The sequence below is a fragment of the Pseudomonas sp. GW704-F2 genome (genome assembly GCF_059423025.1).
This window is the reverse complement of the sequence record NZ_JBWKXO010000020.1, coordinates 2,443-114,565: the sequence shown is the minus strand read 5'-3', so window position 1 is coordinate 114,565 and position 112,123 is coordinate 2,443. Positions and strand designations below refer to the sequence as shown.

Below are 112,123 nucleotides of genomic sequence, written 5' to 3'. Positions count from 1 at the left end.
TTCGGCCCCAGCGAGTCCATGAGCAACAAGCCGATTACCGAAGGCGCGAAGCATTTCGACTACAAGCCCGATGACAGCGAGCCGGGGAAAAAACCGGAGAATATCTGGAGCGGCTTCAGACAGGGGCCGGACGGCAATTGCGTGACGGTTTCGGCGATTAAAGCCGCCATGATGCAATTTGGCGAGAAGCCCACCGACGTCTTCAAAGAGGTCAAGGAAATGGGTAATGGCTACTCTGTGACCATGCGCGATGGTGTCAAGGTTGACCTGACCAAGGATGAAGTGCGGCTGGCTGCCACCCATGCACGTTTCCAGGGCGATGACCCGAAAATGATGACCAACGCCAATTTCATGTTTGCCGTCAGCGCAAAACGGGCGCAATTGGAAAACAACGATGGCACTGCCGGGCGCAGCTTTCTGGATGGCATACGTACCCTCAATGATGGCGAGTACACGCGGGAAGGGTTGGACCGTCTGGGCTTGCGCAAAAATTACCGGCAGGCCACGGATGCCGACTTGCGAAGCAGCAAGGTGGGGACGGTGGAGTATGGCGGTCATTCGATGGCGGTGATCGATGGTCGGATTGAACTGTGGGGCAAGCGGGGCGGGGTGCCCCGGGCGGGGATTGCGACCATATTGTTCGACGACTGACGAGCCTTTGCCCAGGCAAAAGAAAACCCCGATAAACCCAACTGCAGCAAGGGGTTATCGGGGCTTTTCAAATCCCGGGCCATCAAGCCCGGAACGTGCTCAGCTTATTGGCAAAAGCGTTATGTATAGGTGCGTATACATCTATTTTGCGCCATAAACACAAGGATTTTCAGGTTTTATGCCGCGCTTCAATCAAAAAAACGTATACATTTACGCTTTTTTTCGCCCCGTGTAGCAGAGAAAGTATACGAAAAAACGGCGCAATTCACTCATCGGAATTTTTATCTTCTCGAGTCATTTTATCTCAATTTTTGGGCGCAATTATTCAGCTGAAATACGGACACACTATAAGAAAAATTTAGCTACAGTATGATGCTAGCCGAGCTGATTTTTCCTAGCTTCTGGCGAGTCAACCACACAAGGATGGTAGCCGTGCCAACAACTGCGTATTCAACGTACTTCCGTTGTGAGCTTGATGTGGAGCAATTGCTAGCGAAAATGGGTAAGGGGTCATCTCCTGTTCCATTGCATCAATTAGACGGCCTAGATCCTCTTTGGAGAGAGTGGATAAAGAAGGATATTCGATGTCCATCATGTGGCGTCGCTGGAGCTACCTTGATTAGTGGGGCTGTAGCTAAACGCTCCGGTAAGGCCTTGCGCCAGGCTCACTTTCGATTTCAAGCCGGGGAGCATAATAATGGGCATCTCCGTTACTGTGATTTTGAACTCGCCGACCGTGAAAGTAAGGGAGTGGAAAGTCTGGTTGCATTGGGCGGGCCGAGAAACAGAGAAACACGGTATATAAGGTATTTGGTTTGTATTGGCATAGAGCAAGGAATGTTCTCTCAAGCAGACATTCGAGCCATGAGGCAATGGTTTTTCGAAAATAAGCAAAAAAGTAGGTTTGTTGTAACTTGTGCCGAGGAGAATATTGACTATATTACTTCTATGCCCTCATCTAGGGCGCCTGCATTAAGTGAATTTTTCCCACCCTATGGTGAAATACCGTCGTTTAATTGGCGTCATGCTGCTATAAGTAGATTTATTAGAGATAATGGGCCATGGCTTACTCAGCTTGACAGTCTCAAAACCAGCTCTCAAGTAGCCAATCGTGCCAAGGAACTAATAACTCGTTATAAACAATCATCAATGTTTGATGTGTCTATTCTCCAGCCGTATTACGGCTCTACTATAGAGTTGGCCGTATTTTTCGCTCGTGAGTGTCCCGAGTTTGGACTGCAAAATAAATATCACGCTATTCGATGGGGTGCGAGTTCTAACGCATTGTTGGCGTTCTGCGCACTTTTGCTTTATGTCACACAATGGAAGTTTGAGTCCGCAATTGCTTTGATGGGAGCAATTATGCAGTCCCCCGAACCGAAGGATCTCTTGGCAGGGAATATAATTGGTTTGAATCCTTTTCATGATTATGCAGCTTGGAAGTTAATTCGAGATGCTAGTGATATTTCGGTAAAGTGGTCTGTACTACCAACGTACAAAGAAGGTATTGATGCATCGGAAGTGGCGTTGCGTGAGGAGCACAGGCTCTGGAAATTAACTCAAATATAGGCGTGGTTACTTTGCTTTATAGTTCGCTTGGTGTTGGTTAGGCGGATTTAAGAAGATTTATAACTAATATGAGCATGGAGGCTATATGCGCATAACGAAATTGCTGGTGGAAAACTTTAAGAGCTTCAAAGAGCGGTTTGAAGTTGAGTTTACTGAAGGGCTAAATATTGTTGTTGGTGATAATGAAGCTGGAAAGTCTACAATACTTGAAGCTATAAATCTCGCATTGACCGGTTTTTACATCAATCGCCCACTAAGGGGGGAGCTGAATCAGTATCTTTTTAATGAGGTCTCGGTCAGAAATTATCTTGATAGTCTAAAAGGTGGCGCGCCGGAATCACCGCCACAAATCCTTATTGAGCTATACCTCACGGATGAGGAGCCTATGCTATCGGGTGACTTCAATAGGGATCGAATTGCTTCGTCAGGGATTCATGTCTCAATAGAGTTTAACGAAGAGTATCGTGCGGAGTACGAGGCGCTTATCGCTGCTGGCGAGCTTAAAACTCTTCCAATTGAGTATTATCATGTAATTTGGAAGAGTTTTTCTAGGGAGTTGATTACAGCTAGAAGTATACCTATAAAGTGTGCGTATATAGATTCTACATCGGCGCGGTATCAAAATGGCTCTGATGTCTATATAGGCAGAATTGTCAAAGATTTGCTATCCCCCGAGGAGATCGTAAGTGTATCGCAATCTCATAGGCAGATGAAAGAAACCTTTATGGGAGCGCCAGCGATTGATGCGATAAATAAAAAAATAACGGTTGCTAGTAGGATTACAGACAAGGAAATCAAAATTTCAGTCGAGCTTTCGTCCAAGAATGCTTGGGAAAGTGGATTGATGACTTATCTGAATGAAATTCCTTTTCACTTTATTGGGAAGGGAGAACAGAGCATTGTTAAGACTAATCTTGCGCTGGCTCATGAGAAAGCGAAAGAAGCAAGTGTTGTGCTTATTGAGGAACCGGAAAATCATCTTTCACATTCAAAACTCAATCAGCTTATAAATACGATAAAAATTAGTTGTATTAAGAAGCAAGTGATTGTTACAACGCATAGCAGCTTTGTGGCGAATAAATTGGGCTTGAACTCCTTGATATTGTTAGATAATAAAAAAACATTACGGCTGAATAAATTATCGCTTGGTACTTGGTCTTTTTTTGAAAAGATTTCGGGTTATGATACATTAAGACTTGTTCTCTGCAAAAAAGCGATATTGGTGGAGGGTGACTCAGATGAGTTGGTGGTTCAAAAGGCATATAAGGACATCCATGGAGTACTACCTATCGAGAATTGCGTTGAAGTAATTTCCGTTGGTATTTCATTTTTACGCTTTTTGGAGATAGCAGAAAAGCTAGAAAAACAAGTGAGCGTTGTGACTGATAATGATGGTGATGTCCCTGCGCTTCTGAAGAAGTATAGCGAGTATTTGGGGGCTAAGAAGAAGCCTTATATTGATATATGCTATGATAGTGTTGTGGATGTCGGCGCGCTAATGATTGGCGGGAAACCATTTAATTATAATACTCTTGAGCCAAAACTTCTTAAGTCTAACGGGTTGGCAAAAATGAATTTGGTGCTAGGGACTGCCTATCTCGATCATCAAGGGTTGCAAGTCCATATGAGGGCAAATAAAACAGAGTGTGCTCTTAAAGTGTTTGACTCAAAACTCGAAATTGCCTACCCAGATTATATCTTGGACTCAATAAAATGAATCGATTAGTGATCGCTTCAGCAGGGTCGGGAAAAACTAATCTGATAGTGAAAAGTGCAGTCGACGATGCAAAAGCTGGTAAGCGCGTTTTAATCACAACATTCACCGAAGCATGTGAGCACGAGATTCGTTCGAAAATTATCCAGCTTAATGGATGTGTCCCAGCCAGTGTTGATATTATTACGTGGTTTTCCTTTTTGATAAGGCATGGTGTAAAGCCTTTTCAGGGGTGTCTTTTTAATTTTGATACCAAAGGCATGCTTTTGGTAAGTGGAAGATCAGGGTTGAAGTTTCAAGGTAAAATGTTCCCTGTGTATTGGGGAGAGGATGATTTTGAAAAGTTTTACTTTACCGATGATAAAAGAATATATTCTGATAAGCTGGCCCAGCTTGTAGTAAGGTTGCAAGAAAATTCAAAGGGGTTGGTTTTTGAACGGATTAGCCGTTGCTATGAAAAAATTTATATAGATGAAGTGCAAGACCTGGCCGGCTACGACCTTGAAGTATTGGATTTGCTTTTTAAAATAGATTCTGACGTGCTATTGGTAGGTGATCCAAGGCAGGCGACCTATGCTACTAATAATTCTAGAAAGAATAAGAAGTATGTGAAGTCAGCTATTGTTAATTTTTTTCTTGATGAAAGGCTTGGTATAGATATTGACGATACCTCTCTTCAGGTTAATCATCGGTGTGCCCCCGCCATTTGCGATTACTCCAACAAACTTTTCCCAAACATGAATCCTGCGACCTCTGGGAATCGAGATGTTACGGGTCACGATGGAGTTTTTTTAGTGGTTAAAGAAAAGTTGGGGCAATACCTTGAATCTTTTCAACCGGTTCAATTGCGTGACAGCATCAAAACAGAGACTGACTCGAATTATAAGTCTATGAATTTTGGAAAGTCTAAAGGGCTGACCCTAGGTCGTGTACTTATTTATCCATCCGCACCGATGGTGAAATGGATGTGCAATAATGACACAGAGTTAACACAAGCTGCCCGAAGCAAATTTTACGTCGCTCTAACTCGAGCCAAAAATAGTGTTGGGATTGTAGTGTCAAAAACAGAAGTTAAGAAAATCACAGATTTAGATGTGTATGAGTAAAGCTATTTCGATTGCTTGCCTCGTAAAATTCAGCGTCTCGTTACCTTTCAATTGACTAAGGCCTGAATACAACTCATCAAATATTATCCATGAGGCACGTCATGTCTAAACTCGCCGAATTCCGCCAACTCGAAAAAAAACCTCGCCGAACTGCTCCAAGCTCTCGAGGTGCTGAAAGGTGATGCTGGCCTCAAGAAAGAAATCGAATTTGAAGCCAAGCTGCGCGCTCTGCTTGCCGAACGTGATCAACCGTAAGTGATCCACCAAGTACACCTACTACCGGATGCAGCTTGCGTTTACCTTGGCATTTCCGGTGAGCAGTTCCACGACAACAACGCTTCGTAGTCATCTACCGACGAGGCATGCGGCAAACGCTCCAGTACGTGGCGCAGCCACGCATAGGGCTCCTGGCCGTTAAGTGTCGCGGTTTCGACCAGACTGTAAATCTGCGCACTGGCGGTGGCGCCTTTGGGCGTGTCGCTGAACAGCTTCCAGCAACAAAACCTAAGTTAGGCACCTGAAGAGCAGACGAAAACATCTCGCTGAGCGTATTCCTGTTCGAGCTGATCACATTTGCGTCATCAGGCTCAACTCCTTTCAGGACTTGATAAGCCTCAGCTGTCAGCGGCATCCACTCACTCGCACCTGGTGGAAGGTATGCCTGCTGCCCTTGGTACGCGGGTGAGAGAGGGATTACAGGCAGTCGTGGTAGAAGGACAAGTGGAGGTGCATCGACTGGCATAGAACACGATCCTGTGTTGTGAAATGAAAGCGATGCAGCCCCGGTCTTTCACCGTTTCCAAGCTGCCGGTGTTGATATCTGTTTGGCATCATATCGCAAGCGGACTCAGCTACGTATGGCGGATCGCCTACACCAGAGCCGCGTCAGATAAGGAGTCCAGGGCACTGGACGATAACCCGTCGAGGGTTTCTAGGCACCTTGCAAAGTTGCGTGCTTGCGGGTTTGTGAATACGAGTTCCACCTATCGAATCTCTTTCGGTTTCGCGTACGGCAGGTGCGTGTCGAGATCGTCTAGCGTCAGTCCTCTGCGGACGGCGTTATGGCCCCATCGTACAAACTGTTCAAGAAGGGCACTATTTTCGCGGTTCAGCCGGTCTACACGTGCCTCCAACAGGCGAACGCGTTCTAGAGCTTTTTCCAATTCCACGGCACCGTGATGCGTTTTTATCCCATCTCCGTCTCTTGAGAGTTCCTTCGCACGATCCCAAGCGATCTTTATGCGAGAGTGCCTGAGCATGGCGGCCTTGGTGTACTTATGCCCTACGTCAACTTCAAGCATCGCTAGGTAGCGATCCCAAGTTAACTTGCCAGCCCAGCCATCCAGTAGGCGAACAGCTTTCTCAATGCCGGTGTCGGTTAGCTTCGGTGCGCCCATCAGAAAACCCCCAGTTGTATCAGCAGTTCTTCATCCTCGTCCGGGGCTCTGTCCGCAGGCTGCATATCGATAGTTTGAGCCTCGATGTTGATAACTCTGACTGCTTGCGCCAGACCTGCCTTCGATTGCGAGTTCTCGCTCGGCGGCAGTGTTAGTAGCGTGCCATCTGGTATCGAAGGATCGTTCATCATTTCGAGCACAAGGCGCCACCGTTCGAGTTTCGGCTGATTTAACTTCAACCATCTGGTGGCTCCAGGCTGACCCTCTTCTACCGCCCTCTCGGCATCGGCAACTGCCTTCACGTGAAGATTTTGTTGAAATATAGCCTCGGCATAATGCCGCGAATCCCCTTTCACGAACGTATGCTCAGTGCAACTGATGCAATCCTTATCCTTTGGGCAGGGCGCAATTGCGTAATCATGGCGGCAAATACCATAGCGGGTGCGGTGCGTGGCTCCCAGCTCAAGGCGCAGAGCATCATCGTGCGTCAGTGCGTGATGGATGGCGATCGACTCCACTTTGGCCTTTAGATGCCCTTCCACGCTCATTGGGCGCGCTTGGCCCCCTAGCTTAAGGTATGCCTCAATGAAGGCCTCCTGAGGCAAATGATCGTACCACTCGTTCTGCTTAATGCTCTTTCGGCCAGACCAAAATGCGATTAATGCCTCACTGAGATGCTTACTCTGGGCGAGCGTATTCAGCAGGTGCCGAAAATGATGGGTAGTGATGGTTACAGGGCTGCCATCAAGATTCACATGGCCGTTGCGACTGAAGACAGTTTGTCCCCCGGGGTTGGAGCCGAGCTGATTGTTGAGCTGACCCGTTGTTAACGGCGTGGGGATATTCAGCAGAGGTTCCGCCTTGGGCATCAAAATGTTCAGGGGGAACATAAACAGGGCTTCATGCCACTTAAGACCCGTATGTCCATCTAAAATTGGGAAAATGCGGGGCAGCTTTGCGAGCACGAATTTTTCGAGTGAAGAGAAGTCATACAGGCCTACCCAATGGGGTTGAGATGATGAAGGCCTCATACGGGATTTATCAGTGCAACGCTCAGGTACTGGAACGAGGCCATAGTAACCGGCATTGCCGGCGTAGATTTTTCCCTTCTTGCCTAGTATGAATGCTACTTCATGCAGCGTGAGCGGCAGATCGCGAAGATGTTCAGTGCCCGGTGGCAAATAAAGCTTTCCTGGATTGCGTGCGTACCATGCGGCTGCAACTCGGGCGGGTGCCCCGAGGTCTGCGAGATATTTCACTGTGGTTTTCACTACTTCTTCAAATTCATCCGCCGCCGAGAATTTAGTTATGGCGCCTGCACCCTTTGCAGGCGACCAGGATATACCTAATAGTAAACCTTCTGCCGAGTCAGCTATGCGTAGGCAGTTCAATGGAAGACTCAAAATTTCGGCGGATCGACTAGGGGCGTACATTGCCAGCGTTACAAAGCAAGTGGTGATTCGGTCAGAAACGTGTGTGCTATTATGATGAATATCCGCAAGGGCTAGAATCGTCTCGACGGAAGGGAGTCTTTTCGATTCTTTTGGTGAGGAATTTGTCGTAATTCGGTCGTTCCTTACAGGCGCCTTATATGCAATGGGGCTCCGCCATTCTACAAGGATAGGTGTTAGTCGAGCTGGGTTGATGATGTCAGTCACAATTCTTTCGAGAACGCGCGCTACGCCCCATGCGTCTTTATAGCGTGCCTTGGTCATCTCCGCCGCAGCATCCATTATGTATGGGGTCAATTGTGTTATGCAAGGTTCAAGATTGGCGTTAATCAAAGCTTGTTCGATGGCTTGTAAAGCATAAATATATCGGTTGAGATTGGCTGATTGGAATCGGCGTATAGTCTCGCTGAGTGCGGATTTTGCAAATTCAAGAAATGGTTCTTTGAATGGTATTCTTACGATAGGCTGACTGCGCGATTCGTCTCGAGCAGATCTAAAGTGAATAACTCTTTTAGCCTTGCCTTGAGCTCTTCCAATCTTGAGCGTGGTGATATCCCAGCTACAACTTGACCAGTTGATTTCTTTGAGGGGAAAGTTTCTTTTGGCATGTTCAGCATACGCCTTAAGATTTTCCTTGGCGCTGAGCTCATCTCTGCCGATGAAGTGTGCGATATTGCCCATTTAAATTTCTTCTTCCGATTTTTTTCTTAGAGCGATGATTTGCCGAATCGCTGACATAGCGCTGTGATTTATTAGTCGAATTTTCGGCTCTTGCTCAAGTTCTTGATCGGCAACAAGTTCAGCCATCAAAACTTCCCATGGAGCGCTTAGTAATGGTTCAAAATGAGCGCATCCTGCTAGGCATGCGATGGGGGCGTTTTGATAACACGCTGCCCGTGTACCGCACGCCCCAACTGGCTGGCCCGTCAGCCTCATAAAGTCGGTTATAACCGCATCAGGATCACCGGCCCTGGAAGCCTCGTTAAGCCCCCTAATAGTTTTGCCCTGAAATGCGTTAGCGAAGAAGGCCATCTCCGCTCCTACGGCGTCTCGAATGGGCTTTTGGAGCTCAGGCATAGAGGCTCTATAATATTGGATACATGACGTGCTTCGATGCGTTAACAAACGGGCCACTTCATAGTCCGAGGCACCCTGTGCCAGCGCTCTCGTCCCCAGAGTATAGCGAAAGCGGTAGGGCGTAATTGGCGTCCTAGTCCCTAATCGCTCGGATAGAGTGTCTAATCCTTGAATCACCGAGACCATTCGAATGGAAAGAGCCCCAGAGGATGCACAGTTAAACAATGATGTGTCGTCGCTCCGAGCTCTTGTCGTAGGACTTTCCAGGTAGCTGATCAGGCATTCAGCGAGCACCGAGGGGGCTCGGCGTGACCAAAACTCTTGCGATGATGTCTTTTCACCTTTTATAAGTGGGATTCGAAGAGTAACCTCGATGCCTTCTCTGCTATGTACGATCACATCGGACTTCTTCATTCGATGAGCTTGTGATGGTCTCACTCCAGTACCAATAAAGAACCAGCAAATAGCGTAATCGGTCAGTGAGATTCCGCCAGTAGAATACGCACGGTGAAGTTGACTATGAATATTGTGGATTTCTTGCTCGGTAAAAGCGCCCCTCTCAGGGTCGTTTGTAATGAGCCCATAGTACGAGCCTTGGCCCCTTTCTTCCCATCTGTGAGGATATTTAAGAAAGTCCACAACTTTTTCTGTGAGTCCAGGGAGTTTGAGCGCGGATATCCTGCGCAGCAGAGGGACAACAATTCCCCTATAGCTTGCAGGTATTTCGTTAAGGAGGTTGAGTTCGCTTATATCGATGCTCGATTTTGCGCGCATCTGCGGTAGCTCAAGCCATTTTTTTACTGCGTAAAGAGTGGCTATGTTGTAGCTAAGGCTATGGGTCGAAAGTGTAGTCTTTATGCTCGTGAAGATGCTCTTGTGTAGCGAATTTTGTAACTCTAACGCATCGAACCTCAAAGATTTGTTGTTTCCGTCGGTGTCGCAGATGTCGTAGGCTTCGCCCATGTTAACTTGAATAATGCGTCCATCAAGTAATACGAGCTTGTTGATTGTGCGGACGGAATCGATAAGGTTCAGAGCCTTTTGGGCTGTGCTAGCAGTCATCTAGGCTTTTCCTCTTTATTCCTGATATTGTTAGCGAGTTCTTCAGCAATTCGGTCCGCTTTCTCGCGTATATGCCGTCTAGCATATCGCTCAGTCATATTCGAATTCTTGGCCCAGCCGTTAATACGATTTCTAATTTGTTTTTCTGCTTCTGGCTTCATCCGCTGCTCAGGGGAGAGAGCGTCGATCTTTCGACTTAGCCTATCATTCCAGGTTCTTCGCAAAGCGTGTGGCGATACATCATCGGGGAGGCACATTTTTCGGCGCACCTCTCTGAATATCAAATTGATTGCGCCAAGAGAGATGTGCCCACCTTCAGCGGTTGTGAACAAATACCCGTGTCTCCTAGCCTTTACCGGGATTTTTGCCCAGTAAGTCATGATGAAAGAATGAAACTCATTTGATGACCGTTCAGAGATTGGAAGAGTTCTAGCTATTGTTTTGGATACCCGAACCTTGACTCTGTTGGATGCGTGGTCAATGTCCTCCACGCGTAGGTAGCGCAGTTCACTTCGTCTCATAGCTGTTTCTGAGAACAGCCAGTACATCAGGCTGTTTCGATACTGATGAAAAGAAGATTGAAATGGGTTTGATTTAGAACCAGGCGTGAAAGCGTCATCTAACACTCTCATTACGTCCTCTCCAAGCCCCTCCAAAGCGTCACCGTCATCAGATGACACCGTTCGAGGCTCTAGAGCTCGCAAATTGACGATAGCCACTTCTCTGGCCGAAGTGAGGTTCTGTTGAAGCTTGGCAGAGGCATTGGGCTTGATTCGCTCATGGTTGAACTGCAAGAAGTTGGCTACCGTTCGAATACGGTAGCTGCCCTCTACTGGCGAAATCATTGTTCGCGGCACGCTAAGACTGGCCCTTGGTCGCACTTGCTCCAATCGAGTGATCTTCTCGACCTTGGAGTTAACCGACTGAGCGACGATTCGATCTTGTGCCGCGCGATCAAGTCTTAGGAAAAAGGCCAGGTCTTCGCATTGCTCAATCGAAAGGAATTCTTCGGAGCATAGTGCTTGATGAAGATCGAGTTTGCGAGCGAACGCCCAGAGATACGCCATGCCAATCGAGCGAAGCACCTTTTCAATGGTGGTGGCGGCGGAGCCGACATCTCGATAGCGGAGCGTTGTGTAGATATTCGGAAGGAATAGTGGCTGTCCTTCGTTATCGACCAGAACCACCATGGGCAATTGGTCTGAGGCGAGAAAGGATCGAACAGAATAGCTTAGCAATGTATACGATTCCGACCTGTGAGCTAGATCGGGCAGAGACTATAGGAAGGATATACAGTAAGTAAACCCTCCAAACCCCTGTATTAGAGGCTTGGAGGGCGGCGATTGAGCTACAATCTATACGTTTAGAAACCTATGACTGCTATTGGCAGGCTTCGCAATCCGGCTCGTCGATCGCGCAGGCTTTCGGCACGGGGGCCGGGCCGGCCGGTGCGGCGAGCACCGAGTCATCACCGTGGTTGCCGCTGGAAACCGCGTTCAGCTTGCCGGTGTTGATGGTCGACTTCTCGGTGCTGGTCGCGGCCAGGGCACGGAGGTAGTAAGTGGTTTTCAGGCCACGGTACCAAGCCATGCGGTAGGTCACGTCGAGCTTCTTGCCCGAAGCGCCGGCGATGTACAGGTTCAGCGACTGCGCCTGGTCGATCCACTTCTGGCGACGGCTGGCGGCGTCAACGATCCATTTGGTGTCCACTTCGAAGGCAGTCGCGTAGAGCTCTTTGAGTTCTTGCGGGATGCGCTCGATCTGCTGCACCGAACCGTCGTAGTACTTCAGGTCGTTGATCATGACCGAGTCCCACAGGCCGCGGGCTTTCAGGTCGCGAACCAGGTACGGGTTGATCACGGTGAATTCGCCCGACAGGTTCGATTTCACATACAGGTTCTGGTAGGTCGGTTCGATCGACTGCGACACGCCAGTGATGTTGGCGATGGTCGCGGTCGGTGCGATGGCCATGATGTTGGAGTTACGGATACCTTTCTGCACACGGGCACGCACCGGCGCCCAGTCCAGGGATTCGTTCAGGTCAACGTCGATGTACTTCTGGCCACGTTGCGCGATCAGGATCTGTTGCGAGTCCAGCGGCAGGATGCCTTTGGACCACAGCGAACCCTGGAACGTCTCGTAGGCGCCGCGCTCGTCGGCCAGGTCGCAGGAAGCCTGGATCGCGTAGTAGCTGACCGCTTCCATGGACTTGTCGGCGAACTCGACCGCTGCGTCCGAACCGTAAGGAATGTGCTGCAGGTACAAAGCGTCCTGGAAGCCCATGATCCCCAGGCCGACTGGACGGTGCTTGAAGTTGGAGTTCTGCGCTTGTGGCACCGAGTAGTAGTTGATGTCGATCACGTTATCGAGCATGCGAACAGCGGTGTTGACAGTGCGCTCCAGCTTGGCGGTGTCCAGCTTGCCGTTGACGATGTGGTTCGGCAGGTTGATCGAGCCCAGGTTGCAAACGGCGATCTCGTCCTTGTTGGTGTTCAAGGTGATCTCGGTGCACAGGTTCGAGCTGTGGACCACGCCTACGTGCTGCTGCGGGCTGCGCAGGTTGCACGGGTCTTTGAAGGTCAGCCATGGGTGGCCGGTTTCAAACAGCATGGACAGCATTTTACGCCACAGGTCTTTGGCCTGGATGGTCTTGAACAGCTTGACCTTGCCTGGGTACTCGGTGAGGGCTTCGTAGTACTCGTAGCGCTCTTCGAAGGCCTTGCCGGTCAGGTCGTGCAGGTCCGGCACTTCGGATGGCGAGAACAGGGTCCACTTGCCGTCGTCGAAGACACGCTTCATGAACAGGTCAGGAATCCAGTTGGCGGTGTTCATGTCGTGGGTACGACGACGGTCATCGCCGGTGTTCTTGCGCAGCTCGATGAACTCTTCAATGTCCATGTGCCAGGTTTCCAGGTAGGCACATACAGCGCCTTTGCGCTTGCCACCCTGGTTGACCGCTACGGCGGTGTCGTTGACGACTTTCAGGAACGGTACGACGCCCTGGGACTTGCCGTTGGTGCCCTTGATGTACGAACCCAGTGCGCGCACCGGCGTCCAGTCGTTGCCCAGGCCGCCGGCGAATTTGGACAACATGGCGTTGTCGTGGATCGCGTGGTAGATGCCCGACAGGTCGTCCGGCACGGTGGTCAGGTAGCAGCTCGACAGCTGTGGACGCAGGGTACCGGCGTTGAACAGGGTCGGCGTGGACGACATGTAGTCGAAGGACGACAACAGGTTGTAGAACTCGATGGCGCGGTCTTCTTTGTGCTTCTCTTCAATCGCGAGGCCCATGGCCACGCGCATGAAGAACACTTGCGGCAGTTCGAAGCGGATACCGTCCTTGTGGATGAAGTAACGGTCGTACAGGGTTTGCAGGCCCAGGTAGGTGAACTGCTGATCGCGCTCGTGGTTGATCGCCTTGCCGAGTTTTTCCAGGTCGAAGGTGGCCAGGACCGGGTTCAGCAATTCGTATTCGATACCCTTGGCGATGTAGGCCGGCAGGGCCTTGGCGTACAGGTCGGCCATCTCGTGGTGGGTGGCGCTGTCGGCCACGCCAAGGAAGCCCAGGCCTTCGGCGCGCAGGGTGTCCATCAGCAGGCGCGCGGTGACGAACGAGTAGTTCGGCTCGCGTTCAACCAGGGTACGGGCGGTCATCACCAGGGCGGTGTTGACGTCGGTCAGGGCCACGCCGTCGTACAGGTTCTTCAGGGTTTCGCGCTGGATCAGGTCGCCGTCGACTTCTTCCAGGCCTTCGCAGGCCTCGGTGATGATGGTGTTCAGGCGGCCCAGGTCCAGCGGCGCGAAGGTGCCGTCGGCCAGGGTGATGCGGATCGATGGGTGCGCCTGTATGGCGGCTTCGTCGGCCGGGGAGCGAACGGCACGTTCCTTGGCGCGCGAATCACGGTAGATCACGTAGTCGCGGGCGACTTTCTGCTCGCCGGCACGCATCAGGGCCAGTTCGACCTGGTCCTGGATTTCTTCGATGTGGATGGTGCCGCCCGAAGGCATGCGACGCTTGAAGGTCGCGGTGACTTGTTCGGTCAGGCGGGCAACGGTGTCGTGGATGCGCGACGAGGCGGCAGCGTTGCCGCCTTCAACTGCAAGAAACGCTTTGGTGATGGCGACGGTGATTTTGTCATCGGTGTAAGGAACGACAGTGCCGTTACGCTTGATCACGCGCAGTTGGCCGGGTGCAGTGGCGGACAGATCCATATTCGAATCAGCGGCCTGCGGCACGGAGCCCTGCGGGTTCTCGCGAGTTGTGTCGGTTTGCATGGGGGGTTGTCTCCACATTCTATATTTATTTGGGCACCATCACGGTGCCCACCGTTCCGTCCTGAAGCACTTACAGCAGGCCTTGGCCTGGCATAACAACTTCGGGACAGGAGGAAGGGGGGCTTATCGCGCCGCTTCCATGCCGAAGTCTTCGGTTTGGCGCTCAAAAGCGCCTCGCCGTATTCCTGGTGGGTGACAGTTGCCCGGTTCAAGCACTGCAACACCCGTACCGTTTTGCGCTGTTGGAGCGCTAAAACGATTGCCATCCGCATGAGCGGTTTGGGCTTTCAAAAAATGCTGGAGTTGGACCAAACAGGAGCAAGAAAGGGCTTGAGTTTCTTGTCTGATTTGTGTTTGGTCTTTTAGTTCAAAACCCTACATGTAGGGTTTTTTTGGCGCCGAGGTACAAGATAATGCGTTTTTGGAGGCTTAGCAATCCAGGGGCTGTGGATAACGCTGTGAGTAAAATGTGTATGAAACGTAGAATGCCCGTGTAGGCCGCAGTACTGCGGGACCGCGCCGTTTGTCACTGAATATTCCAAGAAAAAAACGGCTCTTTGGATTTTTGAGGGCGCGAACCCTATCACAAAAAAACCGCATCACCGAATGCATTTCCTGGCTTGTGTTCGAGGGTTGGGGCATGGCTACAATCGATCATTGTTATGCCCTCACAACATTACAAATAAGGTGTGGCTGGCGAAGATCAACCAATCCCCTAATAACAACGAGGATTACCTGTGGAGCATGAAGCCTGGCAAATCCTGATCGTCGAGGATGACGAGCGATTGGCCGAGTTGACCCGTGATTACCTGGAGAGCAACGGCCTGCGCGTGTCGGTGGAAAGCGACGGCGCCCAGGCTGCGGCGCGGATCATCGCCGAACAGCCGGACCTGGTGATTCTCGACCTGATGCTGCCCGGCGAAGATGGCTTGAGCATCTGCCGCAAGGTGCGCGAGCGCTACGACGGGGTGATCCTCATGCTCACCGCGCGTACCGACGACATGGACCAGGTATTGGGCCTGGACATGGGCGCCGACGACTACGTGTGCAAACCCGTGCGCCCGCGCCTGCTGCTGGCGCGTATCCAGGCCCTGTTGCGCCGCAGCGAGCCGGCGGAACCGGCCGTCGCGCAAAACCAGCGCCGCCTGCAATTCGGCCCGCTGCTCGTGGATAACGCCCTGCGCGAAGCCTGGCTGCAGGGCGAGGGCATCGAACTGACCAGCGCCGAGTTCGACCTGCTGTGGCTGCTGGTGGCGAATGCCGGACGCATCCTGTCGCGCGAAGAAATCTTCATCGCCCTGCGCGGCATCGGCTACGACGGCCAGGACCGCTCGATCGACGTGCGTATCTCGCGTATCCGTCCGAAGATCGGCGACGATCCGATCCACCCGCGCCTGATCAAGACCGTGCGCAGCAAAGGCTATCTGTTCGTCCCCGAAGCCGCTGCCGACATACCGCTGTGAACTCGATCTTCCTGCGCATCTACGGCGGCATGTGCGCGGCGCTGATCCTGGTGGCGCTGCTGGGCGTGCTGGCGTTGCACCTGCTCAACGACGTGCGCAGCGGGCAGTACCGCGAGCGTCTGGCCCACGGCACCTTTGCCTTGATGGGCGACAACCTGCAACCCATGAGCGCGATCGAGCGCCAGCGCGCACTGGCGGTGTGGGAGCGCCTGTTGGGCATTCCCCTGATGCTGCGCACGTACACCGATGCCCAACTGGATCTCGGTCAACGCACCCGCCTGCAGCATGGCCAGGTGCTGGTGCAACAGACCGGCCCCCATGCGGCGCGGGTCCTGCGTTTGGTCAGCGAGCAAGATCAGTTGGTGCTGGAAGGTGAAGTGCAACAGATCAGCGAGCAATTGGCGCGGGCGACGATCTACCTGTTGGCCGACGAGTTGGTGCGTTTTCCGGTGGCCGAGCAACCGCAACGCCTGGCGGATATAAAGGAAGCCAAAGGGTTTGGCTTCGAGATGCACCTGATGGCCCTCGATCAGGCCGATATGGACGACGACCAGCGCCGCCGCGTGTCGGAGGGCGATACGGTGATGGCGCTGGGCAAGGGCGGCGACTCGATTCGGGTGTTTGCCGGCATGGTCGGCACGCCCTGGGTGCTTGAAATCGGCCCGTTGTATCAAATGAACCCGTACCCGGCGCAATGGTTGATCCTGATCGCATTGATCGGCCTGACCCTGATTGGCCTGATCGTCTATCTGTTGGTGCGTCAGCTCGAGCGCCGGCTCAGAGGTCTGGAGGCCGCTGCCACGCGCATTGCCAAAGGCAACCTGGAAGTGCGCGTGCCCGCGCGCGGCGCCGACTCGGTGGGGCGCCTGGCCGCCGCCTTCAATGGCATGGCCGAGCACCTGCAGCAGTTGCTCGCGATCCAGCGCGAACTGGTGCGCGCGGTGTCCCACGAGTTGCGCACCCCGGTGGCGCGCCTGCGTTTCGGCCTGGAGATGATCGGCGAGGCCGCCACCCCGCAGGCCCGGCGCAAATACCTCGAAGGCATGGACAGCGATATTCAGGACCTCGACGGCCTGGTCGACGAAATGCTCACCTACGCGCGCCTGGAGCAGGGCGCGCCGGAGCTGAATTTCCAGCGGGTCGACCTCAATGCGTTGCTCGACCAGGTGATCGGCGAATTATCGCCACTGCGCCCGCAGGTCAGCGTGAGCCGTGGTATCTGCCTGTCATCGGTGCATTGGGACGATGCCTGGGTCGATGCCGAACCGCGCTACCTGCACCGCGCCCTGCAGAACCTGGTGAGCAACGCCATGCGCCATGCCCAGGGCCGGGTGCTGATCAGTTACCAGGTCGGCCAGGTGCGCTGCCGCATCGATGTGGAAGACGATGGCCCCGGCGTACCGGAAAGCGCCTGGGAACGCATCTTCACGCCGTTCCTGCGCCTGGACGACAGCCGTACCCGCGCCTCGGGCGGGCATGGCCTGGGCTTGTCGATTGTGCGGCGGATTATTCATTGGCATGGCGGGCGGGCATTGATCAGCAAGAGCAACAACCTGGGAGGGGCGTGCTTCAGCCTGAGTTGGCCACGGGACCAGGATAAATCCTGATACTGCTATCGGGAGCAAGCCGAACCCTCGCACCGCCCCTCTTGGAATGCATTCCAGTGTGGGAGGGGGCTTGCCCCCGATGACGCTCGATCAGACGCCGATTGCTACAAGGCTCAACAACTGATCCCCATCCACCGCAAATTGCCCAACCAGTTCCGTGCCGTGGCACCACTCGCCGGACAACTCCGTCAGCAGCCGCAACCGCATCTGGCCGTGCTCGGACCATTCCACCACTTCGGCATGCTCAAAGTAGAAGCGTTTTTGCACGATCGGGTAGAGCGCCTTGAACAGGCTCTCCTTGGCCGAAAACGTCAGTGTCACCAGCCGCGCATGTTGCTCACGCGGCAACCTGGCCATGCGCTGCAACTCATCGGCGGTGAGAATTTCTCCCGCCAGGCGTTCCGCGCGCTCCAGGCTCAGGACATTTTCCAGGTCCATCCCCAGCCCGCGCCATTGCGCCTTGTGCCCGACGATCGCCGCCGCGTGCCCGCTGCTGTGGGTGATGGAGCCGCTGATGTGCGGCGGCCACACCGGCGCCCGGTCTTCGCCGATTGCCGGCACGCAGTCCAGGTTATCGAGTTGTTGCAAGGCGGCGCGGGCGCATAACCGCCCAGCGAGAAACTCCGCCTGGCGCTTGGCCACCGAACGCTGGATGCTCGCCGGCGGCGGCACCGCGCTGCGTTGGAAATCACCGGCGATCAACAGGGCCGGATCAAAACGCGTACTGAACAACACCGTGCCCGGCAAGGGATCGGGCAGTGGCCAATGGGCGTCGAGTGGGGTGCAGCAAGCGGGTAGGGGCGTCATGGGCGGTATTTTGCCGAGTTGGCGCGCCAGTGGATAGTCCGTAGCGGTTCAGGCCAGGTTCAGAGCCTGTTCAGGGGGAGTTCAGGGGCGCTTGCGTAATGTGGACCTACAGTCTACGTGGAGGTAAGTACCATGACTGCAATCAAGAAGCTGATGTTGGCGTTGACCATGTTCACTGCCACCGCCGGGGCGCAGGCCAGCGATGGCGCCTTTGCGGCATTCGGTAGCGAGAGAACCAAGAAATCCAGTACGCTGATGCAGCGTGTGAGCTTCGAGGCGGTGCGCAGCCAGGCCGCGCCTTGGGGCCAGTCGCTGGGCTCGAGCAGCCCGCAGGCGACGTATCGTGCCGGTTATGAGCATCTTGGTGGCCAATACAATGGCATTAAACTGCGCCCGCAAGACCTGCAGGGCCGCTATGATATCCCTCTGTCGGACAGTTGATTTGCTTTGGAGAGCCTTATGAAATTGCTGGTCGTGGAAGATGAGGCTCTGTTGCGTCATCACCTGTATACCCGCCTGACCGACAGCGGGCACGTGGTCGAAGCCGTGGCCAACGCGGAGGAGGCCTTGTACCAGACTGGCCAATTCAACCATGACCTGGCGATCATCGACCTCGGCCTGCCCGGCATGGGCGGTCTTGATCTGATCCGCCAACTGCGCGCCCAGGACAAGACCTTCCCGATCCTGATCCTCACCGCTCGCGGCAACTGGCAGGACAAGGTCGAAGGCCTGGCCGCCGGCGCCGACGACTATGTGGTCAAGCCGTTCCAGTTCGAAGAACTGGAAGCGCGGATGAACGCGTTGCTGCGTCGTTCCAGCGGCTTTACCCAATCGACCATCGTCGCCGGCCCCTTGCTGCTGGACCTCAACCGCAAGCAGGCCTCGTTGGACGAGCAGCCCCTGGCGCTGACCGCCTACGAGTACCGGATTCTCGAGTACCTGATGCGTCACCATCAGCAGGTAGTGCCCAAGGATCGCTTGATGGAGCAGCTCTACCCCGATGACGACGAGCGCGACCCGAATGTCATCGAAGTGCTGGTCGGCCGCCTGCGCCGTAAACTGGAAGGCCCGGGCGGGTTCAAGCCGATCGACACCGTGCGCGGCCTGGGCTATCTGTTCAATGAGCGCTGCCGTTGATTCGCTCGTTACGTGTGCGCTTGATGCTGGCGGCCGCCACCCTGGCCGTGCTGTTTATGCTGGGTTTGTTGCCGGCCATGCAGGGCGCGTTCAGCCTGGCCTTGCAGGACTCGATCGAGCAGCGCCTGGCGTCGGACGTCACCACCTTGATTTCGGCGGCGCGGGTCGAAAACAACCGCCTGCAAATGCCGGCGCAGTTGCCGGACGAACGCTTCAACCTCACCGATAGCCGGTTGCTCGGTTATATCTACGACCGCGAAGGCCATCTGGTGTGGCGCTCGCGGGCGACCCAGGAAGAAAACATCAACTACAGGCCGCGCTATGACGGGCGCGGTAATGAGTTTGCGCGGATTCGCGAGGGCAATGGCCAGGAATTCTTCGTGTATGACGTCGAGGTCAAGCTGCTCGGCGGCAAGAGTGCGGCGTTCAGCATCGTCGCGCTGCAACCGGTGCGCGAATACCAGTTGACCCTCGAAGGTCTGCGCGAAAACCTCTACCTGGGCTTCGGCGCGGCGTTGCTGGTGTTGCTGACGTTGCTCTGGCTGGGCCTGACCTGGGGCCTGCAAGCGTTGCGGCGCCTGAGCCAGGAGCTGGACCAGATCGAAGGCGGCACCCGCGAAAGCCTCAGCGAAGAACACCCGCGCGAACTGCTGCGCCTCACCGGGTCTCTCAACCGATTGCTGCACAGTGAACGCGAGCAGCGTACCCGCTACCGCGACTCCCTCGACGACTTGGCCCACAGCCTGAAAACCCCGCTGGCGGTGTTGCAGGGCGTGAGCGAAGACATGGCCCTGCGCCCCGAAGACCGCGACCAGGCCTGGGTGCTGCAATCGCAGATCGAACGCATGAGCCAGCAGATCAGCTACCAGTTGCAGCGCGCCAGCTTGCGTAAAAGCGGCCTGGTACGCCATCAGGTACGCCTGCAGCCGGTACTGCAAAGCCTGTGCGACACGCTGGACAAGGTCTACCGCGACAAGCACGTCAAAGTGAGCTTCGTATTGCCGGACGCGTGCGATGTGCCCATCGAAAAAGGCGCTTTGCTGGAACTGCTCGGCAACCTGCTGGAAAACGCCTACCGCCTGTGCCTGAGCGAAGTGCGTATCAGCCTGGTGGAAAGCCTGGATGGCATCGAACTGTGCATCGAGGATGACGGCCCCGGTGTGCCGCCCGACCAGCGCGCGCGGATTCTGCAACGGGGCGAGCGGCTGGACCGCCAGCACCCGGGGCAGGGGATCGGCCTGGCAGTGGTCAAGGACATCATTGAAAGCTACGGCGCGCGCCTGACCCTGGGCGACTCGCCTTTGGGGGGCGCGGCGTTCAAGATCCACTTTCCGACCGTTTGACCTTCCTTGAGTGGCGCCTGCCTAACTCTCCTGTGCCCGATAAGCCCCCGGCGTCAATCCCGTCCACTTCTTGAACGCCCGATGAAACGCCGACGGCTCGGAGAACCCGAGCTGCTCGGCAATTTCCTGCAATGACAGATCCGCGCGTCCCAGGTGGTAAATGGCGATGTCCCGCCGCAGCTCATCCTTGAGCGCTTGAAAACTGCTGCCTTCTTCACGCAGATGTCGGCGCAGGGTCTGCGGGCTGATGTGCAGGTGCTGGGCAACGGCGTCCAGGTCCGGCCAGGGTGTGCGGTCACGGCTGAGCAGGCGGCGGATCTGGCTGCTCAAACTGTCGCCTTCATCGGGACGCGACAACAAGTCGGCGGGGGAGCGCTGCAGGAAATGCTTGAGGGTGCGCTCGTCCTGCAGCAGCGGCAGGCTCAAGTAACGCGCAGGAAACACCAGGCTGCTGTTCGGTGCGTCGAACACCTGCGGGCAGGGAAACAACAGGTCGTATTCGCTGGCGTGGGCCGGCATCGGGTAGCTGAACGTGGCCTGCTGCAGGCGGATGCGCTGGCCGATCAACCAACTGCCGAGGCGATGCCAGATCAGCAGCAGGGATTCGCTGAGAAAGTGATCCGGGTCCCCGAGCTGGGAGTCGTCCAGGCTCAAGCGGGCCATTTCGCCTTCCCGTGTCAGCTGCCAACGCGGACCTTGTGGGAATAGGCTGTAAAACAACAGGCCGCGTTCGAGTGCCTTCTCCAGGGTGCGGCAATGGATCAGCGCGTGGCACATCATGGCGAACGTGCCGCGCTTGCTCGGACCTTCGGCAAAGCCCAGGTATTCGTCGTCCAGCGCGAGCCAGAGCATTTGCAACAGCCGGGTAAATTGTTCCGGGGCGATGCGGGCGCGGGGTTCGTTCAGCAGTTCCGGGGTGATGCCCACCTGCTGCAACAGGCCCGAGTAGTCGTAGCCGGCCCGGCGCGCACCGCCGAGGGCCGCTCGGGCGTAGTGACTGGCGATGGTACGTTCGCGCATGCAAGGGCCTCGTCCATGGAAGGGCGGATGGTAGCCATCACCCGCTACAGCGACAAGGCGGATATCCGCCAAATTGTAGGACGAGATACGGCGAGTTGGCGGAAACCCGCCATGCAATGGACGGCGCTCAGACGCGCCTTGATCCCTCCAGCCCTCATGTCTAGGGGGCTTCAGGCCGTTTCAGCAAAGTGGCACGACGTTTGCGATAAGGATTACAGCGCAGGCTTGGTCCTACAGGTCTCGCAAACAACAAATCCCTCCAGTGCAGGAGGGTTCGCAATTCAAGTGCCGTGGGCAATGGCGGATATTTGCCACACGGGACGATTGAGGAACTTTGCAATGACGACTCGTCAGCCACTGTACAAATCCCTGTATTTCCAGGTGATCGTTGCCATCGTTATCGGTATTTTGCTCGGTCACTTCTACCCGCAGACTGGTGTGGAGCTCAAGCCGCTGGGTGACGGGTTCATCAAACTGATCAAAATGGTCATCGCCCCGATCATCTTCTGCACCGTTGTCAGCGGCATCGCTGGCATGCAGAGCATGAAATCGGTCGGCAAAACCGGCGGCTACGCGCTGCTGTACTTCGAAGTCGTGTCCTCCATCGCCCTGCTGATCGGCCTGTTCGTGGTGAACGTCGTGCAGCCGGGCGCTGGCATGCACATCGACGTGGCCACCCTGGACGCTTCGAAAATCGCGGCCTATGCCACGGCCGGTGCGAACCAGAGCATCGTTGGCTTCCTGCTCAACGTGATCCCGAACACCATCGTCGGCGCATTCGCCAACGGTGACATCCTGCAAGTGCTGATGTTCTCGGTGATCTTCGGTTTCGCCCTGCATCGCCTGGGTGCCTACGGCAAGCCGGTGCTGGACTTCATCGATCGCTTCGCCCACGTGATGTTCAACATCATCAACATGATCATGAAGCTCGCGCCAATCGGTGCCCTCGGCGCCATGGCGTTCACCATCGGTGCCTACGGTGTCGGTTCCCTGGTGCAACTGGGCCAGTTGATGATCTGCTTCTACATCACCTGCGTCCTGTTCGTGGTGGTGGTGCTCGGCGCCATCTGCCGCGCGCACGGCTTCAGCGTGCTGAAACTGATCCGCTACATCCGTGAAGAGCTGCTGATCGTTCTGGGTACGTCCTCGTCTGAATCGGCACTGCCACGCATGCTGATCAAGATGGAGCGTCTGGGCGCGAAGAAATCCGTGGTTGGCCTGGTGATCCCGACCGGCTACTCGTTCAACCTCGACGGTACCTCGATCTACCTGACCATGGCTGCTGTGTTCATCGCCCAGGCGACTGACACCCACATGGACATCACCCACCAGATCACCCTGTTGCTGGTGCTGCTGCTGTCCTCCAAGGGCGCTGCAGGCGTGACCGGCAGTGGTTTCATCGTGCTGGCCGCGACCCTGTCGGCCGTGGGCCACCTGCCGGTTGCCGGCCTGGCGCTGATCCTCGGCATCGACCGCTTCATGTCCGAAGCCCGCGCGCTGACCAACCTGGTCGGTAACGCCGTGGCGACCCTGGTGGTAGCCAAGTGGGTCAACGAACTGGACGAAGATAAGCTGCAAGTCGAGCTGGCTTCCGGTGGTCGTGGGATCTCCGACACCCGTGAAGAAGATGACCTGGGCGTGGCCGAAGGCCCTGCGCCGGTGATCAAGTAACCCGCTGATGGCGTGAACTGACGCCCACAGCAATCCGCAAACGCCCCGACTGGTTCGGGGCGTTTGCGTTTCTGCGCGGCCAAATTCGAATTTTTTGGTTTACAGTTAGTCAATGCTCCATCAAAGGCCCGGTGAAGATCCGTCTTCGCAAGAGAGCCTCCTCAGCCTGAGCCCATCTGCGCGCACCCGAACCAGCGATACCTTTCGCGGCAGATGGCTCGCCCCTAAATGCAAAAAATAGGCGGGCGTGCCCAATGATTACCCTGAAACTCAATGGTCAAGACCATCAACTGGACGTCACCGAGGATATGCCGCTGTTGTGGGCGATTCGCGATGTGGCGGGTTACAACGGCACCAAATTCGGCTGCGGCATGGGCCTGTGCGGCGCGTGCACCATTCATATCGACGGCGCCCCGGCGCGCAGTTGCATCACCCCGATCGGCGCGGTCAAGGGCCAGGCTGTGAGCACCATCGACAACCTGCACACCGACCCCATCGGCCAGGTCGTGCAGCAAGCCTGGCTGGACAGTGCCGTGGCCCAGTGCGGTTACTGCCAGGGCGGGCAAATCATGTCGGCCACCGCGCTGCTGAAAACCAACCCCAACCCCAGCGACGAGCAGATCGAGGAGGCGATGGTCGGCAATATCTGCCGCTGCGGCACCTACAACCGCATCAAGACCGCGATCCGCCAGGCCTCGACACACCTGCAGGGGGCCAAGGCATGAACCGCTTACCCGCTGATTTCGTCCTCGATAACCTCAGCCGCCGCGGTTTCCTCAAGGGCGTCGGCGCCACCGGCGCGCTGGTGATCGCCGCCAGTTGGGGCCTGCCCGCCGCGTTTGCCGCCGATGCCGCCAAGAAGTATGGCGGCGATGCCATGCCCCATGGGCTGATCGATGACCCCAAGGTCTACGTCAGCATTGCCACCGACGGCACCGTGACCGTGATCTGCAACCGTTCGGAAATGGGCCAGGGCGTGCGTACTAGCCTGAGCCTGGTAGTCGCCGATGAGTTGGACGCCGATTGGGCCCACGTGCGCGTCCAGCAGGCGCCGGCTGACGAAGTGCGTTACGGCAACCAGGACACCGATGGCTCGCGCAGCATGCGCCACTGGTTCGAACCGATGCGGCGTTGCGGCGCGAGTGCGCGCGCGATGCTGGAACAGGCGGCTGCCGAACAGTGGAAGGTGCCGCTGGGCGAGTGCCGTGCGCAGCTGCATAAGGTGGTTCACCAGCCCAGCGGTCGCACCTTGGGCTATGGCGAGCTGGCCGCCGCTGCCGGTGCATTGGCGGTGCCGGCGCGCGACACGCTGCGCCTCAAGCAGCCGTCGGAGTTCCGCTACATCGGCAAAGAGGGCGTCAAGGCCATCGACGGCGCCGATATCGTCAACGGTCGCGCGGTGTACGGCGCGGACGTGCATTTCGACGGCATGCTCTACGCCACCATTGCACGGCCGACGGTGTATGGCGGCAAGGTCAAATCCTTCGATGCCAGTGCGGCGTTGAAGGTGCCGGGGGTGATCAGGGTCCTCGAAATCGAAAGCCGGCCTCTGCCCTCGGAGTTCCAGCCGCTGGGCGGCGTGGCCGTGGTGGCCAGCAACACATGGGCAGCGATCAAGGGCCGCGAAGCGCTGGCGATTGTCTGGGATGACGGCGTTAACGCCGGCTACAACTCGATCGATTACCGCAAGGAACTGGAAGCGGCCGCGCGGCAACCGGGCAAAGTGGTGCGCAACACCGGTACCCTCGAGCAGGCGATGAACGAGGCCGACAGTACTTTGGACGCCGCTTATTATTTGCCGCATCTGGCCCAGTCACCGATGGAACCGATGGTTGCCGTTGCCCGTTTCGATAAGGGCCAGTGCGAAGCCTGGGCCCCCAGCCAGGCGCCCCAGGTGACCCGTGAGCGCGTCGCCGAGCGCCTGGGCCTGCCTTTCGATAACGTGACGATCAATGTCACATTGCTGGGCGGCGGTTTCGGTCGCAAGTCCAAGCCGGACTTCGTGGTCGAGGCGGCCATCCTCGCCAAGGAATTCCCCGGCAAGGCCGTGCGCGTGCAGTGGACCCGTGAAGATGACATCCACAACTCCTACTTCCACACGGTTTCCGCCGAGTACCTCAAGGCCGGCCTGAACAAGGACGGCCTGCCTTCCGCCTGGCTGCACCGCACCGTCGCGCCGAGCATCACCGCGTTGTTTGCACCGGGGATGAACCACGAGGCGGCGTTCGAGCTGGGCATGGGCTTTACCAACATGGCCTACGCGATTCCCAACGTGCGCCTGGAAAACCCCGAAGCCGCCGCCCACACCCGGGTTGGCTGGTACCGCTCGGTATCGAACATCCCGCATGGCTTTGCGATTCAGAGCTTTGTCGATGAGCTGGCGCACAAGGCCGGTCAGGACCCGTTGCAGTACCAACTCAAACTGCTTGGGCCGGACCGTCAGATCGATCCGAAAACCCTGAGCGATGAGTGGAACTACGGCGAATCCCCGGAGCGCTACCCGATCGATACCGCCCGCCTGCGCGGCGTCCTCGAAACCGCCGCCAAAGCCGCCGGCTGGGGGCGCACGCTGCCCAAGGGGCGAGGCCTGGGGCTGGCGGTGCATTACAGTTTCGTCACCTATGTGGCGGCGGTGATCGAGGTGGAAGTCAAAGACGACGGCACGCTGATCGTCCACAAGGCGGATATCGCTGTGGACTGCGGCCCGCAGATCAACCCGGAACGCATTCGCTCGCAATTCGAAGGCGCCTGCGTGATGGGCCTGGGCAACGCGGTATTGGGCGAGATCAGCTTCAAGGACGGCAAGGTCCAGCAGGACAACTTCCATATGTATGAAGTGGCGCGCATGTCCCTGGCGCCCAAGGTCGTCGCGGTCCACCTGGCCACGCCACAGGGCGAGGTGCCGTTGGGCGGTGTCGGTGAGCCCGGCGTGCCGCCGATTGCGCCGGCGCTGTGCAACGCGATCTTTGCCGCCACCGGCAAGCGTATTCGCAACCTGCCCGTGCGTTATCAGTTGCAAGGCTGGCAGGAGACGAAGGCTTGATGGACAGCGTGGATCTGAATGTCCTGCGCAGCGTGCTCGAATGGCGCCGCGCGGGGCAGCGGGTGGTGTTGTACAGCGTGGTCCAGACCTGGGGCAGCGCGCCGCGTCCGCCCGGGGCCATGCTGGCCTTGCGCGGTGACGGGGTGGTGATCGGCTCGGTGTCCGGCGGTTGCATTGAAGACGACTTGATTGCGCGTCTGCAGGATGGTCGGTTGGCGGACGACGGGCCCGCGGTGCAGTTGGTGACCTACGGCGTGACGCGCGATGAAGCGGCGCGTTTCGGCCTGCCGTGCGGCGGCACCCTGCGCCTGACCGAAGAGCGCGTGACGGAGTGGCAGTGGGTGGCCGAGTTGCTGGCGCGCTGTGACGCCCATGAAATCGTCGCTCGGGAGCTGGACCTGGCCACCGGCGACGTGAGCTTGAGCCCCGCGAGCAAGACCGACGTGGTGAGCTTCGACGGCGAGCGCCTGCGCGCCATCTATGGCCCGCGCTGGCGCCTGCTGTTGATCGGCGCCGGGCAGTTGTCCCGCTACGTGGCGCAGATGGCGCGGTTGCTGGATTTCGAAGTGCTCATCTGCGACCCGCGTGAAGAGTTCGTGTATGGCTGGGAAGAACCGCACGGCCGCTTTGTGCCCGGCATGCCTGATGAAGCGGTGCTGAACATCCAGACCGACGAACGCACGGCTATCGTCTGCCTGACCCACGATCCGCGCCTGGACGATATGGCGTTGCTGACGGCACTGAACTCCAATGCGTTCTATATCGGCGCGCTGGGTTCGCGGGTCAACACGCGTAAACGCCGGGAAAACCTGGCGGCGCTGGGGTTGTCTGCGCAGGCGATCGCGCGGTTGCATGGGCCGATCGGTTTGCATATTGGCAGCCATACACCGGCGGAGATCGCGCTGTCGTTACTGGCGGAAATTGTCGCGATCAAGAATGGCGTGGTGCCGCTGCAGAAAAAGCCGCTGTCGGTGCAGGTTGAATGACCGTCACGGTGATTGTGCTGGCGGCGGGGCAGGGCAGTCGTTTTCGCGCTGAAGCCGGGGCAGATCGGGATAAATTGCTGGCTGAGTGCGTCGGCCGGGACGGGGTGGTGCGGCCGGTGATCGAGCAGGTGCTGGTGAATTTGCCGGCGTGGGCGCTAAAGCGCGTGCTGGTGACGTCGCCCGAGCGGCTTGAAGTCATTCGTCTGGCGCAGGTCCATGGCTGCGAGGTAGTGCAGCTGTGCTCGGCCGGAATGGGCGACAGCATTGCGGCAGCGGTCGCGGCCAGTGCTTCCAGTGATGGCTGGCTGGTGGTGCTGGGTGATATGCCGTTCATTCTGCCGTCCAGTATTGAACGGGTGTTGGAGCGCATAGATGGTATCAGCGTGCCGGTGCATGCCGGCCAATATGGGCATCCGGTTGCGTTTGGGCGGGCGTTCGGCCCGGCGTTGATGGCGTTGACGGGCGATCGCGGGGCCAAGCCGCTGTTTGCCCAGGGGCAGGTGCGCGAGATCCAGGTAAACGATCCTGGCGTACTCTGGGATGTGGATCTGCCACATCTGTTGGATTTCAAACCGCTCTGAAATGTGGGAGGGGCAAGCCCCCGAATGCGGAGTGACAGGTTCAACATCTGTGCCTGTCCCTCCGCCATCGGGGGCAAGCCCCCTCCCACATTGAATCTTCGGTGTTTTCAGAATCTGTTTGGCATAAAAAAGCCCCGCCTGAGTGATCAGGCGGGGCTTTTCAGTGGCTGATGGAATCAGACGAGGGGTTTAGGCTCGTGCTCTTCTTCCAGGGCCTTTGGGTGGTGCTCTGCCACTTCTTCAACGGAACGCGGGGTCTCGTCGACGATAGGGGCAGCGTGCTCGACCACTTCGGCGACAGCCGGTGCGGCAGCGGCAGCAGCGGCGGCCGCTTCGGCTTCCTTGCGACGACGGCGCACTTCACGTGGGTCGTTCGGCGCGCGGCCGTTTTCGGTCAGGGCGCTGGCCGGTGCGGCTTCAACCACCGGGGCGGCAGCTTCGGCAACCACGGGCGCTTCAACCACTGGCGCAGGCTCGGCAACCACTACCGGAGCGGCTTCAACCACTTCGGCAACCGGGGCCGGAGCGGCTTCTACCACGGGGGCAGGCGCTTCAACCGGGGCGGCAGGTTCGGCAGTCCACTGGAAGGCGGTCTGTTCTTCGCGAACTTCACGCACGGCCGGGGCTGCGGCTTCGACAACCGGAGCTTCCACGACAGCTTCAACCACTGGCTGTGGCTCAACCACCGGGGCAGGCTCGGCGGCAGCCACTTCTTCTTGCGGCTGGGCTTCGCGAACCGGCGCAACTTCCACTTCCGGAGCCGCGGGGGCTTCGATCGGGGTGGTTGCTTCTACGACCGGTGCTTCAACCACTGGGGTCTCGGCGACTGGTGCTTCTACCGCAACGGTTTCTTCGACGGCGGCAGTGGCGCGTTCAGCCTGCTCGTGAGCCTGGGCTTCGGCAGGTGCGCTGATGACCGAGCTGGCAACAGCGGCGGTAACGGCCAGGCCGGCAGCCAGTTCGGTGCTGGTCGGTTCGCTGGTAGCGGCTTCTGCGTTCTCGCCGGCTTCTTCCGAACCTTCGATCACATTGCCGTTGGCGTCACGTTGACGCTCGCGACGGTTGCTGCGACGACGCTGGCCACGGGAGCGGCGGCGCGGACGATCGCCTTCGGCGTTGTCCTGGCCGTCTTCCTGCAGTTGCTCTTCGCCGGTCAGCACTTCTTCTTCGCTGGCGGCAGCCGCCTGCTCGGTGCGTGGTTGACGTTCTTCACGCGGTGGGCGCGGTTGACGCTCTTCACGTGGCGCACGCTCTTCACGCGGCGGGCGAGCCGGGCGTTCTTCCTCGGTAGTGGCGGCAACAGCAGCGGCGGCAACGGCAACAGCAGGCGCAGCGTCCAGCGGCTCGCGCAGTTCACGCACACGTTCTTCACGCTCGCCACGCGGCTTGCGATCTTCACGCGGTGCGCGTGGTGGGCGTGGTGCGCGCTCTTCGCGCGGTGCGCGTTCTTCGCGGGCTACGACCGGGGTCTCTTCACGGGCTTCGCGAGGCGCACGCTCTTCACGGGGTGCGCGCTCTTCACGCGGGGCCCGTTCTTCGCGCGGCTTGCGCTCTTCGTCACGGCGACCGTTGCGGTTACGGCTCTGCTGGCGACCGTTGCGACGCTCTTCGTTACGCGCCGGACGTTCGGTGGCAGGTTTTTCGACCACAACCGGTGCCGCAGGCTCTTCCTTGCTGGCGAACAGGCTGACCAGCGATTTCACCAGGCCCTTGAACAGGCTTGGCTCAGGCAGGGCGGCCGGGGCTGCGACCGGGGCAGCCACTTCAACCGGAACCGGTGCGTTGGCCCGCGCCGGAGCGGTCTTCACAGCGGCTTCCTGGCGAACCAGGGTGCGGGTCGCGGCGGCTGGCTGGACTTCTTCCACTTCGGCAGCGGCAGCGGCGATTTCGTAGCTGGACTGGCCGCTGTGGGCTTCCGGGCTGTCATCACGCAGGCGCTGCACTTCGAAGTGCGGCGTTTCGAGGTGATCGTTCGGCAGGATGACGATACGGGCACGGGTGCGCAGTTCGATCTTGGTGATCGAGTTGCGTTTTTCGTTGAGCAGGAACGCGGCAACCGGGATCGGCACTTGTGCGCGGACTTCGGCAGTGCGGTCTTTCAGGGCTTCTTCTTCGATCAGGCGCAGGATCGCCAGGGACAGCGATTCAACGTCACGGATGATGCCGGTGCCGTTGCAACGCGGGCAGACAATGCCGCTGCTCTCGCCCAGGGACGGACGCAGGCGCTGACGGGACATTTCCAGCAGGCCGAAGCGCGAGATGCGGCCGACTTGCACGCGGGCACGGTCAGCTTCCAGGCATTCGCGGACTTTCTCTTCCACGGCGCGCTGGTTCTTGGCTGGGGTCATGTCGATGAAGTCGATCACGATCAGGCCGCCGATATCACGCAGGCGCAGCTGGCGGGCGATTTCTTCAGCCGCTTCCAGGTTGGTCTGCAGGGCGGTTTCTTCGATGTCGCTACCTTTCGTGGCGCGCGCCGAGTTGATGTCGATGGACACCAGGGCTTCGGTCGGGTCGATCACGATGGAGCCGCCGGAAGGCAGTTCGACCACGCGCTGGAAGGCGGTCTCGATCTGGCTTTCGATCTGGAAACGGTTGAACAGCGGAACGCTGTCTTCGTACAGCTTGATCTTGCTGGCGTACTGCGGCATCACCTGGCGGATGAAGGTCAGGGCTTCGTCCTGGGCTTCGACGCTGTCGATCAGCACTTCGCCGATGTCCTGGCGCAGGTAATCGCGGATGGCGCGGATGATCACGTTACTTTCCTGGTAGATCAGGAACGGCGCGGAACGATCCAGGGACGCTTCTTTGATGGCGGTCCACAGTTGCAGCAGGTAGTCGAGGTCCCACTGCATTTCCTCGCTGCTGCGGCCCAGGCCGGCAGTGCGGACGATCAGGCCCATGTCGGCTGGAGCGACCAGGCCGTTCAGCGCTTCACGCAGTTCGTTGCGTTCTTCGCCTTCGATGCGACGGGAAATGCCGCCGGCACGCGGGTTGTTCGGCATCAGTACGAGGTAACGACCGGCCAGGCTGATGAAGGTGGTCAGGGCGGCGCCCTTGTTGCCACGTTCTTCTTTTTCGACCTGGACGATGACTTCCTGGCCTTCGCTCAGGACGTCCTTGATGTTCACGCGGCCTTCGGGGGCTTTCTTGAAGTATTCGCGGGAGATTTCTTTGAGGGGCAGGAAGCCGTGGCGCTCGGAGCCGAAATCGACAAAGGCAGCCTCAAGGCTTGGTTCGATGCGAGTAATACGGCCTTTATAGATGTTGGCCTTCTTCTGCTCGCGTGCGCCGGACTCGATGTCCAGGTCGTAAAGGCGTTGGCCATCTACCAGCGCAACACGCAACTCTTCGGGTTGAGTTGCGTTAATCAGCATTCTTTTCATGTTGTACCGTCGGTTTCCGGGCTGCCGGAAACGGCGTTCGGCACACACGACTTCTCACGGTCGGTGTCAGGTGCGTCAAGAGTGGTTGGCCACTCCAGTGTCCAGCAATAACCGGCGAATTGGGCTGGTATCGCGACGGACGCGTCCTGCTTGTTAGCGGTGGTGACAAAGGCACCACTTCAACAAAAGCTAAGGTCAGGAGGAGGAATCAACCGGCGACTGTGGACGAGATGAAGCGTCTATATATAAGCCTAGTGCTACACGGTCCGACGGTTGTGCATCTCCACCCTACACGTATCCCTGATAATTCGGGTGCTGCCGCGCGCAGAATCCGCAGCGGGTTGGCATTTACCGTGTTCTCCAATGGGGAGTCCACGCTCATGGCTAAACAAGACCAAGTGTGGGCGATTGCGCTCTCACTCGGCTCTTAACAGGCGTTGTTTCCGAAGCATTCGCCATGGTGTGTCCCAAGACTGACTGCACTTTGTGAACTGGCCGTAAATATCGGCGCAAAATGCGAGTATTCACTCTGCTTTCTGCACTCGCTTCAGGCCTCATGTCACCTGCGCTTGTTACAATCTCGGGCTTTCCAAGGTAACGAAAGCCCCGTAGGACGGCCTCGCGTCCTGATGAATTGCGAAGGTCAGGGCCGGCAATTTGCCGCAAGTCCTCTGTCCAGGCCGCTTTTGGCGGCGTTCGCGACTATAGCAGTAATGATTAAGTGCTTCAATTCCATAAAAAATTGTTATCATCGCCGACATGACGACTACCGCCCCCCAGACCCCCAGCGTCCAGCTGCTCGAGGTCTCGCCGGAATATGCCGGCCAACGCATCGACAATTTTCTCCTGGCCAGGCTCAAAGGCGTGCCCAAGACCTTGATCTACCGCATTTTGCGTAAAGGCGAAGTGCGCGTGAACAAGGGTCGCATCAAGCCCGAGTACAAGCTGCAGGCGGGCGATATCGTGCGGGTGCCGCCGGTGCGCGTGCCTGAGCGCGACGAACCTGTGCCGCTGGCCCAGGGCCTGTTGCAGCGCCTTGAAGCGTCGATTGTCTACGAAGACAGCAAGCTGATCGTGATCAACAAGCCCTGCGGCATTGCGGTTCACGGCGGCAGCGGCCTGAGTTTCGGCGTGATCGAAGCCTTTCGTCAGTTGCGTCCGGATGCCAAGGAGCTGGAGCTGGTCCATCGCCTCGACCGCGACACCTCCGGCCTGCTCATGATCGCCAAGAAGCGCAGCATGTTGCGCCACCTGCACACCGCCCTGCGCGGCGATGGCGTGGACAAGCGCTACATGGCGCTGGTGCGCGGCAACTGGGCCAGCTCGATCAAGAGCGTGCGCGCGCCGTTGCAGAAGAGCAACCTGCGCTCCGGCGAGCGCATGGTCGAAGTGGACGAGGAGGGCAAAGAAGCCCTGACCCTGTTCAAGGTGCTGCGCCGCTTCGGCGACTTCGCCACCCTGGTCGAGGCCAAGCCGGTCACCGGGCGCACTCACCAGATTCGCGTGCACACCCTGCATGCGGGCCACTGCATTGCCGGTGATACCAAGTACGGCGACGAGGCGTTCTCCAAGGAGATTCGCGACCTGGGCGGCAAACGCCTGTTCCTGCACGCCTACATGCTCACCGTACCGCTGCCCGATGGTGGCGAATTGAAATTGCAGGCGCCGGTCGATGAGATGTGGGCCAAGACCGTGGAGCGTTTGAGTGCCGCACCTTGACTACAAACTGCTGATTTTCGATTGGGACGGCACGCTGGCCAACTCCATTGGCCGTATCGTCGAGGCCATGCACATGGCCTCGACGCGTTCTGGCTTCGAGCTGTGCAGCGATCTGGCGGTCAAGGGTATTATCGGCCTGGGGTTGCCTGAGGCGATTCGGACCTTGTACCCGCACATCGCTGACGCTGAATTGGTCGCGTTCCGCGAGCATTATGCCGATCACTACATTGCGCTGGAGGCCGAGCCTTCGCCGCTGTTTGATGGCGTGGTGCAGTCCCTGGAAGCGTTCCGCGCCGAGGGTTATCAGCTGGCGGTCGCCACTGGCAAGGCCCGCCGCGGCCTGGACCGGGTGCTCAAGGCCCACGGCTGGGAAGACTATTTCGACGTTACCCGCGCCGCGGACGAAACCGCCAGCAAGCCCCATCCGCTGATGCTTGAGCAGATCCTCGCCCATTGCGGCGTGTCGCCACGCCAGGCGTTGATGGTCGGCGACGCGTCTTTCGACCTGATGATGGCGCGCAACGCCGGCATGGACAGCGTGGCGGTCAGCTACGGTGCGCAGGCTGCCGAGGCGCTGCAGGCATACGAGCCCAGGCTGACGATCGATCATTTTTCTGAATTGCAGGCCTGGCTCAGCCGGGCCCACTGAGTCTTTGCTGGGGTAGATGGCATGAGTGATGAGTGGAAAGCGCCCGAAAAGGCCGACAGCAGTGACGACAAGAGTTGGAAGCTGCTGGAGAAGACCCTTCTGGCCAGCGTGCAAGAGCAGCGTCGTTCGCGGCGCTGGGGGATTTTCTTCAAGCTGCTGACCTTTGTTTACCTGGTCGGCATGCTGGTGCTGTTCAGCCCGCTGGTGGACATGGAAAAAACCGCGACCCGTGGCTCCAGCTATACCGCCTTGATCGAAGTGCGCGGGGTGATTGCCGACAAGGAGTCCGCCAGCGCCGACAATATCGTCACCAGTCTGCGCACCGCGTTCGAAGACCCCAAGGTCAAGGGCGTGATCTTGCGCATCAACAGCCCAGGCGGCAGCCCGGTGCAGTCGGGCTACGTGTATGACGAGATTCGCCGCCTGCGCGCGCTGCATCCGCAGATCAAGCTGTACGCGGTGATCTCCGACCTGGGCGCCTCGGGTGCGTATTACATCGCCAGTGCCGCTGACCAGATCTACGCCGACAAGGCCAGCCTGGTGGGTTCCATTGGCGTCACGGCGGCCGGTTACGGCTTTGTCGGCACCATGGAGAAGCTCGGTGTGGAGCGTCGCACCTACACCTCGGGCGAGCATAAGGCGTTCCTCGACCCGTTCCAGCCGCAAAAGGCCGATGAAACCCAGTTCTGGCAGAGCGTGCTCGACACCACTCATCGCCAGTTCATTGCCAGCGTCAAGCAAGGGCGCGGTGATCGTCTGAAGGACAAGGACCATCCGGAGCTGTTCTCCGGGCTGGTCTGGTCTGGCGAGCAGGCCTTGCCGCTGGGCTTGATCGATGGCCTGGGTAGTGCCAGTTCGGTGGCGCGGGACGTGATTGGTGAAAAGGAACTGGTGGACTTCACCGTTCAGGAGTCGCCGTTTGACCGGTTCTCCAAGAAGCTCGGCGCCAGCGTGGCGGAGAAGTTGGCCTTGTACATGGGCTTCCAGGGCCCGACCCTGCGCTGAGATCCCAAGGTCTGCGTAGATAAATGTGGGAGGGAGCTTGCTCCCGATTGCGGTGGGTCAGCTACAGATAAGCTGACTAATCCATTGCTATCGGGAGCAAGCTCCCTCCCACATTTGGTTTTGCGCTGGTTTAAGGGATTTGCACGCCCTCGGCCAGCAGCATATCCACCAGGCGAATCAGAGGTAGGCCGACGAGGCTGGTCGCATCCGGGCCTTCGGTGCTTTGGAACAGGCTCACGCCCAGCCCTTCGGCCTTGAAGCTGCCCGCGCAGTCATAGGGTTGCTCGATCCGCAGGTAGCGCTCGACCCGCTCCGCGTCCAGCATGCGCATGTGTACGGTGAACGGCACGCAGTCGACCTGGCAATGCCCGGTCTCGCTGTTCAGCAGCGCCAGCCCGGTGAGGAAGCTGACACGCTTGCCGCTGGCCGCCAGCAGTTGCTCGCGGGCGTTCTCGAAGGTGTGGGGTTTGCCGATGATCCGGCCTTCGAGTGCGGCGACCTGATCGGAGCCGATGATCAGGTGCCCTGGATGGCGGGCGGCGAGGGCGCGGGCTTTCTCTTCGGCCAGGCGCTTGACCAGTTCGACGGCTGACTCATTTGCACGGTGGCTTTCATCGATATCCGGTGAGCTACAGATGAACGGTAAGTGCAGGCGGCTCAGCAATTCCCGGCGATAGACCGAGCTGGATGCGAGTAATAAAGGCAGCATGGGCGTCTCCTCAGGGCGACCGGGGATTCTAGCGGGACGACCGGCTGACGCACAGGGCTGAATTTCCTTTGACATGGCTGGGGGCATCCCTATAATGCTGCGCCTATGTTGAATGACCCGATTCCACCTCACGTTGACCCGCGCAAATTGGCTGATCGTGGCACTTCCCTTCAAGGTGAATTGCTGCTGGCCGATTTGGAGAGACTCTGCGACCCGCTTTCCGACACTGTCGGTACGGTGCAGGCCAAATTCGTTTTTGAACGAGATGAACGTAAATCTGTGGTTATTCACAGCTTTATCGACACCGAGGTCAAAATGGTTTGCCAGCGTTGTCTTGAGCTGGTCACCCTGCCGATTCACAGCGAATGCAGTTACGCTGTGGTAAAGGAGGGTGCGAATACCCAGTCGTTGCCGAAAGGTTATGACGTGCTGGAACTGGGCGAAGATCCTTTGGATCTGCATGCACTGATCGAGGAGGAGCTTTTGCTCGCCTTGCCCATTGTGCCTGCTCATCATCCGGAAGAATGCCAGCAGCCGGCGGGCCTCGATGACGAGTCCGAACCGAGCGAGGACGAGGTAACGCGGTCCAACCCGTTCAGTGTATTGGCGCAGTTAAAGCGTGACCCAAACGTTTAGGAGTTAATCAATTATGGCTGTTCAGCAGAACAAAAAATCCCGCTCTGCCCGTGACATGCGTCGTTCGCACGACGCCCTGACGGCAAGCACTCTGTCTGTAGAAAAAACCACCGGTGAAATTCACCTGCGTCACCACGTATCGCCAGAAGGCGTATACCGTGGCCGTAAAGTGATTGACAAGGGCGCTGACGAGTAATCACTTGTCTGCTCAAGTCATCGCGATTGACGCAATGGGCGGGGACTTCGGTCCCCGCAGCATTGTTCAGGCTTGTATTGCCAGCCTGTCTGCTACGCCCTCGCTGCACCTGACCCTCGTCGGTCAACCTTCCCTTCTTGAAGAATTGATTGCCAGCCATCCGGCGGTGGATCGCGCGCGCCTGACGATTACGCCCGCCAGCGAAGCCATCGGCATGGATGAAAAACCGGCGGTCGCCCTGCGTGGCAAGCCCGACTCTTCAATGCGGGTCGCCCTTGAGTTGTTGCGTGATGGCAAGGTGCAAGCCTGTGTCAGTGCCGGTAATACGGGCGCGCTGATGGCGTTGTCGCGGCATGTGCTCAAGACCTTGCCGGGGATCGACCGGCCGGCGATAGTCGCGGCGATACCGACGCAGACAGGCTATTGCCAGTTGCTCGACCTGGGCGCGAATGTCGATTGCAGTGCCGAGCATCTGTTCCAGTTCGCCGTGATGGGCTCGGTGGCTGCCGAGGCGCTGGGTGTGGCCCGTCCGCGCGTGGCCTTGCTGAATATCGGCATCGAAGACATCAAGGGCAACCAGCAGGTCAAGCTCGCCGCCGCTTTGCTGCAAGGTGCGCTGGGGTTGAACTACATCGGCTTTGTCGAAGGCGACGGTTTGTATCGCGGCGAGGCGGATGTGGTGGTGTGCGACGGGTTTGTCGGCAATATCCTGCTTAAATCCAGCGAAGGTCTGGCGACCATGATTGCCACGCGGATCGAGGCCTTGTTCAAGCGCAACCTGGCCACACGCCTGGTCGGCGCCCTGGCGTTGCCGCTGATGCGCCGCCTGCAGGAGGACCTGGCCCCGGCGCGGCATAATGGCGCAAGCTTTCTCGGCTTGCAGGGCATCGTGGTGAAAAGCCATGGCTCGGCGGGCGTGGAAGGCTTTCAGAGTGCGATTGCACGGGCGTTGATCGAGATCCAGGAAAACCTGCCGCGACGCTTGCACGGCCGCCTGGAAGATCTGTTGCCTTAGGCGAATCGGCCCGGGAATGCTTAAATGTGACCGGCCGGTTCAATTGACCATCCAATCTGTCAGTTTCGTGCGCTCCCATCGTAGGAGCGCCTATATCCGACGACCAGATCATTAGGGGCTTGTTACATGTCTACATCCCTCGCATTCGTCTTTCCAGGGCAGGGTTCGCAGTCCCTCGGCATGTTGGCCGAGCTGGGCGCGCAATATCCGCTGATCCTGGAAACCTTCAAGGAAGCTTCCGATGCCCTGGGTTACGACCTGTGGGCGCTGACCCAGCAGGGGCCGGAAGAGCAACTCAATCAAACCGATAAAACCCAGCCGGCCATCCTCACCGCTTCGATCGCCCTGTGGCGCTTGTGGCTGGCGGAAGGCGGCGCGCGTCCGGCGTTCGTCGCCGGTCACAGCCTGGGCGAATACAGTGCCCTGGTCGCTGCGGGCAGCCTGACCCTCGCTGAAGCGGTCAAGCTGGTCGAGCGTCGTGGCCAGTTGATGCAGGAAGCGGTTCCGGCCGGGCAGGGGGGCATGGCTGCCATTCTCGGCCTGGATGATGCGGTGGTGATCGCAGCCTGTGCCGAAGCGGCCCAGGGCGAAGTGGTCAGCGCGGTGAACTTCAACTCGCCGGGCCAGGTGGTGATTGCCGGTGCCAAGGCCGCCGTTGAGCGCGCCATCGAAGGCTGCAAGGCCCGTGGCGCCAAGCGTGCCTTGCCGTTGCCGGTGAGCGTGCCGTCGCACTGCGAGCTGATGCGCCCGGCGGCCGAGCGTTTTGCCGAGTCCATCGCCGCCATCAACTGGCAGGCGCCGCAGATCCCGCTGGTGCAGAACGTCAGCGCGGCGGTTGCCGCGGATCTCGACACCCTCAAGCGCGACCTGCTGGAACAACTCTACAAGCCGGTGCGTTGGGTTGAATCGGTACAGACCCTGGCCGCCAACGGCGCCACCGAGTTGGTCGAGTGCGGCCCGGGCAAAGTCCTGGCCGGCCTGAACAAGCGCTGCGCCGACGGCGTGTCGACCTCCAACCTCAATACCCCGGATGCCTTTGCGGCCGCTCGCGCGGCACTGGCCTGAACCCCGAACTTAGGAGAAGCCTGCATGAGTCTGCAAGGTAAAGTTGCACTGGTTACCGGCGCGAGCCGTGGCATTGGTCAGGCGATCGCCCTGGAACTGGGCCGTCAGGGCGCCGTCGTGATCGGCACCGCCACTTCCGCCGCGGGCGCCGAGCGTATCGCCGCGACCTTGAAGGAAAACGGCGTGCAGGGCACCGGCCTTGAGCTGAATGTGACCAGCGATGAGTCCGTGGCTGCCGTACTGGCCGAGATCACCGCACAGTTCGGCGCGCCGGCGATTCTGGTGAATAATGCCGGTATCACCCGCGATAATCTGATGATGCGGATGAAAGACGACGAGTGGCATGACGTCGTCGACACCAACTTGAACAGTCTGTTTCGCCTGTCCAAGGGCGTTTTGCGCGGCATGACCAAGGCGCGTTGGGGTCGAATTATCAATATTGGCTCCGTAGTGGGTGCCATGGGCAACGCAGGCCAAGTAAACTATGCCGCGGCGAAAGCCGGTCTGGAAGGTTTCAGCCGCGCACTGGCGCGTGAAGTCGGCTCGCGGTCGATTACGGTCAACTCGGTGGCCCCTGGGTTCATCGACACCGATATGACCCGCGAACTGCCGGAAGCACAGCGTGAAGCCTTGCTGACGCAGATTCCGCTGGGCCGTCTGGGCCAGGCTCAAGAGATCGCGAATGTGGTCTCTTTCCTGGCATCCGACGGTGCGGCATACGTGACTGGGGCTACAATCCCGGTTAACGGCGGGATGTACATGAGTTAAATTGTGACGGATCGCTTCAAAAAAATGTCATACGAGCTGTCTAAAATCCGTTATAAAGCTGCAACTTAATTTATACGCGGGTGGCCGACCGGGTACGGGGTGAACCTTTCAGTTGAAAAGCTGAAATGGCTTTCTATACACTTACCCACTGGCCAGCTGCCTGAATTTGTCCATTAGGAGTGAAAACAAGGTATGAGCACCATCGAAGAGCGCGTCAAGAAAATCGTTGCCGAGCAACTGGGCGTTAAAGAAGAAGAAGTGGTCAACACCGCTTCCTTCGTTGAAGACCTGGGTGCCGACTCCCTTGACACCGTTGAGCTGGTGATGGCTCTGGAAGAGGAATTCGAGACCGAAATCCCGGACGAAGAAGCTGAAAAAATCACTACCGTTCAAGCTGCAATCGACTACGTTACCAGCCACCAGGCGTAATAGTTTGTAGTCGTCGCTTGCTGTCAGGGAAAAACCGCACTGCTGTAACGGCGTGCGGTTTTTTCTTTAGCTCTGATGAAAAGTGATTCTGAAGCAAAGTGTCGTCATTAGAAAAAGGAGAGTGCTGTGTCGCGTAGACGCGTCGTAGTCACCGGTATGGGTATGTTGTCGCCACTGGGCACGGATGTGCCGAGCAGTTGGCAGGGCATTCTGGCTGGCCGCAGTGGTATTGGTCTGATCGAACACACGGACCTTTCTGCCTATTCCACCCGTTTTGGCGGCTCGGTAAAGGGGTTCAATGTCGAGCAATACCTCTCGATCAAAGAGTCCCGCAAACTCGACCTGTTCATTCAATACGGCCTGGCAGCCGGTTTTCAGGCAGTGCGTGACGCTGGTCTGGAAGTCACCGACGCCAACCGTGAACGCATCGGCGTGGCCATGGGTTCGGGTATTGGCGGTTTGACCAATATCGAAGAAACCAGTCGCACGTTGCACGAGTCCGGTCCGCGTCGAATTTCACCGTTCTTCGTGCCGGGTTCGATCATCAATATGATTTCCGGTTTCCTGTCCATCCATCTGGGAGCACAGGGACCTAACTACGCCATTGCCACGGCTTGCACCACAGGCACGCATTGCATCGGCATGGCCGCGCGCAATATCGCCTATGACGAAGCGGACGTGATGATTGCCGGCGGCGCTGAAATGGCGGCCTGCGGCCTGGGCATGGGCGGCTTCGGCGCGTCGCGTGCGCTGTCGACCCGCAACGACGAGCCGGCTCGTGCCAGCCGTCCGTGGGACAAGGGCCGTGACGGTTTCGTCCTGGCCGACGGCGCCGGTGCGCTGGTGCTGGAAGAGCTGGAACACGCCAAGGCGCGTGGCGCGACGATCTACGCCGAGCTGATCGGCTTTGGTATGAGTGGCGACGCCTACCACATGACTTCGCCACCGGCCAACGGCGCCGGTGCTGCGCGTTGCATCACCAACGCCCTGCGCGATGCGAAGATCAGCCCGGACCTGGTGCAGTACATCAACGCCCACGGCACTTCGACAGCGACCGGCGACCTGGCGGAAGCCGAAGCGATCAAGTCAGTGTTCGGCGAGCACGCCTACAAGCTGGCAGTCAGCTCCACCAAGTCCATGACCGGCCACCTGTTGGGTGCGGCGGGCGCGGTCGAAGCGATCTTCAGCGTGCTGGCCATCAGGGATCAGGTCGCTCCGCCGACCATCAACCTCGATGAGCCGGATGAAGGCTGCGACCTGAACTTCGTGCCTCATGAAGCGCAGAAAATGCCGATCGACGTGGTGTTGTCCAACTCGTTCGGTTTCGGTGGCACCAACGGTTCCCTGGTGTTCCGCCGGTTCGCCGAGTAATGCACAGCTGGGTCGACGGTCAGCCAGCGGACAGCGTGCCCCTGAAAGATCGTGGCCTGGCGTATGGCGATGGCCTGTTCGAAACCATCGCCGTCAAGGCCGGGCAACCCGTGTTGCTCGACCGCCACCTGCAACGCCTGGCCGAGGGTTGCAGGCGGTTGGCATTGGTTGTGGACCCGGCATTGGTCCGCAGCGAAGTGCTCGCTTACGCCAGCGCCCTCGGCGACGGCGTACTCAAATTGATCCTCACCCGAGGCGACAGCCTGCGCGGTTATGGCATCAACCCCGGCGCCCCGGTGCGCCGTATCCTGCAGGGCAGTGCGCCTGCTGCTTATCCCCAGGCCCATGGCAACGACGGTATCCGCCTGTTTCCGTGCGCCACCCGTTTGTCCGAACAGCCGCTGCTGGCCGGTCTCAAGCACCTCAATCGCCTCGAACAAGTGATCGCGCGCGCCGAGTGGCAAGATACCGAGCATGCCGAAGGTTTGATGCTGGATATGTCCGGGCGCGTCATCGAAGGCGTGTTCAGCAACCTGTTCCTGGTGCGTCACGGCGTGTTGTTGACCGCTGATCTGAATCGTTGCGGCGTGGCCGGCGTCATGCGTGCCGAGGTGCTGGCCCAGGCGCAGGCGCTCGGCACCCCGGTGGTCGTGGCCGATATCAGCCTTGAGCAGTTGCAGTCGGCCGACGAGGTTTTTGTCTGCAACAGCGTTTATGGCATTTGGCCGGTGCGCGGCTGCGCTGCGATGAGCTGGTCGGTTGGGCCGCTCACCCGTAAACTGCAGAGCATTGTTCGCGCGCTATTGGATATTTGAGTTGATACGAAAACTGTTGTTACTGCTGCTGATCGGTCTGTTCGCGGCGGCGTTGCTGTTGGGGTTTTCGGCCTGGAAGCTCGACTCAACCCTCAAGCAGCCCTTGCACCTGACCGAGGAGCAACTGCTCGACGTCCCCGCCGGAGCCACGCCGACCGGCACTTTCAATCGCCTGGAAGCCGACGGTGTGCTCGACGGCGCCTTCTGGTTGCGTCTGTACTGGCGGTTCAACCTCGAAGGCCAGCCATTGCACAGCGGCGAATACCGCCTCACTCCCGGCCTCACCGCCCAAGGCTTGATCGGCCTGTGGCAGCGTGGCGAAGTGGTGCAATACAGCCTGACCCTGGTGGAGGGCTGGAATTTCCGCCAAGTACGCTCGGCGCTGGCCAAGCATGAAAAGATCGTGCAGAGCCTTGCCGGCCTGAGTGACAGCGAAGTGATGGACAAGCTCGGCCACCCAGGGGTTTTCCCCGAGGGGCGGTTCTTCCCCGATACCTATCGCTTTGTGCGCGGCATGACGGATGTCGAGTTCCTCAAGAAAGCCTACAACCGCCTGGACGATGTGCTCGCCCAGGAGTGGAGCAAACGCGCCGCCGACGCGCCGTACACCGACCCCTACCAAGCGCTGATCATGGCCTCCCTGGTGGAGAAAGAGACCGGTGTGCCGGAGGAGCGGGGGCAGATCGCCGGGGTATTTGTGCGTCGCATGAAGATCGGCATGCTGCTGCAGACCGATCCGACGGTGATCTACGGCCTGGGCGAGCGCTACAACGGTAAGCTGACGCGTGCCCATCTCAAGGAAGCCAACCCCTACAACACCTACATGGTTGCCGGGCTCCCGCCGACACCCATCGCGATGGTCGGCCGCGAGGCGATTCATGCGGCGCTGAACCCGGTGCCGGGTAGCAGCCTGTATTTCGTTGCCCGAGGTGATGGCAGTCATATTTTCTCGGACGACCTGGATGCACATAATGCCGCGGTGCGTGAGTTCCAGCTCAAGCGTCGCGCCGATTACCGTTCCAGCCCGGCGCCGCAGGTGAAGCCGTTGGAAGACCCCGCGCCGACGAACGATGCCCCCGACGCACCCGCCGAGCCTGCGCCGGACGCCGCCGCATCGCAAAGCCCGCAATGACTCTGACTAAGGACTGCCTGTGACTGGCTTGTTTATTACCCTGGAAGGCCCGGAAGGCGCCGGCAAAAGCACCAACCGCGATTACCTGGCCGAGCGTTTGCGCGCTGCGGGCGTCGAGGTGGTGCTGACCCGCGAGCCCGGCGGTACGCCATTGGCCGAGCGCATCCGTGAAGTGCTGCTGGCCCCAGGCGAAGAACAGATGAACCCGGACACCGAGTTGCTGCTGGTGTTCGCCGCACGCGCCCAGCACCTGGCCGAAGTGATTCGCCCGGCGCTGGCCCGCGGCGCCGTGGTGATTTGTGACCGCTTCACCGATTCCACCTATGCCTACCAAGGCGGTGGCCGCGGCCTGTCCCAGGCGCGCATCGCCACCCTGGAGACCTTCGTCCAGGGCGATTTGCGTCCCGACCTGACCCTGGTGTTCGACCTGCCGGTGGAAGTCGGCCTGGCCCGTGCCAGTGCGCGTGGCCGCCTGGACCGCTTCGAACTGGAAGGCCAGGCGTTTTTCAACGCCGTGCGCAGCGCATTCCTTGCCCGGGCCAAGGCCGAGCCGGCGCGTTACTACCTGTTGGACGCCGCCCAGCCGCTGGCCCAGGTGCAGCAGGCCATCGATGCGCTGCTACCCACATTGCTGGAGCGCGCCCGTGGCTGAAGCCTACCCTTGGCAGGACAGTCTCTGGCAGCAACTGGCGGGGCGTGCCCAGCACGCTCATGCCTACTTGTTGCACGGCCCGGCGGGTATCGGTAAGCGCGCACTCGCCGAACGCCTGATGGCCAGCCTGCTGTGCCAACGTCCGGTCAACCTGGAAGCCTGCGGCGTGTGCAAGTCCTGCCTGCTGCTCAAGGCCGGCAGCCACCCGGACAACTACCTGCTGGAACCCGAGGAAGCGGACAAGGCGATCAAGGTCGACCAGGTGCGTGACCTCGTCAGCTTCGTGGTGCAAACCGCGCAGATGGGCGGGCGCAAGGTCGTACTGATCGAGCCGGTGGAGGCGATGAACATCAACGCGGCCAACGCCTTGCTCAAAAGCCTCGAAGAACCTTCCGGCGATACCGTGCTGTTGCTGGTCAGCCACCAGTCCAGCCGCTTGTTGCCGACCATTCGCAGCCGTTGCGTGCAGCAGGCGTGCCCATTGCCCAGCGAGGCGATGAGCCTGCAATGGCTGGAACAGGCTTTGCCGGACTGTTCCGAAGCCGAACGCGTCGAGTTGCTGACCCTGGCCGCCGGCTCCCCCCTGGCCGCCGTGAAGCTGCAGGCCCAGGGCGTGCGCGAGCAACGCGCGCTGGTGGTGGACGGGGTGAAAAAGCTGCTCAAGCAGGAGTTGTCCGCCACCCAGTTGGCGGAAACCGCCTGGAAGGACATCCCCTTGCTGCTGCTGTTCGACTGGTTCTGCGACTGGTCGAGCCTGATCCTGCGCTACCAGTTGACCTTGGATGAAAATGGCCTGGGCCTGCCGGACATGCGCAAGGTCGTGCAATACCTCGCGCAGAAAAGCGCACAGGACAAGGTGCTGAATATCCAGGACTGGATTCTCGCCCAGCGCCAGAAGGTCCTCGGCAAGGCCAACCTCAACCGCGTGCTGTTGCTCGAAGCGTTGCTGGTGCAGTGGGTCGGTTTGCTCGGCCGGCGTTAATTTCCGTGGCCGACGGGTGTATCGTCGGCCAGATCCTTCCCGTGATTGAAGTTGTCATTTCCTATGCTCGTAGATTCCCATTGCCACCTTGATCGCCTCGACCTCGCCCAACACGGCGGTTCCCTCGACGCCGCCCTGGAAGCGGCCCGCCAGCGTGGGGTCGGGCACTTCCTGTGCATCGGCGTCAGTGCCGACAATGCGGCCGACGTCAAAGCCCTCGCGGATTGCTACGCGGACGTGGATTGCTCGGTGGGTATCCACCCGCTGGACCTCAAGCCCGGCGAAGCCCCGGCCCTCGACTGGTTGCTCGGCGAACTCAACCACCCACGGGTGGTGGCAATTGGTGAAACCGGCCTGGACTATCACTACGAGCCCGAAGCCGCGCTATTGCAGCAAGCGTCGTTCCGCCTGCACCTGCACGCCGCCGAGCAGACCGGCAAACCGGTCATCGTCCACACCCGCGGCGCCCGCGCCGACACCCTGAGCCTGCTGCGCGAAGCCGCATTGCCCCAGGCCGGCGTGCTGCATTGCTTCACCGAAGACTGGGACATGGCCAAGGCGGCCCTCGACCTGGGGTTCTATATTTCCCTGTCGGGCATCGTCACCTTTCGCAATGCCGACGCCCTGCGTGACGTGGCGCGACAAGTGCCGGCCGACCGGCTGCTGGTGGAAACCGACTCGCCGTACCTGGCGCCGATTCCCCATCGCGGCAAGCCGAACCTGCCGGAGTATGTGCGTGACGTGGCGGATTACCTGGCGATGCTACGCGGTGAATCCTACGAACGCTTTGCCGAACAGACCACCGAGAACTTCAAGCGCCTGTTCCCGCTGGCGCACGTCGCGGGTTGACGCGACCAAATCCGAGGCAAAAAAAACCCGGGTTCTGGGGGGGGAATCCGGGTTAAGACCATTAGGAGTAAAACAAGGGCACGCAGTCCGTCGGTACCCAGGTCGACGCTTCACTTGGGGGAGATGTCGCGCCGACAGTTGAAGTATTGATCAGTATCCGATTCAGTCCAGTCGCGTCTGGTCGTTTTTTAAACAGATTTGGAATACGCGCGCTTCGCTTGAGTTCTCATTGAGCGGATGTACAGGCGTAGACGTCACGTATTATTTCTGACTGAACACCATGAATTCGTCGGCATGCTGAAAGTAATGTGTGTGAACGGTTCACATAAGCGTTGCCCAACGACCGTTCAGTCGGGATAATCCCTCGTACCGGGTAAATCGTATCGCCACGTCTCCTTGGCCCTGCGCAACCCTCCCTATACCGACCTCTGCAGACCTTTTCCTCATGCAAAAAGAACCCCGTAAGGTCCGTGAGTTTCGCCGCCGCGAGCAGGAAATTCTCGACACCGCCCTCAAGTTGTTCCTCGAACAAGGTGAAGACAGCGTTACCGTCGAGATGATCGCGGATGCCGTAGGTATCGGCAAAGGCACCATCTACAAGCACTTCAAGTCCAAGGCCGAGATCTACCTGCGCCTGATGCTCGACTACGAGCGCGACCTGAACGAGCTGCTGCATTCGGCCGATGTGGACAAGGACAAGGAAGCCCTGTCGCGGGCCTACTTCGAGTTCCGCATGCGTGACCCGCAGCGCTACCGCCTGTTCGACCGCCTGGAAGAGAAGGTGGTCAAGGGCCATCAGGTGCCGGAAATGGTCGAGGAGTTGCACAAGATCCGCGCCTCGAACTTCGAACGCCTGACCCTGCTGATCAAGGGCCGCATCAGCGAAGGCAAGCTGGAAGACGTGCCGCCGTATTTCCACTACTGCGCCGCCTGGGCGTTGGTGCATGGCGCAGTGGCGCTGTACCACTCGCCGTTCTGGAGCAATGTATTGGAAGATCAGGAGGGTTTCTTCCAGTTCCTGATGGACATCGGCGTGCGTATGGGCAACAAGCGCAAGCACAGCAGCGAGCTGCCACCCGTTGACGCTGCACCTGCTGGCACACCTGCCGCGTAATGATTTGCTGCCAGGTGCAGTAACCCAGGAATATACTCAGGTAAGGCTATTGCCAAAAGCTGATTTATGAGTCAGCTTTTGCTGCGTCTGAATTATCCTCTGCCGGAGTGATCCATGATCGTTGATCGTCAAGGCAGGCGTTTTCGCAATTTGCGGATCAGCCTGACCTCAGCCTGCAATTACGCGTGTACCTATTGCGTGCCTAACGGCAAGCGGCTGGTGGCTGCCCAGGACGAACTCTCGGCCGAGGCCATGGCCCGTGGCGTGGCTTACCTGATCGAAGCCGCCGGTATCGAGCGCCTGCGCATCACCGGTGGTGAGCCGTTGGTCAGCCCCAAGCTGGAAGCCTTCATGGGCGCCGTGGGCGGGATGGGCCTCAGTGAGATCAGCCTGACCACCAACGGCCAACTGCTGGCGCGCAAACTGCCGCTGCTGGTGGACGCCGGCATTCGGCGCATCAACGTGTCCCTCGACACACTGAACGCCGAGGCCTTTCGCAGCATCGCCCGTGGCGGCGACCTGGCCACGGTGCTCGATGGCATGGACCAGGCGCGCGCGGCCGGGATCAAGATCAAGGTCAATATGGTGCCGTTGCGCGGCCAGAACCTCGATCAGGTGATGCCGCTGCTCGACTATTGCCTGGAACGGGGCTACGAGCTGCGCTTTATCGAACTGATGCGAATGGGCCACCTGGCCAAGGACTCCAATGCGTTCCTGCAGCAATTCGTCAGCCTTCAGCAACTGCTGAGCCTGATCGGCGAACACCACGAATACCTGCAAGCCAACGCTCCCGTGGACGCCACGGCGGTGCGCTACGAAGTGCCGGGCAAGGGGTTCTTTGGGGTGATCGCCAACGAAAGCGTGCCGTTCTGCCGCACCTGTTCACGGTTGCGGCTGTCGTCCACCGGTTGGTTGCATGGCTGCCTGTCGTCGAGCAATCGTCACTATGTCGGCGACCTGCTGGATAAACCGCGCCACCAGGCGCTGCCGGCCTTGCAAGGCTTGCTGATCAAGGCCCTGGGCGACAAACAGGAAGTGGCGTTCTCCGGTGGTGCGACCATCATGAAAATCATCGGCGGCTAACCCGGTTTTCAAGATTGCGCACAATCCAGTGTGGGAGGGGGCTTGCCCCCGATTGCAATGTGTCAGTCCCAGATAATCTGACCGACTCGCCGCAATCGGGAGCAAGCCCCCTCCCCAAATGGCGCGGATTCTGCATCTCATGCCCATTCGCCGGTTTTCCGTCACCGGCTTCTGGAGGATTAGGATGCGTAGTCTGGTTTTGTTGCTGGCGTCGTTGACGCTGAGTGGTTGCATGACCGTCAGCGATATGGCCGAAGGCACCCGTTATCAGATGAGCGACGCCGGGTTGCTGGACCACAGCGACACCCGGCGCTCCGCGTCGATTCGCGTGCAGCCGGACTCCTTTGTCTTCATCGCCCAGGGCGCCTTCGTGCCGCCCGGCAGCGCCTATCCGCGCCCGAACGTGGTCGCCGAAGAAGCTTTCAACGGCTTCGTCGAATACTTCCCCATGGTGCGCCGCGCCCGCCAGCCCGAAAGCCTCGAACAAGCCATGGCCGAAGCCCGTGCGGCCGGCGCTCACTACTTGCTGTACTGCCGCTTCGCCAAGGCGGATGACCGCATCGGCAACGCCGATGAGTGGACCGATCAACAGGCCCTCGACCGTGTCGGCCTGGACAGCGGCGTTATCCAGATCATGTTGATCGAGACCAGCACCCAGTATTTGATTGATACTGCACGGATTCGCAGTCGTGGCGGTTTACTGACGTTCCACGACAATACGCCCCAAGATCTGATCGCCCGCCCGCTGGCGCAGTACGCCCGAGGCCTGCTGGGCATGAGCGATCAGTAAGCCAGAGGAGAAGCCCATGACCGATTCCGCCAAGGCCAATGATCTATTGGCCCAACTGCCCAAGGGCAAGGGGCCGGCGCCGGTGCATCTGTGGAACCCGGACTTCTGCGGCAACATCGACATGCACATTGCCCGCGACGGCACCTGGTATTACCAGGGCACGCCGATCGGGCGCAAGCCGATGGTCAAGTTGTTCTCCAACATCATCCGCCGCGATGGCGATGAGTACTTTCTGGTCACCCCCGTGGAAAAGGTCGGCATCACCGTCGAGGATGCGCCGTTTGTCGCGGTCACCCTCGAAGTCGAAGGGCAGGGCGAAAGCCAGCGGCTGCGCTTCACCACGCAAGTCGACGAGCAGGTCGAGGCCGATCTTGAACACCCGCTGCGGGTGGTGATCGACCCCGACACCGAGGAGCCTTCGCCCTATCTGCGCGTGCGCGCCAACCTCGAAGCCCTGGTGCATCGCAATGTGTTCTACCAATTGGTCGAGCTGGCGGTGAGCCGTCCGATCGACGGTCAGAACTGGCTCGGCGTGTGGAGCGGCGGGACGTTCTTCCCGATTGGCCTGGAGCCCTGAGAAGGTTTTTTTCCTCTCCCTGAAATAATTTGCTTGCTGCAAACGGCTGCTTTCGGTTATCAATTTGTACATGATTAGACATGTCCGATTCGATAAGAAAAAACGCGTCGTCGACGAACTCATCCGCCGTATCGAAGGTGGGGTGATGGCCGACGGTTTCCTGCTGCCGGGCGAGCATCAACTGGCCGAAGAGTTTGCGGTCAGTCGCGGCACGCTGCGCGAAGCCCTGGCCGAACTCAAGCGCCGCAACTACATCGCCACCCAGGGCGGCGTCGGCTCCATCGTCACCTATGACGGCATGGTGCTCGACCAACGCAATGGCTGGGCACAGGCCCTGGCCGACACCGGCGCCCTGGTCAGCACCGACATCCTGCGCTTCGAAGCCGTGACCCGCCCGGACCTGTTCAGCCGCTTCGGCAGCGACCAATTCATCGCCCTCGACCGTCGCCGCCGCGCCGCCGATGGCCGCGCCGTGTCTTTGGAGCGCTCGCTGATGCCGGCCTCCGGAGGCCTGGAAGGCTTGCCCCGGGTCGGGCTGATCGACAACTCCCTGACCATCACCCTGGCCGCCTACGGTTACGTCGGCGCCGAAGGCGATCAATGGATCGGCGCCGAGCCTCTGACCGATGAAGACGCCGAGCTGCTCGAGCGCCCGGTGGGCACGGTGTTTCTCAAGGCGTCGCGCACCACTTACGACCGGCGCGAACGCTTCATGGAATACGTGGAAAGTCTGCTCGACCCGCTGCATTTTCGTCTGCACTTGCAGTTTGGCGCGACGAAATGAGCGCGCACAATCGTGCCCTCGGCGCCTTCTACGGTCTGGCGTTGGGCGATGCCCTGGGCATGCCCACCCAGTCTTTGAGCCGTGAGCAGGTCCGGGCGCGCTTCGGTGCCATCACCGGCCTGGAAGATGCCGACGCCGACCAACCCATCGCACCGAACATGCCCGCCGGCTCCATCACCGATGACACCGAGCAGGCGATCCTCGTCGGTGAGTTGCTGGTGGAAGGCCAGGGCACGATCGAGCCGAGCGTACTTGCGCGACGCCTGATCGACTGGGAAGCGCGAATGCGCGCCAAAGGCTCCCAGGACCTGCTGGGCCCGTCGACCAAGCGCGCCATCGATATGATCCTCGCCGGGCATACGCCTGAAGAGTCCGGGCGCTACGGCACCACCAACGGCGCGGCGATGCGTATCGCGCCGGTGGGGATTGCCGCCGATGTCAGCGACTCCGCACCGTTCATCCGTGCGGTGATCCAGGCGTGCCAGGTGACCCACAACACCAGCCTGGGCATCTCCAGTGCCGCGGCAGTGGCGGCAGTGGTCTCGGCCGGGATCAACGGCGCGGACCTGGGCGCAGCGCTGAACATCGGCAGCCAGATCGCCCAGCAGGCCGAACGCCATGGACACTGGGTGGCCGGCGGCCGTATTGCCACGCGCATCGGTTGGGCGCGGACCTTGAGCGTCGCCAGTGGCGACAAGGCGCTGTTCGCCGACCTGCTCTATGAATTGATTGGCACCTCGGTCGCTTCCCAGGAATCGGTGGTGGTGTCGTTCGCCCTCGCGCAGCAAGTGGCGGTGGGCGAGATGAACGCCTTCGAGGCCTTGTGCGTGGCCGCCAGCCTGGGCGGCGACACCGACACCATCGCCGCGATCCTCGGCGCGATGCTGGGCGCGTGCCTGGGGATGCAATGCTGGCCGGCGGCGATGATCGAACAGGTCCAGCGGGTCAACGGGCTGGCGTTGCAGCCGTTGGTTGAAGGCCTGCTCAGCTTGCGCCAGGCGCTACAGGCCAGCGCGCTCGCGCACTGACCGAGTCAACATTGCGATTTGCGAATTTGCCACAACCCTAACAATACTGGCACCAGGAGCACCCGCACATGAGTACGTCCACTTCCGGCCCAAGCGCCGGGCGCTTGGAAACGCGCGGCATCGAACCGGTCCCCGAAGGCGAGTGCCACGGCCATCCGCTGCAACTGTTCTGGGTGTGGTTCGCCGCGAACATCAGCATCCTGGGGTTGCCGCTGGGCGCCACCCTGGTTGCGTTTCGCGGCCTGGCCATCTGGCAGGCGGTCATCGTCGCCATCCTCGGTGCCGCCGGCTCCTTCGCGGTGGTGGGCATTATCTCGATCGCCGGGCGGCGCGGGCGTGCGCCGAGTCTGACGCTGTCCCGCGCCATCTTCGGCGTGCGCGGCAATATCGGGCCGACGTTGGTGTCGCTGATGTCGCGGCTCGGTTGGGAGACCGTCAACACCACCACTGCTGCGTTCGTGCTGCTGTCGTTGTGTACGCTGCTGTTCCACACCCCGGTCGCGGCGAAAAGTGCGCCGCTGCTGACGCTGCTGTTCATCGCCATTTTCGTACTGCTGACCCTGGCCGTTTCCGGCCTGGGCCATGCGACTTTGCTGGTGATCCAGAAGTGGGCGACCTACGTGTTCGGCGCCTTGAATCTCCTGGTCGGCGGCTTCCTCTGCGCCACCATCGACTGGAGCGCAGTGTTCAACGCCACCCCGGCGCCCTTGAGCGCGATGCTCATCGGCATCGGCACCATGGCCGCCGGCACCGGGATCGGCTGGGCCAACGCCGGCGCCGACATGTCGCGCTACCAACACCGCAGCGTCACGGCCGTGCGCCTGGTGGCGTCTGCCGCGTTTGGCGCGGGCATTCCACTGGTGCTGCTGATCACCCTCGGCGGCCTGCTGTCGGTGGGCAACAACGACCTGGCGGCGGCGACCGACCCGATCGTCGCGATCCGCGACATGCTGCCCACCTGGATGGCTGTGCCGTACCTGATCACCGCGTTTGGCGGGCTGTTGCTGTCGAATAACCTGTCGGTGTATTCGGCCGGCCTCACTACCTTGACCCTCGGTTTGAAGGTCAAGCGCGTGTACGCGGTGATCGTCGATATCGTGGCGATCTTCGCCGGTTCGATCTACTTCATGCTGATCGCCGACAGTTTCTACGGCCCGTTCATCACCTTCATCTCGTTGCTGGCGGTGCCGATCACCGCGTGGGTGGGGATCTTCGTGGTCGACCTGATTCACCGTCATTACTACAGCCCCGACGACCTGCTGAACGTCAGCCCAAGCAGCGCCTACTGGTATCGCGGCGGCGTGGAATGGCGCGCGTTGGGGGCGTGGGCCGTGGCGATCGGGCTGGGGTTCAGTTTCACTACCATCGGCACCACCGCCGACAACATCTGGTTCGCCGGGCCGTTGTCCGATTCCTGGCTGGGCCACAACGGCCTGGGCTGGATCGTGACTTTCGTGGTGGCCGGCGGGATATATGCATTGCTCGGCGGCGCGGCTGACCGGCGTCCGGCATTGGTCGAGCGTGCCAATGCCTAGGTTGCTGCACACCGGCCAGGTCATCGTCGACCTGGTCATGGCCCTCGATCAATTGCCGGCGAGCGGCGGCGACGTGCTGGCACAATCGGCCCGTTTCGAAGCCGGCGGCGGTTTTAATGTGATGGCGGCGGCGCGGCGCAACGGCTTGCCGGTGGTCTATCTGGGGCGCCACGGCAGCGGCCGTTTCGGCGACCTTGCCCGTGCGGCGATGCACGCCGAAGGCATCGACATCGCGCTGCCCGCCAGCGCCGGCAAGGACACCGGCCTGTGCGTGGCGCTGACCGAAGCCAGCAGCGAGCGCACCTTCATCTCCCATCTGGGCGCCGAGGGCGAGCTGAGCGCCGGGGACTTGGCCAACGTCGCGCCACGTGCCGATGACTACGTGTACGTGAGTGGCTACAGCCTGCTTCTCGACGGCAAGGCCCAGGCGCTGATCGACTGGCTACTGGCGCTGCCACGGGCGATTACGGTGGTGTTCGACCCGGGCCCGCTGGTCCAGGCGCCCGATTCGGCGTTGATGCGCGCGCTGCTGCCGCGTATCGATATCTGGACCAGCAACGGCCCGGAAGTCCTGGCGTTCACCGGCGCGGCGGATATGGCCGAGGCGCTGATCAAGCTCAACCAGTATCTGCCCGCCGACACACTGCGGGTGGTGCGCGACGGGCCGAACGGTTGCTGGGTCGGGCGGGCGAATGCGCTTGAGCCTGTGCCCGGCTTCAAGGTGCAGGCGGTCGACAGCAATGGCGCCGGAGACGCCCACGCCGGCGTGTTCATCGCCGGTTTGGCCAATGGTTTGATACCGCTCGACGCGGCGCGCCGTGCCAATGCGGCGGCGGCCCTGGCGGTGACGCGCTGGGGGCCGGCGACTGCTCCCGGCGCCGCGGAAGTCGACGCATTCCTCGCTGGATAAGCCCCGCATAGGCGCTAGGGCTTGCCCTGACTCATAGGCTGGCACCGACTAACCCGCTATTTCGATGCTTCACGGCGCAGGCTGTTTCGGTGCGCCAGGGATGTTCGAGTCGTCGCCCTTGTTGATACCGGGCTGATTGACCCCCGGGCCCATCTTGCCGTTACCGACGGCGGCGGGTGTCTGGCGCTGGGTGTCGTTGCCTCGGGTGCGCGGGTCGGCGCCGTTGTCGATGATCGCGCCACCATTGGTGTCGAGGCCGGTGCCCATCGAGTCCTGGGATTCCTGGGTCGCCGGGCTCGGCGGGGTGCCGACCGGATCGGTCTTGCCGGTGGACGAGGACGCGGCCAAAGCGCTCAGCGACGCAGCGGACAGCAGCGCCGTGAAGGCGAGGGCAGCACACTTGGAATGCTTCATGAGGGTGTCTCCATTAGGGTTAATGTCCTTACCCTTTATTGGTCAGCCCTCATGTGGGGTTCGTGCCTGGATGCCGACGAGCGGTATCAGGACACCTGTAAGGTTTTGTGCGCCGCGAGCTGGCGCGCTATCAGGCGTGCCACGGTGATCATCCAGTTCAGTGCAGCGATGGCCAGTACGCCCATCATCAATGTCGACAGGCCGTAGTCGACGATGATCCTGCCCGCCAGCCAGGGAAACCCGAAGACGCCGACAAAATACGCCAGGCTGAACAGCAGCAACGCCTGGGACGTCGTGCCGGACGGCGCTTCGTGGGCGACCAGCCCATTGATCACCGAATACGTCAGGCCGTAACCCACCCCCAGCGTGGCAGCCGCCAGCAGGTAGCTGAGGTTACCGCTCACACCAAAAGCAAACAGTGCAATCGAGCCGAGCATGATCCCGGACAACACACAGGCGGCCCGGTAGGCATCGCGCTTGACCACGAAGCCGGCGATCAACAGACGGCTGGTGATCGCGGCGCTCAGGAACCCCGCGAAGAACAGCGAATAATCCAACCCATGCGCGGCCGCGTAGCTGGTCTGGAACGATGAAAGCCCGCCAAACACGCACCCGCCCAGGCCGACCATGAGGATGGCGAACGCCGCCCTGGACGACAGCACCCGGCGGCTGGCGGCCAGGGAAATCCTCGACGTCGGCGCATTCGCATGGTGCTTGAGTTGTGCGCCCAGTCGCCAGAACATCAGCACCCCAACGAGGCTGGCCGCCCCAGCGATATAGAAGGCGGTCGTCAGGGGCAGGTCCAGCGCACTGGTGGCTCGTCCGAGCAAGGGCCCGGAACCGATCCCGCTCAACATGCTGCCCGACAGCAGCGCAAAATACTTGGCCCGCTGCCTGGGCTCGACCAGTAAGGTCACGATGATCGGGCCCAGCGTGTAGAACACCCCCCAACCCAAGCCGAGGGCCAGCCCGAACAGCATCAAGCCTTGGCCAAACCCCGGCGTCAGGGCAAAACCGAGGCAGGCCACCACCAGCAACACGCCCATCCCCGCAATCGCCCGTGCCGCGCCCAATGCATCGGCCAAATGCCCGGAGAGCACTACCGCGACGAAGGTGCTGAGCATCGCCGTGGAAATCACACTGCCGGCGTCATGCTCGTTCCCACCGCGCGAGTGAATCAGCAACGACAGCAGAAACGTCGAGCCGTAGGACAAGGACAACAGGAAGCTGGCCAGGCAAAACAGGACGAATAGTTTTCCGCCCACCGGAGGTGTGGAGTTCATGAGCACGCCTTGGAATCATTGGAGTTATGGCCACGTTCTACCATGCGTGTCAGGACGGATTGTTCTGTGGTTGCTGGTGCTTGCTTTAGCCCGCAACGGAGTAAGGTGGCCTGGCGATCCCGAAATTGCACTGCAATCTGTCATCAAACCGTCTTAGTATGTGGCCTTTGAATTTGCCCAAGGCGCGCCCATGACCATCGAGATTCGCCCCGCCGTGCCCAGCGATGCTGCGCAGATCCTGACTTTCATCACCGAGTTGGCCGAGTTTGAAAAAGCCCGTCATGAAGTGATCGCCAGTGTGGTGGATATCGAGCGCAGCCTGTTCAGCGAAGGCGCCACCGCCCATGGGCTGATCTGCCTGCGCGACGGTTTGCCCATCGGCTTCGCGGTGTTCTTTTTCAGCTATTCCACCTGGCTGGGCAGCAACTGCCTGTACCTCGAAGACCTCTACATCAACCCCGAGCAACGCGGCGGCGGGGCCGGCAAGAAGTTGCTGCGCCACCTGGCGAAGATCGCCTGCGACAACGGTTGCGGGCGGTTCGAATGGAGCGTGCTGGATTGGAACGAACCGGCGATTGCCTTCTACAAATCCATCGGCGCCCAGCCCCAGGAAGAGTGGGTGCGCTACCGCATGGAGGGCGATGCGCTGCGGGATTTCGCCCAGGGCTGATCAGGTACCCGGTGAAAACCGGCGTCCCGACGCCGGTTTTTTTATATGCATTCTCACTATATGGGATGTAAATTTATATATTGAGATATTTAAAGGTCTGGGTTTATAGTCGGCTGCATCAGCACTCACTACCAAAAATAAAACAGGTGAAGCGATGCAGGCACAACCTCTGTCACTCCCCGCCGTGCCCGAACCGACTTATGGCGAGCGGCTCAAGCACAAGGTGGTGATCGTCACCGGCGCGGCCCAAGGCATTGGCGAGGCGATCGTGGCCTGCTTCCAGGCGCAGCAGGCACGTTTGGTGATCGCCGATATCCAGGGCGAAAAGGTCGAGCAAGTCGCCGCCCACTGGCGCGAACGCGGCGCCGAGATCTACGCGCAACCGGTCGACATCACGTCCCAGGCGCAATGGCAGGCGCTGGTCAACCTGGCCATCGAGCGCTTCGGCCGTGTCGATGTGCTGGTCAACTGCGCCGGGGTCAACGTGTTCCGCGACCCGTTGCAGATGACCGATGAAGACTGGCGGCGCTGCTTCGCCATCGACCTCGACGGCGCCTGGTATGGCTGCCGCACGGTGTTGCCGCACATGATCGAGCAGGGCATCGGCAACATCATCAACATCGCCTCGACCCATTCCAGCCACATCATCCCCGGCTGTTTTCCCTACCCCGTCGCCAAACACGGCCTGCTCGGCCTGACCCGCGCCCTCGGCATCGAATACGCGCCCAAGGGCATCCGCGTAAATGCCATCGCCCCGGGTTATATCGAAACCCAACTCAACGTCGACTACTGGAACGCTTTCCCCGACCCCCACGCCGAGCGCCAGCGCGCGTTCGACCTGCACCCGCCCAAGCGCATCGGCCAGCCTGTGGAGGTGGCGATGAGCGCGCTGTTTCTGGCCACCGATGAGGCGCCCTTTATCAACGCCACCTGCCTGATGATCGATGGCGGACGGTCGGTGATGTACCACGACTAGAACTTGTCACTCTCCAATAACAACAAGAGGTGCCGTTCATGAAAAAAACACTCCGCGTACTCGCCGCCGCCATTGCGTTAAGCGGCTTCAGCAGCCTGGCCGTCGCCGAACCCGTAAAAATCGGCTTCCTGGTCAAACAAGCCGAAGAACCCTGGTTCCAGACCGAATGGGCCTTCGCTGAAAAAGCCGGCAAGGAACATGGTTTCACTGTGATCAAGATCGCTGTGCCCGACGGCGAGAAGACCCTCTCGGCCATCGACAGCCTGGCCGCCAACGGCGCCAAGGGCTTTGTGATCTGCCCGCCGGACGTGTCCCTCGGCCCGGCCATTGTCGCCAAGGCCAAGGTCAACGGCTTGAAAGTCATGGCCGTGGATGATCGTTTCGTCGACGCCAAGGGCAATTTCATGGAAGACGTGCCGTACCTGGGCATGGCCGCGTTCGAAGTCGGTCAGAAGCAAGGCGCGGCGATGGCCGCCGAGGCGAAAAAGCGCGGTTGGGACTGGAAGGATACCTACGCGGTGATCAACACCTTCAACGAACTCGACACCGGTAAAAAACGCACCGACGGTTCGATCAAATCCCTCGAAGAGGCCGGCATTCCTAAAGACCATATCCTCACCGCCGCGCTCAAGACCCTCGATGTGCCCGGCAGCATGGACGCCACCAACTCGGCGCTGGTCAAGCTGCCCAGCGGCGCGAAGAACCTGATCATCGGCGGCATGAACGACAACACCGTGCTCGGCGGCGTGCGCGCCACCGAAAGCGCCGGCTTCAAAGCCGCCAACGTGATCGGCATCGGCATCAACGGCACCGACGCCATCGGCGAGTTGAAGAAAGCCAACAGCGGTTTCTTCGGTTCGATGCTGCCCAGCCCGCACATCGAGGGCTACAACACCGCGCTGATGATGTACGAGTGGGTCACCACCGGTAAGGAACCGCCGAAGTACACCGCGATGGACGAAGTGACGCTGATCACCCGCGCCAACTTCCAGGAAGAACTGACCAAGATCGGGCTGTGGAAATGACCGCAGCGGCACTGCGCTTTGACGGCATCGGCAAAACCTTCCCCGGGGTCAAGGCGCTGGACAGCATCAGTTTCACCGCCCACCCGGGGCAGGTACACGCGTTGATGGGTGAGAACGGCGCGGGCAAGTCGACGCTGCTGAAGATCCTCGGCGGCGCCTACATCCCGAGCAGCGGCAGCGTGCAGATCGGCGCGCAGACCATGGCCTTCAAATGCGCGGCCGACAGCATTGCCAGCGGCGTCGCGGTGATCCACCAGGAGCTGCATCTGGTGCCGGAAATGAGCGTCGCCGAGAACCTGTTCCTCGGGCATTTGCCGGCGCGTTTCGGCGTGGTCAACCGCAGCCAACTGCGCCAGCGGGCGCTGGCGTGCCTCAAGGGCCTGGCCGATGAAATCGACCCGCAGGAAAAGCTCGGGCGCCTGTCCCTGGGCCAGCGCCAACTGGTGGAAATCGCCAAGGCGCTGTCGCGTGGCGCGCATGTGATTGCCTTCGATGAGCCCACCAGCAGCCTGTCGGCCCGCGAGATCGACCGGCTGATGGCGATCATCACGCGCCTGCGCGACGAGGGCAAAGTGGTGCTGTACGTGTCCCATCGCATGGAAGAAGTGTTCCGCATCTGCGACGCGGTCACGGTGTTCAAGGACGGCCGCTACGTGCGTACCTTCGACGACATGCGTGCGCTGAGTCACGACCAGTTGGTCACCTGCATGGTCGGTCGCGATATCCAGGACATTTACGACTATCGGCCGCGCGAGCACGGCGAGGTGGCGCTCAAGGTCGACGGTTTGCTCGGCCCGGGCTTGCGCGAACCGGTCAGCTTTGAGGTGCGCAAGGGCGAGATCCTCGGCCTGTTCGGCTTGGTCGGCGCCGGGCGCACCGAGCTGTTTCGCCTGCTCAGCGGCTTGCAGCGCGCCACGGCGGGGCAGTTGGAACTGTGCGGGCAAGCGCTGCAATTGCGCTCGCCGCGCGACGCCATCGCCGCCGGCGTACTGCTGTGCCCGGAGGACCGCAAGAAGGAGGGCATCATCCCGCTGGCCAGCGTCGCCGAGAACATCAACATCAGCGCACGCGGCGCCCATTCCCGGTTCGGCTGGCTGCTGCGCGAGGGCTGGGAGCAGGGCAACGCCGAGCAGCAAATCCGCGGAATGAAGGTCAAGACGCCGAGCGCTGCGCAGAAAATCATGTACCTGTCCGGCGGCAATCAGCAGAAGGCCATTTTGGGCCGCTGGCTGTCGATGCCGATGAAAGTGCTGCTGCTGGACGAGCCGACGCGGGGCATCGACATCGGCGCCAAGTCGGAGATCTACCAGATCATCCATGACCTGGCGGCCAGCGGTATCGCGGTGATTGTGGTGTCCAGCGACTTGATGGAGGTGATGGGGGTTTCCGATCGCATTCTGGTGCTGTGTGAAGGCGCTTTGCGCGGCGAACAACGGCGCGAACACGCCACTGAATCCAACTTGCTGCAACTGGCCTTGCCGCGTGGCCTGGCGAACTGAGAGACGACTATGACGACCCAACACAACGCGTTGCCGACGGCACGCAAACCCGTGGACCTGCGCGCGCTGCTCGACAACTGGGCGATGCTGCTCGCGGCGCTGGCGATTTTCCTGCTGTGTGCCTTGCTGATCGACAACTTCCTCTCGCCGCTGAACATGCGCGGGCTGGGCCTGGCGATTTCCACCGTGGGCATCGCCGCCTGCACCATGCTGTTCTGCCTGGCGTCGGGGCACTTCGACTTGTCGGTCGGTTCGGTGATCGCCTGCGCCGGGGTGGTGGCCGCGATTGTGATGCGCGACACCGACAGCGTCATGCTGGGCATCGGCGCGGCGCTGCTGATGGGCCTGATCGTCGGGCTGATCAACGGCATCGTCATCGCCAAGCTGCGGGTCAATGCGCTGATCACCACCTTGGCGACCATGCAGATCGTGCGCGGCCTGGCCTATATCTTTGCCGACGGCAAGGCGGTAGGAGTGTCCCAGGATCAGTTCTTCGTGTTCGGCAACGGCCAGTTATTGGGCGTGCCGGTGCCGATCCTGATCACCATCGTCTGCTTTGTGTTCTTCGGCTGGCTGCTCAACTACACCACCTACGGGCGCAACACCATGGCCATCGGCGGCAACCCGGAAGCGGCGCTGTTGGCCGGGGTCAACGTGGACCGCACGAAGATCCTGATCTTTGCCGTGCATGGCCTGATCGGTGCGTTGGCCGGGGTGATCCTCGCGTCACGCATGACCTCGGGCCAACCGATGATCGGCCAGGGCTTCGAGCTGACGGTGATTTCCGCCTGCGTGCTGGGCGGGGTATCGCTCAGCGGTGGCATCGGCATGATCCGCCATGTGATCGCTGGGGTGCTGATCCTGGCGATCATCGAGAATGCGATGAACCTGAAGAACATCGACACCTTCTACCAGTACGTGATCCGCGGCTCGATCCTGCTGCTGGCGGTGGTGATCGACCGCATGAAACAACGCTGAATTCATGCCATGTGAAGATCTAAGTGTGGGAGGGGGCTTGCCCCCGATGGCGGTCTATCAGTAACAGATGTGCAGACTGGCACACCGCTATCGAGGGCAAGCCCCCTCCCACATTTGGATCTCAACTGTATTGAGGTTCGGTATTTGCCATAATGCCGCTCGTTTTCGTACCACCACATAGGCCCGATATGCAGGAAACCGCCCACACCCCCGTCAAAGACGCCGCCCCCACTGGCACCCAGACCTTGCTGCGTGGCTTGGGCGTGGTGCAGGCGGTGGCGGCCGGTGCGCGGGATCTGAAAGAGATCGCCCGGCGCATCGGCACCACCCGCAGCACCACGCACCGCCTGGCCAGTTGCCTGGTGGAGGAGCGCTACCTGCGCGTGGTGCCGCAAGTCGGTTACCTGCTGGGGCCGAAGCTGATCGAGCTGGGGTTTCAGGCGCGCGAAGAGTTGCCGTTGGTGACCCTGGCGGTGCCGTACCTGGATGAGTTGTCGGCGCTGACCGGTGACACCATCCACCTGGCGATTCGCGAAGACGACGACGTGCTCTACCTGCACAAGAACCCCGGGCGCAACGGTCCGGAAATGCGCTCGCGGGTCGGCCATCGCATGCCGCTGGCGCGGACCGGCATCGGCAAGGCGCTGCTGTTGGATGACAGCGTCGAAGAGTGGCAGCGCCTGTACGAAGTCAGCCAGCCGGCGGCAGGGAAACACCTGCAGTGGCCGCAACACCCCGAGCAATCCTGGGCGCAGTTCGAGCAGCGCATGCATGAGTATGTGCTGGGCGGGTATGCGTTCGACCTGGAAGACAACGAACCGTCGATCCGCTGCGTGGCGGCACCGGTGCGCGATGCCAGCCGGCGAATCGTCGCCGGCATCAGCATCGCCAGTACCGTGCCCTACATGCCGCTGGAGAAAATGGCCGAGCTGATTCCTGTGATCAAACAGGTTGCGGCGCGGCTGTCTGCGGAGTTGGGCGCGAAGGCCTGATCAGGCCTTCAAGGTCGCCATGTCGATGACAAAGCGGTACTTCACATCGCCGGCGATCATGCGCGTGAACGCCTCGTTGATCTGACGAATGTCGAGCATTTCGATGTCGCAGGTGATGCCATGCTCGGCGCAGAAATCCAGGACTTCCTGGGTTTCGGCGATGCCGCCGATCAGCGAACCGGCGAGCATTTTACGCCCCAGCACCAGCTTGGCGGCGTTGACGGGCGGGTCCACCGGCTCGATCAGGCCAACGAGGATATGCACGCCGTCAAAGCGCAGCACATCGAGGTAGGGGTTCAGGTCGTGCTGCACCGGGATGGTGTCCAGCAGGAAGTCGAAGTGCCCGGCGGCGGCGTGCATTTGCGCGGCGTCGGTGGACACGATCACATGATCCGCGCCCTGGCGGCGGCCTTCCTCGGCCTTGCTCGCGGAGCGGGTGAACAGCGTGACTTCGGCGCCCATCGCCTTGGCGAACTTGATGCCCATATGGCCCAGGCCGCCCATGCCGAGAATCCCGACTTTATCGCCGGCCTTCACACCGTAGTGCTTGAGCGGCGAGTAGGTGGTGATGCCCGCGCAGAGGAGCGGTGCGGCGCTGGCCAGGTCGAGCTTGGCCGGGATCTTCACCACAAAGTGTTCGCTGACCACGATGCTGTCGGAGTAGCCGCCCATGGTGTTGCTGCCGTCCACACGGTCCGGGGTGGCGTAGGTCATGGTCGGGCCTTCGAGGCAGTATTGCTCCAGGTCCGCTTGGCAGGCGTCGCAATGGCGGCACGAATCGACCATGCAGCCGACGCCGACCAGATCACCGACCTTATGCGCGGTGACGCTGGCGCCGACGGCGGTGACTTTGCCGACAATCTCGTGGCCCGGCATCAGTGGGTACACGGCGATGCCCCATTCGTTGCGGGCCTGGTGGATGTCGGAGTGGCAGACGCCGCAGTACAGAATTTCGATCGCCACGTCATCGGCGCGCGGGCTGCGGCGTTCAAACGACATGGGGGCGAGGGGAGTGGTGGCCGACTGGGCGGCATAACCGATAGCGGTGTACATGAGTGAACCTCGCAGAAGCAGTGACAAGTGAGGTGGGCCATTTTCCGCGCCGACCCCGGAGGCGGCCATGGCGATTGCTCCGAGTCTCATGCCTATTCGTCCGGCAGTACGCCTGGTTTGGATGCACGGCGCGCCAGACCTGCGATGATGCTCTCATCCCTTATTCGCGAAGTTTTTTGCCATGTTGTTGACCCGCCATCTCGACGCCAACGCCACCCTGGTTTCCTTGATCGAGCGGCTGACGCCCTGCGACGGTTTCTCCCCGACCCACCTGCCGGGCGTGCAGGTGCTGCGCGCCAGTTGCGACGTCGCACGCGGGCCGCAGATCTATGAGCCGAGCCTGATGTTCGTCGCCCAAGGCAGCAAAGTCGCGTACCTGGGCCCGCGTACCCTGGAGTACGGCGCGGGGCACTACCTGATCCAGGCGATGCCGGTGCCGTTCGAGTGCGAGACGTTCGCCCTGGCGCCCGACGCACCGCTGCTGGGGGTGACGGTGGGCATTGACCGGGTGGTGCTGGGCGAATTGGTGATGGCCATGGGCATGCAGGCCGGGCCGCCGCCGACGGCGCAGACCTTGGAGTCGATGAGTTCGGTGGTGCTGGATGACGCCATGCGCGGTTGCGTCGAGCGCCTGTTGCAATGCCTGCATGATCCGTTGGAAAGCCGGATCATGGGCCCGGCGCGTGTGCGCGAATTACTCTTCACCGCCTTGCGCGGGCCCCAGGCCGATGTGTTGCGGGCGTTGGTGGAACAGCAGGGGCAGTTCTCGCGGATCGCCACCTCGTTGAATCACCTGCATGCTCATTACGCCGAGCCGCTGAATATCGAGACGTTGGCAGGTTACGCGCACATGAGTGCGTCGACCTTTCATGAACACTTCAAGCGCTGCACCTTGTTGTCGCCGGTGCAGTATCTGAAGCGTTTGCGTTTGCTCAAGGCGCAGCAGTTGTTGCTGGTGGAAGGCATGGGCGTGGCACAGGCGGCGCATCGGGTGGGGTATCAGAGTACGTCGCAGTTCAGCCGCGAATATAAGCGCTACTTCGAGCGCAACCCGGGCGAAGAGCGCGCTGCCTGATTCTCCCTGGCTCAACGGGATTAAAAATGTGGGAGGGGGCTTGCCCCCGATGACGGTGGGTCAGCCATCGATGTGCTGACTGTTCCACCGCTATCGGGGGCAAGCCCCCTCCCACATTGAGTTGATGCCAGCCACAAAAAAGGCTCCCGATCTGGGAGCCTCCTGGGTCATGCAACCCTTTTACATATTCGGGTAAGTCGGCCCACCTGCGCCTTCCGGCGTGACCCAGGTGATGTTCTGCGAAGGGTCCTTGATGTCACAGGTCTTGCAGTGTACGCAGTTCTGGGCGTTGATCTGGAAGCGCTTCTCGCCGTCTTCCTTGGTCACCACTTCATACACGCCGGCCGGGCAGTAGCGCTGCGCCGGTTCATCGTAGAGCGGCAGGTTGGTGCCGATCGGGATGCTCGGGTCTTTGAGTTTCAAGTGGCACGGCTGTTCTTCTTCGTGGTTGGTGCCGGAGATGAACACCGAGCTCAGTTTGTCGAAGCTCAGCTTGCCGTCGGGCTTGGGGTAGTCGATCTTCTGGCAGTCCTTGGCCAGCTTGAGGCAGGCGTAGTCCGGCTTGGTGTCGTGCAGGGTGAACGGCATCTTGCCGCCGAGGATGTTCTGGTCGAACCAGTTGAAGCCGGCACCGATGATCGGGCCGAACTTGTGCATCGCCGGGCCGAAGTTACGGGTGGCGAACAGCTCTTCGTAGAGCCAGCTGGCTTTGAACGCGTCGACGTAGTTGGTCAGCTCGTCGCCGCCTTCGGCGTCGGCCAACAGGCGCTCGGCCACGGCGTCGGCGGCGAGCATGCCGGACTTCATCGCGGTGTGGCTGCCTTTGATCTTGGCCACGTTCATGGTGCCCAGGTCGCAGCCGATCAATGCGCCGCCCTTGAACACCATCTTCGGCAACGAGTTGATGCCGCCCTTGGCCAGCGCGCGCGCGCCGTAGCTGACGCGCTTGCCACCTTCCAGATACTGGGCCAGCACCGGGTGGTGCTTGAGGCGCTGGAACTCTTCGAACGGCGACAGGAAAGTGTTGCTGTAGGACAGGTCGACGATCAGGCCGACCACCACCTGGTTGTTTTCCAGGTGATAGAGGAACGAGCCACCGGTGTTCTCGTTGCTCATGATGTCCAGCGGCCAACCGGCGGTGTGGACCACCAGGCCGGGTTGATGCTTGGCTGGGTCGATTTCCCAGATTTCCTTCAGGCCGATGCCGTAGTGCTGGGCGTCGGCGTCGCTGTCCAGCTTGAAGCGCTGGATCAGTTGCTTGCCGATATGGCCACGGCAGCCTTCGGCGAACAGCGTGTACTTGCCGCGCAGTTCCATGCCGGGGGTGTAGACGCCTTCCTTCGGCTTGCCTTCGCGGTCGACGCCGAGGTCGCCGGTGATGATTCCGCGCACCACGCCGTTTTCGTCGAACAGCGCTTCCTGCGCGGCGAAGCCTGGGTAGACTTCCACGCCGAGGTTCTCGGCCTGCTGAGCCAGCCAGCGGCACAGGTTGCCCAGGGAGATAATGTAGTTGCCTTCGTTGTGCATGGTCTTGGGCACAAAGAAGTCAGGCACCTTGGTCGAGGTGTCGGCGCTGCGCAGCACATAGATGTCATCGCGCACCACCGGGGTGTTGAGCGGAGCGCCGAGTTCTTTCCAGTCCGGGAACAGTTCGTTCAGGGCGCGTGGTTCGAACACGGCACCGGAAAGGATATGTGCGCCGACCTCGGAGCCTTTCTCGACCACGCAGACGCTGATTTCCTTACCGGCTTCGGCGGCCTTCTGCTTCAGTCGGCAGGCGGCAGACAGGCCCGCCGGGCCAGCGCCGACGATGACCACGTCGAATTCCATGTATTCGCGTTCCACAGGCTATCTCCTACTCAGGCTCACAGGCTTTTTTTCTAATGGGTGGAGGTTGGGTGTCGTAAGCGTCATCGCTGCGTTCACTGGGCAGGCGGATGACCACCTTTCTCTCTAGGTGGCGCATTATATCTACACCACTCTCAGCGTCCAATACAAACGTTTGTTTGAATTGCTTGGAAGCTAGGTAAATCAAAGCAACGGGGCTTATGACTGGCCATTTTGCCGTATTGACCAGAATAGGCGTTCCGGTCAAGATACGGTCGGTTTTGCGCTCGCCGTAGGCTGACTGTAGGTTTCAAGAGCACCTTTAAAGACAGGCGAAGGCGAAAAAGAGTGACGCGTGCCCAATGCTGGCGCGCAGTTTACACGTCGCGATCATGAATGACCTCCCAGTCACCACTGACGAACGGTCATCACTCTCCATCGCTGCGTCACTTGCCGAAGGTTTTGAAGGTGCCCTTGTGTGCCGATGAGCATCAACCGCCAGGTTCGCCTAGGCGACTTTCTTTTCACCGGAGAGTAACGAGGAATCCATGAAGGTTCTTGTAGCTGTCAAACGCGTTGTCGATTACAACGTGAAAGTTCGCGTCAAGGCGGACAATTCCGGCGTCGACCTCGCTAACGTCAAGATGTCGATGAACCCTTTCTGCGAAATCGCCGTGGAAGAAGCCGTGCGCCTGAAAGAGAAAGGCGTGGCGACTGAAATCGTCGTGGTTACCATCGGCCCGACCACTGCTCAAGAGCAGCTGCGTACCGCTCTGGCCCTGGGCGCCGATCGCGCCATCCTGGTCGAGTCCGCTGAAGAACTGACCTCCCTGGCCGTGGCCAAGTTGCTCAAAGCCGTTGTCGACAAGGAACAGCCATCGCTGGTGATCCTCGGCAAACAGGCCATCGACAGCGACAACAACCAGACTGGCCAGATGCTGGCTGCACTGACCGGTTACGGCCAGGGCACCTTCGCCTCGAAAGTCGAAGTGAGCGGCGACAGCGTTGCCGTGACCCGCGAAATCGACGGCGGCGCGCAGACAGTTTCGTTGAAACTGCCGGCCATCGTCACCACCGACCTGCGTTTGAACGAGCCGCGCTACGCGTCTCTGCCAAACATCATGAAAGCCAAGAAGAAGCCTCTCGAAGTGCTGACTCCGGATGCTTTGGGCGTTTCCACCGCCTCTACCAACAAGACCGTCAAAGTCGAAGCGCCGGCTGCACGCAGCGCGGGCATCAAGGTCAAGTCGGTGGCTGAACTGGTCGAGAAACTGAAAAACGAAGCGAAGGTAATCTAATCATGACTATCTTGGTAATCGCTGAACACGACAACAAGGTACTGGCTCCGGCCACCCTGAACACCGTGGCCGCCGCGGCGAAAATCGGTGGTGACATCCACGTGCTGGTTGCAGGCCAGGGCGCTGGCGCCGTGGCTGAAGCCGCGGCGAAAGTCGCTGGCGTGAGCAAAGTACTGCTGGCCGACAACGCCGCTTACGCTCACCAACTGCCGGAAAACGTCGCGCCTCTGGTCGCCGAGCTGGGTGCTGGCTACAGCCACATCCTGGCCGCTGCCACCTCCAACGGCAAAAACATCCTGCCGCGGGTTGCCGCGCAACTGGACGTTGACCAGATCTCCGAGATCATCTCGGTCGAAAGCGCCGACACCTTCAAGCGTCCGATCTACGCCGGCAACGCCATTGCCACCGTGCAATCGACCGCCGCGGTCAAGGTCATCACCGTGCGCGCCACCGGTTTCGACCCGGTTGCCGCCGAAGGCGGTTCGGCCGCCGTTGAAGCCGTCTCCGCGGCCCACGACGCGGGTATTTCCAGCTTCGTCGGCGAAGAGCTGGCCAAGTCGGATCGTCCTGAGCTGACCGCTGCCAAGATCGTCGTTTCCGGCGGGCGTGGCATGCAGAACGGCGACAACTTCAAGCACCTGTACGCTCTGGCCGACAAGCTGGGCGCTGCCGTCGGCGCTTCCCGCGCTGCGGTCGACGCAGGTTTCGTGCCCAACGACATGCAGGTCGGCCAGACCGGCAAGATCGTTGCGCCACAGCTGTACATCGCCGTCGGTATCTCCGGCGCGATCCAGCATTTGGCCGGCATGAAAGACTCCAAGGTGATCGTGGCGATCAACAAGGACGAAGAAGCACCGATCTTCCAGGTGGCTGATTACGGCCTGGTGGCGGACTTGTTCGAAGCCGTACCTGAATTGGAGAAGCTGGTCTAATCCAGTCGCTTCACTTATAAAGAGCCCGGTCTTTTGACCGGGCTTTTTATTATCGGAGCACCTCGCCATGGAATTGCGCCCCTGGGCCACACTGCTGGGTTTCACACTGTTGCTGCCGACCCTGTCGCTGGCGGCCGGCAAATGCGAGCGCCTGGTGGCTACCGGCAGCCCGGACGCTCCGCCTTTGCTCTGGCGCGATCCACAGGACCCCACGCACTTGATCGGCGCCACCGCCGACATGTTGCAGCAAGTGGCCCAGGACCTTGGGCTGAAAATCGACCTGCTCTATGGCGGCAAGCGTTCCCAGGCCTTGGATGAAGTGCGCAGCGGGCGCATGGATCTGCTGGCCGATGCGCCGTTGAATATCGGCGAGCTGGAAACCCTCGACTACCTCCACCCGGCGCTGGTGCAGATCGACTATCTGGTCTGGACCCGCAAGGACTCGGCGCTGGCCTATGCCACGGCCGCCGACCTGCACGGCCATCAGGGCGCGGTGTCGGAACGGGCGCGGTTGAGCCACGACTTTGAAACCTTCGCCGCCCAGCAATTGACCCTGCAACGCCTGCCCACCTTGACTCCGGCGTTTCAGAAACTGCTGCTGGGGGAAGTGGACTACGTACTCGCCGGGCGTTACTCCGGCATGGCCATGGCCGAGACCCTGGGCATGAGCAATGACCTGTTCGCCCGCGACGTGCCCGTCGATCAGCCTGGCCTGTACCTGGCGATTTCCCACAACTCCGCGTGCAATGACCCCTGGCTGCGCGGACAGCTGGCGAAAAAGATGACAGAATTGTCCGGGTCTGGTGTGGCGCAAGCTGCGCTGCAGCGCAATCTGGAGCGCTGGAAAGCGCAATTGCAACAACCCGTCGGCACCCCAACAAAGTAGGGATTTTCAGTGATTTTTCGACCTTTTTTAGCGGCCCTCGCCGTCGTTGCTCTGGCGGGATGTGCAGCCGATCCTGCGCCGAATGAACAAATACGCCTCACCCAGCAAGCGTTGGAACAAGCCAACGCCGTGGGTGCCAACTCCGATGAATCGTCCGAACTGAAACTGGCTGAAGGTAAATTCGCCCAGGCTCAGGCTGATATGGCCGACCAGTCCTACAAGAACGCGCGCATGCAGGCCGAACAGGCCGAGCTGGATGCGCGTCTCGCCGAAGCCCAAGTGTTGACCCGCAAGAGCCAGGAACAACTGAACGTGCTCAATACCCGTATCACCCGCCTGCGCAAGCAATTGCAGCTGGGAGAAGCCCAATGAGCCCGATGATCCGTGGCTTGAGTTGTGTCGTGCTGCTGGGCAGCGCGGCCCTGGGCGGTTGCGCCAGCCACCCGAATGGCGAGCAGGCCCTGCAACAGGCGGGCAGCGACTTCCAGAAGGTCAAGGAAGACGCCAACGTGCTGCGCTTCGCGCCCAAGGACGTGATCCGCGCCGGAGAGTCCCTGGCCCGTGCCGATCGCTTGTCCAGCTATTGGGGCAGCGGTGCCGACGTGGTGCATTACGCCTACCTCAGCCAGCGCTACAGCGCGATCGCCCGCGAACACACCGAGCAGGCGCTCAATCAGGAACGTGGCGCCAAACTCGAACTGGAACGCCAGCGCCTGCAACTGGCCCTGCGCGAGAGCAAGCTGGTCAGCGTGCAACAGCAGGGCAAATGGCTCGAGGAACAGATCGCCAGCCTGGCCACCACCCAGACCGATCGCGGCCTGGTGATGACCTTGGGCGACGTGTTGTTCGACACCGGTGAAGCCGAACTGAAAAACTCGGCCAACCGCACCGTGCTGAAAATCGTCCAGTTCCTGCAACTGAACCCCAAGCGCATCGTGCGTATCGAGGGTTACACCGACAGCACCGGCGGCGAGCAGGAAAACCTCCAACTGTCCCGCGACCGCGCGCAATCGGTGGCGGATGTGCTGGTGGACCTGGGGATCGACGAAAAGCGCATCCAGGTCGAAGGCTATGGCGACCAGTACCCGGTGGAGGCCAATGCTTCCGAGCGCGGCCGCGCGCAGAACCGCCGGGTAGAGATCGTGTTCTCCGACGCGAAGGGCCAGTTGGGCGCCGCCCGCTAGGAGCCTGGCGCAAGCAAAATATGGGAGGGGGGCCCCCTCCCACATTTTTTTCGGGGGGCCCGAAACGCCTCAGGCCACCCTTACAGTTTTTTCTATCACTGCCGCTCGCGCTCGACTATTGTGGCAACTGTCCCCGTACACTTCTAAACTGTGCCGGTATGTTTCACACAAAAATAAAATAGCCGTGAAATCGAGTGCTGCGTCATGACCAATCTGTTGCTTTACCAACGTATCGCCCAGCAACTGGCTGAGGATATCCGGCGCGGTGTCTATCAACCGGGTGAGCGTGTGCCTTCGGTGCGCAAGATGAGCTCCCAGCTCAACGTCAGCCATGCCACGGTGTTGCAGGCCTACGCCAACCTGGAAGATCAGGGCTTGATTCGCGCACGGCCGCAGTCCGGGTATTACGTACACCAGACACCGGCGCTGACGGCGCCGACGCCGGATATCGCCCGGGTCGAGCGCCCGGGGTTGGTGACGCGCAGCAGCATCATTCAGCAAGTGTTGGTGGAGTCGCGTCGCGAAGGCGTATTCCCGCTGGGCGCGGCCGTGCCGAGTGTGGATTACTTGCCGGTACGCGCACTGCACCAGCAGTTGGCCAAGGTCACGCGCTTCCAGAGCCCGCGGGCGTTCAGCTACATGTTCAGCCCCGGCTTCGAGCCGTTGCGCCGCCAGGTGGCGATCCGCATGCGCGATGCCGGCGTGGTGGTGGACCCGTCCGAAGTGGTGATCACCCACGGCTGCGTCGATGCCCTGCAGATGTCGTTACGGGTGCTGACGCGGCCGGGCGACCTGATCGCCGCCGAGTCGCCGACCTATTACGGCTTGCTGCAATTGGCGGATCTGCTGGGCCTCAAGGTCATCGAGATCCCCAGCGACCCCGCCACCGGCATGAGCCTGGAAGCCCTGCAATTGGCCGCTAACCAGTGGTCGATCAAAGCCCTGGTGCTGACCACGCGCCTGAGCAATCCGTTGGGCGGCACCATGCCCGAGGAGCGGCAGAAACACTTGCTGCGCCTGGCCTCGGATTTCGATATCCAGATCGTCGAAGACGATATCTACGGCGAACTGATGTTCGAACTGGGGCGCACCAAAGCCCTGAAAGCCTACGATCGCCTCGACCGCGTGATTTATTGCTCGAGCTTTTCCAAAACCCTGTCACCCGGCGTGCGTATCGGCTGGATGATCGCCGGCAAGTATCAGCAGGAAATCCAGCGTTTGCAGATGTTCAGCACCCATTCGGCGTGCAGCGTCACCCAGATGGGCGTCGCCGCGTACCTGGAGAACGGCGGTTACGATCGGCACCTGCGTTACATCCGCCAGGAGTACCGCAAGAACCTCAGCGCGTTCCAACTGGCGGTTCAGCAGTATTTTCCCGAAGGCACCCAGATGACCCGTCCGACCGGCGGTTTTATCCTGTGGGTCAGTTTGCCGGGGCGGGTCAATACCCAGGAACTGCACGTGCGTGCATTGCAGCAGGGCATCAGCATCGCACCGGGGTTGATCTTCAGTAATACGGAACAGTTCAACCACTGTATTCGTCTTAACTGCGGCACGCCGTGGAATCGCGAAGCAGAGCGGGCGCTGATGACTTTGGGGATGCTCGCCAGTCAGTTATGCCTGGAGACAGCGGCCGGCTTGTGAGGCTCGCCAAGTAGCCAGTTCTGATAGCTGGCCAATCACCGCGCTTGTCATGCTGCCTTCAACAAGCGAGCATATGGCCTTCTGCCGTTAATGCTGTTGGCAATATGACTTCTATTTTTCGCGCTGTTTTAGTGATTAGCCTGCTCAGCCTGAGTCACGTCGGCGTCACGCTGGCGGCGACGCCTGTGGCGGACCCCGCACCGACCGCGAGTACCGAGCACACAACCCCCGCAAAAAAACCGACCCCGGCGAAAAAAGCCCCGGCGACCAACAAAAAAAACGCATCGGCAAAAAAACGCGCGCCGGTTGCGAGCACGTCCAAGTCCGCCCACGAAGTGGCCCAGACCCACTTGCCACCGGCGCAGTTGGACTTGTCCCTGCCCTCCGACATGGTCAGGCATTTGCAGCCCATCGGCAGTATGCCTGCGCCGAAAAACGTACCGTTGTTGCCGCCGATGTTTGGCGAAAAGCCGACTGACAACAGTGCATTCCAGATCAACGGTCGCCTGCTCAGCAATGAGATGAAGCTGCAACTGCGCAACGAAGAACGGCGTGAGGTGGAAGGCGCGGCGCTGGATTTCGAATTCAAGCAATAAACTTTTCCGGCGAAGGTGACGTCGATACTCGACCATCTGTCGCAGACTGGTCAGTCACTTTTATTTTCTGCGAAAAACCCCTGTTAGACCATTTTAAAACGGCTGTTTAAGGGCGTACTCTAGCCCGGCCGTCCCTATTGAGCCGTCGAGGACCTGTTGCTCATGAAATGCCGTGAAGGCTGTGGCGCTTGCTGCATCGCCCCCTCCATCAGTTCACCGCTGCCGGGAATGCCCCACGGCAAACCCGCGGGCGAACGCTGCCTGCACCTGTCGGTCGAACAGTTATGCCTGCTGTTCGGGCAACCGGAACGGCCGGCGGTGTGCAGTGATTTCAAGGCGGATATCGAGGTCTGCGGCACCGACCAGGCCGATGCGATCAGGTTGATCGGCTGGTGGGAGCAGATGACGGCGGCTTGATGGCTTTACTATCGGAACTTCAACAATAAGGAATACAACAATGGTTTCGCTGAAACGAATGGCTGTGTTGTGCGGTTTTACGGTGTTGTTTGCTGCCACTGCTCAGGCTGAGGATTGGCAAGTCGCCAAGGATGAAGACGGGATCAAGGTGTCGCTGAGCGAAGTCGCCGGTTCCAAGTACAAGGCGTATCGCGGTGTGACAGTGATCAAGGCCCCCGTGGCCAAGATCGAGGCCTTGCAGGAAGATGCGGTCGGTGCCTGCGCCTGGATTCATGACTGCAAGTCGCAAAAGCTGCTCAAGCAGGAGGGCGTCAAGAGCTGGACCTACACCCAATTCAAGGCACCGTTCCCGGTGACCGACCGCGATTCGATCCTGGAAATCACCACGGCCAAGGCCGCCGACGGCAGCGTGACCCGCACCCTGCTGGAAGTGCCGACCTATCAGCCGGAAGTGAAGGGGTATGTGCGCGTGGCCCAGGTCGACGGCTACTGGAAACTGGTGCCTAAAGGTGCCAACGAAACCGAAGTGACCTACCAGGTACACACCGAGCCAGGCGGCAGCGTGCCTTCGTGGTTGGCCAACAAGTTCGTGGTGGACGCCCCGTTCAACACCTTGAAAGCCCTCAGGGAACGCGCCGAGAAGTAAGCGCGGCAGACCCGGTGCCTGCGACCTTGAGTGGAACGTTTAGCGAGCCCTCAAGGTCCAGATAGAGGTAAGCCCACACGCGGGCTTTATCGAGGAGGCACCGATGCAAAAGTGGCAGATTACCTTCGTTGATGATCACGGCGTGCAGTCCGTGGAGCAGTTCACCTGCGAGCGCAAGCCCAGCCTCGAAGATGCGGCACACTTGATTCGCGACAAGCTGGTGCCGGTGGCCGCCGAACTGGACCTCAATGACCTGGAAGGCCGTAAACCCGAACCGACGGTCAAGATCCTCAAAGACCAGAACAGTATCCAGATCCTCGACATCTCTCCCGTCGTCTGAACATTCCCTGTCTGCCATTCAAGCGCCTCTGGTGGAGGTGATAGCTTCGCGCTACTCTGCAAGTGAGATCAGCGAATGAATCGCTAAGGTCTGGTCTTGTCAGCTACATGCTTGTTTTCCAGCGGTGATGTCATTGCCGTAGTACCCGCGCCAGTAAGGCGTGGGCTTCGGGAAGCACGGAAAGTCTATCCATCGGTTTGAGGAGGACGTTTCATGAGCACAGCCTATCAAGAAGACATCAGCACCAACGTTCTGCGCCGCATGAAAGAAGGCGGCTTCGATTTTTCACGGTTCCACCCCATCGAGTTCTACGCCATTTTCCCGGACGAGGAACGGGCGCGCAGGGCTGCGGGTCGGTTTCGTGGCGAATCCCTGAATGCCCAGGTCAGCGCGCGCGACGATGGCGCCTGGTACCTGGAACTGAGCAAGATCATGTTTGCAACCTACGACGGCATAGGAGACTTCGAGCAAGACTTTGAAGCGGTGGTCGAGCCGCTGGGCGGGATCATCGAAGGATGGGGCGTCAAGCAGGAGGTGCGTGGGTTACCCATGTAGCAGTATGAGAAACACAGCGTATCGGCTGACCTTTGGGTCGGCCGATTTTGTTTGTGGCGTCTGAAATCAGACGCAACTCGCGCGGTATTTCCAGGCAAAAAAAACCACCCGAGTGGGGTGGTCGAAAGGGAAGACCGGAGGAGTCGGTCGATACACGAGATCACACGGTACCGATTGCTCGATGGGTAAGGCTGTAGGACGAGTCCTGTTCAGCAGATGACGGTGATTATCCGCACCGGGGGGCGGGCAGTGAAATCAACACTGGCTATGCTGTTGATAGTCAAAGCCCGCATTGTGATGAAGCGCGCGACAAGACACCGGGCATTCCGCGCACCAGGATGGTGCGCTTAACTCCCCGCTATTATTTAACTCACTGATTTTTAAGTGTTTATGCCGCTGGCACGGGCCTTGCGATGATTCTTGCGTCCGGGTGACAAGGAGTACGGCATGATCCGCACTTATTACGACGAAATGTACGATGGGGCAGGGCAGGTTCGCCCTCATTACCGCGAGTTCGCCCGCTGGTTGGCCGAAACCCCCGCTGAACTGCTGGCCCAGCGCCGGCGTGAAGCCGATTTGCTGTTTCACCGCGCCGGGATCACCTTCACCCTCTACGGGGATGAGCAGGGCACCGAGCGCCTGATTCCCTTCGACACCATCCCGCGCAGCATTCCCGCCAGTGAATGGCGGATTGTCGAACGTGGCTGCATTCAGCGGGTCAAGGCGCTGAACATGTTTCTCGCCGACCTCTACCATGAACAACGCATCATCAAGGCCGGGATCATTCCCGCCGAACAGGTGCTGGCCAACGAGCAGTATCAGTTGGCTATGCAGGGCTTGAATCTGCACCGCGATCTGTATTCCCACATCTCCGGTGTCGATCTCGTGCGTGATGGTGACGGCACTTACTACGTGCTGGAGGACAACCTACGCACGCCCAGCGGCGTCAGCTACATGCTCGAAGACCGCAAGATGATGATGCGCCTGTTCCCCGAACTGTTCGCGGCCCAGCGTATCGCACCGATCGACCACTACCCCAACTTGCTGCTCGACACCCTGAAAAGCGCCAGCCCCCTGGATAACCCCAGCGTGGTGGTGTTGACCCCCGGGCGTTTCAACAGTGCGTTCTTTGAGCATGCCTTCCTCGCCCGGGAAATGGGCGTGGAACTGGTGGAGGGCGCCGACCTGTTCGTGCGCGATGACCGCGTTTTCATGCGTACCACCGACGGCCCCAAGGCCGTGGACGTGATCTATCGCCGCCTCGACGATGCGTTTCTCGACCCGCTGGCCTTCAACCCGGACTCCATGCTCGGCGTCCCCGGCCTGCTTGCCGCCTATCGTTCGGGCAATGTGGTGTTGGCCAACGCGATCGGCACCGGGGTGGCGGATGACAAGTCGGTGTACCCCTTTGTCACCGAGATGATCCGTTTTTACCTGGATGAAGAACCGATCTTGAAGAACGTTCCGACCTTCCAATGCCGTAAGCCCGACGAACTGTCCCACGTATTGGCTAACCTGCCGCACCTGGTGGTCAAGGAAACCCAAGGCTCCGGCGGCTACGGCATGCTCGTCGGTCCGGCTTCCACGGCGGCGGAAATCGAAGCCTTCCGCGCGCGTATCAAGGCCAAGCCCCACGCCTATATCGCACAGCCGACCCTGTGTTTATCCACCTGCCCGACCTTCGTCGAAAACGGTATCGCCCCGCGCCATATCGACCTGCGCCCGTTCGTGTTGTCCGGCAAGGAAACCCGCGTGGTGCCCGGCGGCCTGACCCGCGTGGCGCTGCGCGAAGGTTCACTGGTGGTCAACTCGTCCCAGGGCGGCGGCACCAAAGACACTTGGGTGGTTGAGGACTGATGCCATGTTGAGTAGAACTGCCTCGGATCTGTACTGGATGTCGCGCTACCTTGAACGCGCGGAAAACCTCGCGCGCATGCTCGACGTCAGCTATTCGCTGTCGCTGATGCCCCAGGACGGGCGCGGCGACGGCCTGCATGAACTGGCCATGCCGTTGCTGATCACCGGCACGCTGGATGACTACCACGCGCGACACGGTGAGCTGCACGCCGAACGCCTGCTGCACTTTTTCGCCCTGGACGCGGCCAACCCGGCCAGCATCTACAGCTGCCTCGGTGCTGCGCGGGCCAGCGCCCATGCGGTGCGTGGGCGAATCACGGCCGACATGTGGGAAAACATCAACGCCACCTGGCTGGATATCCGCGACATCGCCCAGCAAGGCTTGAGCCGCTACGGCATGAGCCGGTTCTGTGAGTGGGTCAAGGAGCGTTCGCACCTGTTTCGCGGCGCCACCTACGGCACGATCATGCGCAACGATGCTTTCCGCTTTATCCGTCTGGGCACTTTCATCGAGCGCGCCGACAATACCCTGCGCCTGCTGGACGCACGCTATGAAATGGCTGGCGACCAGGCCGAAGCGGTCAGCGATGGCACGGCCCACGCGTACTACCAGTGGAGTGCCTTGTTGCGTGCGTTGTCGTCGTTCGAGGCCTACACCGAGATCTACCGCGACGCCCCCGGCGCCCGGCAAGTGGCAGAGCTGTTGCTGTTGCGCGCCGATGTGCCGCGTTCGCTGCGGGCCTGCAGCGAAGAGATCGACCAGATCCTCGCCAGCCTGCCCGGTCTCAACGGCCGCCCGGCCCAGCGCCTGGCCGCCGAAATGGATGCACGCCTGCGCTTTACCGCCATCGACGAAATCCTCGAGGAAGGCCTGCATGCCTGGCTGACCGACTTTATTCCCTTGGTCCGCCAGTTGGGCGACGCCATCTACAGTTCCTACCTGGAGGCGGCATGAGACTCTCCATCAGCCACGAAACCACCTACCACTACGACGATCAGGTGCGTGCCAGCATCCAGTACCTGCGCCTTACGCCCCACGACAGCGAACGCCAGCACGTACTCAGTTGGCAACTGGATCTACCGCGTCCGGTGCGCGCCCAGGTCGACCCGTTCGGCAATATCCTGCATGTGCTGACCCTGGACGAGCCCCACGACGCCATCATCATCGGCGCCCGGGGCCAGGTGGATATCGACGAGTTGCGCGAGGCTGAGCACGAGAGCCAGTCCGCCTACCCGTTCCTGCGCAGTACGCGGCTGACCGAGCCCGACGAAGCCCTGCGCCGCTTTGCCGAGCAGCATTGCCATCAGCGCCGCGACCGCAGCGCCTTGATCGACCTGATGCACGCGCTCAACCACTCGATGGTCTACACGCCCGGCGCCACGGAGGTCGACACCAGCGCCGCGCAGGCCTTCGCGGGGCGTGCGGGGGTGTGCCAGGACCACGCCCACGCGTTCCTGGCCTGCGCGCGCAGCCTGGGGATTCCAGCGCGGTATGTGTCGGGGTATTTGTACACCGAGGACAGCACGCACCTGGCCAGTCACGCCTGGGCCGAAGCCTGGCTGGACGACGCCTGGTACAGCTTTGACGTGACCAACCAACTGGCGCGGCCGGAGCGGCACCTGAAACTGGCCGTGGGCCTGGATTATCTGGACGCCTGCCCGGTACGCGGCATGCGGCGCGGCGGCGGGCATGAGCAGATGCATGCCAAGGTGTCGGTGGCGCCGACGCCGCTGGTTTCGGTGCAGCAGCAATAGCTCAGGGCTGCTGCTTGCGCCCGGCCATATGCTTCAAATACCCCACCAGCAACGTCAGCTCGCTGTCGGGCAACACGCCGGCGGCGAAGGCCGGCATTTTCGCCTGGGGCCAGCGCCGCAGGCTTTGTGGGTCGCGGATATAGCGCTTGAGAAAATCGCCGCTGAAATATTCGGTGGGGTTGTAGGGAATGTTCAGGTCCGGCCCTACCTGTGCATCGCCAGCCCCATTGAGGCGGTGACAGGCCAGGCAGTTTTTCTGGAACAGCGCAAAACCTTGGTTGACCGGATCATTCGCACCCAGCTTCGGATCGGGCAGCAACGCCGGAAAACGCTCGGCAACCGTCTTCAACTGCTTGATCCCGGAGATCTGGAACGGCCATTGCTCGGAGCTGATGTGCCCGGCCTGAGGGTTCGTCCACACCAGGTAGAACGGCCCGGCACTCGGCTTGTCGGCGGCCAGCGCGGGCCACGGATCGCTGGGATCTTCCACCGCCAGCCAGGCGCGGGCGCCGTGTGTTTCCAGCAAAGGCGCGGCGCTCAGTTCGGCGGCGAACCCGTCGAGCGCGATGGCCTGCAGATGGTTTTCCGTCTGCAGACCCGGTAGGAGTACCGCCAGCGGGACTGCGCGATACGTCATGCTTCGCTTGTAGGAAACGTCATCAACGATATGCACCGTCTGTGCATCGGGGTGCTTGAGCAGGTCTTCGGTCTGCCAGGTCTTGCTGGTGTGGTCCAGCTCGATGGTCAACTGCGCGGCGGCAACGGGCAGGGCGAGGAACAAGGCGAAGAGGGCGAGGATCGATTTCAAGAGAGAGGCCCGGTGCGAGAAGAAGTGGCGCCTAAGATACCGGAAAATTCCCAGGCAAAACGGCAGCCCCTGCAACGGGACCGCTATACGCAATGTCCCCGCAGGAGCTGCCAAAAACTGCAAGCCTGATGTACAGAATGGCGCGTGTGATTCGTCACCCAAGCACCTTGGTCAGGTTGGGCAAGATCAGAATCAGTGTGGTGGCGAACAGAATAAGTCCCGCCTGACGTATTTTCGAATGCTTGAACATGGCTGACTGCCTTTTGTTGTTATTCCTGAGCGTCAAATGCGTGCCGGTTTATTTCAGTATCGCAACGTGACGTGTCGCTTTTCTTACAGATGCTCCAGCAAAACCCGGCAGCAACTTCCTACTGAGTGAACCTTAGAGCCCTCGTTCTGCGTGGCTTAGATCCATTTCATATCAACTTGTCATATTTTTTACTGAAAAAGGTATGAGGCCTATCGCCATCTTGGCGCCAATGCCTTGGCTAGACCGCTAAAACGATTAATCAAACGGTTGCACTCATCTGCTACCGTTCGTCCGAGCGAGGGGGTCAAACGCAATGAGCGCATCCGTCATTGAAACCGTGTCAATCGGGCCTAAGGTAAGGGCACACATGCACAGCGGTTCGAGGATGTCATGACCCAAGCTTTGATCTTTGATGCGATACGCACGCCCCGGGGCAAAGGCAAGGCCGACGGTGCCTTGTACAGCGTCAAGCCGGTAAACCTGGTGGCGGGTTTGTTGACGGCGCTGGCCCGGCGCAGCGACCTCGATACCCGCCAGGTCGATGACATCGTCCTCGGCTGCGTCACCCCCGTGGGCGACCAGGGCGCGGACATCGCCAAGACCGCCGCGCTGGTGGCGGACTGGGACGTCAGCGTCGCCGGTGTCCAGGTCAACCGCTTCTGCGCCTCGGGCCTCGAGGCGGTGAACCTGGGCGCGATGAAAGTGCGTTCCGGCTTCGAAGACCTGGTGGTGGTCGGTGGCGTCGAGTCGATGTCCCGCGTGCCCATGGGCAGCGATGGCGGCGCCTGGGTGCTCGATCCGCAAACCAATCTGCACAGCCATTTCACGCCCCAGGGCATTGGCGCGGATTTGATCGCGACCCTGGAAGGCTTCAGTCGTCAAGACGTCGACGCCTTCGCCCTGCATTCCCAGCAGAAAGCGGCCCGGGCGCGCGCAGACGGTTCCTTCAATAAGTCGCTGATCGCGGTGCAGGACCAGAACGGCCTTGTGCTGTTGGACCACGATGAATTTATCCGTGCCGACTCCACCCTCGAAGGCTTGGGCAAGCTCAAGCCCAGCTTCGAGATGATCGGGCAGATGGGCTTCGACGCCACCGCGCTGCGGGTCTATAGCCATGTCGAGCGGATCAACCATGTCCACACCCCCGGCAACAGCTCCGGTATCGTCGACGGTGCCGCGTTGATGTTGATCGGCTCCGAGGCCAAGGGCCGCGAGCTGGGCCTGCAAGCGCGGGCGCGGATTGTCGCCACGGCGGTCACCAGCACCGACCCTACCATCATGCTCACCGGCCCGGCGCCAGCCACGCGCAAGGCGTTGGCCAAGGCCGGGCTGCGCGTCGAAGACATCGACCTGTTCGAGGTCAACGAGGCGTTCGCCTCGGTGGTACTCAAGTTCATCAAAGACATGGGCATCGACGCCGCCCGGGTCAACGTCAACGGCGGCTCGATCGCCATGGGCCACCCGCTGGGCGCTACCGGTTGCGCAATCCTCGGCACCTTGCTCGACGAACTGGAAGTGCGCCAACAACGCTACGGCCTGGCCACCCTGTGTGTCGGCGGTGGCATGGGCATCGCCACCATTATCGAACGCCTCTGAGCCCAAGGAATTGTCATGACCCAAGCCATTCGTTACGAAAAAGGCCAGGACCAGATCGTGGTCCTGACCCTCGACATGCCTGGCCAGAGCGCCAACACCATGAACGCTGTGTACCGCGAGGCCATGGCGGCCACCGTGGCGCGGCTGCAAGCGGAAAAGGACGGGATCGCCGGCGTGGTCATCACCTCGGCGAAGAAGACGTTCTTTGCCGGTGGCGACCTCAATGAACTGATCAAGGTCGACAAGGTCCACGCCAAGGAATTTTCCGACAGTGTGCGGGTACTGAAGGCGCAACTGCGCAGCCTGGAAACCCTTGGCAAACCGGTGGTCGCCGCCATCAATGGCGCGGCCCTCGGCGGTGGCTGGGAGATTTGCCTGGCGTGTCATTACCGGGTCGCGCTGGACGACCAGTCGCTACAACTAGGGCTGCCGGAAGTCACCCTGGGCCTGCTGCCGGGCGGCGGTGGCGTGGTGCGGATGGTGCGCCTGTTGGGCTTGGAAAAAGCCCTGCCGTATTTGCTCGAAGGTAAGAAGATCCGCCCACGGCAGGCCCTGCAAGCGGGCTTGATCGACGCGCTGGCAGCGGATCGCGACGAACTGCTGGCCAAGGCCCGCGCCTGGATTCTCGCCCACCCCGACGCCGTGCAGCCGTGGGACAACAAGGCTTACCAGATCCCCGGAGGCACGCCGTCCAGCCCGAAAGTCGCGCAGATGCTCGCCATCGCGCCCTCGATCCTGCGCAGCAAAACCAATGGCTGCTTGCCGGCGCCGGAGAAAATTCTCTGCGCGGCGGTGGAAGGTGCCCAGGTGGATTTCGACACCGCGCACCTGATCGAAACCCGCTACTTCACCGAATTGGTCACCGGGCAGGTGGCGAAAAACATGATCGGCACCTTCTGGTTCCAGCTCAATCACATCAACGCCGGGCGTTCGCGCCCTGAGGGTTTTGCGCCTTACCTGACGCGCAAGGTCGGCGTGCTCGGTGCCGGGATGATGGGCGCGGGGATCGCCTATGTCAGCGCCTGTGCAGGCGTTGAGGTGGTGCTCAAGGACATCAACCTCGCAGCCGCCGAGAAAGGCAAGGCGCACTCGGCCACCTTGTTGGACAAGAAGGTCAGCCGTGGGCAATTGACCGCCGAGCAGCGCGAAGCCACCTTGGCGCGTATCCATCCTACGCAGTCTGACGCCGACCTGGCCGGCTGCGACCTGATCATCGAAGCGGTGTTCGAAGACCGTGAGCTCAAGGCCAAAGTCTCTGCGGCCGCGCAAAACGTGGTCGGCCCGGACGCGGTGATCGCTTCCAACACGTCCACCTTGCCTATCAGCGGCCTGGCCACGGCGGTGCCGGATCAGGCCAAGTTCATCGGCCTGCATTTCTTCAGCCCGGTGGACAAGATGCCCCTGGTGGAAATCATCAAGGGTACACAGACCTCGGACGAAACCCTGGCCCGTGGTTTCGACTTCGTCCTGCAAATCAAGAAAACCCCGATTGTGGTCAACGACAGTCGCGGCTTCTTCACCTCGCGGGTGTTCGGCACGTTCACCAACGAAGGCATCGCCATGCTCGGCGAAGGCGTGGCTGCGCCGATGATCGAGACCGAAGCGCGCAAGGCCGGTATGCCGGTGGGGCCGCTGGCGGTGTCTGACGAAGTGTCGCTTAGCCTGATGAGCCATATCCGACAGCAGACAGCCAAGGATCTGCAGGCTGAAGGTAAAGCCGTGCCAACCCATCCGGCGACGCTGGTGATTGATCTGTTGGTCAACGAATACCAGCGCATGGGCAAGGCGGCGGGGGGCGGTTTCTATGAGTACCCCGCAGGTGGGCAAAAATATTTGTGGCCGGAACTGAAAAGCCGCTTCGAACGCCCCGACCAACGCATTTCAGCGCAGGACGTGCGCGACCGTTTGTTGTTTATCCAGGCCATCGAAACCGTGCGCTGCGTGGAGGAGGGCGTGTTGATGTCCACCGCGGACGCCAACGTCGGTTCGATCTTCGGTATCGGCTTTGCGGCGTGGAGTGGTGGCGCTTTGCAATTTATCAACCAGTACGGCTTGAACGACTTTATTGCACGGGCGCGCTACCTGGCCGAGCAGTATGGCGAGCGCTTCTCGCCGCCGGCGTTGTTGCTGCAGAAAGCCGCACAGGGTGAAGTATTTCGGTGATCGATGCGGGGCTTGCTTTGCAGGTACATTTCAAGGCAGGCTCTGGAGGTGTTCAATATTCCCATCGCCGTGTCAGGTATTTTTTATGTCGCTACGCGTCTGCATCCTGGAAACCGATATCCTGCGTCCAGGCTTGATCGATCAGTACCAAGGTTACGGGCAGATGTTCAAGCGCCTGTTCTCCAAGCAGCCGATCCCGGCCGAGTTTGTCGTGTACAACGTGGTGCAGGGTGAATACCCGTCGGATGATGAGGTGTTTGACGCGTATCTGGTAACTGGTAGCAAGGCCGATTCGTTTGGCACCGACCCTTGGATTCAGACGCTCAAAACCTACCTGCTCGACCGCTATGAGCGCGGCGACAAGTTGTTGGGCATCTGTTTCGGTCACCAATTGTTGGCGTTGCTGCTAGGCGGCAAGACCGAGCGCGCCGGCCAGGGCTGGGGCATGGGCATCCACGATTACAAAATCGATGCCAAGGCGCCGTGGATGAGCCCTGAGGTACCGGAGCTGACGTTGTTGATCAGCCACCAGGACCAGGTGACCACCTTGCCGGACAATGCCACGGTCATCGCTTCCAGCGAGTTTTGCCCGTTTGCGGCGTACCACATCGGCGATCAGGTGCTGTGCTTCCAGGGGCACCCCGAGTTCATCCACGACTATTCCCGCGAGCTGTTGGAGATTCTTCAGACGACCTTGGGCGAGAAGGTCTACAAGAATGGCGTGGCTAGCCTCGAGCGCGACCACCACGGTGTGACCGTGGCGGAGTGGATGATGCGCTTCGTTGCGCACAAGCCTGAAGCCAAGGTTAAAGCCAGCCCGAACGCTTGAAGCTGGCCCACAAGCCGCTGCACCCTACAGCGATGAACCCCAGCACGCCAAAATAACCGTAATGCCATTGCAGCTCGGGCATGTTCTGGAAGTTCATCCCGTAAATCCCCGCCACCGCCGTGGGGAACGCCAGGATCGCTGCCCACGCGGCGAACTTGCGCTGCACCACGCTCTGGCGCGACGCCTCCAGCAATACACCGATCTCGATGGTCTGGCTGGCGATGTCGCGCAGGGTGGCCAGGTCTTCCATCTGCCGTGTGACGTGGATTTGTACATCACGAAAATACGGGCGCATGTTCTTGTCGATGAATGGAAAACTCAGCTTCTGCAGCTCTTCGCTGATCTCCACCATCGGTGCCACGTAGCGGCGCAGGCTCAGCACGTCACGGCGCAGGCTGTGGAGGTTCTGGATATCGTGCTCATTGAGTGAGCTGCACAGCACGTTGCGCTCCAGCTCATCGATCTCGGCGTGGATCGCCTCGCTGACCGGCTGATAGTTTTCGGTGACGAAATCCAGCAGTGCATAGAGTACGAAATCTTCCCCATGCTCCAGCAACAATGGCCGTGCCTCACAGCGCTGGCGCACCAAACCGTAGGACGCCGAGTGCCCGTTGCGCGCCGTGATGATGTAGCCGTTGCCGGCAAAGATATGGGTTTCGATAAACACCAGCTTGCCGTTCTCGCGCACCGGAGAATAAGTGACGATAAACAGCGCGTCGCCGAAGGTTTCCAGCTTGGGGCGGCTGTGTTTTTCCAGGGCGTCTTCGATGGCCAGTTCATGCAGGTTGAACTGGCGTTGCAGGTTGCCCAGCTCGCGAGCGTCGGGCTCTTCCAGGCCGATCCAGACAAAATGCCCGGGTTTGGCGGCCCAGGCCGCGCCTTCGTCGAGGGTGATATCGGTAACTTTCTTTCCGGCGCTGTAAACAGCGGCCGCAACAACTCTACCCATGGTGCCGATCACTTCTTATCAGGGGAACAGATGTTGGGCAGCTTAGCTGGAAGCGAGTTCTATTGTTATGGCACTTTGCAGTTCGTGGTCCATCGCCTTGATGCATTCATCCATCTGCGCGTAGCAGGCTTGCATCAACGCCGGGATGTCATCCACAGTCAGGCCGGTGGTAGGAATCGGCGGCAGCGAGCGTATGTGTACATCGCCACTGTTCCAGCGATTGAGTTGCATATGGGTGACGTAATTGCTCACGCACACCTGCACGATGGGCACGCCGGCGGCAATCGCCATGTGGAACGCGCCTTTCTTGAACGGCAGCAGGCCCTTGCCCAGGTTGCGCGTGCCTTCCGGGAAGACCCAGATCGACGTGTCCTTATGCTGCAGCGTCCGGGTGGTGGTGAGCATCGCGCGGCGTGCCTTGTACGCATTGCCGCGGTCGATCAGCACGTTGCCCGCCAGCCAGAACAGCTGGCCGAACAACGGCACCCATTTCAGGCTTTTCTTGGCGATACACACGGTGCGGTGCGGCACCACGGTGCCCAGCACAAACAGGTCATAGTTGGACTGGTGGTTGGCGATGATCAGACAACTGCCGGGTTTGTTGCGCAGCGAATCGACATCGGCCTTGACGCGCAGCCCCAGTATTCGCATCGCCGGCAGCGCATACAGGCGCGCGCACAGACGGCTGTTGTCCGGGTTGAACGGCCGACAGATCCCCAGCAACACGCCCAAGCCGCCGGCGAGGATAAAGTGCAGGCCCATCAACGACATACGCAACAGAAACAGCATCGACACGGCACCATCGAGACAAAAGGTGGCGCAGTGTACGGATGTACACTGTATTCGGCAATTGCCCCGATAGAGGTAGGAGATAGGCGATGTTTAAGTACATGTTTCAATAAGTGCCAGCAGGGGCAGACTAGAGCGGCCAAGGATTAGTCGGTTGTTTTTGTAAGAAAAAGCCCGACTCAAGGTCGGGCTTTGATACGGCACATGTAGGCGGCTTAGCTCAAAATATGGCCCTGGTCCTGGATGATTGCTTCATCCAAGGCTTCGAGCAGGGCTTTGCGCACTTTCAATTTGGTCTGCTTGTGGGCGTTCATATTGAGCTTCTTCAACTGCCGCGCCGCTTCCAGTGCCGCTGTGTGCAACGCTTCCGGCGCCACCACCTTGTCGAGGAAACCGGCTTGCAATGCGCCTTGCGGGTCGAACATCTCGGCGTTGATCACCGAGCGGTGAAACGCCGACTTGCGCAGACGATCGCGCGCCAATTCGATCCCCGCATGGTGCATGGTCATGCCGATCGCCACTTCATTCAGGCCAATGCTGAACGGGCCCTCGACCCCGATCCGATAATCCGCCGACAACAGCAGGAACGCGCCCTTGGCCACCGCATGCCCAGGGCATGCGACGATCACCGGGAACGGATGCGCCAACAGGCGCCGCGCCAGCGTCGAGCCCGACGTCACCAGGCCGATCGCTTCTTTAGGGCCGGCGGTCATCACTTTCAAATCATAGCCACCCGACAGAATCCCCGGCGTCCCGGTGATGATCACCACCGCCCGATCCTTCTCGGCCTGATCCAGCGCTTCATTAAATGCACTGACCACCGCCGGAGAAATGGCATTCACCTTGCCGTTGCTCAGGGTCAGGGTCGCGATACCGTCTTCCAGGTGGTAGGAGATCAACTCACTCATGACGTGGTTCCTTGTAGGATTTGTTATAGAGGTGCATGCGCAGACGTTACTCACCACGCCCGGCCTGGTAAAGCGCTGTGACTGACTGGCCAGTCAGGCTTTCCCTCTATACCCGGCGGTAAACCGCCCGGGGCAGGGCGCAGCAACCGTCCCAGACGCGTGCCGCCGATGCCTGAGAATGGCAGAATCATCGCCCTCGCCTGGCCCGTCACGGAATACCGGTCTAACCGCATGAAAATTCTGAAAAAAACCTTTGCCATCAGCAAGTCTTTCGACTACATTAGCGCGCCTCGACAGACTGAACTGGTTTGACGAGATACGGTGAAGTGTCCGAGTGGCTTAAGGAGCACGCCTGGAAAGTGTGTATACAAGAAATTGTATCGAGAGTTCGAATCTCTCCTTCACCGCCACATTCTGCAAACACAAACCCCTGATTTTCCTAGTGAAAGTCGGGGGTTTGTGGTTTCTTGCGGCTGAAAAAAAGGCCATATAGGCCCAATGTGGGACTGACGCTGTTTTTTTCCGTCAGCCTTCGGACACGCCCGCTCGGCGCGTTCAGAATTGGCAGGTGGGCTTCCAGGCTGGTTAAACGGGCTGCTTCGGTCAACGATGGTCGAAGAGGTGCCTGCGAAAACAAGGACGATTCATCCTGCATCGAATCGTTTGCAATTCTTCCGCCCATCCGGACTGCGTAATATGACCACCCGACCGAAGCCGAAACTCAACCTTCGTATTCTGATTCTTATCTTTGTAATGCTTTCGGCAATCGCAACCCTGGCCAACAGTTTTTGGGTGACGTTCACGATTCAGAAGCAGGAGTTGATCGAGAATGCGCTGGAAGTGAACAAGGCCTACGCCTCTCGGATCGCTCGGAGTGTGGAGCAGGTACTCAATTCCGACCTCGATAAATTGAAATACAGCTCGTTCGTCATTGGCAAAGCGTTTGGCGATAAGCAGAATTTGACGGAGGAAGTCCAGCGACTGTTTGGGCAAGACGCCAGTTTCAACTCCGTGTTGATCGCCGATGCGGCGGGGACAATCATTGCCTCGGCTCCCGAAAACCTCCACCTCGATGGGCGCACGCTGCAACACCGCGAGCCTCTCAGCCTTCGCGTGCCGATAATCAGCAACGCGTTCAAGTCCATGGCTGGCAATCTGGTGGTCTTTGTCAGCCACCCCATATTCGACGCGAAAGGAGAGTACCTGGGGCTGATCGGGGGCAGTGTCCGACTTGAACAGAGGAATACGCTCCAGGCGCTGATGGACACCAATGTGCGCAAGGACGGGGCGCATGTCTATCTTGTCGACAGCGCCCGCCGGGTGCTCTATCACTCCGATCCCGAGCACATCGGGACAGTCGCTGGAAAGGGGTTGATCGACGACGCGGCGCTCAGTCACGACGGGGGAACATTGCAGGCGATAGATGCCGATGGCGTGCAAATGCTCGCCGGTTTCGCCAGGGTGCCCATCAGCGGTTGGGGGGTGATCTCGCAGCAGCCGCTCGATAACATCCAAGCCATCCTGCGACACACCATGGCCAAGGTGGCGCAGGGCATCGCGCCGCTGGCGCTGTTCGGAATCGTGTTGATCTGGTGGCTGGGCGCACGAATTTCGGTGCCGTTGTCCAGGCTTGCCGATTGCGCCAAACGGCTGGATTCACCGGACAGCTACGAACGTATCAGTGCAATCCCGACGCGCTATTTCGAAAGCTGGCAGATTCGCAGAGCGCTGCTGCTCGGCGCCACCCTGCTGCAGGAAAAGATCGGCAAACTCAACCAGCAAGCGCAAACCGACGCGTTGACCGGGCTGGCCAATCGCCGGGCGATGCAGGACGTTCTGTTGCGCTGGCAGGATGCCTACAAGGCGTTCGCGGTCGTGTCCATGGACATCGATCACTTCAAGCGCGTGAACGATACATTTGGCCATGGCGTGGGCGATGAAACGCTGCGCGCCATTGCGAGGCTCATGCAGCAGAATTCACGGTCCAACGACCTGCCTTGTCGGGTCGGTGGCGAGGAGTTCGTGTTGTTGTTACCCAATAGTTCGCTTCAGGTTGCAACGGATGTCGCCGAGCGACTGCGTGCCTCGATCGATGCCGCCAACATCGAAACGGTCGGGCACATCACCGTTTCGCTGGGCGTCGCGCTATGGCATCCCGGTGGCGATTCGATATCCACTGTGCTGGAGAGGGCTGATCAGCTTTTGTATCAGGCCAAGCAAAGCGGTCGTAATCGGGTGGTAGCGGAGCAGGCTCGATGGGAGGCTGTGGCTATCGGGTCAAGCCTTTAATGCCGATGCCGATGATGAATATCCGGAAAATGTGGATGGCTATGCTTGATCGGGCTATGGGTATGCACGTGACTGTGCGGCATCGCCGGGTCCCACTCGAACGGGTGTTCATGTTGATGGTGCTCATCGTGGACATGCCGATGCCCGTGTTCCGTCGCCTCATGCTGATGTGCATGGGCGTGGCGCTCGGTCAGGTGCAGCCACACCCCGGCGGCCATCAGCGCTGCTGCAATCCAGAACGCGCCGTTCACCGACTCGCCCAGTACCAGCAAGGCCAGCGCGGCGCCGAGGAACGGCGCGGTAGAGAAATAAGCGCCGGTACGCGCACTGCCCAGCCCGCGTAAGGCCAGCACAAACAGCACCAGGCTGATGCCATAGCCGAGAAACCCGACCAGCAAGATCGGCGCGAGCTGCGCCAGGCCGGGGATCTGCGCGCCGAGATACAGCGCCAGGCTGCAGTTGACCACGCCCGCGATCAAGCCTTTGGCGCCGGCGATAAACAATGCGTCCGAGGCCGACACTTTACGTGTCAGGTTGTTATCGATGCCCCAGCACAGGCAGGCCACCGCCACGGCGAGCGGCCCGGTCCAATCGTGACTGTCGGCGCCGCCTTGGGGCCATGACAACGCCACGCCACCCAGCACAATCGCAATCATCCCGAGGACGATGCGACGGTCTGCGTTTTCCCTGAACACGAGCCAGGCGATCAACGCGGTCAATACCGATTCAAGGTTGAGCATCAGCGATGCGGTGGCGCCCGAGGTGCGGGTCAGGCCGAACATCAAGGCCACGGGCCCGAGGATGCCGCCGAACGCAATGGCGCCGAGCAGCCAGGGCCATTCGGAGGGGGTCAAGCCGGTGGGGGTCCAGCCGCGATCGCGGATCAGGCGCACGATGGCGAGTCCGGCACCGCTGCCGAGGTAAAGCAGGCCTGCGAGCAGCACGGGCGAGAGACCCAGGCCGAGGCTTTTGGCGAGCGGGGTGCTGGCGCCGAACAGCGCGGCGGCGGCGAGTGCGTAAAGGATACTGAGGTTCATGGGCCATCCTCGAAAGGTTGGCCCATGATACGTCGCTTGCTCAGGTCAAATCCCGCGCAAATAGAGCAACGTCCGGCTTAGTGTGCAGTTTTCAGCTTGACCACATCACCGGAGATCTTGGTGGTGTAACCGCTCAGCACCCAAGCCCAGAACCATTTTTCCTGGACTTCGGTATTGATCAGCGCGTCGCCACCTTTTGCCTGGATGGCAGCCGTCTGGGCGCGGACGAAACGGCTGTTCTGGCCGATCGGGATAACACCGAACAGCATGATGCCGGTGGCGCTGGCTTCACTGTGACCCAGCACGGTGTATTGGCTGCTGTCGTATTGCGGGGATTTGATGGCGGTGCCGGTGCAGCCGGCGAGGGTGAAACCGAGAACAGCTGCTGCAACCACTTTACTGACGTACTTCACTGAGTAACTCCATGGACTGAATCCCGAGATTCAATTCTCGGGGGGGCGATACTCTAAACGCTCCTGTAACATATTGAAATCAATCGCCCATCGTTCAGGCTTGCACATACACCCAAGCGGTGAGGCCCGATGCCAGCGCCACGCTGACTCGCTTGTAGTCGGACACTTCATACGCATCCGCCGCCGCCAACTCCTGCTCGCTAATCTGAAACACCATGCCTTCAACGCTGGCGCCTTGTTCGGTGCTCGGCGCGACGATCGGGTGGTGGGTCTTGCCACTGGTGGCCAGCACTTGCGGGTCAGTAATTTCTACCCAGTTTTTCGAGTAGCCCAACATGGCGTCGTGCTGGCCTGTCAGCTCTCGGCCAAAGTTGGCGAGTTGGACGGCTTTGTCCTGGAGGGTGCCGTAGGAAAACAACAGCACGGGAAATTCGGTGTAGCGTTCCATTCTGGTTCCTTTGAACGATTAAGCGAGGAGGTCTTCATAGAATGCGCCATACGGCTTGCTCGGGTGAGCGATCTGAATCTCCAGAATCCACAACCCTGCATTCGGATAGTGCTCGAAGTCGCCGAGGTCGCCGCCACGATGGATCGCGTGGGGAAAGTCGCTGACGCGGTGGCCCTTGATGTCGATGTTCAACTGCCAGCCCATGGCCTGGGCTTGTGCCTCGGCGTAGCGGTAGAGTTCGAGGCCGATGACCTGGTCGTTTTTCCAGCGCGCTTGCACGCGGTCGAACAGCGCTTTGGCCGCGTTGGCGCAGGCGATCATGTCCGGGTCGGTGCCGGTGCTGAAGGTAGCCCCCGCGTCGCCTTCGTGACCTTGCCAGACGGCGCCCATGTCGATGAAGAAAATGTCGTTTTCACCCAGTACCGGGTCGCCGTCGGAGCGTTGCTTGAAGGTCTTGAGGGTATTGGCGCCGAAGCGCACCAGCAGCGGGTGCCAGATGCGCTGCATGTCGAGGTCGGCGAGGACGTGTTTGCCCAACTCGCGCGCTTCGGATTCGAGCATGCCGGGGCGGATGCGTTGGGCCAGTTGTTCGATGGCCTGCCAGGTCATGGCCTGGGCATAGCGCATGGATTCGATGCTGTAGGCGGCGCCCACGGCTTCTTTGGGTTGTGCGGACACCGGTATCTCCTTGTGCGGTGGCTAGCGTTATGCAGTTTACTATATAGCGACAGGTGTTGGGCGCCCAAGCGAAATTATCAGAAATGCAACCCCGCCAGGCCACCCAGCACCAAGGCCACACCGCCTGCCGTATACGACAGGCGCTTCAACCATTCCTTGCGCGTCAACAACGTGATCGCCGCCAACGAAATCGCGATCTGAATCGCCGTCATTGCCTGGGCCCAGCGGTGATGCTGGTGCAGGGCTTCTTCGGATTTCTGATCCCATTCCCGTGAGGTTGCCTCCAGCTTTTCGGCCTGTTTGCGCACGTCTTCCTTCTGGCCCTTGTAGCGCTCGCTCTCATCCTTGTAATGCGCGGCGTCCACACCGGGAATATGGGTAGCCAGTTCCGCCAGGTTTTGCCGGCTGGATTTGGCCTGGTAGTAGTTCCACTGGTTGGCGGCTTCGGTCTTGAAAATGGCAGCGTTGTTCTTGTCCATCGCCGCTTCGCTTTCGGTGGAGCCGGCCTGGTAGCTGAGCATGGCGCCAAGGGTGGCCATCAGCGCGGTCATCACGGCAATGCGGCTGGCGAAATTGTCGCCGCGCGCGTGGGCATGTTCGGTGGTGTGTTCGATGTGTTTTTCGTGGGGGCTGGGGACTTCGAAGGCTTCGGTCATGGCGGCGGCTGTGAAGGGATTGAGGAATTTTCATTGTTCCTCAGCGAAGCTGTCTCAATCCTGTATGTAACGTTGCAAACCCGCCACCAGCGCATCGAACGTCGCCCGGCAGCGCGGGCTGTTGCGCAGGTCTTCGTGCATGGTGACCCAGGTGTCGAGTTTGAGCGCGAATGCCTCCGGCAGCACCCGGCGCAGGCGCGTGTCTTGTTGGGCCAGCTTGACCTGGCATCCGCCGATGCCGGCGCCGGCACGGATCAGCGCCAGTTGCGCCAGGTCGCTGTCGCTGCTGAGGGCGAAGGTGCCGCGCTCGAAGCCTTTGACGGCCAGGCTGCGGATAAACGCGTTTTCCCGGTCGTAGCCGATCACCGCGTGGTTGGTCAGGTCTTTCAACTCTTGCGGCGTACCGTGCTGGTGCAGGTAATCGTCGCGGGCATGCAGGCCGACTTCGATCAGGCCGATGCGCTGTGCCAGCAATTGCTCCTGGCTGGGGCGGACCATCCGCACGGCGATGTCGGCTTCCAATTGCAGCAGGTCGCTCAGACGGTTGGTCAGGACCAGTTCGACCTTGAGCTGAGGATGCTGTTGGCGCAACCGCGTGATGATCGGCGGCAGTACTTCCACGCCGACCACTTCACTGGCGGAGACACGCACCACGCCGCGCACTTCGTCGCCCTGGGAGGAGGCGCTGCGTTCCAGGGCGGCGGCCATGCGCTCCATGGTCTCGGCGTGGGCCCTCATGGTGTGAGCCACTGCCGTCGGCAGCAGGCCGGTGGGGGAGCGAGTGAACAGCACCACGCCCAGGGCCGTTTCCAGCGCGGCAATGTGCCGACCGACGGTGGGCTGTGTGATGCCGAGCTGCCGTGCGGCCCCCGACAGCGATCCTTCCTTGAGTACCCCAAGAAACGATCGGTAAAGCTCCCAGCCAATGTTCAATGCCATGCGTAAATGTATAGCGTCTGGATGGTCTTCGGCAATTCCTCTATAGCCAGGCTACGAACAGAATGGCCACTCCAACCAACGTGGGAGCGGGTGATGAGCAAGGTACTGGTATTGGGTGCAACCGGCGGTATCGGCGGCGAAGTGGCGCGACAGTTGAGCGTGGCGGGCTGGCAGGTGTGTGCGTTGACCCGGGATGTCGCCAAGGCCCGTAGCCAGAATGCCGCCTATACCTGGCTCAAAGGCGATGCGCTCAATCGCCAGGACGTCATCGCTGCCGCCCGTGGCTGCGCGGTGATCATCCATGGGGTGAACCCGCCGGGCTATCGCAATTGGGCCGAGCAGGTGCTGCCGATGATCGACAACACCATTGCAGCCGCCATCGCCGAGCGCGCGACCATCGTGTTGCCCGGCACGCTCTACAACTTCGGGCCGGATGCGTTCCCGGTGCTTTCCGAAGACTCACCCCAGCACCCGCTGACCCGCAAGGGCGCGATACGTGTGCAACTGGAGCAGCGCTTGCTTCAGTCTTCCCGCGAGGGCGCTCGTGTAGTGATCGTGCGTGCCGGGGATTTTTTCGGCGCCGGAGCGGCCAACAACTGGTTCTCCCAAGGCCTGGTCAAACCCGGTAAACCGGTGCGCGCGGTCAGCGCCCCAGGTGCGCCAGGCGTCGCCCACCAATGGGCTTACCTGCCGGATGTGGCGCGCACCATGCTCGAGTTGATTGAGCGCCGCGCCGCCCTCGACGCTTTTGCCTGCTTTCATATGGCCGGGCACGTGGACAGTGATGGCACGCAGATGAGCCAGGCGATCCAGCGCGTAGTGTTACGCAGGACGGGCCTGCAACCGCGTGTAGGCGTATTTCCCTGGTGGCTGTTGAAGTTGGCTGCGCCGTTTGTCGTGACCTTTCGCGAGATACAGGAGATGCGTTATCTGTGGCAAACCCCGTTGCGTATGGATAACCAACGCTTGCTTGCGGCCCTGGGCCACGAACCCCATACGCCGTTGGAGCACGCGGTGGAGGCCGCATTGACCAGCCTGGGCTGCCTGCCCACGCCGGCCTGATCAGGCGCACAGCCTAAAAGGTTGCCTGCCGACAAGCGGGGCCGTTATTGTGCTGAATCCTTTTAGTCCTACCTCCAGGGTTTCGTCACGATGAATGCACCGCGTAGCGCAGTCGGTCCGATCAAGGCCGTGATTTTCGATATGGACGGCTTGTTGCTGGATACCGAAGGCATCTACACCGAAGTGACGCAGATCATCGCCGAACGCTTCGGGCGTACCTATGACTGGGGGATCAAACAGCACATCATCGGGCGCGGGGCCCAGGACCTGGCCGACTACGTGGTCAAGGCGCTGGACCTGCCGATCACGGCGGCTGAGTTCCTCGAAATCCGTGAGCCGCTGATGAGCGAGCGTTTCCCCAGGGCGTTGGGCATGCCCGGCGCCGAAGCGTTGGTACGGCACCTGAACGCGCACAATATTCCGATTGCGGTGGGCACCAGTTCGTCGCGCAACTCCTTTGGCCACAAGACCACGCTGCACCGCGAATGGTTTGGCCTGTTCGGCACCATCGTCACGGCTGACGACCCGGAAGTCGGTGCCGCCAAACCCGCGCCGGACATCTTCCTCACCGCCGCGCGGCGCCTGGGCATCGCGCCGCAAGATTGCCTGGTGTTTGAAGACTCACCGTTCGGCGTCACCGCAGCAAAGGCGGCCCGGATGACCGCCATCGCCGTGCCCGACGAAGCCATGGCCGACAGCAAGTACCACCACGCCGACCAGATCATCCGCAAACTCGCGGACTTCGACCTCGCCGCCTACGGCCTGCCGCCCATGTCCTGACCCGGCGCCTACAGGCGGTTATGCGCTGAAGCCACCGTCGATGGTCAGGCTGGCCCCGGTGATGTAACCCGCTTCCGGCCCGGCCAGGTAGGCCACAAAGCTGGCGATCTCCTCGACATGGCCATAACGGCCCACCGCCATCAACCCGATCAGGCTCTCGGCGAACTCACTGTTCGCCGGGTTCATGTCGGTGTCCACCGGCCCTGGCTGCACGTTGTTAACGGTGATGCCACGTGGCCCCAGGTCCCGCGCCAGGCCCTTGGTCAGGCCGACCAGCGCCGCCTTGCTCATCGCATACGGCCCGCCGCCGCCAAAGGGCATGCGTTCGGCGTTGGTACTGCCGATGTTGACCACGCGGCCGCCTTCGCCCATGTGCTTGGCCGCTTCCTGAGTGGCGATGAATACGCTGCGCACGTTGATTGCCAGGGTCTGGTCGAAGTCCTCCAGTTTGAAGTCTTCCAGCGGCGCGATGGCCAGCACGCCGGCGTTGTTCACCAGGATATCCAGGCGCCCAAAGGCTTGGACCGTGGCGTTGACGGCGTTGCGAATCGCCGTGGCATCGGCGCTGTCGGCCTGAATCGCCAGGGCTTTGCCGCCGGCGCTGATCACGCTGTTCTGCAGTTCTGCGGCCTTGGCGGCGGAACTGACGTAGGTAAAGGCGACGGCCGCACCTTGTGCTGCAAGACGCTTGACGATGGCGGCGCCGATGCCGCGTGAGCCGCCTTGAATCAAGGCAACTTTGCCGCTGAGGTTCTGGGTAGTCATGTTGATCTCCTCACTGTTCAAGGCGGGATGCCTTGTGGATGCAGCCGAGTATCGACCTCACCCGCCGCTGTCGGTAGACCCGGATTGCTATAGTCTGTGTAAACCAAAAGTTTAGAGTGGGCGGATATGGAGAGCTTCGGCAGTATCGAATGCTTTGTGCGCAGCGCCGAAGGCGGCAGCTTTGCCGAAGCGGCCCGGCGCTTGAGCCTGACCCCGGCGGCGGTGGGCAAAAGTGTCGCCAAGCTGGAAGCGCGGCTGGGGGTGCGGCTGTTCCAGCGCAGCACCCGGCGCCTGACCCTGACCGAAGCCGGCAAACGGTTCCTCGCCGAAGTCAGCGACAGCCTGATCACCATTCAGAACGCCGTGGCCAACCTGGCCAGCGCCGAGGGGCGGCCGGTGGGGACGCTCAAGGTCAGTATGGGCACGGTGTTCGGTAATCGTTATGTCATGCCGTTGCTGGGGGAATTCGTCCGGCGTTTTCCGGATATCAGCCCGGATTGGCATTTTGACAACCGCCAGGTCGACCTGATCGGCCAGGGCTTCGATGCGGCCATCGGCGGTGGTTTTGAGCTGCCCCAGGGCGTGGTGGCACGCAAGCTGACGCCCGCGCACCGGGTGTTGGTGGCGTCAGCGGATTACCTGGCGCAACGCCCGCCGGTACTGGCGCCCGAGGATTTGGCGCGTTGCCTGGGCATCCTGATCCGCTCCCCGCAAACCGGCCGCGTGCGCTCCTGGCAACTGACCAGCCGCGAGCGCGAACAGCGTCCGTTGGCGCTCAAGCCGCGCATGACCCTGAGCGACTCGGAGGCCGCCTGTTGCGCGAGCGCCCAGGGGATGGGCATTGCGCTGGTGAGCATGCCGATGGCAGTGCCGTTCCTCGACAGTGGCGCGGTGGTGCGGGTGCTGCCCGACTGGTACGTCGACGACGGCAACATCTCCCTCTACTACGCCGAACACAAACTGCTGCCCGGCAAGACCCGGGCGTTTGTCGACTTCATCCTCGAGCAGTTTTTAATCGCGGGACTGGCGCAGCGCTTCAGCGCGATTTGATCGCCGCGACCTGTTCTATCGGCTGCGCGGCCAGCCGATGACAGTCTTCGGCCGCGGGGTGGCGTAGGTCCTGACCTTCGACGTCGACAACCCCAATCGCACCAACCCTTCGGCAATCGTCACCGCCGCCGTTACCCCGTCCACCACCGGCACCCCGGTGCGCTGGCGAATGCGTTCGTCCAGCCCGGCCATGCCGCCGCATCCCAGGCAGATCACCTCGGCCTTGTCCTCGCGGATCGCCAGTTCCGCCTGCCGCACGATGGCCTCCATGGCCGCCAGCGGGTGTTCTTCCAGCTCCAGCACCGCCATGCCGCTGGCCCGCACCGAGGCGCAGCGTTGATACAGGCCGGCGAGTTTCAGGCGGTCCTCGATCAGCGGCACCGTGCGGTCCAGGGTGGTCACCACCGAGTAGGCGTGGCCGAGGAACATCGCGGTGGTGGCTGCCGCTTCGGTGATGTCCACTACCGGCACATTCAACAATTCCTGTAGGCCTTCGCGCCCATGTTCGCCATACCCGGCCTGGATCACCGCATCGAACGGCTGGTCGTAGGCCATCACGCGGTCCATCACCGCGATGGCCGCCAGGTAGCTCTCAAAATTGCCTTCCACCGATTCGGCGCCGAAGTACGGCGTGAGCCCGACAATCTCGGTGCCCGGCGAGGCCACGGACCGCGCTTGCTCGGCGATGGTCTGGGTGATGGATTCGGTGGTGTTGACGTTGACCACGAGGATACGCATGGAATGTCCTTTTTAATGACTGACGTTATCGACTGCAATGCTTTCACCGCTGACATCAGCGTAGAACGCTTGGCGCTTGGCGATCAGCCGGTACAACAGCCCTGCAATACCGGCGCCAAACAACCAGGAAAACGGCGAGACACTGGCAAACCCCGGCAACAGCGCCAGCAGGATGGCGATCACCGCCGCAGGAATAAATGCCGCCACCGCGCGCATATTCACGCCACGGCTGTAGTAATAAACGCCATTCGGGTCTTCGCTGTACAGTTGCGGCACGTCGACCTGGCTTTTACGGATCAGCCAGTAATCGACCATGATCACCCCGTACAATGGCCCGAGCAGCGCGCCCAGGCCGGAAAGGAAATACACGATCACCAGCGGGCTGTTGTAGAGGTTCCACGGCAGGATCAGCACCGCCACGGCCGCGCTGATCAACCCGGCGCGGCGGAAGTTCAGGTACTTGGGCGCCAGGTTGCTCAGCACAAAGGCCGGGGCGACGAAGTTGGCCATGATGTTCACCGCCACGGTGACGATCAGGAACGCCAGGCAGCCGAGTACCAGGAAGAACGTATTGGGGATCGCCGCGATGATCTCGGTCGGGCTTTCGATCACCCGGCCATTGAGCTGGAACTGCCCGCCGCAGAGCAGCACGGTGATGGCGGCGAACACTAGGATGTTCACCGGCAGGCCCCAGAAGTTGCCGACCTGGATGGTCCTGCGGCACGGTGAAGAGCGCGCGAAGTCGCAGAAGTTGAGGATCAACGTACCGTAGATCGCCAGCCACAGCGCGCCGCCGGCAAAGATATTGCGCCACATCTCGCCACCGGTGAGCGGCTCGCGGATCGACCAGGCGATGTGGCCGTCGGCCTGGAAGTACATCCAACCGGCCAGCGAAGCGACGGTCAGCAAAATCACCGGCCCGGCGAAGCCTTCGTAGCGACGCACGGTCTCCATGCCGTAGGCCAGGATCACCAGTTGCACGAACCAGATCGTCACAAAGCACGCCCAGCCCAGGCTCGACAGGCCCAGGATCGAGTTGTGGTCATAGTCGGCAAACCCCGGATGAATCGCCGTCAGCAATACTCGGAACACCACCGAGGCCAGGTAGGTCTGGATACCAAACCAGGCAATCGCAATAACCGCACGGATCAAGGCCGGAATCTGTGCGCCGTGAATGCCGAAGCTGATGCGGCTGATCACCGGAAACGGCACCCCGGTCTTCTGCCCCATATAACCCGACAAGTTCATGAAGAAGTACACCAGCGCCGCGCCGATCCCCAGGGATAACAGAATCTGCCAGCCACCCAGGCCCAGCGCATATAAGCCAATGGCGAACGAGTAATTGGCGATGTTGTGTACGTCGTTGGTCCATAACGCAAAGATGCTGTAGCGCCCCCAGCGTCGGCCTTCGACCTTGGTCGGCGCCAGGTCCCGGTTGTGCAGGCGCGGGCTGAGTACCAGCGGGCCGGGGCTCGCGGCCTCGGGGTTGAGGGCGGAGGAGGGCAGATCCAGTGCGAGGGTGTTCGAGAGGCGTGTACGCATTCCGGCAGGCTCCAGCACTGCTGCAGCAAAGCCGCAGCGGGAAAGTGTATGTATGTTTTGTATTTATTGTATACAAAGCGTACTTCACCTTAAGCCACATACGTGCCAGTTTTCGATCTATGAAAACCTTGGTTAATTTCGTTTTTATAGGTTCTATAAATAACTGACTGAATTCAAAGCGATATAAATTGACCGTTTGAACAGGTATTTATTTTTGACGGGGCAGAACCTCTGTTTAGAGGATAAACAGCGGCAGAGAGGAGATGTTACGTTTTGGTGCGCAGGTCGGTGGATTGCACACATAAATGGCACCGATGGTTACATTTGTGTGTACATATTCTTGTTCAGTGCGAAACAAATGTGGGAGGGGGCTTGCTCCCCCTCCCACATGGTTGACTGCGTCAGCGCTTAGGCCTTGCTGATGAGATTCCCGGCATGCAGCCCGCATTCCTTCTGCGTGGCTTCTTCCCACCACCAGCGGCCTTCGCGCTCGTGCTGGTTTGGCAACACCGGGCGGGTGCAGGGCTCGCAGCCGATGCTGATAAAACCGCGCTCGTGCAGGCTGTTGTACGGCAGCTCCAGCATGCGGATGTAACTCCAGATCTCTTCGCTGGTCATCTGCGCCAGTGGGTTGAACTTGTACAGGGTGCGCTCCGGGGTGGAGAAGGCCGTGTCGATTTCCAGCGCCGCCACTTGGCTGCGGGTGCCGGGGCTCTGATCGCGGCGCTGGCCGGTAGCCCAGGCGCGCACGCCGGAGAGCTTGCGGCGCAGCGGCTCGATCTTGCGCACACCGCAGCATTCGCCATGGCCGTCTTTGTAGAAGCTGAACAAGCCTTTCTCTTTGACGAAGGGTTCCAGTTTGCTCTGGTCCGGCGAGATCAGCTCGATGTCGATCTTGTAGAACTCGCGCACCTGTTCGATGAAACGGTAGGTCTCCGGGTGCAGGCGGCCGGTGTCGAGGCTGAACACCTTGACGTTCTTGTTCAGCTTCCAGGCCATGTCCACCAGCACCACATCCTCGGCACCGCTGAAGGAAATCCACAGGTCATCGCCGAACTGGCTGAACGCCAGCTTGAGAATGTCCTGGGCAGATTTGTTGGCATAGGTCGTGGCGAGTTCAACGACATCGAAGGCTTGGTTCATCAGGACGGTTCCTACAGGTCAGTGGCGCTGAGCGCTCTATAGGAGAGTGATGGTATCAAAATCCGCCCTGCGTTGCGGCCGCCGCCTTGAATCGCTAGAGTTCGGCAGTCTTTTTGCTCGCTCGACTTGAACAATACAAATAGGAGTGTCTCGTGGAAATTGCCTGTCTCGACCTGGAAGGGGTATTGGTTCCGGAAATCTGGATCGCCTTCGCCGAAAAAACCGGTATTGAATCCCTGCGGGCGACCACCCGGGACATTCCCGACTACGACGTGCTGATGAAGCAACGCCTGCGCATCCTCGACGAACACGGGCTCAAGCTCGCCGATATCCAGGAAGTGATCGCTACCCTCAAGCCGCTGGACGGTGCCATCGAGTTCGTCAACTGGCTGCGCGAGCGCTTCCAGGTGGTGATCCTGTCGGACACCTTCTACGAATTCTCCCAGCCGCTGATGCGCCAGTTGGGGTTCCCGACCCTGTTGTGCCACCGCCTGATCACTGACGAAACCGACCGCGTGGTCAGCTACCAACTGCGCCAGAAAGACCCCAAGCGCCAGTCGGTGCTGTCGTTCAAGAGCCTGTACTACCGCGTGATCGCTGCCGGCGATTCGTACAACGACACCAGCATGCTGGGCGAGGCCGACCGCGGGATTCTGTTCCATGCGCCGGAGAATGTGATCCGCGAGTTCCCGCAGTTCCCGGCGGTGCATACGTTTGAAGAGCTGAAGAACGAGTTCATCAAGGCTTCGAACCGGCCGTTGAGCCTGTAAGTCGTTCCGCGCAGTTGGCGGCCCCATCGCGAGCAAGCCCGCTCCCACATTCGACCGCGTTTATCCTCTGGAAGCGCGGTCGAATGTGGGCGCGGGCCTACAGCCGCCTGAGATCTTAAGCCCCTGCCAGCAACCGCTCATACGGGATGCTCAAGCCTTCATGCAGGCGCTTGATCATCGACAGGCTCAGCTTGCGCTTGCGGTTGAGCACTTCGGACACCCGGCCGCTGGTGCCGATGAAGGCCTCCAGGTCGCGCGCCGTCATGCCGAGTTGCTCCATGCGAAAGCGGATGGCTTCCACCGGGTCCGACGGCGGCATCGGATAATGTTCGGCCTCGTACTTTTCAATGAGGACCGCAAGAATTTCCAGCTCATCGCCCTCAGGCGAGCCGATTGGCGCTTCCCATATCTGTTCGACGCGTGCGAGCGCGGCGGTGAGGTCTTCTTGGGAATGTATGGGTTTGATGTTCATCACACGGTCTCCGCGTTGATCTGATCGTACTGTGCGTGGGTTCCCACGAAACGTATGAACCCAAGCTGACGCTGATAATTGATCGCCATGATCACTCGATACCGGTTGCCGCCCACGTTGAATACAACCCTGCTGCCTTTGAGGATGCTCGCGGTTCCGAGCTCCGCCTTGAGCGCTTGCGGCGTTGGGTATGCAGCCTTCTCCATATGGCGATACAACTCGACCAGCGGTGTTTTGGCGTCGATGTAAGCTGGGTGGCTCTCCCAGAAGAGACGTCAGGTCGAGAACGCGATTATCCGCATGATCCTAACCTCCCAATTTGGGAGATGTTAGGCTCTGGCAAGTGCAGATGCAATCTTGGAAATATTTTCTGACGAGTAAGCAATCGCTTCATGTGATCCTTCACAGATGGCGGGTGGACGGTCGAAACCGGACGCTATCCTCCGATTCACAGGCCGTCCACAGCGGTTCTGATTCAGGTTTTTTCCGCGGCCGGGCGTTGCCTCCCAACGCCAGGAAGGGCGCTGCGTTACAGGCTTTCCAGGGTTTGTAACAATACCCGCACCTTGGTCAGCGACTCCTGATATTCCGCCTGCCATTGCGAATCGGCGACGATCCCGCCGCCGCCCCAGCAGCACACCTGGCCGTCCTTGACCAGCAGGCTGCGGATGGCGATGGAGCTGTCCATCTCGCCACGCACGTCCAGGTACACCAGCGAGCCGCAGTACAGCCCGCGGCGGGTTGGCTCCAGTTCGTCGATGATCTGCATTGCGCGGATCTTTGGTGCGCCGGTGATGGAGCCGCCAGGGAAGCTGCCGGCGATCAGATCCAGGGCGTCCTTGTCGTCGGCCAATTCGCCGGTGACGCTGCTGACCAAGTGATGCACGTTGGGGTAGCTTTCCAGGCTGAACAACTCCGGCACTTTCACCGAGCCGGTGCGGCAGGTGCGCCCGAGGTCGTTGCGCAACAGATCGACGATCATCAGGTTCTCGGCACGATCCTTGGGGCTGGCCAGCAGTTCGGCGGCGTTGGCGGCGTCTTCTTCAGGCGTCAGGCCGCGCGGGCGGGTGCCTTTGATCGGGCGGGTTTCGACCTGGCGCTGGCTGATCCTGACGAAACGTTCCGGCGACAGGCTCAGTACCGCGCCGTCATCCGGCAGGCTCTGGAACCCGGAAAATGGCGTCGGGCAGGCTTCGCGCAAGGCGCAGTAGGCCGCCCACGGATCGCCGCTGCACGCTGCGCGAAAGCGCTGGGTGAAGTTGACCTGGTAGCAGTCGCCCGCGCGGATATAGTCGTGGATGCGGGCGATGGCCTGCGCGTAGGTCTGGGCGCTGATGTCGGGGGCCATGGGGCCGTGGAGCTTGAAGTTGGCGGCTATCTCGGCGGCTGGCTGGCTGAACAGCTTGATCAGTCGCTGCCGCTCGCCATCGGCCAGTGTCGGGTGAAACACCAACTGGCTGGTCTGCGCCTGGTGATCGCTGACCAGGGCCCAGGCGTACAGCCCAAAACGTGCGTCCGGCAGGTGCAGATCGTCCACCGCGCGGTGCGGCAACTGTTCCAGGTGCCGGCCGAAATCGTAGCTCAGGTAACCGATCAGGCCGCCGGCGAACGGCAACTCGTAGCCGGCCGGCAATGCCGCCTCACCCAACTGTGTAAGGTTTTCCCGCAGGCGTTGCAGGAACTCGCTGCCGCTCTCGTCAGGCCGCACCGCCAACGTCGCTTCGGGCCAGGCGCTGAGCAGGTCATAACGGCCCCGCTCGGCGGTCGGGCGGCCGCTGTCCAATAGCACCGCGCCAGGGGCATGGCGAATCGCCGCAAAATACTCGGCGGGGTTGGCCCGGTAGGGCAGTGGGTGTACGGAACAGGTCGACATGCGGGGTGGATCAGCTGATGGCGTGGGGGAGGGGATTGTAGACCCCCGTAGGATTTGGTCCTAGGGGGGATGTCGGGGATAGACAGATCGAAGGCCGGCTCAGCCTTCGACGGCGGGGATGTGCCCGAACATGGCCTGCACGAACTTCACCCGTTCTTCCGGCGTTTCCGTCACGCCAGCAGCTTTCAGGGTTTCCAGTCGTGCCTCGACCGCGTGGGTGCGCAGGGTCAGGCCGCAGTCGTTGGCGATCTGGATATTCAGCCCCGGCCGCGCATTCAGTTCGAGGATCAGTGGGCCTTTTTCCTGGTCCAGCACCATGTCCACGCCGATGTAGCCCAGCCCGCACAGCTCATAGCAGCCGGCGGCGAGCTTCATGAAACCGTCCCAGTTGGGCAGTTGCACGCCATCCACCGCGTTGGTGGTGTCGGGGTGTTTGGTGATGATGTTGTTCAGCCAGGTGCCGCGCAGGGTCAGGCCGGTGGCCAGGTCGACGCCCACGCCGATCGCGCCCTGGTGCAGGTTGGCCTTGCCGCCGGACTGGCGGGTCGGCAAGCGCAGCATGGCCATCACCGGGTAGCCCATCAGCACGATGATGCGGATATCCGGCACGCCTTCGTAGCTGATGCTCTTGAAAATCTGGTCGGGCACCACGCGGTACTCGATCAGCGCGCGGTCGCGGTGGCCGCCCAGGGAGTACAGGCCGGTGAGGATGCTGGAAATCTGATGCTCGATTTCCTCATGGCTGATGATCTTGCCGGAGACCGTGCGATAACGCTCCTCAAAGCGGTCGGCGATGACGAGGATGCCGTCACCGCCAGCGCCCTGGGCCGGTTTGATCACGAAGTCGCTGCGCCCTTGGATGATCTCGTCGAGCTTGTCGATTTCCTTCTCGGTGGAAATCACCCCGTACATTTCCGGCACATGGATGCCGGCCGCCAGCGCGCGTTCCTTGGTGATGATCTTGTCATCCACGATCGGGTACAGGCTGCGCTTGTTGTACTTGAGCACGTAGTCCGCATTACGCCGGTTGATGCCCATGATGCCCCGCGCTTCCAGGGCCTTCCAGGTCTTCCAGAAGCCGAACATTACGAGTCAGCCTTGAGGAAGGCCTTGAAGCGCACCAGCTCGGTCAGGCGGTAGCCGCGATAACGCCCCATGGCCAGCATGAAGCCCACCAGGATCAGCAGGATCGCCGGGAAGGTGAACACAAAGTAGACCAGCTCCGGCACGCTCATGATCAGGTGCGCCAGGGACGCCGCGAACAGCGTGCCGATCGCCACTTTCAGCGCATGGCTGGCGCCGCGTTCTTCCCAGGTGATCGACAGGCGTTCGATGGTCATGGTCAGAATCACCATCGGGAACAGCGCCACCGACAGCCCGCGCTCCAGCCCCAGTTTATGGCTGAACAGGCTGATGGCCGCGATCAGCACCACCACGAAGGTCAGCACCACCGACAGCCTCGGCAGCATCTGCAACTTCAGGTGTTCCAGGTACGAGCGCAGCGACAAGCCCAGCGCGGTGATGATCGTAAACAGCACAATCCCGAAGCCCAGCTGAGTCTCGCGGAACGCCAGGGCGATCAGCACCGGGGTAAACGTGCCCAGGGTCTGCAGGCCGATCAGGTTGCGCAGGATCAGGATCACCAGCACGCCGATCGGGATCATCACCATGATCATGAAGGTCTGCTGGGTTTGCAGCGGCAGGCCGTACAGCGAGTATTCGAGGAAGTTGGCGTCGGTGTTTTCGTCGGTCAGCTTGGCCAGGCGGATCGCGTTCATTTCGCTGTTGTTCAGGCTGAAGGTGACCATGGCTTTCTTGCCGCCATCGACGGTGATCAGGTTTTCATCGCCGGTCCACCACAACAGGCGGTCGGCGGGCAGGCCTGGTTCGCCGGTTTCCGGGTTGAAGTACAGCCAGTCATTGCCATTGAAGCTGCGCAGCCACAGTTCCGGGGTTTGCGGCTGGTCGGCGACGAGGCGGATGGTGTGGACCTTTTCCACCGGCACGTGGGCGATGGACAGCAGCAGTTCGACGATCTTGGCCTTGTGCGGCGTCGACGGGTCGCCCGCCAGCAGCAGCTTGACGTTGTCGTCGTTGAGGTTGTTGGTGCGCTTGATTGCTTCGGTAATAAAGGTTTCCACATCGGCCGAGTGCTGGCGGATCGGCGCGAGCAGGGCTTCGGCGGCGATTTTTTCCGGGCCTTCCACGGCGATGCTGTCGCGGAAGGTCGGGCCCTTGATCTTGACCTTTTCACCGCTGTAACGCTTGGTCAGCACCAGGCGGTAATACAGGGTCTGCTTGCCCTTGGCCCGGCGCGCCGACCAGGTGACCTTGCGGTTGCCATCGATGCGGTTGACGCTGACCCCGTAGTTATTCGAGATGAAACTCTCATTGAGGCTGACGAAGTCGCGGCTCAGGGGCGGCACGAACATCTGGATCTTCACCGGGTCTTTCGGGTTGGCGACGAACTCGACCTTGGCGTCGATGTTCCACAAGTCGTCGGTGGCGTCCTCGGTGACGGGAATGCCCAGCACGAAGATCTGGTAGGCGGTGACCGAAATACCCAGCACCACCAGGAGGGTGATGAGGATTTTCAGGTGCAGGGTCAGAGAGCGCATTCGGTTTACTCGGCGGTATGAGCGTCGGCGGCGCAGGCAGGTTTGCCCGCTGCGTATTTAAGACTGGGGTCGACCAGCGCATCAAAGCGTTTCAGCGCTTCGGAGCCGATCAGCAGCGGGTATTGGAAAGCGCTGCGGTCAGTCAAGTTCACTTCGATGCTGCGTAAAGCGCTACCCATGCAGATATCCAGGGCAATCACCGGACGGGCGGTGTAGTTCTTGTCCTCATCGGGGTCGTAGTCACCGGCGCGGCGCTTGATCTTGCTGACGCGGGCCAGTGGGCGTTCGATGGGGTGGGAATGGGCGGTGTCGATGGCCAGGTAGAAGCGTACCCAGGATTCGCCGTTGCGCTTGAAGCGTTTGATATCGCGGGCGCTCAACGAGGCGGTCTTGGCGCCGGTGTCGAGTTTGGCCGCCACTTCCAGGTCGATATCCGCCAGCTTGGCGTATTCGTTGAGGCCATACACGGTCTTCTCGGCGGCAGCGCATAGCCCCGGCATAAGTCCTGGTATGAACAGTAGGCAAAACAATCGGGGGAAGGGCTTGAGTCTCATAAATCCTGAGGCGGTGCAGTGCGATGTTCAATTCAAGGCGACTGGCATTGCTGCGCAAGCTCCCTCGTGCGCCGTTTCATCAAGAGATGTCAGGCAAAAGCGGCATCTATTCTAACATGATGCTTTTTTGGCGCCAGCGCTGGCAGGCGGCCATGTCCTTGTTGCTTACAACGGCGGTTATTAGACGATTGTCGACAATGTTGATTTATTCTTTGACTAAGTAGGGCTTATTGGCTAGTTTTTGCGGCATTGCTTTTAAAGGTGTCGACAATATGCTGGATCAATCGGAAGCTCCGGTGGTCTCCCCGGAAGAATCCCAGACAATGTCGGAGAATGTCTTTAGGCGTATACAGGCCGCTATCGTCAAAGGCGAGATCGCCCCCGGCAGCAAGATCTCCGAGCCGGAACTGGCGCGCACCTACGGCATCAGCCGCGGCCCGTTGCGTGAGGCGATCCACCGTCTCGAAGGCCAGCGCCTGCTGGTGCGCGTGCCCCATGTGGGCGCTCGCGTGGTGTCGTTGAGCCACGCGGAATTGATCGAACTCTATGAAATCCGCGAATCCCTCGAAGGCATGGCGTGCCGCCTGGCCGCCGAGCGCATGACCGATGCGGAGATCGAAGAACTGCGCCAGGTGCTGCACACCCACGAACGGGATGCGGCGTTCCAGGCGGGTGTCGGCTATTACCAGCAGGAAGGCGACTTCGACTTTCATTACCGGATCATCCAGGGCGCGGGCAACCGCACCTTGACCCAAATGCTCTGCGGCGAGCTGTACCAGTTGGTGCGTATGTACCGCATCCAGTTCTCCGCAACCCCCAATCGTCCACGCCAGGCCTTTGCCGAGCATCACCGTATTCTTGACGCGATCGCCGATCGCGACGGTGAACTGGCCGAGTTGTTGATGCGTCGTCACATCGGCGCCTCCAAACGCAATATCGCCCGCCACTTCCCAGGCGGTGCTCCCCAGACAGCCACTCAGCGAGGTGAGTCATGAGTTCCAATAACAACCGCACTCCAGGCCAGCGTTTCCGTGACGCGGTCGCCAGCGAACACCCATTGCAGGTGGTCGGCACGATCAATGCCAACCACGCACTGCTGGCCAAGCGCGCCGGTTTCAAGGCGATCTACCTGTCGGGTGGCGGGGTGGCCGCGGGCTCCCTCGGCGTGCCGGACCTGGGCATCACCGGCCTTGATGACGTGCTGACCGACGTGCGCCGCATCACCGACGTGTGCGACCTGCCGCTGCTGGTGGACGTGGACACCGGTTTCGGCTCCTCGGCGTTCAACGTGGCACGCACCGTCAAGTCGATGATCAAGTTCGGCGCCGCTGCCATCCATATCGAAGACCAGGTCGGCGCCAAGCGCTGCGGTCATCGCCCGAACAAAGAAATCGTGTCCCAGCAGGAAATGGTCGACCGCATCAAGGCCGCCGTGGATGCGCGCACCGATGACAGCTTCGTGATCATGGCGCGTACCGATGCGCTGGCCGTCGAAGGCCTGGAATCCGCCCTGGACCGCGCCGCCGCCTGCATCGAGGCCGGCGCCGACATGGTGTTCCCGGAAGCCATCACCGAGCTGGACATGTACAAGCTGTTCGCGTCAAAGGTAAAGGCGCCGATCCTGGCTAACATTACCGAGTTCGGTGCAACCCCGTTGTACACCGTCGATCAACTGAAATCTGCCGATGTTTCCATCGTGCTGTACCCGCTCTCGGCCTTCCGCGCCATGAACAAGGCCGCCGAAAACGTCTACACCGCGATCCGTCGCGACGGCACCCAACAGAACGTGATCGACACCATGCAAACCCGCATGGAGCTTTACGATCGCATCGACTACCACACCTTCGAGCAGAAGCTCGACGCGCTGTTCGCCGCCAAGAAGTAACGAACGCGCCTCCCGGATAACTACAAAATTGGAGAGTAACCATGGCTGAAGCAAAAGTACTGAGCGGCGCTGGCCTGCGTGGCCAGGTGGCCGGGCAGACCGCACTGTCCACCGTGGGCCAGGCCGGTGCCGGCCTGACCTATCGCGGCTACGACGTGCGCGAACTGGCCGCTGATGCGCAGTTCGAAGAAGTCGCCTACCTGCTGCTGTACGGCGAATTGCCGACCAAGACCGAACTGGCTGCCTACAGCGCCAAGCTGAGCAAGCTGCGTGACCTGCCCCAGGCGCTCAAGGAAGTGCTCGAGCGCATCCCGGCCGACGCCCACCCGATGGACGTGATGCGTACCGGTTGCTCGTTCCTCGGCAATCTCGAGCCGGAGCAGGACTTCAGCGTTCAGCGCGATGTCACCGACCGTCTGCTCGCGGCCTTCCCGGCGATCATGTGCTACTGGTACCGCTTCAGCCATGACGGCAAACGCATCGACTGCGTGACCGACGAACCTTCCATCGGCGGTCACTTCCTGCACCTGCTGCACGGCAAGACGCCGAGCGAGTTGCACGTCAAAGTGATGAACGTGTCGCTGATCCTGTACGCCGAGCACGAATTCAACGCGTCGACCTTTACCGCGCGTGTCTGTGCGTCGACCCTGTCTGACTTGTATTCGTGCATCACCGCCGCCATCGGTTCGCTGCGCGGCCCGCTGCACGGCGGCGCCAACGAAGCGGCGATGGAAATGATCGAGCGCTTCTTGTCGGCCGAGGACGCCGTCGACGGCACCCTCGCCATGCTGGCGCGCAAGGACAAGATCATGGGCTTCGGTCACGCGATCTACAAAGACAGCGACCCGCGCAATGAGGTCATCAAGGGCTGGTCGAAACTGCTCGCCGAAGAAGTGGACGACAAAGTGTTGTTCCCGGTCTCCGAAGCCATCGACAAGGTCATGTGGGAGCAGAAGAAGTTGTTCCCCAACGCCGACTTCTACCATGCCTCGGCGTACCACTTCATGGGCATCCCGACCAAGCTGTTCACCCCGATCTTCGTGTGCTCGCGCCTCACCGGCTGGGCCGCGCATGTGTTCGAACAGCGCGCCAACAACCGCATCATCCGTCCAAGCGCTGAGTACATCGGCGTCGAACAGCGCAAGTTCGTGCCAATCGAACGTCGCTGAAGGCCGACGATTCCAGGATTGAAATGAGGTCAAAAGGTGGGAGGGGGCTTGCCCCCTCCCACATTTGAATCACATTTCAAATCTGGATCAGTGGGTTCCTTTTGTAATCACCGTGACCGAGTCCTGACGATGAACACTGAATTTCGCAAATCGCTCCCCGGCAGCCGCCTCGATTACTTCGACGCCCGCGCGGCTGTCGATGCAATCACCCCCGGCGCCTACGCCACCTTGCCTTACACCTCCCGCGTACTCGCGGAAAACCTGGTGCGTCGTTGCGACCCGGCCACCCTCAACGCTTCCCTGAGCCAACTGATCGAGCGCAAGCGCGACCTCGACTTCCCTTGGTTCCCGGCGCGGGTGGTGTGCCATGACATCCTCGGCCAGACCGCCCTGGTCGACCTCGCCGGCCTGCGCGATGCCATCGCCCTGCAAGGCGGCGACCCGGCCCAGGTCAACCCGGTGGTGCCGACCCAACTGATCGTCGACCACTCCCTGGCCGTCGAAGCCGGTGGTTTCGACCCGGACGCGTTCGAGAAAAACCGCGCCATCGAAGACCGCCGCAACGAAGACCGCTTCCACTTTATCGAGTGGACCAAAAAAGCCTTCAAGAACGTCGACGTGATCCCGCCGGGCAACGGCATCATGCACCAGATCAACCTGGAGAAAATGTCTCCGGTGATCCAGGTGCGTGACGGCGTGGCGTTCCCCGACACCTGCGTCGGCACCGACAGCCACACCCCGCACGTGGATGCCCTCGGCGTGATCGCCATCGGCGTCGGCGGCCTCGAAGCGGAGAGCGTGATGCTCGGCCGCGCCTCGTGGATGCGCCTGCCGGAAAGCGTCGGCGTGGAGCTGACGGGCAAGCTGCAACCCGGCATCACCGCCACCGACATGGTGCTGGCGCTGACCGAGTTCCTGCGTCAACAGAAAGTGGTGGGCGCATGGCTCGAGTTCTTCGGCGAAGGTGCATCGGCACTGACCCTGGGCGACCGCGCGACCATCTCCAACATGGCCCCGGAATACGGCGCCACCGCGGCGATGTTCTACATCGACCCGCAGACCATTGCCTACCTGAAACTCACTGGCCGTGAAGACGCACAAGTCGCTCTGGTCGAGCAATACGCACGCCAGACCGGCCTGTGGGCCGACGACCTCAAGGGCGCGAAATACGAGCGCGGCCTGACCTTCGACCTGTCCAGCGTCGTGCGCAACATGGCCGGCCCGAGCAACCCGCACGCCCGTGTCGCCACCAGCGACCTCGCCGCCAAAGGCATCTCCGGCCAGTGGGAAGAAGTACCGGGGCAAATGCCCGACGGTGCGGTCATCATTGCCGCGATCACCAGCTGCACCAACACCAGCAACCCGCGCAACGTGATCGCCGCCGGCCTCCTGGCGCGCAACGCCAACAAGCTGGGGCTGAGCCGCAAGCCGTGGGTCAAGTCGTCCCTGGCGCCCGGTTCGAAAACCGTGGCCATGTACCTCGAAGAAGCCGGCCTTGGGCACGAACTGGAAAAACTCGGTTTCGGTGTGGTGGCCTTCGCCTGCACCACCTGCAACGGTATGTCCGGTGCGCTCGACCCGGTGATCCAGCAAGAGATCATTGACCGCGACTTGTACGCCACCGCCGTGTTGTCGGGTAACCGCAACTTCGACGGGCGTATCCACCCGTATGCCAAGCAAGCGTTCCTGGCTTCGCCGCCGCTGGTGGTGGCCTATGCGATTGCCGGTACCATCCGTTTCGACATCGAGAAGGACGTGCTGGGCCTCGACGCCAACGGCAAGGAAATCCGCCTGAAAGACATCTGGCCGAGCGACGAAGAAATCGACGCGGTGGTCAAGGCGTCGGTCAAGCCGGAGCAGTTCCGCAAAGTGTATATCCCGATGTTCGCGATCCACGAAGACACCGGCCCGAAAGTCGCGCCGCTGTATGAGTGGCGCCCGCAAAGCACCTATATCCGCCGTCCGCCGTACTGGGAAGGCGCGCTGGCCGGTGCGCGGCCGCTTAAGGGTATGCGCCCGCTGGCAGTGCTGCCGGACAACATCACCACCGACCACCTGTCGCCGTCCAACGCGATCATGCTCGACAGCGCCGCCGGCGAATACCTGGTGAAAATGGGCCTGCCGGAAGTCGACTTCAACTCTTACGCGACCCACCGGGGCGACCACCTGACCGCGCAACGCGCCACCTTCGCCAACCCGAAACTGTTCAACGAAATGGTCGTCGAAAACGGCAAGGTCAAGCAGGGTTCCCTGGCGCGCATCGAGCCGGAAGGCAAGGTCACGCGCATGTGGGAAGCCATCGAAACCTACATGGAGCGCAAGCAGCCGCTGATCATCATCGCTGGCGCTGACTACGGTCAGGGTTCGTCCCGCGACTGGGCAGCCAAGGGCGTGCGCCTGGCGGGTGTGGAAGCGATTGCCGCCGAAGGTTTCGAACGCATTCACCGCACCAACCTGGTGGGCATGGGCGTGTTGCCGCTGGAGTTCCTGCCGGGCACCGACCGTCATACGTTGAAGATCGACGGCAGCGAAACCTATGACGTGGTCGGCGAACGCACCCCGCGCGCGCAGTTGACCCTGGTGATCAACCGCAAGAATGGCGAACGTGTCGAAGTGCCGGTGACCTGCCGCCTGGACACCGCCGAAGAAGTGTCGATCTACGAGGCGGGCGGCGTGTTGCAACGTTTTGCCCAGGACTTCCTGGAATCGGCGGCGACCGCCTGAAGAGGATAACCATGTCACACGTACCGCAAATCAAGATCCCCGCCACCTACATGCGTGGCGGCACCAGCAAGGGTGTGTTTTTCAGCGTCCAGGACCTGCCCGAGTCGGCGCAGGTCCCGGGGGCCGCACGCGATGCCCTGCTGTTGCGGGTGATCGGCAGCCCCGATCCCTATGACAAGCAGATCGACGGCATGGGCGGCGCCACGTCGAGCACCAGCAAAACCGTGATCCTGGCCAAGAGCAGCCGCGCCGAGCATGACGTGGACTACCTGTTCGGCCAGGTCGCCATCGACAAACCGTTCGTCGACTGGAGCGGCAACTGCGGCAACCTGTCGGCGGCGGTGGGTTCCTTCGCCATCAGCGCGGGCCTGGTCGACCCGGCCCGCGTGCCCCGCAACGGCGTGGCCGTGGTACGGATCTGGCAGGCCAATATCGGCAAGACCATCATCGCCCACGTACCGATCACCGACGGCGCGGTGCAGGAAACCGGCGACTTCGAACTGGACGGCGTGACCTTCCCGGCCGCCGAAGTGCAGTTGGAGTTCCTGGACCCGGCCGCTGAAGAAGAGGGCGGCGGTGGTTCGATGTTCCCCACCGGCAACCTGATCGATGACCTGGAGGTGCCGGGTGTCGGCACCTTCAAGGCCACGCTGATCAACGCGGGTATCCCGACAATCTTCATCAACGCGCAAGACCTGGGCTATACCGGTACCGAGCTGCAAGGCGCAATCAACGGCGACCCGAAAGCCCTGGCGATGTTCGAGACGGTGCGGGCCTATGGCGCGTTGCGCATGGGCCTGATCAAGCATCTGGACGAGGCCGCCCAGCGTCAGCACACGCCAAAGGTGGCCTTCGTGGCACCGCCTGCGGACTACGTGGCTTCCAGCGGCAAGGCGATCAAGGCCGGCGATATCGACCTGCTGGTGCGTGCCTTGTCCATGGGCAAGTTGCACCACGCGATGATGGGCACCGCAGCGGTGGCGATCGGCACGGCTGCGGCGATTTCCGGGACCTTGGTCAACCTCGCGGCGGGCGGCGTAGAACGCAACGCGGTGCGCTTCGGGCATCCGTCCGGCACCTTGCGGGTCGGCGCTGAAGCCACCCAGGTCAACGGCGAATGGGTGGTGAAGAAGGCCATCATGAGCCGTAGCGCGCGGGTGTTGAT

General features: G+C 60.4%; 103 protein-coding genes, 1 tRNA gene and 4 pseudogenes. 74 read left to right on the top strand and 34 right to left on the bottom strand.

Going from position 1 to position 112,123, the window contains the following annotated elements; all coding sequences use genetic code 11:
* The 5 genes and pseudogenes from AC07W0_RS18230 to AC07W0_RS18210 form a co-directional block, all read left to right on the top strand.
* A pseudogene (locus tag AC07W0_RS18230) lies at positions 1-651 on the top strand (hypothetical protein); the annotation flags it as partial.
* Positions 652-1,083: 432 nt separating this feature from the next.
* Entirely contained in the window at positions 1,084-2,220 is a 1,137-nt protein-coding gene (locus tag AC07W0_RS18225) for a hypothetical protein (protein WP_146013188.1), read from the top strand.
* Between the two features lie 85 nt (positions 2,221-2,305).
* Positions 2,306-3,937, top strand: coding sequence for an ATP-dependent nuclease (locus tag AC07W0_RS18220; RefSeq protein ID WP_102618395.1), 1,632 nt, complete (start codon positions 2,306-2,308; stop codon positions 3,935-3,937).
* Complete coding sequence (locus AC07W0_RS18215) at positions 3,934-5,040, top strand: UvrD-helicase domain-containing protein (RefSeq protein WP_102618396.1); 1,107 nt, start codon at positions 3,934-3,936, stop codon at positions 5,038-5,040. Before AC07W0_RS18220 ends, AC07W0_RS18215 begins: the two co-directional genes overlap by 4 nt.
* Positions 5,041-5,141: 101 nt before the next feature.
* Positions 5,142-5,280 (top strand): annotated as a pseudogene (locus tag AC07W0_RS18210) (transcriptional regulator); the annotation flags it as partial.
* Positions 5,281-5,336: 56 nt separating this feature from the next.
* Here the strand turns inward: AC07W0_RS18210 and AC07W0_RS18205 are convergent.
* Positions 5,337-5,528: pseudogene (locus tag AC07W0_RS18205) on the bottom strand (transposase domain-containing protein); the annotation flags it as partial.
* A gap of 277 nt (positions 5,529-5,805) precedes the next feature.
* Here AC07W0_RS18205 and AC07W0_RS18200 point away from each other — a divergent pair.
* A pseudogene (locus AC07W0_RS18200) lies at positions 5,806-6,003 on the top strand (hypothetical protein); the annotation flags it as partial.
* A 20-nt stretch (positions 6,004-6,023) separates the two neighbouring features.
* Here AC07W0_RS18200 and AC07W0_RS18195 read toward each other — a convergent pair.
* The 5 genes from AC07W0_RS18195 to AC07W0_RS18175 all read right to left on the bottom strand — a co-directional run bounded on the left by AC07W0_RS18195 (position 6,024) and on the right by AC07W0_RS18175 (position 14,302).
* Positions 6,024-6,437 (bottom strand): hypothetical protein, encoded by a 414-nt coding sequence (locus tag AC07W0_RS18195; RefSeq protein WP_102618397.1) that lies wholly within the window; start codon positions 6,435-6,437, stop codon positions 6,024-6,026.
* A complete protein-coding gene (locus AC07W0_RS18190) occupies positions 6,437-8,569 on the bottom strand; it encodes a hypothetical protein (protein WP_102618398.1) in 2,133 nt (710 codons plus the stop codon). The genes AC07W0_RS18195 and AC07W0_RS18190 overlap by 1 nt, the downstream gene beginning before the upstream one ends.
* Entirely contained in the window at positions 8,570-10,027 is a 1,458-nt protein-coding gene (locus AC07W0_RS18185; RefSeq protein ID WP_102618399.1) for a site-specific integrase, read from the bottom strand.
* Positions 10,024-11,217: a tyrosine-type recombinase/integrase gene (locus tag AC07W0_RS18180; protein ID WP_173677831.1), complete on the bottom strand. Its 1,194-nt coding sequence runs from the start codon at positions 11,215-11,217 to the stop codon at positions 10,024-10,026. The genes AC07W0_RS18185 and AC07W0_RS18180 overlap by 4 nt, the downstream gene beginning before the upstream one ends.
* 190 nt (positions 11,218-11,407) lie before the next feature.
* Positions 11,408-14,302 (bottom strand): ribonucleoside-diphosphate reductase subunit alpha, encoded by a 2,895-nt coding sequence (locus AC07W0_RS18175; protein ID WP_046489252.1) that lies wholly within the window; start codon positions 14,300-14,302, stop codon positions 11,408-11,410.
* A gap of 737 nt (positions 14,303-15,039) precedes the next feature.
* Here AC07W0_RS18175 and AC07W0_RS18170 point away from each other — a divergent pair.
* The gene (locus AC07W0_RS18170; RefSeq protein WP_102618400.1) at positions 15,040-15,765 is read left to right on the top strand and encodes a response regulator; all 726 of its coding nucleotides are present in this window, start codon (positions 15,040-15,042) and stop codon (positions 15,763-15,765) included.
* Complete coding sequence (locus AC07W0_RS18165; protein WP_046489255.1) at positions 15,762-17,372, top strand: ATP-binding protein; 1,611 nt, start codon at positions 15,762-15,764, stop codon at positions 17,370-17,372. The genes AC07W0_RS18170 and AC07W0_RS18165 overlap by 4 nt, the downstream gene beginning before the upstream one ends.
* A gap of 90 nt (positions 17,373-17,462) precedes the next feature.
* Here the strand turns inward: AC07W0_RS18165 and AC07W0_RS18160 are convergent, their stop codons facing one another.
* Positions 17,463-18,179, bottom strand: a complete 717-nt coding sequence (locus AC07W0_RS18160) for a 4'-phosphopantetheinyl transferase family protein (protein ID WP_102618401.1) — start codon at positions 18,177-18,179, stop codon at positions 17,463-17,465.
* A gap of 132 nt (positions 18,180-18,311) precedes the next feature.
* On the opposite strand from AC07W0_RS18160, the gene AC07W0_RS18155 reads away from it, so the two are divergent.
* From AC07W0_RS18155 to AC07W0_RS18145, 3 genes are read left to right on the top strand one after another with little or no spacing between them, the layout of a single operon-like run.
* The gene (locus AC07W0_RS18155) at positions 18,312-18,620 is read left to right on the top strand and encodes a hypothetical protein (RefSeq protein ID WP_102618402.1); all 309 of its coding nucleotides are present in this window, start codon (positions 18,312-18,314) and stop codon (positions 18,618-18,620) included.
* An 18-nt stretch (positions 18,621-18,638) separates the two neighbouring features.
* Positions 18,639-19,316 carry a response regulator gene (locus tag AC07W0_RS18150; RefSeq protein ID WP_046382350.1) on the top strand — a complete coding sequence of 226 codons (678 nt, stop codon included), beginning with the start codon at positions 18,639-18,641 and terminating at the stop codon, positions 19,314-19,316.
* The gene (locus AC07W0_RS18145) at positions 19,313-20,659 is read left to right on the top strand and encodes an ATP-binding protein (RefSeq protein WP_102618403.1); all 1,347 of its coding nucleotides are present in this window, start codon (positions 19,313-19,315) and stop codon (positions 20,657-20,659) included. The genes AC07W0_RS18150 and AC07W0_RS18145 overlap by 4 nt, the downstream gene beginning before the upstream one ends.
* A 21-nt stretch (positions 20,660-20,680) precedes the next feature.
* Here the strand turns inward: AC07W0_RS18145 and AC07W0_RS18140 are convergent, their stop codons facing one another.
* Positions 20,681-21,679, bottom strand: a complete 999-nt coding sequence (locus AC07W0_RS18140; RefSeq protein WP_046382352.1) for an AraC family transcriptional regulator — start codon at positions 21,677-21,679, stop codon at positions 20,681-20,683.
* 339 nt (positions 21,680-22,018) lie between these two features.
* On the opposite strand from AC07W0_RS18140, the gene AC07W0_RS18135 reads away from it, so the two are divergent.
* The 5 genes from AC07W0_RS18135 to AC07W0_RS18115 all read left to right on the top strand — a co-directional run bounded on the left by AC07W0_RS18135 (position 22,019) and on the right by AC07W0_RS18115 (position 27,960).
* The gene (locus AC07W0_RS18135; RefSeq protein ID WP_102618404.1) at positions 22,019-23,350 is read left to right on the top strand and encodes a dicarboxylate/amino acid:cation symporter; all 1,332 of its coding nucleotides are present in this window, start codon (positions 22,019-22,021) and stop codon (positions 23,348-23,350) included.
* A 254-nt stretch (positions 23,351-23,604) separates the two neighbouring features.
* Entirely contained in the window at positions 23,605-24,075 is a 471-nt protein-coding gene (locus AC07W0_RS18130; protein ID WP_046382354.1) for a (2Fe-2S)-binding protein, read from the top strand.
* A complete protein-coding gene (locus tag AC07W0_RS18125) occupies positions 24,072-26,393 on the top strand; it encodes a xanthine dehydrogenase family protein molybdopterin-binding subunit (RefSeq protein WP_102618405.1) in 2,322 nt (773 codons plus the stop codon). The genes AC07W0_RS18130 and AC07W0_RS18125 overlap by 4 nt, the downstream gene beginning before the upstream one ends.
* Positions 26,393-27,379, top strand: a complete 987-nt coding sequence (locus AC07W0_RS18120) for an XdhC family protein (protein ID WP_046489265.1) — start codon at positions 26,393-26,395, stop codon at positions 27,377-27,379. The genes AC07W0_RS18125 and AC07W0_RS18120 overlap by 1 nt, the downstream gene beginning before the upstream one ends.
* On the top strand, positions 27,376-27,960 hold the full coding sequence (locus tag AC07W0_RS18115) for a nucleotidyltransferase family protein (protein WP_046489266.1): 585 nt from the start codon (positions 27,376-27,378) through the stop codon (positions 27,958-27,960). Before AC07W0_RS18120 ends, AC07W0_RS18115 begins: the two co-directional genes overlap by 4 nt.
* A gap of 176 nt (positions 27,961-28,136) precedes the next feature.
* Here the strand turns inward: AC07W0_RS18115 and rne are convergent, their stop codons facing one another.
* Entirely contained in the window at positions 28,137-31,337 is a 3,201-nt protein-coding gene (gene rne / locus AC07W0_RS18110; protein WP_102618406.1) for a ribonuclease E, read from the bottom strand.
* Positions 31,338-32,105: 768 nt separating this feature from the next.
* Here rne and rluC point away from each other — a divergent pair.
* From rluC to sppA, 3 genes are read left to right on the top strand one after another with little or no spacing between them, the layout of a single operon-like run.
* Positions 32,106-33,065, top strand: coding sequence for a 23S rRNA pseudouridine(955/2504/2580) synthase RluC (rluC, locus tag AC07W0_RS18105; protein ID WP_046382359.1), 960 nt, complete (start codon positions 32,106-32,108; stop codon positions 33,063-33,065).
* Positions 33,052-33,714, top strand: coding sequence for an HAD-IA family hydrolase (locus AC07W0_RS18100; RefSeq protein ID WP_046382360.1), 663 nt, complete (start codon positions 33,052-33,054; stop codon positions 33,712-33,714). The genes rluC and AC07W0_RS18100 overlap by 14 nt, the downstream gene beginning before the upstream one ends.
* A gap of 21 nt (positions 33,715-33,735) precedes the next feature.
* Positions 33,736-34,719 (top strand): signal peptide peptidase SppA, encoded by a 984-nt coding sequence (gene sppA / locus AC07W0_RS18095; protein ID WP_102618407.1) that lies wholly within the window; start codon positions 33,736-33,738, stop codon positions 34,717-34,719.
* Positions 34,720-34,849: 130 nt separating this feature from the next.
* On the opposite strand, the gene AC07W0_RS18090 is transcribed toward sppA, so the two are convergent.
* Entirely contained in the window at positions 34,850-35,428 is a 579-nt protein-coding gene (locus AC07W0_RS18090; RefSeq protein ID WP_102618408.1) for a Maf family protein, read from the bottom strand.
* Positions 35,429-35,533: 105 nt separating this feature from the next.
* On the opposite strand from AC07W0_RS18090, the gene AC07W0_RS18085 reads away from it, so the two are divergent.
* The 20 genes from AC07W0_RS18085 to AC07W0_RS17990 all read left to right on the top strand — a co-directional run bounded on the left by AC07W0_RS18085 (position 35,534) and on the right by AC07W0_RS17990 (position 53,159).
* Positions 35,534-36,064 (top strand): YceD family protein, encoded by a 531-nt coding sequence (locus AC07W0_RS18085; RefSeq protein WP_027607804.1) that lies wholly within the window; start codon positions 35,534-35,536, stop codon positions 36,062-36,064.
* A gap of 13 nt (positions 36,065-36,077) precedes the next feature.
* Positions 36,078-36,260, top strand: a complete 183-nt coding sequence (gene rpmF / locus AC07W0_RS18080; RefSeq protein WP_008152339.1) for a 50S ribosomal protein L32 — start codon at positions 36,078-36,080, stop codon at positions 36,258-36,260.
* A 4-nt stretch (positions 36,261-36,264) separates the two neighbouring features.
* Positions 36,265-37,275 (top strand): phosphate acyltransferase PlsX, encoded by a 1,011-nt coding sequence (plsX, locus tag AC07W0_RS18075; protein ID WP_082118866.1) that lies wholly within the window; start codon positions 36,265-36,267, stop codon positions 37,273-37,275.
* Positions 37,276-37,401: 126 nt separating this feature from the next.
* Positions 37,402-38,340 (top strand): ACP S-malonyltransferase, encoded by a 939-nt coding sequence (gene fabD / locus AC07W0_RS18070; protein WP_046489281.1) that lies wholly within the window; start codon positions 37,402-37,404, stop codon positions 38,338-38,340.
* 24 nt (positions 38,341-38,364) lie between these two features.
* On the top strand, positions 38,365-39,108 hold the full coding sequence (gene fabG / locus AC07W0_RS18065) for a 3-oxoacyl-ACP reductase FabG (RefSeq protein WP_046382365.1): 744 nt from the start codon (positions 38,365-38,367) through the stop codon (positions 39,106-39,108).
* A 192-nt stretch (positions 39,109-39,300) separates the two neighbouring features.
* A complete protein-coding gene (gene acpP, locus AC07W0_RS18060) occupies positions 39,301-39,537 on the top strand; it encodes an acyl carrier protein (protein WP_003175607.1) in 237 nt (78 codons plus the stop codon).
* Positions 39,538-39,663: 126 nt separating this feature from the next.
* Positions 39,664-40,908, top strand: a complete 1,245-nt coding sequence (fabF, locus tag AC07W0_RS18055; protein ID WP_046382366.1) for a beta-ketoacyl-ACP synthase II — start codon at positions 39,664-39,666, stop codon at positions 40,906-40,908.
* Positions 40,908-41,723, top strand: coding sequence for an aminodeoxychorismate lyase (gene pabC / locus AC07W0_RS18050; protein WP_079444531.1), 816 nt, complete (start codon positions 40,908-40,910; stop codon positions 41,721-41,723). Before fabF ends, pabC begins: the two co-directional genes overlap by 1 nt.
* A 1-nt stretch (position 41,724) precedes the next feature.
* Positions 41,725-42,855 (top strand): endolytic transglycosylase MltG, encoded by a 1,131-nt coding sequence (gene mltG, locus AC07W0_RS18045; RefSeq protein WP_102618409.1) that lies wholly within the window; start codon positions 41,725-41,727, stop codon positions 42,853-42,855.
* Between the two features lie 19 nt (positions 42,856-42,874).
* Positions 42,875-43,507: a dTMP kinase gene (tmk, locus tag AC07W0_RS18040; RefSeq protein WP_046382369.1), complete on the top strand. Its 633-nt coding sequence runs from the start codon at positions 42,875-42,877 to the stop codon at positions 43,505-43,507.
* Positions 43,500-44,489 (top strand): DNA polymerase III subunit delta', encoded by a 990-nt coding sequence (locus AC07W0_RS18035; protein WP_102618410.1) that lies wholly within the window; start codon positions 43,500-43,502, stop codon positions 44,487-44,489. The genes tmk and AC07W0_RS18035 overlap by 8 nt, the downstream gene beginning before the upstream one ends.
* Positions 44,490-44,552: 63 nt before the next feature.
* Positions 44,553-45,338: a TatD family hydrolase gene (locus tag AC07W0_RS18030; RefSeq protein ID WP_102618411.1), complete on the top strand. Its 786-nt coding sequence runs from the start codon at positions 44,553-44,555 to the stop codon at positions 45,336-45,338.
* Between the two features lie 445 nt (positions 45,339-45,783).
* Positions 45,784-46,452 carry a TetR/AcrR family transcriptional regulator gene (locus AC07W0_RS18025; protein WP_046382372.1) on the top strand — a complete coding sequence of 223 codons (669 nt, stop codon included), beginning with the start codon at positions 45,784-45,786 and terminating at the stop codon, positions 46,450-46,452.
* A gap of 114 nt (positions 46,453-46,566) precedes the next feature.
* Positions 46,567-47,535: a GTP 3',8-cyclase MoaA gene (locus AC07W0_RS18020; RefSeq protein WP_102618412.1), complete on the top strand. Its 969-nt coding sequence runs from the start codon at positions 46,567-46,569 to the stop codon at positions 47,533-47,535.
* Positions 47,536-47,719: 184 nt separating this feature from the next.
* A complete protein-coding gene (locus AC07W0_RS18015; protein WP_046382374.1) occupies positions 47,720-48,325 on the top strand; it encodes a DUF4823 domain-containing protein in 606 nt (201 codons plus the stop codon).
* Positions 48,326-48,341: 16 nt separating this feature from the next.
* Positions 48,342-48,902, top strand: coding sequence for a DUF1285 domain-containing protein (locus AC07W0_RS18010; protein WP_046489303.1), 561 nt, complete (start codon positions 48,342-48,344; stop codon positions 48,900-48,902).
* A 70-nt stretch (positions 48,903-48,972) separates the two neighbouring features.
* On the top strand, positions 48,973-49,686 hold the full coding sequence (locus AC07W0_RS18005) for a GntR family transcriptional regulator (RefSeq protein WP_046382376.1): 714 nt from the start codon (positions 48,973-48,975) through the stop codon (positions 49,684-49,686).
* Entirely contained in the window at positions 49,683-50,714 is a 1,032-nt protein-coding gene (locus AC07W0_RS18000; protein ID WP_102618413.1) for an ADP-ribosylglycohydrolase family protein, read from the top strand. The genes AC07W0_RS18005 and AC07W0_RS18000 overlap by 4 nt, the downstream gene beginning before the upstream one ends.
* A 68-nt stretch (positions 50,715-50,782) precedes the next feature.
* Positions 50,783-52,249, top strand: coding sequence for a purine-cytosine permease family protein (locus AC07W0_RS17995; RefSeq protein WP_046489304.1), 1,467 nt, complete (start codon positions 50,783-50,785; stop codon positions 52,247-52,249).
* Positions 52,242-53,159, top strand: a complete 918-nt coding sequence (locus AC07W0_RS17990) for a PfkB family carbohydrate kinase (protein ID WP_102618414.1) — start codon at positions 52,242-52,244, stop codon at positions 53,157-53,159. The genes AC07W0_RS17995 and AC07W0_RS17990 overlap by 8 nt, the downstream gene beginning before the upstream one ends.
* Before the next feature lie 69 nt (positions 53,160-53,228).
* Here the strand turns inward: AC07W0_RS17990 and AC07W0_RS17985 are convergent, their stop codons facing one another.
* Both AC07W0_RS17985 and AC07W0_RS17980 read right to left on the bottom strand, forming a co-directional pair.
* Positions 53,229-53,573, bottom strand: a complete 345-nt coding sequence (locus AC07W0_RS17985; RefSeq protein ID WP_046382380.1) for a hypothetical protein — start codon at positions 53,571-53,573, stop codon at positions 53,229-53,231.
* A gap of 86 nt (positions 53,574-53,659) precedes the next feature.
* Positions 53,660-54,856: an MFS transporter gene (locus AC07W0_RS17980; protein WP_102618415.1), complete on the bottom strand. Its 1,197-nt coding sequence runs from the start codon at positions 54,854-54,856 to the stop codon at positions 53,660-53,662.
* A gap of 190 nt (positions 54,857-55,046) precedes the next feature.
* Between AC07W0_RS17980 and AC07W0_RS17975 the strand changes: the two genes are divergently transcribed.
* The 6 genes from AC07W0_RS17975 to AC07W0_RS17950 all read left to right on the top strand — a co-directional run bounded on the left by AC07W0_RS17975 (position 55,047) and on the right by AC07W0_RS17950 (position 60,996).
* The gene (locus AC07W0_RS17975) at positions 55,047-55,526 is read left to right on the top strand and encodes a GNAT family N-acetyltransferase (RefSeq protein ID WP_046489311.1); all 480 of its coding nucleotides are present in this window, start codon (positions 55,047-55,049) and stop codon (positions 55,524-55,526) included.
* A gap of 154 nt (positions 55,527-55,680) precedes the next feature.
* Positions 55,681-56,502, top strand: coding sequence for an SDR family oxidoreductase (locus AC07W0_RS17970; protein WP_046489313.1), 822 nt, complete (start codon positions 55,681-55,683; stop codon positions 56,500-56,502).
* Positions 56,503-56,540: 38 nt separating this feature from the next.
* Complete coding sequence (locus AC07W0_RS17965) at positions 56,541-57,527, top strand: substrate-binding domain-containing protein (RefSeq protein ID WP_046489315.1); 987 nt, start codon at positions 56,541-56,543, stop codon at positions 57,525-57,527.
* Positions 57,524-59,026 carry an L-arabinose ABC transporter ATP-binding protein AraG gene (araG, locus tag AC07W0_RS17960; protein WP_102619019.1) on the top strand — a complete coding sequence of 501 codons (1,503 nt, stop codon included), beginning with the start codon at positions 57,524-57,526 and terminating at the stop codon, positions 59,024-59,026. Before AC07W0_RS17965 ends, araG begins: the two co-directional genes overlap by 4 nt.
* Before the next feature lie 9 nt (positions 59,027-59,035).
* On the top strand, positions 59,036-60,004 hold the full coding sequence (gene araH / locus AC07W0_RS17955) for an L-arabinose ABC transporter permease AraH (RefSeq protein WP_046489319.1): 969 nt from the start codon (positions 59,036-59,038) through the stop codon (positions 60,002-60,004).
* 188 nt (positions 60,005-60,192) lie between these two features.
* The gene (locus AC07W0_RS17950; RefSeq protein ID WP_046489321.1) at positions 60,193-60,996 is read left to right on the top strand and encodes an IclR family transcriptional regulator; all 804 of its coding nucleotides are present in this window, start codon (positions 60,193-60,195) and stop codon (positions 60,994-60,996) included.
* Here the strand turns inward: AC07W0_RS17950 and AC07W0_RS17945 are convergent, their stop codons facing one another.
* Positions 60,997-62,049, bottom strand: coding sequence for an NAD(P)-dependent alcohol dehydrogenase (locus AC07W0_RS17945; protein WP_102618467.1), 1,053 nt, complete (start codon positions 62,047-62,049; stop codon positions 60,997-60,999).
* A gap of 181 nt (positions 62,050-62,230) precedes the next feature.
* Between AC07W0_RS17945 and AC07W0_RS17940 the strand changes: the two genes are divergently transcribed.
* The gene (locus AC07W0_RS17940) at positions 62,231-63,124 is read left to right on the top strand and encodes an AraC family transcriptional regulator (protein ID WP_017848522.1); all 894 of its coding nucleotides are present in this window, start codon (positions 62,231-62,233) and stop codon (positions 63,122-63,124) included.
* Between the two features lie 180 nt (positions 63,125-63,304).
* Here AC07W0_RS17940 and AC07W0_RS17935 read toward each other — a convergent pair whose 3' ends face one another.
* On the bottom strand, positions 63,305-64,969 hold the full coding sequence (locus tag AC07W0_RS17935) for an electron transfer flavoprotein-ubiquinone oxidoreductase (RefSeq protein ID WP_102618466.1): 1,665 nt from the start codon (positions 64,967-64,969) through the stop codon (positions 63,305-63,307).
* A gap of 530 nt (positions 64,970-65,499) precedes the next feature.
* On the opposite strand from AC07W0_RS17935, the gene AC07W0_RS17930 reads away from it, so the two are divergent.
* The 14 genes from AC07W0_RS17930 (at position 65,500) to AC07W0_RS17865 (ending at position 77,061) form a co-directional block, all read left to right on the top strand.
* Entirely contained in the window at positions 65,500-66,249 is a 750-nt protein-coding gene (locus AC07W0_RS17930) for an electron transfer flavoprotein subunit beta/FixA family protein (protein ID WP_017848520.1), read from the top strand.
* Positions 66,250-66,251: 2 nt separating this feature from the next.
* Positions 66,252-67,181, top strand: a complete 930-nt coding sequence (locus AC07W0_RS17925) for an electron transfer flavoprotein subunit alpha/FixB family protein (RefSeq protein ID WP_017848519.1) — start codon at positions 66,252-66,254, stop codon at positions 67,179-67,181.
* A gap of 67 nt (positions 67,182-67,248) precedes the next feature.
* Positions 67,249-68,067: a substrate-binding periplasmic protein gene (locus AC07W0_RS17920; RefSeq protein WP_046382389.1), complete on the top strand. Its 819-nt coding sequence runs from the start codon at positions 67,249-67,251 to the stop codon at positions 68,065-68,067.
* A gap of 9 nt (positions 68,068-68,076) precedes the next feature.
* Positions 68,077-68,439, top strand: coding sequence for a DUF4398 domain-containing protein (locus tag AC07W0_RS17915; protein WP_026140217.1), 363 nt, complete (start codon positions 68,077-68,079; stop codon positions 68,437-68,439).
* On the top strand, positions 68,436-69,251 hold the full coding sequence (locus tag AC07W0_RS17910; RefSeq protein ID WP_046489324.1) for an OmpA family protein: 816 nt from the start codon (positions 68,436-68,438) through the stop codon (positions 69,249-69,251). Before AC07W0_RS17915 ends, AC07W0_RS17910 begins: the two co-directional genes overlap by 4 nt.
* 204 nt (positions 69,252-69,455) lie before the next feature.
* The gene (locus AC07W0_RS17905; RefSeq protein WP_017848515.1) at positions 69,456-70,895 is read left to right on the top strand and encodes an aminotransferase-like domain-containing protein; all 1,440 of its coding nucleotides are present in this window, start codon (positions 69,456-69,458) and stop codon (positions 70,893-70,895) included.
* Positions 70,896-70,999: 104 nt separating this feature from the next.
* Positions 71,000-71,491, top strand: coding sequence for a translation initiation factor 2 (locus AC07W0_RS17900; protein ID WP_102618465.1), 492 nt, complete (start codon positions 71,000-71,002; stop codon positions 71,489-71,491).
* Between the two features lie 162 nt (positions 71,492-71,653).
* Positions 71,654-71,908 carry a YkgJ family cysteine cluster protein gene (locus AC07W0_RS17895; RefSeq protein WP_017848513.1) on the top strand — a complete coding sequence of 85 codons (255 nt, stop codon included), beginning with the start codon at positions 71,654-71,656 and terminating at the stop codon, positions 71,906-71,908.
* A 40-nt stretch (positions 71,909-71,948) separates the two neighbouring features.
* Entirely contained in the window at positions 71,949-72,554 is a 606-nt protein-coding gene (locus tag AC07W0_RS17890) for an START domain-containing protein (RefSeq protein ID WP_046489328.1), read from the top strand.
* Positions 72,555-72,657: 103 nt separating this feature from the next.
* Positions 72,658-72,894: a hypothetical protein gene (locus AC07W0_RS17885; RefSeq protein ID WP_046382393.1), complete on the top strand. Its 237-nt coding sequence runs from the start codon at positions 72,658-72,660 to the stop codon at positions 72,892-72,894.
* Positions 72,895-73,107: 213 nt separating this feature from the next.
* Positions 73,108-73,449: a ribonuclease E inhibitor RraB gene (locus AC07W0_RS17880; protein ID WP_003193463.1), complete on the top strand. Its 342-nt coding sequence runs from the start codon at positions 73,108-73,110 to the stop codon at positions 73,447-73,449.
* 447 nt (positions 73,450-73,896) lie between these two features.
* Positions 73,897-75,306, top strand: coding sequence for a circularly permuted type 2 ATP-grasp protein (locus tag AC07W0_RS17875; RefSeq protein WP_046382394.1), 1,410 nt, complete (start codon positions 73,897-73,899; stop codon positions 75,304-75,306).
* Between the two features lie 4 nt (positions 75,307-75,310).
* Positions 75,311-76,261, top strand: a complete 951-nt coding sequence (locus AC07W0_RS17870) for an alpha-E domain-containing protein (RefSeq protein WP_026140215.1) — start codon at positions 75,311-75,313, stop codon at positions 76,259-76,261.
* Positions 76,258-77,061: a transglutaminase family protein gene (locus AC07W0_RS17865; protein ID WP_102618464.1), complete on the top strand. Its 804-nt coding sequence runs from the start codon at positions 76,258-76,260 to the stop codon at positions 77,059-77,061. Before AC07W0_RS17870 ends, AC07W0_RS17865 begins: the two co-directional genes overlap by 4 nt.
* Before the next feature lies 1 nt (position 77,062).
* Here AC07W0_RS17865 and AC07W0_RS17860 read toward each other — a convergent pair whose 3' ends face one another.
* Entirely contained in the window at positions 77,063-77,869 is an 807-nt protein-coding gene (locus tag AC07W0_RS17860) for a c-type cytochrome (protein WP_102618463.1), read from the bottom strand.
* A gap of 640 nt (positions 77,870-78,509) precedes the next feature.
* Here AC07W0_RS17860 and AC07W0_RS17855 point away from each other — a divergent pair.
* The 3 genes from AC07W0_RS17855 to AC07W0_RS17845 all read left to right on the top strand — a co-directional run bounded on the left by AC07W0_RS17855 (position 78,510) and on the right by AC07W0_RS17845 (position 82,707).
* Positions 78,510-79,715: an acetyl-CoA C-acetyltransferase gene (locus tag AC07W0_RS17855; protein ID WP_046382396.1), complete on the top strand. Its 1,206-nt coding sequence runs from the start codon at positions 78,510-78,512 to the stop codon at positions 79,713-79,715.
* Between the two features lie 15 nt (positions 79,716-79,730).
* Positions 79,731-81,878 carry a 3-hydroxyacyl-CoA dehydrogenase NAD-binding domain-containing protein gene (locus AC07W0_RS17850; RefSeq protein ID WP_102618462.1) on the top strand — a complete coding sequence of 716 codons (2,148 nt, stop codon included), beginning with the start codon at positions 79,731-79,733 and terminating at the stop codon, positions 81,876-81,878.
* A gap of 85 nt (positions 81,879-81,963) precedes the next feature.
* A complete protein-coding gene (locus AC07W0_RS17845) occupies positions 81,964-82,707 on the top strand; it encodes an amidotransferase (protein WP_017848503.1) in 744 nt (247 codons plus the stop codon).
* On the opposite strand, the gene AC07W0_RS17840 is transcribed toward AC07W0_RS17845, so the two are convergent.
* From AC07W0_RS17840 to AC07W0_RS17830, 3 genes are all read right to left on the bottom strand, one after another.
* On the bottom strand, positions 82,685-83,656 hold the full coding sequence (locus AC07W0_RS17840; protein ID WP_026140214.1) for a magnesium and cobalt transport protein CorA: 972 nt from the start codon (positions 83,654-83,656) through the stop codon (positions 82,685-82,687). The two genes, AC07W0_RS17845 and AC07W0_RS17840, sit on opposite strands and share 23 nt — an antisense overlap.
* A 42-nt stretch (positions 83,657-83,698) precedes the next feature.
* Entirely contained in the window at positions 83,699-84,445 is a 747-nt protein-coding gene (locus AC07W0_RS17835; protein ID WP_017848501.1) for a lysophospholipid acyltransferase family protein, read from the bottom strand.
* Between the two features lie 215 nt (positions 84,446-84,660).
* Positions 84,661-85,353 carry a crotonase/enoyl-CoA hydratase family protein gene (locus AC07W0_RS17830; RefSeq protein WP_046489343.1) on the bottom strand — a complete coding sequence of 231 codons (693 nt, stop codon included), beginning with the start codon at positions 85,351-85,353 and terminating at the stop codon, positions 84,661-84,663.
* Positions 85,354-85,673: 320 nt separating this feature from the next.
* Here AC07W0_RS17830 and AC07W0_RS17825 point away from each other — a divergent pair.
* Both AC07W0_RS17825 and AC07W0_RS17820 read left to right on the top strand, forming a co-directional pair.
* A tRNA-Ser gene (locus AC07W0_RS17825) sits at positions 85,674-85,763 on the top strand.
* 286 nt (positions 85,764-86,049) lie between these two features.
* Positions 86,050-87,642, top strand: coding sequence for a sensor domain-containing diguanylate cyclase (locus AC07W0_RS17820; RefSeq protein ID WP_102618461.1), 1,593 nt, complete (start codon positions 86,050-86,052; stop codon positions 87,640-87,642).
* Here the strand turns inward: AC07W0_RS17820 and AC07W0_RS17815 are convergent.
* The 6 genes from AC07W0_RS17815 to AC07W0_RS17790 all read right to left on the bottom strand — a co-directional run bounded on the left by AC07W0_RS17815 (position 87,639) and on the right by AC07W0_RS17790 (position 91,813).
* On the bottom strand, positions 87,639-88,679 hold the full coding sequence (locus AC07W0_RS17815) for a DMT family transporter (protein ID WP_046489348.1): 1,041 nt from the start codon (positions 88,677-88,679) through the stop codon (positions 87,639-87,641). The two genes, AC07W0_RS17820 and AC07W0_RS17815, sit on opposite strands and share 4 nt — an antisense overlap.
* 77 nt (positions 88,680-88,756) lie before the next feature.
* Complete coding sequence (locus AC07W0_RS17810) at positions 88,757-89,092, bottom strand: hypothetical protein (RefSeq protein WP_046382401.1); 336 nt, start codon at positions 89,090-89,092, stop codon at positions 88,757-88,759.
* A 94-nt stretch (positions 89,093-89,186) separates the two neighbouring features.
* On the bottom strand, positions 89,187-89,540 hold the full coding sequence (locus AC07W0_RS17805; RefSeq protein WP_017848493.1) for a gamma-glutamylcyclotransferase family protein: 354 nt from the start codon (positions 89,538-89,540) through the stop codon (positions 89,187-89,189).
* Positions 89,541-89,558: 18 nt separating this feature from the next.
* Positions 89,559-90,218 (bottom strand): M24 family metallopeptidase, encoded by a 660-nt coding sequence (locus tag AC07W0_RS17800; protein WP_102618460.1) that lies wholly within the window; start codon positions 90,216-90,218, stop codon positions 89,559-89,561.
* A 77-nt stretch (positions 90,219-90,295) separates the two neighbouring features.
* A complete protein-coding gene (locus AC07W0_RS17795; protein ID WP_017848491.1) occupies positions 90,296-90,874 on the bottom strand; it encodes a DUF4337 domain-containing protein in 579 nt (192 codons plus the stop codon).
* Positions 90,875-90,928: 54 nt separating this feature from the next.
* Positions 90,929-91,813, bottom strand: coding sequence for a LysR family transcriptional regulator (locus tag AC07W0_RS17790; protein ID WP_102618459.1), 885 nt, complete (start codon positions 91,811-91,813; stop codon positions 90,929-90,931).
* Between the two features lie 93 nt (positions 91,814-91,906).
* Here AC07W0_RS17790 and AC07W0_RS17785 point away from each other — a divergent pair, with 93 nt between their 5' ends.
* Together AC07W0_RS17785 and AC07W0_RS17780 are read left to right on the top strand one after the other, a co-directional pair.
* Positions 91,907-92,875 carry an NAD-dependent epimerase/dehydratase family protein gene (locus tag AC07W0_RS17785; RefSeq protein WP_017848489.1) on the top strand — a complete coding sequence of 323 codons (969 nt, stop codon included), beginning with the start codon at positions 91,907-91,909 and terminating at the stop codon, positions 92,873-92,875.
* A gap of 90 nt (positions 92,876-92,965) precedes the next feature.
* Positions 92,966-93,655, top strand: coding sequence for an HAD-IA family hydrolase (locus AC07W0_RS17780; RefSeq protein ID WP_017848488.1), 690 nt, complete (start codon positions 92,966-92,968; stop codon positions 93,653-93,655).
* Between the two features lie 18 nt (positions 93,656-93,673).
* On the opposite strand, the gene AC07W0_RS17775 is transcribed toward AC07W0_RS17780, so the two are convergent.
* Entirely contained in the window at positions 93,674-94,420 is a 747-nt protein-coding gene (locus AC07W0_RS17775) for a 3-oxoacyl-ACP reductase family protein (protein WP_102618458.1), read from the bottom strand.
* A gap of 126 nt (positions 94,421-94,546) precedes the next feature.
* Here AC07W0_RS17775 and AC07W0_RS17770 point away from each other — a divergent pair, with 126 nt between their 5' ends.
* Complete coding sequence (locus AC07W0_RS17770; RefSeq protein ID WP_017848486.1) at positions 94,547-95,470, top strand: LysR family transcriptional regulator; 924 nt, start codon at positions 94,547-94,549, stop codon at positions 95,468-95,470.
* A gap of 15 nt (positions 95,471-95,485) precedes the next feature.
* On the opposite strand, the gene AC07W0_RS17765 is transcribed toward AC07W0_RS17770, so the two are convergent.
* The 3 genes from AC07W0_RS17765 to AC07W0_RS17755 form a co-directional block, all read right to left on the bottom strand.
* On the bottom strand, positions 95,486-96,208 hold the full coding sequence (locus tag AC07W0_RS17765; protein ID WP_017848485.1) for an aspartate/glutamate racemase family protein: 723 nt from the start codon (positions 96,206-96,208) through the stop codon (positions 95,486-95,488).
* Positions 96,209-96,220: 12 nt separating this feature from the next.
* Positions 96,221-97,750 carry an NCS1 family nucleobase:cation symporter-1 gene (locus tag AC07W0_RS17760; protein ID WP_046382408.1) on the bottom strand — a complete coding sequence of 510 codons (1,530 nt, stop codon included), beginning with the start codon at positions 97,748-97,750 and terminating at the stop codon, positions 96,221-96,223.
* A 408-nt stretch (positions 97,751-98,158) separates the two neighbouring features.
* Positions 98,159-98,893, bottom strand: a complete 735-nt coding sequence (locus AC07W0_RS17755; RefSeq protein ID WP_017848483.1) for a phosphoadenylyl-sulfate reductase — start codon at positions 98,891-98,893, stop codon at positions 98,159-98,161.
* Positions 98,894-99,045: 152 nt separating this feature from the next.
* On the opposite strand from AC07W0_RS17755, the gene thrH reads away from it, so the two are divergent.
* Complete coding sequence (thrH, locus tag AC07W0_RS17750; RefSeq protein ID WP_017848482.1) at positions 99,046-99,663, top strand: bifunctional phosphoserine phosphatase/homoserine phosphotransferase ThrH; 618 nt, start codon at positions 99,046-99,048, stop codon at positions 99,661-99,663.
* A gap of 115 nt (positions 99,664-99,778) precedes the next feature.
* Here the strand turns inward: thrH and AC07W0_RS17745 are convergent, their stop codons facing one another.
* The 6 genes from AC07W0_RS17745 to rloA form a co-directional block, all read right to left on the bottom strand.
* Entirely contained in the window at positions 99,779-100,135 is a 357-nt protein-coding gene (locus AC07W0_RS17745; protein WP_017848481.1) for a helix-turn-helix domain-containing protein, read from the bottom strand.
* Positions 100,135-100,380 (bottom strand): type II toxin-antitoxin system HigB family toxin, encoded by a 246-nt coding sequence (locus AC07W0_RS17740; protein WP_256580751.1) that lies wholly within the window; start codon positions 100,378-100,380, stop codon positions 100,135-100,137. Before AC07W0_RS17740 ends, AC07W0_RS17745 begins: the two co-directional genes overlap by 1 nt.
* Before the next feature lie 284 nt (positions 100,381-100,664).
* Positions 100,665-102,008, bottom strand: coding sequence for an aminodeoxychorismate synthase component I (gene pabB, locus AC07W0_RS17735; protein WP_102618457.1), 1,344 nt, complete (start codon positions 102,006-102,008; stop codon positions 100,665-100,667).
* Between the two features lie 99 nt (positions 102,009-102,107).
* Positions 102,108-103,094: an alpha-L-glutamate ligase-like protein gene (locus AC07W0_RS17730; protein WP_017848478.1), complete on the bottom strand. Its 987-nt coding sequence runs from the start codon at positions 103,092-103,094 to the stop codon at positions 102,108-102,110.
* Complete coding sequence (gene rloB / locus AC07W0_RS17725) at positions 103,094-104,626, bottom strand: osmotic stress tolerance membrane protein RloB (RefSeq protein WP_046382414.1); 1,533 nt, start codon at positions 104,624-104,626, stop codon at positions 103,094-103,096. The genes AC07W0_RS17730 and rloB overlap by 1 nt, the downstream gene beginning before the upstream one ends.
* Before the next feature lie 5 nt (positions 104,627-104,631).
* Positions 104,632-105,180, bottom strand: coding sequence for a retropepsin-like aspartic peptidase RloA (rloA, locus tag AC07W0_RS17720; protein WP_026140213.1), 549 nt, complete (start codon positions 105,178-105,180; stop codon positions 104,632-104,634).
* 272 nt (positions 105,181-105,452) lie between these two features.
* Between rloA and AC07W0_RS17715 the strand changes: the two genes are divergently transcribed.
* The 5 genes from AC07W0_RS17715 to prpF all read left to right on the top strand — a co-directional run.
* Complete coding sequence (locus AC07W0_RS17715; RefSeq protein WP_046382415.1) at positions 105,453-106,175, top strand: GntR family transcriptional regulator; 723 nt, start codon at positions 105,453-105,455, stop codon at positions 106,173-106,175.
* Positions 106,172-107,065 (top strand): methylisocitrate lyase, encoded by an 894-nt coding sequence (gene prpB / locus AC07W0_RS17710; RefSeq protein WP_017848474.1) that lies wholly within the window; start codon positions 106,172-106,174, stop codon positions 107,063-107,065. The genes AC07W0_RS17715 and prpB overlap by 4 nt, the downstream gene beginning before the upstream one ends.
* Positions 107,066-107,106: 41 nt before the next feature.
* Complete coding sequence (prpC, locus tag AC07W0_RS17705; RefSeq protein ID WP_017848473.1) at positions 107,107-108,234, top strand: bifunctional 2-methylcitrate synthase/citrate synthase; 1,128 nt, start codon at positions 107,107-107,109, stop codon at positions 108,232-108,234.
* 129 nt (positions 108,235-108,363) lie between these two features.
* Entirely contained in the window at positions 108,364-110,958 is a 2,595-nt protein-coding gene (gene acnD / locus AC07W0_RS17700) for a Fe/S-dependent 2-methylisocitrate dehydratase AcnD (RefSeq protein WP_102618456.1), read from the top strand.
* Between the two features lie 11 nt (positions 110,959-110,969).
* A partial coding sequence (gene prpF, locus AC07W0_RS17695) for a 2-methylaconitate cis-trans isomerase PrpF (RefSeq protein ID WP_102618455.1) occupies positions 110,970-112,123 on the top strand: 1,154 nt, incomplete at its 3' end.

Excerpts from the sequence above, each read along its gene's own strand:
- AC07W0_RS18030 (WP_102618411.1), top strand. The coding sequence starts at position 44,553 with ATGCTCGTAGATTCCCATTGCCACCTTGATCGCCTCGACCTCGCCCAA.
- AC07W0_RS18140 (WP_046382352.1), bottom strand. The coding sequence starts at position 21,679 with ATGCGCGAACGTACCATCGCCAGTCACTACGCCCGAGCGGCCCTCGGC.
- AC07W0_RS17855 (WP_046382396.1), top strand. The coding sequence starts at position 78,510 with ATGACCCAAGCTTTGATCTTTGATGCGATACGCACGCCCCGGGGCAAA.
- AC07W0_RS17865 (WP_102618464.1), top strand. The coding sequence starts at position 76,258 with ATGAGACTCTCCATCAGCCACGAAACCACCTACCACTACGACGATCAG.
- AC07W0_RS17780 (WP_017848488.1), top strand. The coding sequence starts at position 92,966 with ATGAATGCACCGCGTAGCGCAGTCGGTCCGATCAAGGCCGTGATTTTC.
- AC07W0_RS17910 (WP_046489324.1), top strand. The coding sequence starts at position 68,436 with ATGAGCCCGATGATCCGTGGCTTGAGTTGTGTCGTGCTGCTGGGCAGC.
- AC07W0_RS18180 (WP_173677831.1), bottom strand. The coding sequence starts at position 11,217 with ATGGTGGTTCTGGTCGATAACGAAGGACAGCCACTATTCCTTCCGAAT.
- AC07W0_RS17830 (WP_046489343.1), bottom strand. The coding sequence starts at position 85,353 with ATGAGTGAGTTGATCTCCTACCACCTGGAAGACGGTATCGCGACCCTG.
- AC07W0_RS18120 (WP_046489265.1), top strand. The coding sequence starts at position 26,393 with ATGGACAGCGTGGATCTGAATGTCCTGCGCAGCGTGCTCGAATGGCGC.
- AC07W0_RS18025 (WP_046382372.1), top strand. The coding sequence starts at position 45,784 with ATGCAAAAAGAACCCCGTAAGGTCCGTGAGTTTCGCCGCCGCGAGCAG.
- prpC (WP_017848473.1), top strand. The coding sequence starts at position 107,107 with ATGGCTGAAGCAAAAGTACTGAGCGGCGCTGGCCTGCGTGGCCAGGTG.
- AC07W0_RS17940 (WP_017848522.1), top strand. The coding sequence starts at position 62,231 with ATGTTGTTGACCCGCCATCTCGACGCCAACGCCACCCTGGTTTCCTTG.
- AC07W0_RS18015 (WP_046382374.1), top strand. The coding sequence starts at position 47,720 with ATGCGTAGTCTGGTTTTGTTGCTGGCGTCGTTGACGCTGAGTGGTTGC.
- AC07W0_RS17980 (WP_102618415.1), bottom strand. The coding sequence starts at position 54,856 with ATGAACTCCACACCTCCGGTGGGCGGAAAACTATTCGTCCTGTTTTGC.
- AC07W0_RS18000 (WP_102618413.1), top strand. The coding sequence starts at position 49,683 with ATGAGCGCGCACAATCGTGCCCTCGGCGCCTTCTACGGTCTGGCGTTG.
- AC07W0_RS17770 (WP_017848486.1), top strand. The coding sequence starts at position 94,547 with ATGGAGAGCTTCGGCAGTATCGAATGCTTTGTGCGCAGCGCCGAAGGC.
- AC07W0_RS17805 (WP_017848493.1), bottom strand. The coding sequence starts at position 89,540 with ATGGAACGCTACACCGAATTTCCCGTGCTGTTGTTTTCCTACGGCACC.
- AC07W0_RS17950 (WP_046489321.1), top strand. The coding sequence starts at position 60,193 with ATGCAGGAAACCGCCCACACCCCCGTCAAAGACGCCGCCCCCACTGGC.
- AC07W0_RS18155 (WP_102618402.1), top strand. The coding sequence starts at position 18,312 with ATGACTGCAATCAAGAAGCTGATGTTGGCGTTGACCATGTTCACTGCC.
- AC07W0_RS18115 (WP_046489266.1), top strand. The coding sequence starts at position 27,376 with ATGACCGTCACGGTGATTGTGCTGGCGGCGGGGCAGGGCAGTCGTTTT.
- fabD (WP_046489281.1), top strand. The coding sequence starts at position 37,402 with ATGTCTACATCCCTCGCATTCGTCTTTCCAGGGCAGGGTTCGCAGTCC.
- rne (WP_102618406.1), bottom strand. The coding sequence starts at position 31,337 with ATGCTGATTAACGCAACTCAACCCGAAGAGTTGCGTGTTGCGCTGGTA.
- rloA (WP_026140213.1), bottom strand. The coding sequence starts at position 105,180 with ATGAGACTCAAGCCCTTCCCCCGATTGTTTTGCCTACTGTTCATACCA.
- AC07W0_RS18005 (WP_046382376.1), top strand. The coding sequence starts at position 48,973 with ATGATTAGACATGTCCGATTCGATAAGAAAAAACGCGTCGTCGACGAA.
- AC07W0_RS17875 (WP_046382394.1), top strand. The coding sequence starts at position 73,897 with ATGATCCGCACTTATTACGACGAAATGTACGATGGGGCAGGGCAGGTT.
- AC07W0_RS17835 (WP_017848501.1), bottom strand. The coding sequence starts at position 84,445 with ATGCTGTTTCTGTTGCGTATGTCGTTGATGGGCCTGCACTTTATCCTC.
- AC07W0_RS17945 (WP_102618467.1), bottom strand. The coding sequence starts at position 62,049 with ATGTACACCGCTATCGGTTATGCCGCCCAGTCGGCCACCACTCCCCTC.
- AC07W0_RS17840 (WP_026140214.1), bottom strand. The coding sequence starts at position 83,656 with ATGGGTAGAGTTGTTGCGGCCGCTGTTTACAGCGCCGGAAAGAAAGTT.
- araH (WP_046489319.1), top strand. The coding sequence starts at position 59,036 with ATGACGACCCAACACAACGCGTTGCCGACGGCACGCAAACCCGTGGAC.
- AC07W0_RS17890 (WP_046489328.1), top strand. The coding sequence starts at position 71,949 with ATGGTTTCGCTGAAACGAATGGCTGTGTTGTGCGGTTTTACGGTGTTG.
- AC07W0_RS18135 (WP_102618404.1), top strand. The coding sequence starts at position 22,019 with ATGACGACTCGTCAGCCACTGTACAAATCCCTGTATTTCCAGGTGATC.
- AC07W0_RS17965 (WP_046489315.1), top strand. The coding sequence starts at position 56,541 with ATGAAAAAAACACTCCGCGTACTCGCCGCCGCCATTGCGTTAAGCGGC.
- fabG (WP_046382365.1), top strand. The coding sequence starts at position 38,365 with ATGAGTCTGCAAGGTAAAGTTGCACTGGTTACCGGCGCGAGCCGTGGC.
- AC07W0_RS17785 (WP_017848489.1), top strand. The coding sequence starts at position 91,907 with ATGAGCAAGGTACTGGTATTGGGTGCAACCGGCGGTATCGGCGGCGAA.
- AC07W0_RS17815 (WP_046489348.1), bottom strand. The coding sequence starts at position 88,679 with ATGAACCTCAGTATCCTTTACGCACTCGCCGCCGCCGCGCTGTTCGGC.
- AC07W0_RS17925 (WP_017848519.1), top strand. The coding sequence starts at position 66,252 with ATGACTATCTTGGTAATCGCTGAACACGACAACAAGGTACTGGCTCCG.
- AC07W0_RS17905 (WP_017848515.1), top strand. The coding sequence starts at position 69,456 with ATGACCAATCTGTTGCTTTACCAACGTATCGCCCAGCAACTGGCTGAG.
- AC07W0_RS17870 (WP_026140215.1), top strand. The coding sequence starts at position 75,311 with ATGTTGAGTAGAACTGCCTCGGATCTGTACTGGATGTCGCGCTACCTT.
- AC07W0_RS18220 (WP_102618395.1), top strand. The coding sequence starts at position 2,306 with ATGCGCATAACGAAATTGCTGGTGGAAAACTTTAAGAGCTTCAAAGAG.
- prpB (WP_017848474.1), top strand. The coding sequence starts at position 106,172 with ATGAGTTCCAATAACAACCGCACTCCAGGCCAGCGTTTCCGTGACGCG.
- AC07W0_RS17985 (WP_046382380.1), bottom strand. The coding sequence starts at position 53,573 with ATGAAGCATTCCAAGTGTGCTGCCCTCGCCTTCACGGCGCTGCTGTCC.
- acpP (WP_003175607.1), top strand. The coding sequence starts at position 39,301 with ATGAGCACCATCGAAGAGCGCGTCAAGAAAATCGTTGCCGAGCAACTG.
- AC07W0_RS17765 (WP_017848485.1), bottom strand. The coding sequence starts at position 96,208 with ATGCGTATCCTCGTGGTCAACGTCAACACCACCGAATCCATCACCCAG.
- AC07W0_RS17900 (WP_102618465.1), top strand. The coding sequence starts at position 71,000 with ATGACTTCTATTTTTCGCGCTGTTTTAGTGATTAGCCTGCTCAGCCTG.
- AC07W0_RS17820 (WP_102618461.1), top strand. The coding sequence starts at position 86,050 with ATGACCACCCGACCGAAGCCGAAACTCAACCTTCGTATTCTGATTCTT.
- AC07W0_RS18195 (WP_102618397.1), bottom strand. The coding sequence starts at position 6,437 with ATGGGCGCACCGAAGCTAACCGACACCGGCATTGAGAAAGCTGTTCGC.
- AC07W0_RS17990 (WP_102618414.1), top strand. The coding sequence starts at position 52,242 with ATGCCTAGGTTGCTGCACACCGGCCAGGTCATCGTCGACCTGGTCATG.
- AC07W0_RS18125 (WP_102618405.1), top strand. The coding sequence starts at position 24,072 with ATGAACCGCTTACCCGCTGATTTCGTCCTCGATAACCTCAGCCGCCGC.
- AC07W0_RS17920 (WP_046382389.1), top strand. The coding sequence starts at position 67,249 with ATGGAATTGCGCCCCTGGGCCACACTGCTGGGTTTCACACTGTTGCTG.
- pabB (WP_102618457.1), bottom strand. The coding sequence starts at position 102,008 with ATGTCGACCTGTTCCGTACACCCACTGCCCTACCGGGCCAACCCCGCC.
- rluC (WP_046382359.1), top strand. The coding sequence starts at position 32,106 with ATGACGACTACCGCCCCCCAGACCCCCAGCGTCCAGCTGCTCGAGGTC.
- AC07W0_RS18010 (WP_046489303.1), top strand. The coding sequence starts at position 48,342 with ATGACCGATTCCGCCAAGGCCAATGATCTATTGGCCCAACTGCCCAAG.
- rloB (WP_046382414.1), bottom strand. The coding sequence starts at position 104,626 with ATGCGCTCTCTGACCCTGCACCTGAAAATCCTCATCACCCTCCTGGTG.
- AC07W0_RS17790 (WP_102618459.1), bottom strand. The coding sequence starts at position 91,813 with ATGGCATTGAACATTGGCTGGGAGCTTTACCGATCGTTTCTTGGGGTA.
- AC07W0_RS17795 (WP_017848491.1), bottom strand. The coding sequence starts at position 90,874 with ATGACCGAAGCCTTCGAAGTCCCCAGCCCCCACGAAAAACACATCGAA.
- acnD (WP_102618456.1), top strand. The coding sequence starts at position 108,364 with ATGAACACTGAATTTCGCAAATCGCTCCCCGGCAGCCGCCTCGATTAC.
- AC07W0_RS18150 (WP_046382350.1), top strand. The coding sequence starts at position 18,639 with ATGAAATTGCTGGTCGTGGAAGATGAGGCTCTGTTGCGTCATCACCTG.
- AC07W0_RS17775 (WP_102618458.1), bottom strand. The coding sequence starts at position 94,420 with ATGACTACCCAGAACCTCAGCGGCAAAGTTGCCTTGATTCAAGGCGGC.
- AC07W0_RS18190 (WP_102618398.1), bottom strand. The coding sequence starts at position 8,569 with ATGGGCAATATCGCACACTTCATCGGCAGAGATGAGCTCAGCGCCAAG.
- pabC (WP_079444531.1), top strand. The coding sequence starts at position 40,908 with ATGCACAGCTGGGTCGACGGTCAGCCAGCGGACAGCGTGCCCCTGAAA.
- sppA (WP_102618407.1), top strand. The coding sequence starts at position 33,736 with ATGAGTGATGAGTGGAAAGCGCCCGAAAAGGCCGACAGCAGTGACGAC.
- AC07W0_RS17715 (WP_046382415.1), top strand. The coding sequence starts at position 105,453 with ATGCTGGATCAATCGGAAGCTCCGGTGGTCTCCCCGGAAGAATCCCAG.
- AC07W0_RS17895 (WP_017848513.1), top strand. The coding sequence starts at position 71,654 with ATGAAATGCCGTGAAGGCTGTGGCGCTTGCTGCATCGCCCCCTCCATC.
- AC07W0_RS17885 (WP_046382393.1), top strand. The coding sequence starts at position 72,658 with ATGCAAAAGTGGCAGATTACCTTCGTTGATGATCACGGCGTGCAGTCC.
- AC07W0_RS17880 (WP_003193463.1), top strand. The coding sequence starts at position 73,108 with ATGAGCACAGCCTATCAAGAAGACATCAGCACCAACGTTCTGCGCCGC.
- AC07W0_RS17850 (WP_102618462.1), top strand. The coding sequence starts at position 79,731 with ATGACCCAAGCCATTCGTTACGAAAAAGGCCAGGACCAGATCGTGGTC.
- AC07W0_RS18090 (WP_102618408.1), bottom strand. The coding sequence starts at position 35,428 with ATGCTGCCTTTATTACTCGCATCCAGCTCGGTCTATCGCCGGGAATTG.
- AC07W0_RS18130 (WP_046382354.1), top strand. The coding sequence starts at position 23,605 with ATGATTACCCTGAAACTCAATGGTCAAGACCATCAACTGGACGTCACC.
- AC07W0_RS18175 (WP_046489252.1), bottom strand. The coding sequence starts at position 14,302 with ATGCAAACCGACACAACTCGCGAGAACCCGCAGGGCTCCGTGCCGCAG.
- AC07W0_RS17930 (WP_017848520.1), top strand. The coding sequence starts at position 65,500 with ATGAAGGTTCTTGTAGCTGTCAAACGCGTTGTCGATTACAACGTGAAA.
- AC07W0_RS17745 (WP_017848481.1), bottom strand. The coding sequence starts at position 100,135 with ATGAACATCAAACCCATACATTCCCAAGAAGACCTCACCGCCGCGCTC.
- AC07W0_RS17755 (WP_017848483.1), bottom strand. The coding sequence starts at position 98,893 with ATGAACCAAGCCTTCGATGTCGTTGAACTCGCCACGACCTATGCCAAC.
- AC07W0_RS18215 (WP_102618396.1), top strand. The coding sequence starts at position 3,934 with ATGAATCGATTAGTGATCGCTTCAGCAGGGTCGGGAAAAACTAATCTG.
- AC07W0_RS18185 (WP_102618399.1), bottom strand. The coding sequence starts at position 10,027 with ATGACTGCTAGCACAGCCCAAAAGGCTCTGAACCTTATCGATTCCGTC.
- araG (WP_102619019.1), top strand. The coding sequence starts at position 57,524 with ATGACCGCAGCGGCACTGCGCTTTGACGGCATCGGCAAAACCTTCCCC.
- AC07W0_RS17970 (WP_046489313.1), top strand. The coding sequence starts at position 55,681 with ATGCAGGCACAACCTCTGTCACTCCCCGCCGTGCCCGAACCGACTTAT.
- AC07W0_RS17760 (WP_046382408.1), bottom strand. The coding sequence starts at position 97,750 with ATGCGTACACGCCTCTCGAACACCCTCGCACTGGATCTGCCCTCCTCC.
- AC07W0_RS18085 (WP_027607804.1), top strand. The coding sequence starts at position 35,534 with ATGTTGAATGACCCGATTCCACCTCACGTTGACCCGCGCAAATTGGCT.
- AC07W0_RS17845 (WP_017848503.1), top strand. The coding sequence starts at position 81,964 with ATGTCGCTACGCGTCTGCATCCTGGAAACCGATATCCTGCGTCCAGGC.
- AC07W0_RS18020 (WP_102618412.1), top strand. The coding sequence starts at position 46,567 with ATGATCGTTGATCGTCAAGGCAGGCGTTTTCGCAATTTGCGGATCAGC.
- AC07W0_RS18160 (WP_102618401.1), bottom strand. The coding sequence starts at position 18,179 with ATGACGCCCCTACCCGCTTGCTGCACCCCACTCGACGCCCATTGGCCA.
- AC07W0_RS17995 (WP_046489304.1), top strand. The coding sequence starts at position 50,783 with ATGAGTACGTCCACTTCCGGCCCAAGCGCCGGGCGCTTGGAAACGCGC.
- AC07W0_RS17730 (WP_017848478.1), bottom strand. The coding sequence starts at position 103,094 with ATGTTCGGCTTCTGGAAGACCTGGAAGGCCCTGGAAGCGCGGGGCATC.
- rpmF (WP_008152339.1), top strand. The coding sequence starts at position 36,078 with ATGGCTGTTCAGCAGAACAAAAAATCCCGCTCTGCCCGTGACATGCGT.
- AC07W0_RS17975 (WP_046489311.1), top strand. The coding sequence starts at position 55,047 with ATGACCATCGAGATTCGCCCCGCCGTGCCCAGCGATGCTGCGCAGATC.